103 protein-coding genes, 3 tRNA genes and 1 pseudogene (2 of these 107 running past the window's edge) are annotated in these 115,343 nt (G+C 66.8%); 42 read left to right on the top strand and 65 right to left on the bottom strand.

The annotated features are described in order from the left end of the window. From AC0IX4_RS09175 to AC0IX4_RS09165, 3 genes are all read right to left on the bottom strand, one after another. On the bottom strand, positions 1-13 hold the start of the coding sequence (locus AC0IX4_RS09175) for a glutamate synthase subunit beta (RefSeq protein WP_042573491.1). 1,454 nt of this gene lie to the left of the window's left edge; the window shows 13 of its 1,467 coding nt (coding positions 1-13); its start codon is at positions 11-13; its stop codon lies beyond the left edge, outside the window. Further along, entirely contained in the window at positions 6-4,607 is a 4,602-nt protein-coding gene (gltB, locus tag AC0IX4_RS09170) for a glutamate synthase large subunit (protein ID WP_042573490.1), read from the bottom strand. The genes AC0IX4_RS09175 and gltB overlap by 8 nt, the downstream gene beginning before the upstream one ends. Before the next feature lie 410 nt (positions 4,608-5,017). Beyond that, a tRNA-Leu gene (locus AC0IX4_RS09165) sits at positions 5,018-5,103 on the bottom strand. A 278-nt stretch (positions 5,104-5,381) separates the two neighbouring features. Here AC0IX4_RS09165 and AC0IX4_RS09160 point away from each other — a divergent pair. From AC0IX4_RS09160 to pknB, 7 genes are all read left to right on the top strand, one after another. Continuing rightward, on the top strand, positions 5,382-6,974 hold the full coding sequence (locus AC0IX4_RS09160; protein WP_471828757.1) for a DUF3662 and FHA domain-containing protein: 1,593 nt from the start codon (positions 5,382-5,384) through the stop codon (positions 6,972-6,974). Between the two features lie 156 nt (positions 6,975-7,130). Then, positions 7,131-7,592 (top strand): FHA domain-containing protein FhaB/FipA, encoded by a 462-nt coding sequence (locus AC0IX4_RS09155; RefSeq protein WP_042573488.1) that lies wholly within the window; start codon positions 7,131-7,133, stop codon positions 7,590-7,592. After that, a complete protein-coding gene (locus tag AC0IX4_RS09150) occupies positions 7,589-9,034 on the top strand; it encodes a PP2C family protein-serine/threonine phosphatase (RefSeq protein WP_056074229.1) in 1,446 nt (481 codons plus the stop codon). Before AC0IX4_RS09155 ends, AC0IX4_RS09150 begins: the two co-directional genes overlap by 4 nt. Continuing rightward, on the top strand, positions 9,034-10,488 hold the full coding sequence (locus tag AC0IX4_RS09145; RefSeq protein WP_471828755.1) for an FtsW/RodA/SpoVE family cell cycle protein: 1,455 nt from the start codon (positions 9,034-9,036) through the stop codon (positions 10,486-10,488). Before AC0IX4_RS09150 ends, AC0IX4_RS09145 begins: the two co-directional genes overlap by 1 nt. Then, on the top strand, positions 10,485-11,972 hold the full coding sequence (locus AC0IX4_RS09140; protein ID WP_471828754.1) for a penicillin-binding transpeptidase domain-containing protein: 1,488 nt from the start codon (positions 10,485-10,487) through the stop codon (positions 11,970-11,972). Before AC0IX4_RS09145 ends, AC0IX4_RS09140 begins: the two co-directional genes overlap by 4 nt. A 7-nt stretch (positions 11,973-11,979) precedes the next feature. Further along, positions 11,980-13,374 carry a serine/threonine-protein kinase gene (locus AC0IX4_RS09135; protein ID WP_082042910.1) on the top strand — a complete coding sequence of 465 codons (1,395 nt, stop codon included), beginning with the start codon at positions 11,980-11,982 and terminating at the stop codon, positions 13,372-13,374. After that, positions 13,371-15,311 carry a Stk1 family PASTA domain-containing Ser/Thr kinase gene (gene pknB, locus AC0IX4_RS09130; RefSeq protein WP_471828753.1) on the top strand — a complete coding sequence of 647 codons (1,941 nt, stop codon included), beginning with the start codon at positions 13,371-13,373 and terminating at the stop codon, positions 15,309-15,311. The genes AC0IX4_RS09135 and pknB overlap by 4 nt, the downstream gene beginning before the upstream one ends. A 12-nt stretch (positions 15,312-15,323) precedes the next feature. Here pknB and AC0IX4_RS09125 read toward each other — a convergent pair whose 3' ends face one another. Then, positions 15,324-15,956, bottom strand: coding sequence for an aminodeoxychorismate/anthranilate synthase component II (locus AC0IX4_RS09125; protein ID WP_471828752.1), 633 nt, complete (start codon positions 15,954-15,956; stop codon positions 15,324-15,326). A gap of 117 nt (positions 15,957-16,073) precedes the next feature. On the opposite strand from AC0IX4_RS09125, the gene crgA reads away from it, so the two are divergent. Further along, a complete protein-coding gene (crgA, locus tag AC0IX4_RS09120) occupies positions 16,074-16,337 on the top strand; it encodes a cell division protein CrgA (protein WP_471828751.1) in 264 nt (87 codons plus the stop codon). 69 nt (positions 16,338-16,406) lie between these two features. After that, positions 16,407-16,874 carry a PH domain-containing protein gene (locus AC0IX4_RS09115; protein ID WP_471828750.1) on the top strand — a complete coding sequence of 156 codons (468 nt, stop codon included), beginning with the start codon at positions 16,407-16,409 and terminating at the stop codon, positions 16,872-16,874. Between the two features lie 22 nt (positions 16,875-16,896). Here the strand turns inward: AC0IX4_RS09115 and AC0IX4_RS09110 are convergent, their stop codons facing one another. Then, entirely contained in the window at positions 16,897-17,772 is an 876-nt protein-coding gene (locus tag AC0IX4_RS09110; protein WP_471828749.1) for a rhomboid family intramembrane serine protease, read from the bottom strand. Between the two features lie 15 nt (positions 17,773-17,787). Next, complete coding sequence (locus tag AC0IX4_RS09105; RefSeq protein WP_471828748.1) at positions 17,788-18,324, bottom strand: peptidylprolyl isomerase; 537 nt, start codon at positions 18,322-18,324, stop codon at positions 17,788-17,790. A 33-nt stretch (positions 18,325-18,357) separates the two neighbouring features. Between AC0IX4_RS09105 and AC0IX4_RS09100 the strand changes: the two genes are divergently transcribed. After that, positions 18,358-18,759, top strand: a complete 402-nt coding sequence (locus AC0IX4_RS09100; protein ID WP_471828747.1) for a hypothetical protein — start codon at positions 18,358-18,360, stop codon at positions 18,757-18,759. Here the strand turns inward: AC0IX4_RS09100 and AC0IX4_RS09095 are convergent. The 14 genes from AC0IX4_RS09095 to dnaA all read right to left on the bottom strand — a co-directional run bounded on the left by AC0IX4_RS09095 (position 18,739) and on the right by dnaA (position 35,640). Next, a complete protein-coding gene (locus tag AC0IX4_RS09095) occupies positions 18,739-20,115 on the bottom strand; it encodes an alpha/beta hydrolase (protein ID WP_471828746.1) in 1,377 nt (458 codons plus the stop codon). The genes AC0IX4_RS09100 and AC0IX4_RS09095 overlap by 21 nt on opposite strands. Before the next feature lie 18 nt (positions 20,116-20,133). Then, a complete protein-coding gene (locus AC0IX4_RS09090; RefSeq protein ID WP_471828745.1) occupies positions 20,134-21,132 on the bottom strand; it encodes a GGDEF domain-containing protein in 999 nt (332 codons plus the stop codon). A 136-nt stretch (positions 21,133-21,268) separates the two neighbouring features. Further along, a tRNA-Ala gene (locus AC0IX4_RS09085) sits at positions 21,269-21,341 on the bottom strand. Between the two features lie 133 nt (positions 21,342-21,474). Further along, a tRNA-Ile gene (locus AC0IX4_RS09080) sits at positions 21,475-21,548 on the bottom strand. A gap of 99 nt (positions 21,549-21,647) precedes the next feature. Continuing rightward, on the bottom strand, positions 21,648-22,604 hold the full coding sequence (locus AC0IX4_RS09075) for a DUF3566 domain-containing protein (RefSeq protein ID WP_471828744.1): 957 nt from the start codon (positions 22,602-22,604) through the stop codon (positions 21,648-21,650). Positions 22,605-22,609: 5 nt separating this feature from the next. Further along, positions 22,610-25,132 (bottom strand): DNA gyrase subunit A, encoded by a 2,523-nt coding sequence (gyrA, locus tag AC0IX4_RS09070; protein ID WP_042573477.1) that lies wholly within the window; start codon positions 25,130-25,132, stop codon positions 22,610-22,612. A gap of 67 nt (positions 25,133-25,199) precedes the next feature. Further along, positions 25,200-27,233 (bottom strand): DNA topoisomerase (ATP-hydrolyzing) subunit B, encoded by a 2,034-nt coding sequence (gene gyrB, locus AC0IX4_RS09065; protein WP_471828742.1) that lies wholly within the window; start codon positions 27,231-27,233, stop codon positions 25,200-25,202. A gap of 236 nt (positions 27,234-27,469) precedes the next feature. After that, complete coding sequence (locus tag AC0IX4_RS09060; protein ID WP_471828741.1) at positions 27,470-28,591, bottom strand: PDR/VanB family oxidoreductase; 1,122 nt, start codon at positions 28,589-28,591, stop codon at positions 27,470-27,472. Then, positions 28,591-29,490, bottom strand: a complete 900-nt coding sequence (locus AC0IX4_RS09055) for a metal-dependent hydrolase (protein ID WP_042573475.1) — start codon at positions 29,488-29,490, stop codon at positions 28,591-28,593. Before AC0IX4_RS09055 ends, AC0IX4_RS09060 begins: the two co-directional genes overlap by 1 nt. 134 nt (positions 29,491-29,624) lie before the next feature. After that, positions 29,625-30,179 carry a DUF721 family protein gene (locus AC0IX4_RS09050; protein WP_471828740.1) on the bottom strand — a complete coding sequence of 185 codons (555 nt, stop codon included), beginning with the start codon at positions 30,177-30,179 and terminating at the stop codon, positions 29,625-29,627. Next, complete coding sequence (recF, locus tag AC0IX4_RS09045) at positions 30,176-31,441, bottom strand: DNA replication/repair protein RecF (protein WP_056074221.1); 1,266 nt, start codon at positions 31,439-31,441, stop codon at positions 30,176-30,178. The genes AC0IX4_RS09050 and recF overlap by 4 nt, the downstream gene beginning before the upstream one ends. Further along, positions 31,442-32,365, bottom strand: a complete 924-nt coding sequence (gnd, locus tag AC0IX4_RS09040; protein ID WP_471828823.1) for a phosphogluconate dehydrogenase (NAD(+)-dependent, decarboxylating) — start codon at positions 32,363-32,365, stop codon at positions 31,442-31,444. A gap of 43 nt (positions 32,366-32,408) precedes the next feature. Then, a complete protein-coding gene (gene dnaN, locus AC0IX4_RS09035) occupies positions 32,409-33,593 on the bottom strand; it encodes a DNA polymerase III subunit beta (RefSeq protein WP_471828739.1) in 1,185 nt (394 codons plus the stop codon). 487 nt (positions 33,594-34,080) lie between these two features. Beyond that, positions 34,081-35,640: a chromosomal replication initiator protein DnaA gene (gene dnaA, locus AC0IX4_RS09030; protein ID WP_042573559.1), complete on the bottom strand. Its 1,560-nt coding sequence runs from the start codon at positions 35,638-35,640 to the stop codon at positions 34,081-34,083. A gap of 626 nt (positions 35,641-36,266) precedes the next feature. Here dnaA and rpmH point away from each other — a divergent pair. The 9 genes from rpmH (at position 36,267) to AC0IX4_RS08985 (ending at position 42,772) form a co-directional block, all read left to right on the top strand. Continuing rightward, the gene (gene rpmH / locus AC0IX4_RS09025; protein WP_027505944.1) at positions 36,267-36,410 is read left to right on the top strand and encodes a 50S ribosomal protein L34; all 144 of its coding nucleotides are present in this window, start codon (positions 36,267-36,269) and stop codon (positions 36,408-36,410) included. A 24-nt stretch (positions 36,411-36,434) separates the two neighbouring features. Next, on the top strand, positions 36,435-36,860 hold the full coding sequence (rnpA, locus tag AC0IX4_RS09020) for a ribonuclease P protein component (RefSeq protein ID WP_471828738.1): 426 nt from the start codon (positions 36,435-36,437) through the stop codon (positions 36,858-36,860). Beyond that, the gene (gene yidD / locus AC0IX4_RS09015) at positions 36,857-37,189 is read left to right on the top strand and encodes a membrane protein insertion efficiency factor YidD (protein WP_471828737.1); all 333 of its coding nucleotides are present in this window, start codon (positions 36,857-36,859) and stop codon (positions 37,187-37,189) included. Before rnpA ends, yidD begins: the two co-directional genes overlap by 4 nt. A 4-nt stretch (positions 37,190-37,193) precedes the next feature. Beyond that, the gene (gene yidC / locus AC0IX4_RS09010) at positions 37,194-38,288 is read left to right on the top strand and encodes a membrane protein insertase YidC (protein ID WP_042573470.1); all 1,095 of its coding nucleotides are present in this window, start codon (positions 37,194-37,196) and stop codon (positions 38,286-38,288) included. Positions 38,289-38,348: 60 nt separating this feature from the next. Next, on the top strand, positions 38,349-38,951 hold the full coding sequence (locus AC0IX4_RS09005) for a Jag family protein (RefSeq protein ID WP_042573469.1): 603 nt from the start codon (positions 38,349-38,351) through the stop codon (positions 38,949-38,951). A 167-nt stretch (positions 38,952-39,118) separates the two neighbouring features. Next, on the top strand, positions 39,119-39,820 hold the full coding sequence (gene rsmG, locus AC0IX4_RS09000; RefSeq protein WP_042573468.1) for a 16S rRNA (guanine(527)-N(7))-methyltransferase RsmG: 702 nt from the start codon (positions 39,119-39,121) through the stop codon (positions 39,818-39,820). A gap of 142 nt (positions 39,821-39,962) precedes the next feature. Further along, the gene (locus tag AC0IX4_RS08995; RefSeq protein ID WP_471828736.1) at positions 39,963-40,859 is read left to right on the top strand and encodes a ParA family protein; all 897 of its coding nucleotides are present in this window, start codon (positions 39,963-39,965) and stop codon (positions 40,857-40,859) included. Next, positions 40,856-41,848, top strand: a complete 993-nt coding sequence (locus AC0IX4_RS08990; RefSeq protein ID WP_056074219.1) for a ParB/RepB/Spo0J family partition protein — start codon at positions 40,856-40,858, stop codon at positions 41,846-41,848. The genes AC0IX4_RS08995 and AC0IX4_RS08990 overlap by 4 nt, the downstream gene beginning before the upstream one ends. Before the next feature lie 213 nt (positions 41,849-42,061). Continuing rightward, on the top strand, positions 42,062-42,772 hold the full coding sequence (locus AC0IX4_RS08985; protein WP_042573465.1) for a hypothetical protein: 711 nt from the start codon (positions 42,062-42,064) through the stop codon (positions 42,770-42,772). 12 nt (positions 42,773-42,784) lie between these two features. On the opposite strand, the gene AC0IX4_RS08980 is transcribed toward AC0IX4_RS08985, so the two are convergent. From AC0IX4_RS08980 to AC0IX4_RS08945, 8 genes are all read right to left on the bottom strand, one after another. Then, positions 42,785-43,975, bottom strand: a complete 1,191-nt coding sequence (locus AC0IX4_RS08980) for an N-acetylmuramoyl-L-alanine amidase (protein ID WP_471828735.1) — start codon at positions 43,973-43,975, stop codon at positions 42,785-42,787. 157 nt (positions 43,976-44,132) lie between these two features. Continuing rightward, on the bottom strand, positions 44,133-44,465 hold the full coding sequence (gene trxA / locus AC0IX4_RS08975; protein WP_042573463.1) for a thioredoxin: 333 nt from the start codon (positions 44,463-44,465) through the stop codon (positions 44,133-44,135). 37 nt (positions 44,466-44,502) lie between these two features. Next, positions 44,503-45,492, bottom strand: coding sequence for a thioredoxin-disulfide reductase (trxB, locus tag AC0IX4_RS08970; protein ID WP_471828734.1), 990 nt, complete (start codon positions 45,490-45,492; stop codon positions 44,503-44,505). A gap of 115 nt (positions 45,493-45,607) precedes the next feature. After that, positions 45,608-46,234, bottom strand: a complete 627-nt coding sequence (locus tag AC0IX4_RS08965) for a hypothetical protein (RefSeq protein WP_471828733.1) — start codon at positions 46,232-46,234, stop codon at positions 45,608-45,610. A 95-nt stretch (positions 46,235-46,329) separates the two neighbouring features. After that, the gene (gene sigM, locus AC0IX4_RS08960) at positions 46,330-46,908 is read right to left on the bottom strand and encodes an RNA polymerase sigma factor SigM (protein WP_042573461.1); all 579 of its coding nucleotides are present in this window, start codon (positions 46,906-46,908) and stop codon (positions 46,330-46,332) included. A 76-nt stretch (positions 46,909-46,984) separates the two neighbouring features. Continuing rightward, positions 46,985-50,752: a murein biosynthesis integral membrane protein MurJ gene (murJ, locus tag AC0IX4_RS08955; RefSeq protein ID WP_471828822.1), complete on the bottom strand. Its 3,768-nt coding sequence runs from the start codon at positions 50,750-50,752 to the stop codon at positions 46,985-46,987. An 87-nt stretch (positions 50,753-50,839) separates the two neighbouring features. Further along, positions 50,840-53,233 (bottom strand): glycoprotein, encoded by a 2,394-nt coding sequence (locus AC0IX4_RS08950; protein ID WP_471828732.1) that lies wholly within the window; start codon positions 53,231-53,233, stop codon positions 50,840-50,842. Continuing rightward, complete coding sequence (locus AC0IX4_RS08945) at positions 53,230-53,829, bottom strand: NUDIX hydrolase (RefSeq protein ID WP_056074214.1); 600 nt, start codon at positions 53,827-53,829, stop codon at positions 53,230-53,232. The genes AC0IX4_RS08950 and AC0IX4_RS08945 overlap by 4 nt, the downstream gene beginning before the upstream one ends. A 79-nt stretch (positions 53,830-53,908) precedes the next feature. Here AC0IX4_RS08945 and AC0IX4_RS08940 point away from each other — a divergent pair, with 79 nt between their 5' ends. Further along, entirely contained in the window at positions 53,909-55,357 is a 1,449-nt protein-coding gene (locus AC0IX4_RS08940) for a CCA tRNA nucleotidyltransferase (RefSeq protein WP_042573458.1), read from the top strand. Here the strand turns inward: AC0IX4_RS08940 and AC0IX4_RS08935 are convergent. Next, positions 55,305-56,630 carry an MFS transporter gene (locus AC0IX4_RS08935; protein ID WP_471828731.1) on the bottom strand — a complete coding sequence of 442 codons (1,326 nt, stop codon included), beginning with the start codon at positions 56,628-56,630 and terminating at the stop codon, positions 55,305-55,307. The genes AC0IX4_RS08940 and AC0IX4_RS08935 overlap by 53 nt on opposite strands. Positions 56,631-56,712: 82 nt before the next feature. Between AC0IX4_RS08935 and AC0IX4_RS08930 the strand changes: the two genes are divergently transcribed. Beyond that, positions 56,713-57,318, top strand: a complete 606-nt coding sequence (locus AC0IX4_RS08930; protein ID WP_471828730.1) for a YqgE/AlgH family protein — start codon at positions 56,713-56,715, stop codon at positions 57,316-57,318. 9 nt (positions 57,319-57,327) lie between these two features. Here AC0IX4_RS08930 and AC0IX4_RS08925 read toward each other — a convergent pair whose 3' ends face one another. Beyond that, positions 57,328-58,704 (bottom strand): glutamate decarboxylase, encoded by a 1,377-nt coding sequence (locus tag AC0IX4_RS08925; protein ID WP_471828729.1) that lies wholly within the window; start codon positions 58,702-58,704, stop codon positions 57,328-57,330. Between the two features lie 47 nt (positions 58,705-58,751). After that, positions 58,752-59,381 (bottom strand): UdgX family uracil-DNA binding protein, encoded by a 630-nt coding sequence (locus AC0IX4_RS08920; protein WP_471828728.1) that lies wholly within the window; start codon positions 59,379-59,381, stop codon positions 58,752-58,754. 82 nt (positions 59,382-59,463) lie between these two features. On the opposite strand from AC0IX4_RS08920, the gene AC0IX4_RS08915 reads away from it, so the two are divergent. Together AC0IX4_RS08915 and AC0IX4_RS08910 are read left to right on the top strand one after the other, a co-directional pair. Beyond that, entirely contained in the window at positions 59,464-60,357 is an 894-nt protein-coding gene (locus AC0IX4_RS08915) for a glucose 1-dehydrogenase (RefSeq protein WP_042573556.1), read from the top strand. An 82-nt stretch (positions 60,358-60,439) separates the two neighbouring features. Beyond that, the gene (locus AC0IX4_RS08910; RefSeq protein ID WP_042573453.1) at positions 60,440-60,844 is read left to right on the top strand and encodes a hypothetical protein; all 405 of its coding nucleotides are present in this window, start codon (positions 60,440-60,442) and stop codon (positions 60,842-60,844) included. Here AC0IX4_RS08910 and AC0IX4_RS08905 read toward each other — a convergent pair. Further along, positions 60,816-61,817 carry a bile acid:sodium symporter family protein gene (locus AC0IX4_RS08905; RefSeq protein WP_471828727.1) on the bottom strand — a complete coding sequence of 334 codons (1,002 nt, stop codon included), beginning with the start codon at positions 61,815-61,817 and terminating at the stop codon, positions 60,816-60,818. The two genes, AC0IX4_RS08910 and AC0IX4_RS08905, sit on opposite strands and share 29 nt — an antisense overlap. A 1-nt stretch (position 61,818) precedes the next feature. Then, on the bottom strand, positions 61,819-62,232 hold the full coding sequence (locus AC0IX4_RS08900) for an SdpI family protein (protein ID WP_471828726.1): 414 nt from the start codon (positions 62,230-62,232) through the stop codon (positions 61,819-61,821). Positions 62,233-62,298: 66 nt separating this feature from the next. Here AC0IX4_RS08900 and leuS point away from each other — a divergent pair, with 66 nt between their 5' ends. Both leuS and AC0IX4_RS08890 read left to right on the top strand, forming a co-directional pair. Further along, a complete protein-coding gene (gene leuS / locus AC0IX4_RS08895) occupies positions 62,299-65,148 on the top strand; it encodes a leucine--tRNA ligase (RefSeq protein WP_471828725.1) in 2,850 nt (949 codons plus the stop codon). Between the two features lie 32 nt (positions 65,149-65,180). Beyond that, positions 65,181-65,840: a hypothetical protein gene (locus AC0IX4_RS08890; RefSeq protein ID WP_471828724.1), complete on the top strand. Its 660-nt coding sequence runs from the start codon at positions 65,181-65,183 to the stop codon at positions 65,838-65,840. 5 nt (positions 65,841-65,845) lie between these two features. Here AC0IX4_RS08890 and AC0IX4_RS08885 read toward each other — a convergent pair whose 3' ends face one another. The 4 genes from AC0IX4_RS08885 to AC0IX4_RS08870 form a co-directional block, all read right to left on the bottom strand. Further along, complete coding sequence (locus tag AC0IX4_RS08885) at positions 65,846-66,640, bottom strand: DNA/RNA non-specific endonuclease (RefSeq protein ID WP_471828723.1); 795 nt, start codon at positions 66,638-66,640, stop codon at positions 65,846-65,848. Between the two features lie 143 nt (positions 66,641-66,783). Then, positions 66,784-68,289 carry a tripartite tricarboxylate transporter permease gene (locus AC0IX4_RS08880; protein WP_042573450.1) on the bottom strand — a complete coding sequence of 502 codons (1,506 nt, stop codon included), beginning with the start codon at positions 68,287-68,289 and terminating at the stop codon, positions 66,784-66,786. Continuing rightward, positions 68,289-68,837 (bottom strand): tripartite tricarboxylate transporter TctB family protein, encoded by a 549-nt coding sequence (locus AC0IX4_RS08875; RefSeq protein ID WP_056074207.1) that lies wholly within the window; start codon positions 68,835-68,837, stop codon positions 68,289-68,291. The genes AC0IX4_RS08880 and AC0IX4_RS08875 overlap by 1 nt, the downstream gene beginning before the upstream one ends. Further along, positions 68,834-69,817, bottom strand: a complete 984-nt coding sequence (locus tag AC0IX4_RS08870) for a Bug family tripartite tricarboxylate transporter substrate binding protein (protein ID WP_042573448.1) — start codon at positions 69,815-69,817, stop codon at positions 68,834-68,836. The genes AC0IX4_RS08875 and AC0IX4_RS08870 overlap by 4 nt, the downstream gene beginning before the upstream one ends. A 176-nt stretch (positions 69,818-69,993) precedes the next feature. Between AC0IX4_RS08870 and AC0IX4_RS08865 the strand changes: the two genes are divergently transcribed. Further along, the gene (locus tag AC0IX4_RS08865; protein ID WP_042573553.1) at positions 69,994-70,380 is read left to right on the top strand and encodes a universal stress protein; all 387 of its coding nucleotides are present in this window, start codon (positions 69,994-69,996) and stop codon (positions 70,378-70,380) included. Positions 70,381-70,404: 24 nt separating this feature from the next. Here AC0IX4_RS08865 and AC0IX4_RS08860 read toward each other — a convergent pair whose 3' ends face one another. Together AC0IX4_RS08860 and AC0IX4_RS08855 are read right to left on the bottom strand one after the other, a co-directional pair. Beyond that, a complete protein-coding gene (locus AC0IX4_RS08860) occupies positions 70,405-71,076 on the bottom strand; it encodes an SDR family oxidoreductase (RefSeq protein ID WP_056074205.1) in 672 nt (223 codons plus the stop codon). A gap of 9 nt (positions 71,077-71,085) precedes the next feature. Then, positions 71,086-71,547: a MarR family winged helix-turn-helix transcriptional regulator gene (locus AC0IX4_RS08855; RefSeq protein ID WP_056074204.1), complete on the bottom strand. Its 462-nt coding sequence runs from the start codon at positions 71,545-71,547 to the stop codon at positions 71,086-71,088. A 97-nt stretch (positions 71,548-71,644) separates the two neighbouring features. Here AC0IX4_RS08855 and AC0IX4_RS08850 point away from each other — a divergent pair, with 97 nt between their 5' ends. From AC0IX4_RS08850 to AC0IX4_RS08840, 3 genes are read left to right on the top strand one after another with little or no spacing between them, the layout of a single operon-like run. After that, positions 71,645-72,157 carry a VOC family protein gene (locus AC0IX4_RS08850; RefSeq protein ID WP_042573445.1) on the top strand — a complete coding sequence of 171 codons (513 nt, stop codon included), beginning with the start codon at positions 71,645-71,647 and terminating at the stop codon, positions 72,155-72,157. A gap of 40 nt (positions 72,158-72,197) precedes the next feature. Then, positions 72,198-72,797 carry an NAD(P)H:quinone oxidoreductase gene (gene wrbA / locus AC0IX4_RS08845; protein WP_042573444.1) on the top strand — a complete coding sequence of 200 codons (600 nt, stop codon included), beginning with the start codon at positions 72,198-72,200 and terminating at the stop codon, positions 72,795-72,797. Between the two features lie 31 nt (positions 72,798-72,828). Next, positions 72,829-73,611, top strand: coding sequence for a pirin family protein (locus tag AC0IX4_RS08840; RefSeq protein WP_471828722.1), 783 nt, complete (start codon positions 72,829-72,831; stop codon positions 73,609-73,611). On the opposite strand, the gene AC0IX4_RS08835 is transcribed toward AC0IX4_RS08840, so the two are convergent. The 3 genes from AC0IX4_RS08835 to AC0IX4_RS08825 all read right to left on the bottom strand — a co-directional run bounded on the left by AC0IX4_RS08835 (position 73,612) and on the right by AC0IX4_RS08825 (position 76,689). Then, positions 73,612-75,027, bottom strand: coding sequence for an amino acid permease (locus tag AC0IX4_RS08835; RefSeq protein ID WP_042573442.1), 1,416 nt, complete (start codon positions 75,025-75,027; stop codon positions 73,612-73,614). 22 nt (positions 75,028-75,049) lie between these two features. Then, complete coding sequence (locus tag AC0IX4_RS08830) at positions 75,050-75,988, bottom strand: universal stress protein (RefSeq protein WP_471828721.1); 939 nt, start codon at positions 75,986-75,988, stop codon at positions 75,050-75,052. Positions 75,989-76,068: 80 nt separating this feature from the next. Then, positions 76,069-76,689, bottom strand: a complete 621-nt coding sequence (locus tag AC0IX4_RS08825; RefSeq protein ID WP_471828720.1) for an NAD(P)H-dependent oxidoreductase — start codon at positions 76,687-76,689, stop codon at positions 76,069-76,071. A gap of 116 nt (positions 76,690-76,805) precedes the next feature. On the opposite strand from AC0IX4_RS08825, the gene AC0IX4_RS08820 reads away from it, so the two are divergent. Both AC0IX4_RS08820 and ggh read left to right on the top strand, forming a co-directional pair. Then, positions 76,806-77,390: a TetR/AcrR family transcriptional regulator gene (locus AC0IX4_RS08820; RefSeq protein WP_471828719.1), complete on the top strand. Its 585-nt coding sequence runs from the start codon at positions 76,806-76,808 to the stop codon at positions 77,388-77,390. A gap of 67 nt (positions 77,391-77,457) precedes the next feature. Next, positions 77,458-78,795 carry a glucosylglycerate hydrolase gene (gene ggh, locus AC0IX4_RS08815; protein ID WP_042573439.1) on the top strand — a complete coding sequence of 446 codons (1,338 nt, stop codon included), beginning with the start codon at positions 77,458-77,460 and terminating at the stop codon, positions 78,793-78,795. Positions 78,796-78,798: 3 nt separating this feature from the next. Here the strand turns inward: ggh and AC0IX4_RS08810 are convergent, their stop codons facing one another. From AC0IX4_RS08810 to AC0IX4_RS08795, 4 genes are all read right to left on the bottom strand, one after another. Further along, entirely contained in the window at positions 78,799-80,844 is a 2,046-nt protein-coding gene (locus AC0IX4_RS08810; protein ID WP_471828821.1) for a PhoX family protein, read from the bottom strand. A gap of 137 nt (positions 80,845-80,981) precedes the next feature. Continuing rightward, the gene (fdhA, locus tag AC0IX4_RS08805) at positions 80,982-82,202 is read right to left on the bottom strand and encodes a formaldehyde dehydrogenase, glutathione-independent (protein WP_471828718.1); all 1,221 of its coding nucleotides are present in this window, start codon (positions 82,200-82,202) and stop codon (positions 80,982-80,984) included. Between the two features lie 112 nt (positions 82,203-82,314). Then, positions 82,315-83,070, bottom strand: coding sequence for an amino acid ABC transporter ATP-binding protein (locus tag AC0IX4_RS08800; RefSeq protein ID WP_471828717.1), 756 nt, complete (start codon positions 83,068-83,070; stop codon positions 82,315-82,317). A 3-nt stretch (positions 83,071-83,073) separates the two neighbouring features. Next, the gene (locus AC0IX4_RS08795) at positions 83,074-84,888 is read right to left on the bottom strand and encodes an ABC transporter substrate-binding protein/permease (protein WP_471828716.1); all 1,815 of its coding nucleotides are present in this window, start codon (positions 84,886-84,888) and stop codon (positions 83,074-83,076) included. Positions 84,889-85,089: 201 nt separating this feature from the next. Between AC0IX4_RS08795 and AC0IX4_RS08790 the strand changes: the two genes are divergently transcribed. After that, entirely contained in the window at positions 85,090-86,427 is a 1,338-nt protein-coding gene (locus tag AC0IX4_RS08790; RefSeq protein WP_471828820.1) for an ammonium transporter, read from the top strand. A 3-nt stretch (positions 86,428-86,430) separates the two neighbouring features. Here the strand turns inward: AC0IX4_RS08790 and AC0IX4_RS08785 are convergent, their stop codons facing one another. The 5 genes from AC0IX4_RS08785 to AC0IX4_RS08765 form a co-directional block, all read right to left on the bottom strand. Continuing rightward, entirely contained in the window at positions 86,431-87,198 is a 768-nt protein-coding gene (locus AC0IX4_RS08785; RefSeq protein ID WP_471828715.1) for an LLM class F420-dependent oxidoreductase, read from the bottom strand. Positions 87,199-87,264: 66 nt separating this feature from the next. Further along, positions 87,265-88,149: a LysR family transcriptional regulator gene (locus AC0IX4_RS08780; RefSeq protein WP_471828714.1), complete on the bottom strand. Its 885-nt coding sequence runs from the start codon at positions 88,147-88,149 to the stop codon at positions 87,265-87,267. A gap of 47 nt (positions 88,150-88,196) precedes the next feature. Next, positions 88,197-88,715 (bottom strand): TIGR04338 family metallohydrolase, encoded by a 519-nt coding sequence (locus tag AC0IX4_RS08775; protein WP_471828713.1) that lies wholly within the window; start codon positions 88,713-88,715, stop codon positions 88,197-88,199. Further along, positions 88,712-89,527, bottom strand: a complete 816-nt coding sequence (locus AC0IX4_RS08770; protein ID WP_471828712.1) for a DUF2786 domain-containing protein — start codon at positions 89,525-89,527, stop codon at positions 88,712-88,714. The genes AC0IX4_RS08775 and AC0IX4_RS08770 overlap by 4 nt, the downstream gene beginning before the upstream one ends. After that, positions 89,524-92,967 (bottom strand): ATP-binding protein, encoded by a 3,444-nt coding sequence (locus tag AC0IX4_RS08765; RefSeq protein WP_471828711.1) that lies wholly within the window; start codon positions 92,965-92,967, stop codon positions 89,524-89,526. The genes AC0IX4_RS08770 and AC0IX4_RS08765 overlap by 4 nt, the downstream gene beginning before the upstream one ends. Positions 92,968-93,093: 126 nt before the next feature. On the opposite strand from AC0IX4_RS08765, the gene AC0IX4_RS08760 reads away from it, so the two are divergent. Further along, positions 93,094-93,618: a hypothetical protein gene (locus AC0IX4_RS08760; protein ID WP_471828710.1), complete on the top strand. Its 525-nt coding sequence runs from the start codon at positions 93,094-93,096 to the stop codon at positions 93,616-93,618. 75 nt (positions 93,619-93,693) lie between these two features. Here the strand turns inward: AC0IX4_RS08760 and AC0IX4_RS08755 are convergent, their stop codons facing one another. The 4 genes from AC0IX4_RS08755 to AC0IX4_RS08740 all read right to left on the bottom strand — a co-directional run bounded on the left by AC0IX4_RS08755 (position 93,694) and on the right by AC0IX4_RS08740 (position 97,188). After that, on the bottom strand, positions 93,694-94,785 hold the full coding sequence (locus AC0IX4_RS08755) for an inositol-3-phosphate synthase (RefSeq protein WP_042573429.1): 1,092 nt from the start codon (positions 94,783-94,785) through the stop codon (positions 93,694-93,696). Then, complete coding sequence (locus AC0IX4_RS08750) at positions 94,778-95,416, bottom strand: PadR family transcriptional regulator (RefSeq protein ID WP_042573428.1); 639 nt, start codon at positions 95,414-95,416, stop codon at positions 94,778-94,780. Before AC0IX4_RS08750 ends, AC0IX4_RS08755 begins: the two co-directional genes overlap by 8 nt. Before the next feature lie 133 nt (positions 95,417-95,549). Beyond that, on the bottom strand, positions 95,550-96,362 hold the full coding sequence (locus tag AC0IX4_RS08745; protein ID WP_471828709.1) for a DUF1707 SHOCT-like domain-containing protein: 813 nt from the start codon (positions 96,360-96,362) through the stop codon (positions 95,550-95,552). Positions 96,363-96,372: 10 nt separating this feature from the next. After that, positions 96,373-97,188, bottom strand: coding sequence for a DUF1707 domain-containing protein (locus AC0IX4_RS08740; protein ID WP_471828708.1), 816 nt, complete (start codon positions 97,186-97,188; stop codon positions 96,373-96,375). 119 nt (positions 97,189-97,307) lie between these two features. Between AC0IX4_RS08740 and AC0IX4_RS08735 the strand changes: the two genes are divergently transcribed. The 3 genes from AC0IX4_RS08735 (at position 97,308) to AC0IX4_RS08725 (ending at position 102,134) form a co-directional block, all read left to right on the top strand. Then, complete coding sequence (locus AC0IX4_RS08735; RefSeq protein WP_162245394.1) at positions 97,308-97,727, top strand: DUF5318 family protein; 420 nt, start codon at positions 97,308-97,310, stop codon at positions 97,725-97,727. 688 nt (positions 97,728-98,415) lie between these two features. Next, positions 98,416-100,509, top strand: a complete 2,094-nt coding sequence (locus tag AC0IX4_RS08730) for a transglycosylase domain-containing protein (RefSeq protein ID WP_056074188.1) — start codon at positions 98,416-98,418, stop codon at positions 100,507-100,509. A gap of 32 nt (positions 100,510-100,541) precedes the next feature. After that, entirely contained in the window at positions 100,542-102,134 is a 1,593-nt protein-coding gene (locus tag AC0IX4_RS08725; RefSeq protein ID WP_471828707.1) for a glycosyltransferase family 87 protein, read from the top strand. On the opposite strand, the gene AC0IX4_RS08720 is transcribed toward AC0IX4_RS08725, so the two are convergent. Genes AC0IX4_RS08720 through AC0IX4_RS08690 form a run of 7 tightly spaced genes read right to left on the bottom strand, consistent with a single transcriptional unit; the run spans position 102,097 to position 109,480 of the window. Continuing rightward, positions 102,097-102,564, bottom strand: a complete 468-nt coding sequence (locus tag AC0IX4_RS08720; protein ID WP_042573424.1) for a universal stress protein — start codon at positions 102,562-102,564, stop codon at positions 102,097-102,099. The genes AC0IX4_RS08725 and AC0IX4_RS08720 overlap by 38 nt on opposite strands. Positions 102,565-102,585: 21 nt before the next feature. Further along, the gene (locus AC0IX4_RS08715; RefSeq protein WP_471828706.1) at positions 102,586-103,818 is read right to left on the bottom strand and encodes a TerD family protein; all 1,233 of its coding nucleotides are present in this window, start codon (positions 103,816-103,818) and stop codon (positions 102,586-102,588) included. 46 nt (positions 103,819-103,864) lie between these two features. Further along, entirely contained in the window at positions 103,865-104,701 is an 837-nt protein-coding gene (locus AC0IX4_RS08710; protein WP_471828705.1) for an HAD family hydrolase, read from the bottom strand. Further along, the gene (locus AC0IX4_RS08705; RefSeq protein WP_471828704.1) at positions 104,698-105,819 is read right to left on the bottom strand and encodes a cysteine protease StiP family protein; all 1,122 of its coding nucleotides are present in this window, start codon (positions 105,817-105,819) and stop codon (positions 104,698-104,700) included. The genes AC0IX4_RS08710 and AC0IX4_RS08705 overlap by 4 nt, the downstream gene beginning before the upstream one ends. Then, a complete protein-coding gene (locus AC0IX4_RS08700) occupies positions 105,819-107,090 on the bottom strand; it encodes a phosphoribosyltransferase family protein (protein WP_471828703.1) in 1,272 nt (423 codons plus the stop codon). Before AC0IX4_RS08700 ends, AC0IX4_RS08705 begins: the two co-directional genes overlap by 1 nt. Next, positions 107,087-108,259, bottom strand: a complete 1,173-nt coding sequence (locus AC0IX4_RS08695) for an HpcH/HpaI aldolase/citrate lyase family protein (RefSeq protein WP_471828702.1) — start codon at positions 108,257-108,259, stop codon at positions 107,087-107,089. Before AC0IX4_RS08695 ends, AC0IX4_RS08700 begins: the two co-directional genes overlap by 4 nt. Before the next feature lie 15 nt (positions 108,260-108,274). After that, positions 108,275-109,480 carry a hypothetical protein gene (locus AC0IX4_RS08690; RefSeq protein ID WP_471828701.1) on the bottom strand — a complete coding sequence of 402 codons (1,206 nt, stop codon included), beginning with the start codon at positions 109,478-109,480 and terminating at the stop codon, positions 108,275-108,277. 105 nt (positions 109,481-109,585) lie between these two features. Here AC0IX4_RS08690 and AC0IX4_RS08685 point away from each other — a divergent pair, with 105 nt between their 5' ends. Together AC0IX4_RS08685 and AC0IX4_RS08680 are read left to right on the top strand one after the other, a co-directional pair. Then, on the top strand, positions 109,586-110,161 hold the full coding sequence (locus AC0IX4_RS08685) for a TerD family protein (protein ID WP_027506015.1): 576 nt from the start codon (positions 109,586-109,588) through the stop codon (positions 110,159-110,161). 175 nt (positions 110,162-110,336) lie between these two features. Then, entirely contained in the window at positions 110,337-111,452 is a 1,116-nt protein-coding gene (locus AC0IX4_RS08680; RefSeq protein ID WP_042576328.1) for a DUF475 domain-containing protein, read from the top strand. Between the two features lie 72 nt (positions 111,453-111,524). Here AC0IX4_RS08680 and AC0IX4_RS08675 read toward each other — a convergent pair. From AC0IX4_RS08675 to AC0IX4_RS08665, 3 genes and pseudogenes are all read right to left on the bottom strand, one after another. After that, positions 111,525-111,761: pseudogene (locus AC0IX4_RS08675) on the bottom strand (LuxR C-terminal-related transcriptional regulator); the annotation flags it as partial. 209 nt (positions 111,762-111,970) lie between these two features. After that, positions 111,971-112,552, bottom strand: a complete 582-nt coding sequence (locus AC0IX4_RS08670) for a GNAT family N-acetyltransferase (RefSeq protein ID WP_042576327.1) — start codon at positions 112,550-112,552, stop codon at positions 111,971-111,973. After that, entirely contained in the window at positions 112,549-113,925 is a 1,377-nt protein-coding gene (locus AC0IX4_RS08665) for a hypothetical protein (RefSeq protein WP_471828700.1), read from the bottom strand. The genes AC0IX4_RS08670 and AC0IX4_RS08665 overlap by 4 nt, the downstream gene beginning before the upstream one ends. Before the next feature lie 158 nt (positions 113,926-114,083). Between AC0IX4_RS08665 and rpsF the strand changes: the two genes are divergently transcribed. The 4 genes from rpsF to rplI form a co-directional block, all read left to right on the top strand. Beyond that, positions 114,084-114,371 (top strand): 30S ribosomal protein S6, encoded by a 288-nt coding sequence (gene rpsF, locus AC0IX4_RS08660; protein ID WP_042576325.1) that lies wholly within the window; start codon positions 114,084-114,086, stop codon positions 114,369-114,371. Between the two features lie 81 nt (positions 114,372-114,452). Next, on the top strand, positions 114,453-115,001 hold the full coding sequence (locus AC0IX4_RS08655) for a single-stranded DNA-binding protein (RefSeq protein ID WP_042576324.1): 549 nt from the start codon (positions 114,453-114,455) through the stop codon (positions 114,999-115,001). A gap of 42 nt (positions 115,002-115,043) precedes the next feature. Continuing rightward, a complete protein-coding gene (gene rpsR, locus AC0IX4_RS08650; protein WP_027506021.1) occupies positions 115,044-115,286 on the top strand; it encodes a 30S ribosomal protein S18 in 243 nt (80 codons plus the stop codon). Positions 115,287-115,300: 14 nt separating this feature from the next. After that, positions 115,301-115,343: the beginning of a 50S ribosomal protein L9 gene (gene rplI, locus AC0IX4_RS08645; RefSeq protein ID WP_056074181.1), read on the top strand. 416 nt of this gene lie beyond the right edge of the window; 43 of the gene's 459 nt are visible here — the first part of the coding sequence; it begins with the start codon at positions 115,301-115,303; its stop codon lies beyond the right edge, outside the window.

Genomic DNA, 115,343 nt, shown 5'->3' with positions numbered 1-115,343 from the left:
GCGGGTCACCCACGAGCTGCCTCCATGATCGCCTCGTCCACGTCCGCGCCGTTCTTCTCGGCCTCGGAGATCGCGAGCAGTACCTTCTTGTAGTCGCGCGGCATCACCTTCACGAAGTGATTCACCTGCTGGGACCAGTCCGCGAGGATGCGTTCGGCAACCTCGGACCCGGTCTCGTCGCGATGACGAGTGATCGCGTCCTTGAGCCACGCGAATTCGTCACCCTCGAGATCCTCGATGTCCACGAGCTCGGTGTTGAGGTTGTCCTCGAACGTCGAGTTCGGGTCGAAGACGAACGCCACGCCACCGGACATGCCGGCGCCGAAGTTGCGGCCCGTCTCACCGAGGATCACGACCTTGCCACCGGTCATGTACTCGCACCCGTGGTCACCGACACCCTCGACCACCGCGACGGCACCCGAGTTGCGGACGGCGAAACGCTCACCGACGACGCCGCGGATCAGAGCCTCGCCCTCGGTGGCGCCGAACAGGATCACGTTGCCCGCGATGATGTTGTTCTCCGCGACGAAATCGGAGTTCGCATCCCGCGAGGGGCGGACGATCAGTCGACCACCGGACAGGCCCTTGCCGACGAAGTCGTTGGCGTCGCCCTCGAGCCGGAGCGTCATTCCCTTCGGCACGAACGCACCGAAGCTGTTGCCGGCCGAACCGGTGAACGTGATGTCGATCGTGTTCTGCGGCAGACCGTCGGCGCCGTACGCCTTGGTGACCTCGTGACCGAGCATGGTGCCCACGGTGCGGTTCACGTTGGTGATCCGCGTGGCGAACTCGACCTTCTCGCCCTTGTCCAGAGCGTCGCGGCTCTGGACGATGAGCTGCTGGTCCAGCGCCTTGTCCAACGAGTGATCCTGGGTGCCCGTGCAGTACAGGTCCTGGTTCATGAACGCGGACTCGGCGACGTCGAGGATCGGCGACAGGTCGAGCTTCGACGCCTTCCAGTGCTCCTTGGCGGCCGTGGTGTCCAGCAGCGCGACCTGGCCGATGGCCTCGTCGAGCGTGCGGAAACCGAACTCCGCGAGCAGCTCGCGAACCTCCTCGGCGATGTAGAGGAAGAAGTTCTCCACGAACTCGGGCTGGCCGGCGAACCGCTTGCGCAACACCGGGTTCTGCGTCGCGACACCCACGGGGCAGGTGTCCAGGTGGCACACGCGCATCATGATGCAGCCCGAGACCACCAGCGGGGCGGTGGCGAAACCGAACTCCTCGCCGCCGAGCAGAGCAGCGACCATGACGTCGCGGCCGGTCTTGAGCTGACCGTCCACCTGGACCACGATGCGGTCACGGAGACCGTTGAGGAGCAGCGTCTGCTGGGTCTCGGCCAGGCCGAGCTCCCACGGAGCGCCCGCGTGCTTGACCGAAGTCAGCGGCGTGGCGCCCGTCCCGCCGTCGTGGCCGGAGATCAGCACGACGTCCGCGTGTGCCTTGGACACACCGGCGGCGACCGTTCCGACGCCGACCTCGGAGACCAGCTTCACGTGGATGCGAGCCTGCGGGTTGGCGTTCTTCAGGTCGTGGATCAGCTGAGCGAGATCCTCGATCGAGTAGATGTCGTGGTGCGGCGGCGGCGAGATGAGCCCGACACCCGGCGTGGAGTGCCGGACCTCGGCGACCCACGGGTACACCTTGTGAGCCGGAAGCTGGCCGCCCTCACCCGGTTTCGCACCCTGGGCCATCTTGATCTGGATGTCCGTGCAGTTGGTCAGGTAGTTCGACGTGACACCGAATCGTCCCGACGCGACCTGCTTGACGGCCGACCGACGGGAATCGCCGTTCTCGTCGGGCGTGAAGCGCGCGACGTCCTCGCCGCCCTCACCCGAGTTCGAACGTCCACCGAGACGGTTCATCGCGATGGCCAGAGTCTCGTGCGCCTCCGCCGAGATCGAGCCGTAGCTCATCGCGCCGGTGGAGAAACGCTTGACGATCTCGCGCGCCGACTCCACCTCGTCGATCGAGATCGCGGTGCGACCCTCGGTCTTGAAGCGGAACAGTCCGCGGAGCGACGCCAGACGCTCCGACTGGTCGTCGACCATCCGGGTGTACTCCTTGAACACGGAGTACTGGCCTGTGCGGGTGGCGTGCTGCAGCTTGAAGACGGTGTCCGGGTTGAACAGGTGGTACTCGCCTTCGCGACGCCACTGGTACTCGCCACCGGTCTCGAGCTCGCGGTGCGCGCGCTCGAACTTGTTGTCCAGGTAGGCGACTCCGTGTCGCACGGATACATCGGCGGCGATCTGGTCGAGGTCGATCCCGCCCAGGGGCGACGCGATGCCGTAGAAGTACTCGTCGACGAGTTCCTGCGACAGGCCGATGACCTGGAACAGCTGGGCGCCGGTGTAGGACGCCAGCGTCGAGATACCCATCTTCGACATGACCTTCAGGACGCCCTTGCCGGCCGCCTTGATGTAGTTCTTCACCGCGGTGTCGTAGTCGATGTCCTGCAGGTTGCCGCGGTCGATCATGTCCTCGATCGACTCGAACGCCATGTAGGGGTTCACCGCTGCCGCACCGAATCCGACGAGCGTCGCCATGTGGTGCACCTCGCGAGCATCACCCGCTTCGACGATGAGACCGACCTTGGTCCGGGTCTTCTCGCGGATCATGTGGTGGTGCACGGCCGACGTCAGCAGCAGCGAGGGGATCGGCGCCAACTTCTCGCTCGACTCACGGTCACTCAGGATGACGATGCGTGCGCCGCCGGCGATGGCTGCGGACACCTGCGAACGGATGATTTCGAGCGAACGACGAAGTCCCTCACCACCTTCCGCCACCGGGTAGAGGCCGCGGACGACGACGGAGCGGAGTCCGTCCTGCAGACCGTCGTCGTTGATGTGCACCAACTTCGACAACTGGTCGTTGTGCAGGATCGGTGACGTGAGAACGATCTGACGGCACGCTTCGGCAGTGGGCTGCAGCAGATCCCGCTCGGGACCGATGGTTCCGCCCAGGCTGGTGACCACTTCCTCGCGGATCGCGTCGAGCGGCGGGTTGGTCACCTGCGCGAAGAGCTGCGAGAAGTAGTCGAACAACATGCGGGGACGGTTCGACAGCACAGCTACGGGCGTGTCGGTTCCCATCGACCCGATCGCCTCGGCACCCGCCTTCGCCATCGGCGCGACGAGCATGTTCAGCTCCTCGGTGGTGTATCCGAAGATCTGCTGACGGATCAGCACACGGTCGTGCGTCATGTGGACGTGCGGGCGCTCGGGCAGCTCGTCGATGCTGATGAGGCCCTCGTCGAGCCACTCCTGGTACGGGTGTTCCGCAGCCAGCTCGTCCTTGATCTCGTCGTCGCTGACGATCCGGCCCTGCGCGGTGTCCACGAGGAACATGCGGCCGGGCTGCAGGCGGACCTTGCGCACGATCTTCGACGGCTCGATGTCCAGCACGCCGACCTCGGACGCCATGATGACCAGGCCGTCGTCGGTGACCCACAGGCGACTGGGGCGCAGGCCGTTGCGGTCGAGGACCGCACCGATGACCGTGCCGTCGGTGAAGCACACCGAGGCCGGTCCGTCCCACGGCTCCATGAGAGTGGAGTGGTACTGGTAGAACGCCCGGCGGGCGGGATCCATCTTGTCGTGGTGCTCCCACGCCTCGGGGATCATCATCAGCACGGCATGCGGCAGGCTGCGTCCGCCGAGGTGCAGGAACTCGAGCACCTCGTCGAAGCGGGCCGTGTCCGATGCTCCGTGCGTGTTGACGGGGAAGATCTTCTCGAGCTTCTCGGGTCCACCGAAGACGTCCGACTCGATGAGCGCCTCGCGGGCGTGCATCCAGTTCTCGTTGCCGGTGACGGTGTTGATCTCACCGTTGTGCGCGACACGGCGGAACGGGTGCGCCAGCGGCCACGAGGGGAACGTGTTGGTGGAGAAACGCGAGTGCACCAGGCCCAGCGCGCTCTCGACCCGGTCGTCCTGCAGGTCGAGGTAGAAGCCACGCAGCTGCGGCGTCGTCAACATGCCCTTGTAGACGATGGTCGACGGGGACAGCGACGGGAAGTAGACACTTTCGCGGCCGGGGCCGTCCTTGCCCGGGCCCTCGAGGCCGAGCTCGTGCTCGACGCGCTTGCGCACGACGAAGGCTCGCCGCTCGAGATCGATTCCCGAGAGGGAACGGTCGGGCGATGCCACGAACAGCTGGCGGAAGGTCGGCATGGCATCGCGGGCCAGGGCACCGAGCGACGCGTCGTCGGTGTCGATGTCGCGCCACCCCAGAACGTCGAGGCCTTCTTCGACGACGACGCGCTCGACTCCTGCGCAGGCTTCCTCGGACGCGACACGTGCCTGCGGGAGGAAGGCGATGCCGGTGGCGTAGAAACCCTCCGGCGGCAGCTCGAAGTCGACGACGGCGCGGTAGAACTTGTCCGGAACCTGGATCAGGATGCCGGCACCGTCACCGGTGTTGGGTTCTGCGCCCGCAGCGCCGCGGTGTTCGAGGTTGATCAGCGCGGTGATCGCCTTGTCGACGATGTCCCTACTACGACGTCCGTGCATGTCGACCACGAACGCGACACCACAGGAGTCGTGTTCGTTCGCCGGGTCGTAGAGGCCTCGAGCTGATGGGTACCGGTGACCGGGAAGCTGCATGTGTCTTGCCTAACTGACGAGTCGAGCCAAGATCCGCGGAGATTCGACCTCGTTCGAGAAGAGAACGAGCCACCGCGGGGCGATGCGAGAGCGGGTTCGCCGTTGAACCACGCACTCCGATGGGGCTCCGGCTACTCCTGGTGGACGATCTGTTCCGAGGCGATAGCCGAGTGTTTTCGGGCAGGGGCGACTGTTGTGGGTCGGCCCCTCAGCAGAACGATAAGTCAGCACCCCGGCAAATCCACAAATCAGGGCATCCTCATGTTGCGCCGACCTGCAGATACTGTCGTCGATGTCGACGAGATCACGTGATGTCCGCGCCACGCTGCGCGGTGAACTTCGAATTCGCTACCAGAATACCTGGCAAAGAAACTACTGGCCGTAGCGAGTGATCTCGACTACGGCCAGTGTGGTGGGCGAAGGGGGACTTGAACCCCCACGTCCCGAAGGACACTGGCACCTGAAGCCAGCGCGTCTGCCATTCCGCCACTCGCCCGAGCGACGGGAACGAGGCTAACACGACCTGTCTCGCCGACCGAAATCCATACCTCCCGACCGAGTTCCGGGCCCGAGCCGGGGCGGAAACTCGGTTCCGGCCGTATAGCATGGATCAGCAGTCGCACGGCGGTAGGACACGCGCCACCGACCACGCACACAGTCGTGGGCGTTCGGAGGACGTTCGGAGCGTCACGTGATCGGGTACTCCCGATGATGTGACGCGCCCCGTGTCGTGCGACGACGCGTGATCGACCGAGGCGAGACGAGGAGGGTGTCATGGGAGTTGTCCAGCGTTTCGAGAGAAAGCTGCAGAGCGCTGTCGGAGACGCCTTCGCCAGAGTGTTCGGCGGCGGTGTCGTCCCGCAGGAGGTCGAGGCGGCCCTGCAACAGGAAGCCACCGCGTCCGTCCGCACCTTGGACGGCGGGCACCTACTGGCTCCCAACGCGTACGTGATCGCCATCAGCGACTCCGATCACGAACAGTTGGCGTCCGACCACGACCTGACCACCAAGGCGTTCTCCCGACACCTCCAGGACTTCATCACCGAACAGGGATGGCAGACCTACGGCAAGGTGGTCGTCCGGTTCGCACCGTCCTCGACGCTGCACACCGGGCAGTTCCGCACATCGGCCACCGTCGATCCGGACGTCGATCAGCCAGACCCATCGAAACTCACCTCAGGCACAGCCCAACCGTCGTCGATATCAGGAGCCGGCCCCATGACCCAGAACTCAGGGACTCAGAACCAGGGCGACGAGCCCGACCACGAAGGCCAGCGGCCCGCGTCCGGTGTCGCGTCACGCGCACCACGGAACGGCAGTGCCTACCCGTCGGAGGCACCTCGCGGTGTCGACCCGTCGGCCGAGAACAGAGTCCGTCCTCCGCGGGCGTACCAGGACTACCCCGAGCAGGACCGCGGCTACGGACAGCCGGCCGGGGATCCGCGGGAGCAGGTCCGCTACGACCAGGGTGGGTACGGGCGTCAGTCGTACGACCAGCAGCCGTACGACCGTCAGGCCTACGGCCAGCAGAACGGCGATCCTCGGGCGCAGGACCCGCGCGGTCAGGACCAGGGCGGGTACGACCGTCGTGGCTACGGCCAGCAGGGCTACGACCAGCCCGACAACGACCAGCAGGGCTACGACCAGCGCGGGTACGACCAGCGCGGCTACAACCAGGCGGGGTACGACCAGCAGGGTTACGACCAGCAGGGTTACGACCAGCGCGGCTACAACCAGGGCGGCTACGACCAGCGCGGGTACAACCAGGCCGGGTACGACCAGCGTGGTCGCGAGCAGGATCAGGGCGCCGGTGGCTACGAGCCGCAGGCGTACCGCGATCAGCAGGGATACGGACAGCAGGCCGGCTACGGCCAGTCCGGTCGTGACCAGGCCGGCTACGACCAGCCGGCGTACGGCCAGCGGAGCTACGACGACGGTGGCTACGGACGACCGACCCCCGACGCGCGTGCCTACGGTGCAGCCGCGGCGGCTCCGGCATACGACCAGCCGCCCACGCAGGGATACCAGCAGCCGCTCGCCGACGACGGTGACGACTACGACCGCCCGAGTGCGCAGCGCGGACTGTCCGCGACGCTCCAGCTCGAGGACGGCAGTGGCCGTCACTACCAGCTGCGCGAGGGTGGGAACGTCGTCGGGCGCGGCCAGGATGCGCAGTTCCGACTCCCCGACACGGGCGTCTCGCGTCGTCACTTCGAGATCCGGTGGGACGGCCGCGTAGCCATGCTGTCGGATCTGGGTTCCACGAACGGAACGACGGTCAACAGTGCGCCGGTCCAGGACTGGCAGCTGGCCGACGGCGACATCGTTCGCGCCGGCCACTCGGAGATCCTCGTCCGTATCGTCTGACGAGACCCCGGACCACTAGAAGGGCGGCCGTCGCGCGGCGGCCGACACGGGGCAGTCGGTCCCTGCCCTTATGATGCTCCGAGACGGGGAGTCCCCGTGCGCGCATCCCCATGCGTGTGGTGTCCGAGCTGTCGAGGAACGAGGAGGTGACACGCTGTGCAGGGATTGATCTTGCAGCTCACGCGAGCTGGTTTCCTCCTGATCCTGTGGTTGTTCGTCTGGGCAGTGCTGCGCACTCTGCGTTCCGACATCTACGCGGCGTCCGGTCTTCGTGTCGCACCTCGGTCACGCAAGTCGCCGGTCTCTCTGCAGGGCCGGAAGCAGAAGGTCGCTAAATACCTGGTGGTGACCCACGGGTCGCTCGCCGGGACACGCATCACGCTGGGGTCGCAGCCGGTCCTCATGGGCCGCGCGGACGACTCGACTCTCGTCCTCACCGACGACTACGCCTCCACACGCCACGCGCGTCTGTCACCTCGCGGAGGTGACTGGTACGTCGAGGATCTCGGCTCGACGAACGGCACCTACCTCGACCGCGCCAAGGTGACGACGGCGGTGCGCGTTCCCCTGGGAACGCCCGTCCGCGTCGGCAAGACCGTGATCGAGTTGCGCCCGTGACCTTGGTTCTCCGCTACGCCGCGCGCAGCGATCGCGGTCTCGTGCGATCCAACAACGAGGACTCCGTCTACGCGGGTGCACGCCTCCTCGCTCTCGCCGACGGCATGGGTGGCCACGCCGCCGGAGAAGTGGCGTCGCAGCTGATGATCGCCGCGCTCGCCCATCTCGACGACGACGAGCCGGGCGACGATCTCCTGGGCAAGCTCGAGCGAGCTACCCGTGAGGGCAACGCCACCATCGCGGAACAGGTCGAGGACGACCCCGAACTCGACGGCATGGGCACCACGTTGACGGCGATCCTGTTCGGCGGCAGGAAGATCGGGCTCGTTCACATCGGCGACTCCCGGGCGTATCTGCTCCGGGACGACGAACTGACGCAGATCACCCGCGACGACACGTTCGTCCAGTCCTTGGTCGACGAGGGGCGGATCACCGCCGAGCAGGCGCACTCGCACCCGCAACGGTCGCTGATCATGCGGGCTCTCACCGGCAACGAGATCGAACCCACTCTGACCGTGCGTGAGGCTCGGGCGGGGGATCGTTATCTGCTCTGCTCGGACGGATTGTCCGACGTCGTCAGCAGCGAGACCATCGCGGACACGATGCGTGAGGGCGAGAACGACCAGTGCGCCGATCGCCTGATCGAACTGGCGCTGCGCAGCGGTGGCCCCGACAACGTGACCGTGGTGGTGGCCGACGTCATCGATCTCGACTACGGCCAGTCCCATCCGATCCTCGCCGGCGCCGCATCGATGGACGACGAGGAGGACTCGCCCCCACCGAACACCGCAGCCGGACGCGCAGCCGCGATGCGCCCTCCCCGGACCGCGCCCAAGAGGGTGGTCACTCCGCCGCCGCCGGCCCCGGAGAAGAAGTCGCACAAGCTCCGCTGGTCCCTGACCGGTCTCGCCGTCGTCGCCCTGCTGGTCGTCGGTTCGATCGTCGGATGGCAGCTCCTGCAGCGCAATTACTACGTCGGTTCCGACGACGGACGCGTCGTGGTGATGCGGGGAGTCCCCGGTTCGGTACTCGGCTTCTCCCTGCAGGAAGTGGATCTGGTCGGGTGCGTCCGTGAGACGTCGGACCCCGCCACGATCGATCTGCGATCCCCCGCCGACGCTCAGTGCCGCGTCCTCGGTGTCGACGACCTGCAGCCGTCCGCCCGCGAACAGGTGCGTTCGGGGCTGCCGTCCGGCACTCTCGACGATGCACGCTCGCAGGTGAACCGGCTCGTGGCCGGTGACCTGCTGCCGCTGTGCGAGAAGCCGGTCACCGCGACGACGGCTCCTCCGACCACCACCACGGCCGTTCCGCCGACCGAGGCAGCACCTGTACCGCCTCCCGCCGACCCGGCGGCGCCGCCCGTGACGACGACACCCGAGCCGACTCCGACTCCGACGCCGACACTCGTGGCAGGTCAGACCTGCAGGACGGGCAGTTGATGTCCGCCCCGAACCAGTCTTCGGCGTCGTTCCCCAGTCCTCCGGGCGGATTCGCTCCGGCACCCCCGCAGTCCACCAAGCGTGGGGTCGAAGCAGCCCTCCTGGGAGCCGCGGCGCTCATCACCACCGTGTCGCTGGTGCTCGTCGAGGCGAGCCAGGAACAGACCATCACGTGGGACCTGGCGAAGTACGGAGTGGCATACCTCGCCATGTTCGCCGTCGCGCATGCCGCGGTTCGCCGCTTCGCCACGCACGCCGATCCCCTTCTGCTGCCGCTGGTGGCGCTGCTGAACGGTCTCGGGCTGGTGCTGATCCACCGCCTCGATCTGGCCGCGCAACAGTCCGCCACCTATCTCGGTGACACGGAACCGTCGCCCGACGCCAACCAGCAGGTTCTCTGGACCGCGCTCGCCATCGCCGGCTTCGTCGCCGTGTTGGTGCTGATCCGCGATTACCGGACGTTGGCACGCTACGGCTACACCCTGGGCCTGGGCGGACTGGTGTTCCTCGCGCTCCCGGCGATCCTTCCGTCGTCACTGTCCGAGGTCAACGGATCGAAGATCTGGATCCGACTGCCGGGCTTCAGCATCCAGCCCGGTGAGTTCTCCAAGATCCTGCTGCTGATCTTCTTCGCGTCGGTCCTGGTGGCCAAGCGTGAGCTGTTCACCACCGCGGGCAAGCACGTGCTGGGCATGGATTTCCCGCGAGCACGCGATCTGGGACCGATCGTCGTGGCGTGGATCGTCTCGATCGGCGTCCTGGTGTTCGAGAAGGACCTCGGCACGTCGCTGCTGATCTACTGCACCGTGCTGGTGATGATCTACGTCGCCACCGAGCGTGTCGGCTGGATCGTCATCGGGGTCGCCCTGCTGCTCCTGGGATTCCTTCTCGCGTACCAGCTCTTCGGGCACGTGAAGATCCGTACCGACACCTGGCTCGACCCCTTCGCCGATTACAACGACACCGGGTACCAGATCTCACAGTCTCTCTTCGGCCTCGCGACCGGCGGGATGGGCGGCACGGGCCTCGGCAGCGGCCGTCCGTCGCAGGTGCCGTTCGCGAGTACCGACTTCATCATCGCCACCGTGGGTGAGGAGCTCGGGCTCATCGGCCTGGCAGCAGTGCTGATGCTCTACATGATGTTCGTGCTGCGTGGGCTCCGGACGGCGCTCGCGGTGCGCGACAGCTTCGGCAAGCTCCTCGCCGCCGGCCTGTCCGTCACCATCGCCGTCCAGCTGTTCGTCGTGGTCGGCGGCGTCACCAAGCTCATTCCCCTCACCGGTCTCACGACACCGTTCATGTCCTACGGAGGCTCTTCCCTGCTCGCGAACTACGCCCTGGTCGCGTTGCTCATCAAGATCTCCGATGCCGCCCGCGCACCTGTCGTGCCGCAGAAGCGCACGCCCGCCGCGCCGATCGGTGACGCGATGACCGAGGTGGTGAAGCGCCCGTGAACACTCCCCTTCGCCGCGTGGCCATCGGCGTCATGGCCATGATCGTGGTCCTGCTCGCCAACGCCACCTACGTCCAGGTCATCAAGGCCGACGACCTCCGCACGGACCCCCGCAACTCGCGTGTCCTGCTCGACGAGTACGCACGTCAGCGCGGACAGATCTCGAGCGGTGGCCAGGTGTTGGCCTCGTCCGTCGCGACCGAGGACCGGTACAAGTACCTGCGGACGTACCCGTCGAATCCGGCTGCGCCCGCGAGCCCGGCGGCGAACGCGCCTGTCACCGGGTTCTACTCGATGCTGTACTCGAGCGCCGGCCTCGAACGATCCGAGGATGCCGTCCTCAACGGATCCGACAACCGGTTGTTCGGCAAGCGGTTCTTCGACCTACTCTCGGGCCGCGATCCGCGCGGTGGCAACGTCGTCACCACCATCGACCCGGTGATGCAGCAGGTCGCGTACGACCAACTCACCTCGAAGGGGTACACCGGTTCGGTCGTGGCCATCGAGCCGTCCACCGGCAAGATCCTGACGATGGTCAGCACGCCCAGCTACGACCCCAACGAACTGGCCTCGCACGACGGTGAGCAGTCCACGCAGGCATGGGAGCGGCTCGCGAACGATCCCGGTGAGCCACTGGTCAATCGTGCTGTCTCGCAGACCTATCCGCCCGGCTCGACGTTCAAGGTGGTCGTGACGGCAGCGGCACTGGCCGCCGGGTCGACGCCCGACACGCAGCTCACCGCGGCACCGACCATCACCCTGCCCGACACGTCCACGACGCTCGAGAACTACAACGGCTCCACGTGTGGTGGCGGCGCGACCGCGTCACTGCGCGAGGCGTTCGCGCGCTCCTGCAACACCGCCTTCGTCGAGCTCGGCATCGACACCGGCAGCCAGGGCGTCAAGGATGCGGCGTCGGCGTTCGGCATCGGCGAAACGAACCAGTCGGTGCCGATCCCGGTGGCCGACAGCACGGTCGGCGAGATCCCCGACGACGCGGCCCTCGGCCAGAGCAGCATCGGCCAGCGCGACGTCGCCCTGACACCGCTGCAGAATGCGGAGATCGCGGCCACCATCGCGAACGGTGGTGTGCGGATGGCACCCCACATGGTCGCCCAGTTGCAGGCCCCCGACCTGTCGACGCTCGACACCACGGAGCCGACGTCCCTCGGACAGGCCGTCTCCCCGGAGGTGGCCTCCACGCTCACCGATCTGATGGTGGGTTCGGAGAACAATTCCGGTGGACAGGGCAAGATCGCGGGCGTTCAGATCGCGTCCAAGACCGGTACCGCGGAGCACGGAAGCGATCCCCGCAACACCCCTCCCCATGCGTGGTACATCGCCTTCGCCCCGGCCGAGGACCCGAAGATCGCCATCGCGGTCATCGTCGAGAACGGTGGCGACCGTGCGCTCGCCGCGACGGGCGGATCGGTCGCCGCACCAGTGGCGAGAGCTGTGCTCGGCGCCGGATTGCAGGGGAGGTGAGCCCCGCATGAGTGGAGGCCTGGGTAACGGCGCACTGGTGGCCGATCGCTACCGACTGTTGCGTCTGATCGCGACGGGCGGGATGGGACAGGTCTGGGAAGCGACCGACAACCGGCTCGATCGCCGCGTCGCCGTCAAGATCCTCAAGCCCGAGTTCTCGAACGACCCGGAATTCGTCGAGCGCTTCCGCGTGGAAGCGCGCACGACGGCGTTGCTGAACCATCCGGGCATCGCGAACATCTACGACTACGGCGAGGTGCAGGACGCCAACGGGCAGTCGCTGGCCTACCTGGTCATGGAACTGGTCATCGGTGAACCCCTGAACACGGTGCTCACCCGTATGGGCCGGTTGCCGCTGGTGCATGCTTTGGACATGCTCGAGCAGACCGGCCGCTCGCTGCAGGCCGCGCACCGCGCCGGCATCGTGCACCGTGACGTCAAGCCCGGCAACATCATGATCACGCCGGACGGCACGGTCAAGATCACCGACTTCGGTATCGCCAAGGCAGTCGACGCGTCGCCCGTGACACGGACGGGCATGGTCATGGGCACCGCGCAGTACATCGCACCCGAACAGGCGTTGGGGCAGGACGCGACGTCGGCGTCGGACGTGTACTCGCTCGGTGTGGTCGGCTACGAAGCGATCAGTGGCACACGGCCTTTCGTGGGCGACGGCGCCTTGACGGTCGCGATGAAGCATGTCCGCGACGCGGCGCCGCCTCTTCCCGCGGATCTGCCGGCGCCGGTCCGTGAACTCATCGAGATCACGATGACGAAGGATCCGGCGTCCCGGTACGAGAACGGCGGCGAGTTCGCGGACGCTGTCGCTGCCGTGCGGGCGGGGCGTCGTCCTCCCCAGCCGGGAACCGCATCGGGGACGTCCCGGGTCATGGCTCCCATGACGGGCGCGAATCCGAACACCCGGATGATGACGGCACCGGCGACGGGATACGCCGCCGCCGCTGCAGCGCCACGCCGACCGGAACCCGAGCCGGAGTCCGGCATGTCGCCCGGTCAGAAGGCGTTGGCATGGGCGGCCGGAGGTCTTCTCCTCCTGGCGGCCGTCGTGGCGTTCGGGCTGTTCGTCTTCACCGAGAGCAACGGTTCGACACCGGTGGTCACGACGACCAGCACCGCCGCGCCCACGACGGAACCGACCACGACGACGACCCGTCCGACGACCACCACGACGGAACCGACCACGACCACCACCACGACGACAACCACCACGACCACCACCGAGCCGACCACCACCACGACGGAACCGACGACCACGGAGCCGACGACGACAACCACCACCAGCGGTGGGTTGTTCAACATTCCCGGCCTCGGTAACGGGAACGGCAACGGCAACGGCAACGACGGCAATCCGTTCAACTACGCACCGGGAGGGCAGCGATGAACACTCCACGCCAGCTCTCGTCCCGGTACGAGCTGGGTGAGATCCTCGGGTTCGGCGGCATGTCCGAGGTCCACCTGGCCAAGGACGTCCGGCTCGACAGGGACGTCGCGATCAAGGTCCTGCGGCAGGATCTGGCGCGCGATCCCACGTTCTACCTCCGCTTCCGACGGGAGGCTCAGAACGCTGCCGCGTTGAACCATCCGGCCATCGTCGCCGTGTACGACACGGGCGAGGCAGAGACGGACACGGGACCGCTGCCGTACATCGTCATGGAATACGTCGACGGTGACACGCTGCGCGACATCGTCCGTGCGGAAGGCCCGATGGCGCCGAAGCGTGCCATGGAAGTCATCGCCGACGTCTGCGCAGCACTGGACTTCAGCCACCGCAACGGCATCGTGCACCGCGACGTCAAGCCGGCCAACGCGATGATCAACCGGGCCGGCGCGGTCAAGGTCATGGACTTCGGTATCGCACGCGCGATCGCCGACAGCTCGAGCCCGATGACCCAGACCGCGGCCGTGATCGGGACCGCTCAGTACCTCTCGCCCGAACAGGCTCGCGGCGAGCAGGTCGACGCCCGGTCCGACGTCTACTCACTCGGATGCGTGTTGTTCGAGATTCTCACCGGTGAGCCTCCGTTCACGGGCGACTCGCCCGTCGCGGTGGCCTACCAGCACGTTCGCGAGGATCCCCGGCTCCCGTCGTCGGTGAACGCGGACATCCCCCGGGAACTGGACTCGATCATCCTCAAGGCCATGGCCAAGAACCCGGCCAACCGCTACCAGAGCGCCGCGGACATGCGATCGGATCTCATCCGGGTACTCGGTGGCCAGCGCCCGGTGGCGCCCATGGTCATGAACGACGAGGACCGCACGTCCATTCTGGGATCGATGGATGCGCCCCGAGCGTCGGCGACGTCGACCGCCACCGAGAACAACGGCGAGTCGCGCAAGATTGCTCGCCACGCCCATGCCGACAACGACGACGACGACGACGTCGAACCGAAACGCAAGGGCGTCCGTGTCGCACTGATGGCCGTCGCTGCCATCGTCGTCGTCGGGGTCGTCGGTCTTTTCCTGTGGAATCTCGGACCGGGCGCGCCCGCGCGATCCGTGACCGTTCCCGACGTGACGGCCCAGACCGCCGACATCGCCAGGACGACTCTCGAGAACGCGGGATTCCGCGTCGACGTGCAGCAACGTTCGGACGCCACGGTTCCCGAAGGCGCCGTGATAGGCACCCGGCCCGTGTCGGGAACCACCGTCGACGAGAACAGCACGTTGGTGCTGGAGGTGTCCACGGGTCCGGAGCAGATCCAGGTACCCCAACTGACCGGCTTGACGCAGGACGCGGCTCGTCAGGCCCTCGAGCAGGCCGGGCTGACCCTCGATCCCGCGATCGGCCGAGGTGCATCCGCCCGCACCGATGTCGACAAGGTGATCGGCCAGGAACCGGCCCGCGGCTCGTCCATGGCCGAGGGTGGCGCAGTGCGCATCACCCTCGGGTCGGGACCGCGTCAGATCCGCGTCCCGGACGTCACCGGGCAGAACATCGAGGTCGCACAGCCCAACGTCGCAGGTGCCGGCTTCATCGTCGATCGTCAGAACGTGGACTCGGCACTACCCGAGGGACAGGTGGTCTCGACCAGTCCCGCAGGTGGCAGCAGCGCGGCCGACGGCAGCACCGTGGTGCTCCGTGTGTCCAACGGCAGCCAGTTCCAGATCCCGAGCCTGACGGGTCAGACACCGGTCCAGGCAGTGGAGACACTGCGGGCGGCGGGGTGGCAGGGAACGTTGGCCGAGATCGACCAGGTCGACGTCCAGACGCTCGACACAAGTCAGGTGAACAGGATCCAGCAGCAGGCCGTCGCTCCCGGCACCGCCATCTCGAAGACGGACCGCGTGAACGTCAGCGTCGGGAAGTTCGGGATCTAGCAGGCCCGGACGTCACACCCGGGCGGCGTTCTCGAGGTCGGACACCAGTGACTCCTCCGGGGCGTCACCGCACACTGCGAGCCAGTTGGCCAGCATCCGGTGACCACCCTCGGTCATCACCGACTCCGGGTGGAACTGCACGCCGTGGATCGGCAGCTCGCGGTGCCGCATGGCCATCACGATGCCGCTCTCGGTCCGAGCAGTCACCTCGAGCTGGTCGGGAATCGTGTTCTCTCGCACCGTCAGCGAGTGGTATCGGGTGGCGGTGAACGGATCCGGCAGACCGGCGAGCACGCCTTCTCCGGAGTGGTGGACGACGCTCGTCTTCCCGTGCAGCAGTTCCGGCGCACGCTCGACGACGCCTCCGAACGACGCGCCGATCGCCTGGTGCCCGAGGCACACTCCGAGGAGCGGAGTTCCTGTGCGGGCGCACGCCTGCACCATGTCCATCGTGACGCCGGCGCGCTGGGGCGTACCCGGTCCCGGGCTCAGCAGAACCCCGTCCACGTCCTTCACGGCGGCGTCCACGTCGAGGACGGCGGGGTCGTCGTTACGCAGCACCTGCGCCCGCGTTCCGAGCTGTCCGAGGTACTGGACCAGGTTGAACACGAAGCTGTCGTAGTTGTCGACGACGAGGATGCGCATGTCACCACACTAATGCCGACGCTGTCCCGGACCGGCTGCAGGTTATCGTGGACCACGGCACTGCGCGTCGTTCTCGCAGCCCACACGCATTCCGAGCAGGAGAGTTCGAGGAGATCAATGCCCAAGTCGAAGGTCCGCAAGAAGGCCGATTACACCATCGACCCGGCGTCACGGACGCCCGTCAAGGTCAAGGCTGCGCCGTCGAGCACGCTGTATCTGTCGGTCATGTTCGGTTTCATGGTGCTCGGTCTGGTGTATCTCATCGTCTACTACCTCGCACAGGACAACATCGGCTGGATGTCGAGCCTGGGGGCGTACAACCTGCTCATCGGCTTCGGTTTCTGGATCATCGGTCTCGTCATGACGATGAAGTGGCGTTGACCAGGAGCATCGCGTCGACGTGCGCGCGAATTACACGCGTGTCGTTCACTAACACTGTGGATAACTTCTGTGGATAACTTATCCACAGGGGGTGACGGGTCGGTCGCGGCATGGGCTACGCCTCGTGTCGCGGTCGCAGCTCTGGGTGTCGGAGCCGTCGCGCTGGGCGTTGCGGCAGTCGCGACGTCGAGCGATCCCGCGGGCCGTCTGTTGATCTCGCTCGCCGCCGTGGCGGCACTGAGTCTCGCCCTGCTGGCCGCGGTCCAGCGGCCGAAGTTGTCGGTCGATGCCGACGTCATGACGGTGAAGACCCTGCGCGGGCGTCGCACCTATCGTCGCGACGACGTGATCACGGTCCGCCTCGTCCCGTACCCGCGACTCGGACGCAGAGTGCCGATGCTGGAGATGGACGTGCGGGACGGTGACGACGAGCGCCTGCTCATCTTCGGCAGGTGGGACCTCGGAGAGGATCCTCGAGCGGTGTTCGACACGCTCGAGCTCAGGGGATGGGTGCCGGCCGACTGGTCCCGCGACTGACGCGGGACCGGCCGGACCGAGGTCAGAACGCGGAGGACAGACTCGCTGCGCGCAGACCGATCAGAGCCAGCGCGATCAGAGCGAGAGCGACGATCCCCGCCCAGCCCACGCGGGACCGCTGTGGGCCCGTCGTGAAGACCACCGCCGCGGTCGCGGCCGCTCCCGCCGCGAGACCACCGAGGTGGCCCCACAGGGAGATACCGGGGATCGCGATACTCAGCACCACGTTCAAGCCGATGACGACCAGGACGGGCGTCGGGCTCTGACGGAGCCGCACCAGGATCACGGCCTGCGCTCCGAGCAGGCCGAAGACGGCGCCCGAGGCACCCACGGTCGCGACGAGCGGATTCGACAGGAACATGACGGCAGCAGCGCCGCCGAGGAGGGCGACGAGGTAGACCGCCAGATATCGCGCGCGGCCGAGAACGAGTTCGCAGTCACGACCGATGACGTAGAGCGCGAACATGTTGACGGCGAGATGCACGATGCCGGAATGCAGGAAGCCGCTGCCGAGAATTCGAACGAGATCTCCGTCGGCCACCAGCAGCGGAACCAGTGCCCACTCGCGGAACAGGGCGCTGGTCTGATTGCTCAAACCACCCGCCTGCGCTGCGGTGAGAGCGAACATCAGGATGTTCAGCGCCATCATCGCGTAGGTCACCACGGGGGTGGAGGCCGGTCGACTCACACCACCGGCGACGGTCCGCGCCCGTGGGACCGACGACGCGGCAGCGGCCACACAGTCCACGCAGTGCTGACCCACCGAGGCGGGCCGAAGGCATTCGGGGCACGCCGGGCGATCGCACCGGGTGCACGACAATCCGGTCGGCCTGTCCGGGTGCCGTACACAGGTGGGCTGGGGCGGTCCCGAAGTACCGCCCCAGCCTGGACCCGTCATGCTCGGGTGCTCAGGTCACGCAATGCTGACCGATTCGATGACGACGTCCTCGACCGGGCGATCGCCACGGCCGGTGGGAGCGGAACCGATCTGGTCGACGACCTTCTGCGACGCGGGGTCGATGACCTCACCGAAGATGGTGTGGCGACGGTTGAGGTGCGGCGTCGGGCCGACGGTGATGAAGAACTGCGAGCCGTTGGTGCCGGGACCGGCATTCGCCATGGCCAGCAGGTACGGGCGGTCGAACGACAGCTCGGGGTGGAACTCGTCACCGAACTTGTATCCGGGGCCGCCGGTGCCGGTGCCGGTGGGGTCTCCACCCTGCAGCATGAAGCCCGAGATGACGCGGTGGAAGATCGCTCCGTCGTAGAACGGGCCCTCGGACGTGCCGGCGGCGTTCTTGGTGCTGTAGTCCTTCGTTCCCTGGGCGAGGCCGACGAAGTTCTCGACCGTCTTCGGCGCATGGTTGCCGAAGAGGGCGATGACGATGTCGCCGTGGTTCGTGTGCAGGGTCGCGGTCTGAGTCTGTAAAGGTGAGGTCACGTCTTCCATCGTGCCACTCGGTCGATATGGAACAGTGAACGGATGACGTCTACACCTGACACGGCAACAGCGAAGAAGGCTCTGGGCATCGCCTGCGACACCGCGTTGACGCTGGCGAAGGGGCCCGCAGCAACAGGATTCGTCGTCACCCGGAAGGGCGTCTCGATTCTCCGGTCCCGACGCGCCCAGCAACGCGCCGGTCGACCGTCCGTGCCCGCTCCCGCTCGGAAGGACCGTCGCCGCTTCGCAGCAGCTCGGCGCGCGGGGCTGGTCGGCCTGCTCGTTCTCGCGGGCGCCGGAGCTGTCGCGTTCTCGCGGGCCCGACGCACCGAGCTCCCGCCGCCGGCAGCGGAGCCGCCCAGCCTGGGCACCCCGGGTAGCAACGGCAGTGCGAGCAGCAACGGCCACCACAGCGTCGACCGGTCACAGCAACCTCACCAGTAGGCGCGCGAGGTCCGCGACGTCCATCCGTCGCGGCTGCGGGGTCCCCGGTACACCGGCGACGACGGCGGCGATGCCGTGTGCACTCGTCGAGCCGGGGACGAGGTAGTCGCCGTGGCCGCTGGTGCCGTCCGTCGGCAGGAGGACGGCATCGCTGCGCTCGCTCGGATCGGGCCCGAACCAGCCGAGGTCGGCCACCGGATCCCACCGCGCCTCGGCCACGTACGGCGCGGGGATGTCCGGCGTCGTGTCCTGCCACCCGGGTGATCCCATGAGCACGACGTCGTCGACCGCGGCACCTCGTCCCAAGGCATCCGCCGCCAGCACCGTGCCGTAGGAGTGGGCGACGACGGTGACGACGGGAGCCTCGCTCCCGTGCCGACGGCCGTGCAGTCCGTCGAGCGCGCGCGCCAACGCGGGAGCACCCGTGGTAGCCGGTGTTCTCGATGCGACACTGCTGTCCGGATTCACCAGCTCCGAGTTCCATTGCGGTGCTTCATATCCCAACCACGAAATGCCGGCGACTACCGAGCCCGACATCGTGCCGGCCGCAGCGACGACGGCCGCAGCCTCGGCATCGTGGGCCAGGAGGTCACCGTCGACCGTGGTTCCGGCGCCCGGAACGAAGACGGCCAGCCGATCGGCGGCGTCGACGTCACCGATCGACACGGCAGCCACCGTGCGACGGGGACCCTCCTCGAAGTGGACCAACCGCCGACCGGGGAGTGCGAGCACGGTCGTCAGAGCGTCGATCGATGCCAGCCGAGCGCGGGTCTGCTCGAGACCGGCGTCGGCGTCGGTGACGAGGCCACCGAAAAGCGAACGGTCGACCTCCGCCGCCAGCCTCCTCTCGACCTCGACGAGGCCGGCGCGTGTTCGTTCCATACGGGCCCTGTTCACCGCGTCCAGGATCGCCGCCGGACCCGATCGCGCCGGCTCGGCGGGACGGACACCGTCAGCCTGCGCCCGAGCGAATTCGAGTGCGACGCGTGCATCGAGTTCCGACGCGGCACCCGTATGGTCGTCCGGGTCCCACAGCGACAGCGACGCTCGATCGTCACCGGCGCGGGCGGCGACAGCCGCTGTCCGCCGCAGCGTCGCCACTGCGTCGTCGAGATCGTCGGCGAGCGCCGTGACGGCGGACCGCGCCGCGTCGGCAGCCTCACCGTCCCAGCCGTACAGTCCGCCGATCGACCGCACCCTGTCGGCCACTACGGCCAGCCGCACCCCGAATGCCACCAGGAACGTGTGTCGGGTCCACATGTCGTCCGCATGCCACAGCACGCCCATACCGTCTCCCACCGCGTCGTCGTCGACGAGCAGTGCACAGCACGGACGGTCCGACGCGTGCAGATTCATCCACAGGCTGTGGACAGCTCACCGTGGGTCGGCTGCCACTCCGGTGTCCTCGACGACAGCGCGCGGTACCGGGCGTGAGGTGCGCTCGACTCCGCGGCTCCTCTTCGCCTTGTACAACTCTGCATCCGCCGCGCGGTAGATCTCCGACCACTTCCGCACCGTCGGCATGCACACCATCCCGACGCTCCATTCCGCCGAGTGCGCGCGTCGGAGCCTGGCCAGTACTTCGGTCGCCTCGGCCTCGTCGGTCCCCGGCATGAACAACACGAACTCGTCGCCGCCCAGTCGGCCCAGGACGTCACCCTTGCGGAGCTGTCCCATCCAGGCGGCGGACACGCGCTCGAGAAGCACGTCTCCGGCGATGTGGCCGTAGACGTCGTTGACGGTCTTGAAGTTGTCCAGATCGAGTACGGCCATGCTGACAGGCAGCCCCCGTGAGGCGTATCCGGGGAGAAGCTTCTCCACCCGCCCCTCGAGTCCCTGACGGTTCAGCAGACCCGTCAGCGCGTCACGGGACGCCGAGTGCCGCATGCGTCGGGCGTGCGAGCCGAAGAACTCGGCCCCCGCCACGATTCCCAGCGCCGTCAGCACGTAGGCGACCGCGGGCATCGAGGACGACGACGCCAGAGCCGCCGACACCATGGAGCCGACGGTCAGCACCGTCACCCACACCCAGCCGCCGCGTTCGCTCCAGTAGCCCGCCAGCTGCATCCCCAGGAACATCGCCGACTGGCTGAGCAACAGGTAGGCGACCGCACCGTCGGCGGTCAGGAACATGGCACACAGCGCAGCGACTGCACCGCCGGTCACGATGCCGAGCCGACCGGTATCGGTCGGGTGCGGGCCGAAGTACAGGAAAGCGGCTCCGCCCAGCTGCGCGATACCGGCGAGCACCATGACGAGGGTTCCGCTCGTCGTTCCCGAGAACGGCACCGCGCCGGCGATGAAAAGAATGGACGTGAGCCCCAGATAGACGACCAGAGCGGTCGTCGCGTCGGTTCGTCGTCCGGAGTTCACACGTCGAGTATCGACGATAGGGAGCGTATGGGTGCACGAAGCGTTCTCCGACGGCGTCGTGACATGTACAGGAACTCCCGAGGAAACGACAACACCCTGCCTCGCGATGCGAGACAGGGTGTTGTGGTGACCGGTGTGGAGCCTAGGAGATTCGAACTCCTGACATCTGCCTTGCAAAGGCAGCGCTCTACCAACTGAGCTAAGGCCCCGGATCGGAATCGGGAAGCTCGTGCCATCGCTGACTCTCCACGCGCACTGCGCGAAGAACGACGACGAGAACTACCGACGCCACGAGCGCGGGGAGACCGAACTTCACAGATCTTCCTCCATCACACTCGTTCGTGGGCCTAGGAGGACTTGAACCTCCGACCTCTTCCTTATCAGGGAAGCGCTCTAACCGCCTGAGCTATAGGCCCGCACTCGCCCTGCAACTCACTGTTTCCAGTGGTAGCCGGACCGAGGAACGAGATTACCGTACACCGGCGCCGAAGACCAAAACGCCGGTGTACGGACGATCAATCCCGATCGGCGAGCGTCACTTCCAGTCCGCCGACCAAGTCGGAGCACAGGTTGTAGATGAACGTGCCGATCGTCGTCAGCGCCGTGAAGAGAACGACGTTGATGAGACCGATGACCGCGGCGTATCCGAAGATCTGACCCGCCGACACCAGTCCCGACTCACCGGACGTGGCGACGATGTCGGAGAACGCATTGTTCAGTCGATCCCACACGCCCATGCCGTCGAGAACCATGTAGAGCAGCCCGACGGCCACCATCCACACGAAGAACAACGAGACGGAAATCACCAGGGACAGCTTCAACATCGACCACGGATCGATCTTGCGGATCTGCACCGTGGCCCTAAGCGGATCACCGGACCCGACCGGCTGTGCCACGGCGACCGGTGCCTGACGCTCCGACCGCTGCTCCTCGTGCATCGGGTGCCGGACCGTCGACAGGTCGGGCATGTCGGTGGGGAGGTCGTTGCGCGCAATGTTGCGCGTCGGACCGTCGATCACCGCAGCCTTGGCGGTGGCTTCGGCAGGCCGGGACTGACGAGGACGCTCGGGTGCCTTCTGACCGTCCACTGCTCGCGCGGCCGGCTGCACCGTGGTGCGGCTCGGCTCCTGCCGCGTCTGCTCGGGCCGCGACTGATCCGAGCCCCGCGGGGGCAGGTTCGTCTGCGGTTGCCGCTGCGGCTCCGGCTGACGAGGCGGCTCGGGCTGACGCTGCTGAGGTGCACCGTCGGTTCGAGCCGGACGCGGACCCTGACGAGGCGCGTCCTGCGGAGCCGGTCGGGGCCCGTCCTGGGGACCCTGGCGGGGCGCGTCCTGGTGATTCGGCCGCGACCCGTCCTGCTCGACGGGCGGCCATGCGGCCGTCGGCGGCCGAGGGGCCGGAGGCTGGGCAGGGGACTGGGTCTGCGCCGGACGACCGTTACCGGCCGAACCTGGCTGTTCGGGAGTACTCACTCAGCTCATGACTCCTTGGATCCGTCGGCCTCGTCGAGCACGAGGTCCTCCGGCTCGTCCGCATTGCGTGCAATGGCCAGCAGGGTATCGCCTTCACCGAGGTTCATGAGGCGAACGCCCTTGGTCTGGCGGCCGGCCTTACGTACCTGACGCGCCGCGGTGCGGATCACACCGCCGCTCGAGGTGATGGCGTACAGCTCGTCGTCGTCGTCGGCGATGAGTGCGCCCACCAGCGTGCCACGGCGCGGGTCGTACTGAATTGTCAGCACGCCCTTGCCCCCGCGGCCCTGCGGCGGGTAGTCGTCCATGGCGGTGCGCTTGGCGTAGCCGCCCGACGTCGCGACCAGGAGGAACGTGCCCTCTCTGACGACGTTCAGCGAGAGCAACCGGTCCTCACCGTTGAAGCGCATGCCCTGCACACCCGACGTGGCGCGGCCCATGGGACGCAGTACCTCGTCGGTGGCGGAGAAGCGGATCGACTGGCCCAGGGCGGACACGAGCAGCAGATCGTCGTCCGAGCTGCACAGCACGGCTCCGACCAGCTCGTCGTCGCCGCGGAGGTTGACCGCGACGATGCCGCCGGAACGGTTGGAGTCGAAGTCCGACAGCTTGGACTTCTTCACCAGGCCGGCCTTCGTCGCCAGCACCAGGTACGGCGCGTCGTCGTAGGTCTTGATCTGGATGATCTGGGCGATGCGCTCGTCCGGCTGGAACGCGAGGAGATTCGCCACGTGCTGGCCGCGGGCGGTGCGGTTCGCCTCCGGCAACTCGTACGCCTTCGCGCGGTAGACACGGCCCTTCGTGGTGAAGAACAGGATCCAGTCGTGAGTGGAGCAGACGAAGAACTTGCTGACGATGTCGTCCTGCTTGAGACCCGCGCCCTGCACACCCTTACCGCCACGCTTCTGCGAACGGTAGAGGTCGGTGCGTGTGCGCTTGGCGTACCCGGTCTCGGTGATGGTCACGACGACGTTCTCGCGAGCGATCAGGTCCTCGTCGTTGACGTCGCCGTCCGCGGCGATGATCCGGGTACGACGGTCGTCGCCGAACTTGTCGACGATCTCCTTCAGCTCGGACCGGACGATCTCGCGCTGACGCTCGGGACGATCGAGGATGTCCTTGAGGTCCGCGATCTCGATCTCGATGGACGCCAACTCGTCGATGATCTTCTGGCGCTCGAGGGCTGCGAGACGACGCAGCTGCATCGCGAGGATCGCGTCGGCCTGGATCTGGTCGACGTCGAGCAGGTCCATCAGGCCCTGGCGAGCGACATCGGCATCGGCGGACCGACGGATCAAAGCGATGACCTCGTCGAGTGCATCGAGTGCCTTGACCAGTCCGCGCAGGATGTGTGCGCGTTCCTCGGCCTTGCGCAGCCGGTACCGGGTGCGGCGGACGATGACATCGAGCTGATGGGTGACGTACAGCTTGATCATCTGGTCGATGCGCAGCGTGCGCGGAACACCGTCGACGATGGAGAGCATGTTCGCACCGAAGCTGGTCTGCAGCTGGCTGTGCTTGTACAGGTTGTTCAGCACGACCTTCGCCACCGCGTCGCGGCGCAGCTTGATCACGATGCGCATGCCGACTCGGTCCGAGGACTGATCCTCGATGTCCGAGATACCGGCGATGCGGCCGTCCTTCAGTTGCTCGGCGATCGAGGCGATCATGTTGTCCGGGTTCACCTGGAACGGGAGCTCGGTGACCACGATCTGGGTACCGCCGCGCTCACCCTCCTCGATGTCGACGACACCGCGCATACGGATCGATCCGCGACCGGTGCGGTACGCGTCCTCGATGCCCTGCGATCCGACGATGAGGCCGTGGGTGGGGAAGTCGGGTCCCTTGATGCGCTCGATCATCGCCTCGAGGGCGACCTCGTCGCTCGCCTCGTAGTTCTCGAGCATCCAGTAGACGCCCTCGGCCAGTTCCCGAAGGTTGTGCGGCGGAACGTTGGTCGCCATGCCGACGGCGATGCCGCCGCTGCCGTTCGCGAGCAGGTTGGGGAACCGCGACGGGAGCACGGTGGGTTCGAGCGTGCGTCCGTCGTAGTTCGCGACGAAGTCGACGGTCTCTTCCTCGATGTCCGCCAGCATCTGCATCGCCAGCGGCGTCAGACGGCACTCGGTGTACCGCATGGCGGCCGGGCCGTCGTTGCCGCGGGAGCCGAAGTTGCCCTGTCCGTCCACCAACGGGTAACGGAGAGACCAGGGTTGGGCCATGCGGACGAGAGTGTCGTAGATCGAGCTGTCGCCGTGGGGGTGGTAGTTACCCATGGTCTCGGCGACGGGACGAGCCGACTTCACGTAGCCGCGGTCGGGGCGGTAGCCGTTGTCGAACATCGCGTACAGCACGCGACGGTGCACGGGCTTGAGGCCGTCACGGACCTCGGGCAGCGCGCGACCGACGATCACGCTCATCGCGTAGTCGATGTAGCTGTTCTGCATCTCCTGCTGGATGTCGACCAGCTCGATGCGATCGGACGTGGGTCCGTCTCCGCCGGACGGCGGCAGGGTGGTGTCGGTCATCGAAGAAGAAACCTTTCGTGCGTCGTCACCTGCGCGTCTCGATCACCGAGTCGCGCAGGCGAATTCGCTATACGTCGAGGAAACGAACGTCCTTGGCATTACGGGTGATGAAGCTACGACGCGCCTCGACGTCCTCTCCCATGAGAATGGAGAAGAGTTCGTCGGCGGCTGCCGCGTCGTCCAACGTCACCTGACGCAGGACACGCACGCTCGGATCCATCGTGGTCTCCCACAGTTCCTTGGCGTTCATCTCGCCGAGGCCTTTGTAGCGCTGGATGCCGTCGTCCTTGTTGATCTTCTTGCCGGCCGCGAGACCGGCTTCGATCAGGCCGTCGCGCTCACGGTCGGAGTACGCGAACTCGGGATCCGATCCGCGTTGCCACTTGAGCTTGTACAGCGGCGGCATGGCCAGGTACACGTATCCGTGTTCGACCAAGGGGCGCATGAACCGGAACAACAGGGTGAGAAGGAGAGTCGAGATGTGCTGGCCGTCCACGTCGGCGTCGGCCATCAGGACGATCTTGTGGTACCGGATCTTCGCGATGTCGAACTCGTCGTGGATTCCGGTACCGAACGCGGTGATGATCGACTGGACTTCCGTGTTCTTCAGAACGCGGTCGATGCGAGCCTTCTCGACGTTGATGATCTTGCCGCGCAACGGAAGGATCGCCTGGTACATCGAATCGCGCCCGGACTTGGCGGAACCGCCGGCCGAGTCGCCCTCCACGATGTAGATCTCGCACTTCGACGGATCGTTGGAACGGCAGACGGCGAGCTTGCCGGGCAGACCACCGATATCGGTGGCGCTCTTGCGGCGCACCAGGTCTCGTGCGCGACGAGCGGCAGTACGTGCCTGCATCGACGCGACGGCCTTGGAGATGATCAGCTTGGCTTCGGCGGGATTGGCCTCGAACCAGTGTGTGAGGTGCTCACCGGCAGCCTTCTGCACGAAGGACTTCACCTCGGTGTTGCCCAGCTTGGTCTTGGTCTGACCCTCGAACTGCGGCTCACCGACCTTGACGGAGATGATGGCGGCGAGACCCTCACGGATGTCGTCACCCGTCATGTCACCGTCCTTCTCCTTGATGAGCTTCTTCTCCTTGGCGTACTTCTTGACCACGTTGGTCAGCGCCGATCGGAAGCCCTCTTCGTGGGTGCCGCCCTCGTGCGTGTTGATGGTGTTGGCGAACGTGTGGACCGACTCCGCGTACGTCGAGTTCCACTGCATCGCGACCTCGAGTTCGTGTCCCGGGCCCTTCGCGGCGAAACCGATCACCGACGGGTGCTGCGGCGTCTTCGCGCGGTTGATGTACTTGACGTAGTCCTCGAGGCCACCGGGGTAGTGGTAGGTCTTCGTCTTGACCTTCGGCGTCGAGCCGGACTCGTCCTCGTTCTTGGGGACCTCCGCCAGCTCGCTCTCCGACGCCTCGTCCGCGATGCGTTCGATGTCCGACGCGCGCTCGTCGGTGAGCTTGATGGTCAGTCCCTTGTTCAGGAATGCCATCTCCTGCAGTCGCCGGGCGACCGTGTCGAACTTGAACACTGTCTTCTCGAAGATGTTCGCGTCGGGCCAGAACGAGATCGACGTGCCGGTTCGCTTGGTGGGCTGACCCTTGATCAGCTCACCGGGGACGGACATCGTGTACGTCTGCTCCCAGTGGAATCCGTCGTTGTCGACCTCGGCGAGCAGGCGCGTCGACAAGGCATTGACCACGGAGATACCGACGCCGTGCAGACCGCCGGACACCGCGTAGGAGTCCGAGTCGAACTTGCCGCCGGCGTGCAGCTGGGTCATGACGACCTCGATGGTGGGGACACCCGAGGCGTGCATGCCGACAGGGATACCGCGACCGTCGTCGATCACCCGGACGCCACCGTCCGCGAGCAACGTGACGTCGACGGTGGTGGCATGGCCGGCCATCGCCTCGTCGACCGAGTTGTCCACGACCTCCCAGATGAGGTGGTGCAGACCACGCTCTCCGGTCGAGCCGATGTACATACCGGGCCGCTTGCGTACCGCCTCGAGTCCTTCGAGAACGGTGATGGACGATGCGTCGTACTCCTTGGGCTTGTCGCCCTTGCCTGAGTTCCGGTCAGCCACTTTTCCGGTGTGCTCCTTTTCGCCTCGAACGCCCGCGCTCGCCGGAACCGGAGAGACGGGATGAGGACCTCGACCCACGTGCCAGCACGCGATCGTCGGTCTTTACCCGCCCATCCTACCGGTACGGATGACCTCGGGCCTCATGTCCACGCCCGAAACGGCCCCTCATTGCGTCGGAGACGGACTTTTCTCGGTTCCCGCGACAGAATTCGTGGGTGAAATCGCCACAGGCCACATCAGAGATCGAGCGTCAGCTGCTCACCCGCCGAACGGGACACACAGATCAACATGTGGTCGGCCCGCTCGTCGTCGCTGAGTCGACGGTCGCGATGCTCCGGAACCCCGGCGAGAACGCGAACCTTGCACGTTCCGCAGAAACCCTGTCGGCAGGAGTACGGCACACCGGGACGGACACGGCGCACGGCATCGAGGGCCGTCTCGTCGGATGCGACGTCCACGACGGTGCCCGTGCGCGCGAGCTCCACGGAGAACGATTCGCCGGCCACGACGGGAGGCGCCGAGAAGCGTTCGTAGTGCAGACGCGTCGCCGACGTCGCGGTGATTCCCTCGCGGACCACCGCGATCATCGGGGGCGGACCACAGCAGTACACCGACCCACCGTCGGGTGCGTCCCTCAGCAGATCGGCAGCGCCCGGCAATCCGTCGACGGCGTCGGTACGCACCGTCACACGGTCCTGTTCCCACGACGACACCTCGTCGAGGAACGGCATCGATTCGGTCGTGCGGCCGCTGTAGACGAGGCGCCAGTCCATGCCGACCTCGCGCGCCTTGCGGATCATGGGGATGATCGCCGTCATGCCGATGCCGCCGGCAACGAAGAGGGCCGAACCCGATGCCACGAACGGAAAAGCGTTGCGGGGACCGGTGATCGAGACACGGTCACCCACCTCGAGCGCGTGCATCTCGACCGATCCACCGCCGCCGTCCGGAACCAGCCGGACCGCGATCGAGTACGCGTCGGTCTCCCGCGGGTCGCCGCAGAGTGAATATTGACGACGCCGTCCCGACGGCAATTCGACGTCGAGGTGACTACCCGCACGCCACGGCGGAACATCGGTACCGTCCGCGCGCCGGAAGGTCAGACCGACGACGTTCTCGTCGACACAGATCGCCATCTTCTCCGACACGACCATGTCGAGAGTGCGCACCTGCATCGGCGCCGCTCGCGCTTTGTACTCGGAGTGGTCGAGGATCGCGAACATCTTGTCCAGACCGTCGGTGATCTGGGCGAGCATCTCGTCCATACCTCCGCGACCGTGCAGATCCTCGGGGATCGTGCGCGATGCGCGGTACTCACGGACGGCCTCCATGGCCCGTCCGAATCTGCGCTGTCCCATCAGACCGATGCTGCCCTCGTCGCCGGGGACGATGCGAGGTAGGCCACCGCCAAGGACGTCGACCCCTCCTTGGACGGGTGGTAGTCCTTCCGCAGATACCGCACCGACGCCTTTCCGACGGCCTTCGCCGTGGGGAACAATCCGCGCTGGGTGACAGCCCTGACCTGCTTCAGCGTGTACTTGCGCTGCTCGTCGCTCAGAGTGGGGTCGTTCTTCATGAGGAAGCTGAGCCCACGGCCCCACATGACGACCACGGTCGGCGCCACGAGGACGTACGTGCGGATACGCCGGAAACGACGGGTGTCGAAGTACTGGAGGACGTCGTACGCGACGGCGCGATGCTCGACTTCCTCGGCGCCGTGCCACCGGACCAGATCGAGCATCCGCGGATCGACGTCGGCGCGGTCCAGCCCCTTCTCGGTGAGAACCCACATGCCGAGAAAGGACGTCAGGTGCTCGATGGCGGCGATCAGCGACAGGCGTTCCACCAAGCTGTTCTTCGTGTCCGTCGAGCGCTTGTCAAGCGCGATCCGGAACACGTACTCCATCTGCTTCACGTAGGGCGAGGGATCGAGGCCCTGGTCCTTCAGGAACGTGTGGATCCCCGTGTGGGCCTGGGCGTGCATCGCTTCCTGCCCGATGAAACCGATGACGTCGGCGCGCAGCTTCTCGTCGTGGATCAGCGGCAACGCTTCCTTGAACACGCGCACGAACCATTCCTCGCCCTCGGGGAGGAAAAGGTGCATCACGTTCATCAGGTGCGTGGCCAGCGGATCGTCGTCCATGTAGTGCATGCGCATGGAGTCCCAGTCGAACGAGACGTCGCGTGCTTGCAGAACTACAGGTCCCGGGTCGTCGTGCGTCACAGTCTCCCTCTCGTTCGGTGAACCTTCGATCATTCGCCGCCGGTCGCTCCGATGGATCGGGTTGGCACCAAAAAAATCCATAGGTACGCCGACGTCCGGTTTATCCGACCGATCCCTCGGAGATCGACGCTACGCACTCACGCCGATGTGATCAACACCCGTTGAGGTCATCCGTACGTATCCCTGGGTCCTCGACCGGACACGTGGCGTTCGCCCTTCCGCCAACTGGGGGCGGCCGGACCGGTGATACGTAGGGACGTCACGACACCGCGCCCTACCGATGCCGCGATCTTGGCGATGATCTGGGATTGCAGCAGACGAAGTTGCGTCGCCCACGCCGTCGACTCGGCCGACACGGACAGGACGCCCTCGCGCACGGAGACCGCGCTGGTATGTGCGGCGATGTCCTCCCCCACGACCTGACTCCACGTGCCGAGCACTGTTCCCTCGTCGACCTTGGCCGACCATCCGCGCGACTTGGCCAACGACTTGGCCAACGACCCGAGCGCCTGCGGGTCACGGTCGTCGGGCCGCGACCCCGACCAGGTGCGGGACCGGCGCGGCCTGCGCTGCGTCGACGCGCGTCCTTGGCCGACGGCCTTACCGTTGGCCTTCGCGGCGGCGCGCGCGTTCTCCAGCGCTCGACGCGCGATATCTGCTCCCCGCAGAGGTGGTTCGTCCGCACCCCCGGTGGACGGCACCGCCGTGTCGTCGTCGCTCATCGCTCGCCCCCTTCCGCTGTGTCGTCGCCAGTATGGATCGGTACTCCGACATCCACCGAGGTGTCGTCGAACTCCGTCAGCTCTGAGGCACGGGCCTGTTCGGTGTCGTGTGCGCGCACATCCAGGCGTCTTGCCGCGAGCTCGGGCGGGACGTCCTCCGCCACGGCCGCGGTCACGAGCACCTGCTCGGCGGTCACGGCGACACCGGCCAGGGCCGTTCGCCGAGCTCGATCGAGTTCGGCGAACACGTCGTCGAGGAGAAGTACCGGATCCGACCCCTCGCCACGCAGAAGCTCGAAGGACCCGAGCCTCAACGACAACGCGAACGACCATGACTCCCCATGGCTGGCAAAACCTTTCGCCGGATCGGTGCCCAGTGTCAGATCCAGATCGTCGCGATGCGGACCCACCAGAGTCACCCCACGATCGATCTCGCGAGAGCGCACCACTGAGAGTTGTTGGAGGAAAGCAGCTTCCAGCACCTCGATGTCATCGGGTTCTTCGGCGCGCGTCGTGTCGAGAATCTCCGGCGGCATCGACTCGCCGATACTGCAGCGGTAGTCGATCCGCGCCGGCCGCGACGACGGGGCGATACTGCCGTACGACGCGGCCACGTACGGCCCGACATCACGGACAGCCCTGATGCGATGACCGATGATCTCCGCACCGAATGCCGCGAGTTGCGCGTCCCAGACCTCGAGGGTGGCCAGTGCGTTGGCCCCGTCCGTCGACGACGACCCACGTCGCAGCGCCCCGCCACCGGTCTTGAGCAGGGCCGACCGCTGACGCAGGACCCTGTCGTAATCGGCTCGCACGGCGGCCATTCGGGGAGATCGGGCGACGATCAACTCGTCCAGATAGCGTCGTCGATCGCTGGGATCTCCCCGCACCATCGACAAGTCCTCGGGCGCGAACAGCACGGTGTTCAGGATGCCCAGAACGTCACGCGGACGACGCGCCGGTGAGGTGTTGATGCGTGCGCGGTTGGCCCTGCCGTCGTTGATCTCGACGTCCACCGTGAGTTCTCGGCCGTCGTTCACGACCGTCGCACGCACCAGCGCCCGCTCGGCACCCGTCCTGATCAGCGGCGCATCTCCCGATACGCGATGCGACGACAACGTCGCGATATATCCCAAGGCCTCGAGGATGTTGGTCTTCCCGTGGCCGTTGGGGCCCACGAACACCGTGGCCCCCGGACGCAGGTCGACCGAAAGTTGCTGCCAGGAACGGAAATCGACCAGGGTCGCCGAGCGGACGAACACTTACGCCCCGGTGCTCTCCGTGTTGGGCGCACGCTGCACGGCGTGACCGCCGAACTGGTTGCGCAGAGCGGAGACGGCCTTCATCGCCGGCGAGTCCACCTGACGCGAGGCGAATCGTGCGAACAGCGCGGCCGAGATGACCGGCGCGGGAACGGAATGCCGGATCGCTTCCTCGACAGTCCACCGACCCTCGCCCGAGTCCTGCGTGAACCCGGAGATGTCGCTGAAGCCCGGATCCTCCTGCAGCGCCTTGACGAGCAGATCGAGCAGCCACGAGCGGACGACGGTGCCCTTGGTCCACGCTCGCACCACACCGGTGACGTCCTCGATGAGGTCCTCGGCGGCGAGCAGTTCGTATCCTTCGGCGTACGCGTGCATGAGCCCGTACTCGATACCGTTGTGCACCATCTTCGCGTAGTGACCCGCACCGACGGGTCCGGCGTGGACGAAGCCGTCCGCACGCTCACCCTCGGGACGCAGCGCGTCGAACAGCGGCATCGCGCGTTCTACGTCCGCCGCGGCACCGCCGACCATGAGGCCGTACCCGTTCTCGAGCCCCCAGACGCCGCCCGACACACCGGCGTCGATGTAGCCGATTCCCCTGGCCGCCAACAATTCCGCGTGCACGGCGTCGTCCGTGAAGCGCGAGTTTCCTCCGTCGATGACCAGGTCACCTTCCGAGAGGACCTCCGAGAGACTGGTGACGGTGTCGCGCGTGACGGGACCCGACGGAACCATGACCCACACGATGCGCGGAGCGGGGAGTGCCTCGGCGAGAGCCTGGAGCGACTCGACGTCGGTGACCTCGGGACGGGGGTCGTATCCGGTGACCTCGATGTCGTGGCGCCGCAGGCGCTCACGCATGTTGAAGCCCATCTTTCCCAGACCGATCAGACCGATGTTCATACGTGGCTTCCTTTCGATGGACGAACGCGGATGCTCCCCGAAACGGACCGACGGAGAAGAATCAGCCCGGGAGGCGAACCGGCATCAGCAAGTAGGTGTACGCACTGCGGGGAGCGGTGAAGGTGCCCGTCTCGTCGGCTTCGAGTTCGTCCTCGCCCGCCGGTCGCAGAACAGCCGGCCGACTGGGTGTGGTGAAACCGAACGACACCCGCTCCGTGTGCAGTGAGTTCAACCCGTCGATGAGGTACCCCGGATTGAACGCGATCACCAGCGGCTCGCCCTGGAAGTTGGCCTCGATGGACTCCTCGGCCTTACCGGCGTCGTCGCCGCCGGCGGAGAGGGTGACGGTATCGGCGGCGAACTCGAGACGCACCTGCGCTCCGCGCTCGGCGAGCAGGGCTACACGCTTGATGGCCTCGAGCAGCGGTGCGATGGGAACGGTCGCCACCGCGGTGTGCTCGGACGGCAGCAACTGTCGGAACTTGGGGAACTCGGCATCGAGCAGACGTGTCGTGGTGCGACGACCGTCGCTCACGATGCCCAGAAGACCGTCGTTGCCGATGTGGGACGCCGAGCCGAGAGCCAGCTCGACAGCCGACTCCGCGCCTCCACCAATGGTTTTCGCGGATTCGGAGAGTGTCTTGGCGGGAATGAGCACTGCGGCGGCCGTGCCTGCGGATGCGGGGGTCCAGTCCAACTCGCGCACGGCGAGGCGGAAGCGATCGGTGGCCGCGAGGACGACGGAGTCACCGTCGATCTCCATGCGGATACCCGTCAGCATCGGGAGAGTGTCGTCCTTACCGGCGGCGATGGCGACCTGACCGATGGCCTCGGCGAACAACTCGACCGGGATGGTGCCGGTCTGCGAGGGGAGCTCCGGGAGCTGCGGGTAGTCCTCGACAGGCATCGTCGGGAGCGAGAACTTCGCGCTGCCGCAGGTGATGAGAACTTTGGTGCCGTCGACCGAGACGTCGACCGGCTTGTTCGGCAGCGAACGCGTGATGTCGGCGAGCAACTTGCCGGACACGAGGACCTGGCCGCCGCCGGCGACCTCGACGGGGACGCGAACCTGCGCCGAGACCTCGTAGTCGAAGCCGGAGACCGTCAGGCCGGAGTCGTCGACGGACAACAACACGCCACCGAGAACAGGAACCGCGGGCCGGGACGGGAGCGATCGAGCTACCCAGGCCACCGAATCGGAGAAATCTTCTCGAGCAACTCGAAACTTCACACTGCCAAGCTCCATCGCCCGGTTGATCCTCTCGCTGACCTGCTCCACACGAGTCGGTGGGCAAACCACACCGTATGCCCTCGAGGGCGCGCTGAAAAGTCGGGCGACCCTCGATCCGGGACCGGGGCGGAGGGTTGTGAATGGATCTGTCCCCACCCTGTTTTCAAAAGGATCTTCTTGGATAGAGATACAAGCAACAGTCATAGGTCCTGTGGAATCTGTGGATCGAGTATGTCCGGTGCTGGTGGTACGGCGTGGCGGCTCGAGGATGAACCCGGGCATCGATGACCGGTTCGACGGGGTGGCATGTGGACGAACGGTGGACTGTGCGCGAACTACACGTTTCATCCCCGGGGTATCCACGTTATTCACACAGTTGTCCACAGGTGTGTATCGAGCCGAATCAGGTGTTCTTCGAGTGGGAATTCGACTGCCGCCGGAACGAGAACGGCCGCCCGGAGCCCACGAGGGGCGTCCGGACGGCCGTGATCGGTGACCGAGATCAGCGCTTGGAGCGCTGCTTGACCCTCGCGGTCAGTTCCTGAACCTGGTTGTACGTGCGATGCCGCTCGGCCATCTCCTTGCGGATCTTCTTGTCGGCATACATCACGGTCGTGTGGTCGCGGCCGAACGTCTGTCCGATCTTCGGCAGGGAGAGATCGGTCAGCTCACGGCACAGGTACATCGCGATCTGCCGGGCTTGCGCCAGTGCGCGCGCCTTGCCGGGCCCGCACAGCTCGTCTATCGATGTGTCGAAGTACTCGGCCGTGACGGCCATGATCGTGGCAGCGGTGATCTCGAGGCCGGAGGAGTCGGGCATCAGGTCACGCAGCACGGCTTCGGCCAGCGCCGTGTCGAGCGTGTGGCCGTTGAGTGACGCGAACGCCGTCACACGGATCAGCGCACCCTCGAGTTCACGGATGTTCCGCTCGATACGACTGGCGATCAGCTCGAGCACCTCGTGCGGCACGTCCAGCCGATCCATCTGCGCCTTCTTGCTCAGGATCGCGATGCGCGTCTCGAGTTCCGGCGGCTGGACGTCGGTGATGAGGCCCCACTCGAAGCGGGTACGCAAACGTTCCTCGAGGGTCGCCAGCTGCTTGGGCGGGCGGTCCGAGGAGACCACGATCTGCTTGTTGGCGTTGTGGAGCGTGTTGAAGGTATGGAAGAACTCCTCCTGGATGCCTTCCTTGCCCTCGATGAACTGGATGTCGTCGACCAGCAGCACGTCCGTCTCGCGGTAGCGGCGCTTGAACGCGACCTTGCGGTCGTCTCGGAGGCTGTTGATGAAGTCGTTCGTGAATTCCTCGGTCGAGACGTACTTGACGCGCATCCCCGGGAAGAGACGCTGGGCGTAATGGCCTGCAGCGTGCAGCAGGTGGGTCTTTCCCAGGCCGGATGCTCCCCAGACGAACAACGGGTTGTACGCACGGGCGGGGGCCTCGGCGATGGCGACGGCGGCGGCATGGGCAAAACGATTGGACGCCCCGATGACGAACGTGTCGAAGGTGTACTTCGCATTCAGGCTCGTGCTGCCCGTCGGGATCGACGTGGACCGTGGAGGAACTGTGTAGGACGTCGGCCACGAGTTCTGCACGCTGGTCAGTGCGTCGCGGTCGTCGTCGACTTCCTCGTGGTCTCCGTAGTCGCTGCTTTCCGAGTCGGACGGTTCGCCGGCCGTCGACTCCGTCAGCAGCCGTCGCCGGTAGACGGGTGCACTGTGGGTCACCTCGGGTTTGCGGTCGGTCTCGATATCCACGGCGACGGCGTCCGGAACCTCGGCGTTGGGCGCCAGACGGACTCCGAGTCCTTCGACGGGTTGATCGAGATGCCGTCCGAGCGACGCCAGAATCGGTTCGCGCAGGCCCCGCTCGACCGCTTCCTGCGCGATCGAGGACGGGACCGACAGTAGGGCGAAACCTTGCGCCAGAGTGATGGGACGTACGAGAGCGAGCCATGCCTTCTGTGCGCGGGACAGAGATGCACCCGAGTTCGATTCGGCAGTCAACTCTGCGACGACCGTCGGCCACACTGCGGCCAACACGTCCGGATCGTCCTCCACGGTGCCTCCGATCGGGCCGTGGACGGTGCCTCGGCCGAAGTTCGCCGGCAGTCCCCACGGGCCCTGTCCGACGAGTCGAATATGCCACCCGACCTGTGTTTCCACATAATTATCCACAGCTGTGGACAAACGACATCGGTGTAGCTCCGCGGCGCGTTCCCGACGGTCGATCCGACAGCGTGACGCTCTGACCTGCAGGTTCGGCGCGTCACGTTGTCCGGCCTCGACGGGAGGGCGGAGAGCGGACATGCGTGCAGGCAGTCGTCCCTGTGGAGAAAGGGTGACCGGCGGCGGAGTGCGCGGACCCCCGGGTCCGTGAACTCGTCAGCAGCGAAGCTAGCAGTATCAGTGAGTCGTAACAAGACGAACGGTTCCGTCGGTGGTCCGGACAACGAGCCCCGTCCGTGGCGTGTCGTGCGTGCGCCGCGGCGTCCGGTGAGGTAGCGCAGTTTGACCTCGTTCGACGGCGTCAGTACCCTCGAACGGTCACCTGCAGCATGTGCGTGGGACGGTTGTGCCGTCCTCCTCTTGCGCGGGAGTCCACACACTCGAGTTCGCCGAACTCGCGACCACCAGCACACACCGGTACGTCGTCACGACTGCCGATATCTTCGAGGAGTACCACCGTGGCCAAGGGCAAGCGGACGTTCCAGCCGAACAACCGTCGTCGTGCACGCGTGCACGGCTTCCGTCTGCGCATGCGGACGCGTGCCGGTCGCGCGATCGTGTCCGCACGTCGCGGCAAGGGCCGCGCGTCGCTGACTGCCTGACAGTTCTTCCTACCTGGACGCGCGGTGCTTCCCGAGCAGCATCGGCTGCACCGCACGTCCGAGTTCCAGAACGCTGTCCGTCGCGGTCGCCGAACCGGCCGACACGACGTCGTCGTCCACCTGTACGTGCGGGACGACGCGACGTCGTTGGAGTCGCCGATCGGCGCTCGGTTCGGACTGGTCGTGAGTAAAGCAGTGGGGCCGGCGGTGACTCGACACAGAGTCGCACGCCGGCTTCGTCATATCTGCAGCTCTGTACTTCCTGTCGTGTCGAAGGACGTCGACGTCGTACTTCGCGCACTTCCCGGTGCTGCCGTCGCAACGTCGTCGGATCTCGAGCGCCAGGTGGTGTCGAGCTTGCGTCGACTCGGAGCACTACCCGCCATGAATTCCTCTCCCCCGGTCCCCTCCGAGAGCAACGCTGCCTCGGCCAGGTCCGTGACGGGATGACGGGATCGGCGAGGCACATGGCGAAGCGGGTGATCGCGTCACCTGCCCGGCTGGCCATCTTCGTGATCGACCTCTACCGCACGTATGTGTCCCCGATGCGGATGCCCACCTGCCGGTTCACACCGACATGCAGCGAGTACGCCGTCGATGCGCTGCGCTCACGCGGCCTGGTCGTCGGCACAGTTCTCGCCGTGGTTCGACTCCTCAAGTGCGCGCCCTGGCACCCTGGAGGATGGGACCCGGTTCCACCGCGTCGCCGCGATGTGACCGAACACGCTTCCCCGCAGTCTCATGACCCCGTGAGGGTGAACCAACAGAGGAGTACATAGAGCCGTGCTCGACTTCATCTATTACCCGGTATCCGGAATTCTCTGGGTCTGGCACAAAGTGTTCGGTGCCGTTCTCGGCGCGGACAGCGGTTTCGCGTGGGCGTTGTCGGTGGTGTTCCTCGTCTTCACGCTCCGGCTGATTCTCTACAAGCCCTTCGTCAAGCAGGTCCGCACGACGCGACAGATGCAGGAGCTGCAGCCGCAGATCAAGGCACTGCAGAAGAAGTACGGCAAGGACCGTCAGAAGCTTGCCGTGGAGATGCAGAAGCTCCAGAAGGAGCACGGCTTCAATCCGATCATGGGTTGCCTCCCCGTGTTGGCGCAGGCACCGGTCTTCATCGGCCTGTTCCATGTGCTCCGGTCCTTCAACCGCACCGGTACCGGTATCGGTCAGCTGGGTCTGACCCCCGAGGTCAACGCCGAGACGCCGAACTACTTCTTCAGCGTCGAGGACGTGCAGTCCTTCCTGTCGGCGCGACTGTTCGGTGCGCCCATCTCGGCGGCCATCACGTCACCCGAGTCACAGCTGCGCGCGTTCGAGCCGTTCGGTGGCATCCCGTCGATCGGGCCCATCATCGCGGTCTCCGTTCCGCTGATGATCATCGCCAGCATCGCGACGCACCTGAACTCGCGTGCATCCGTCGCTCGACAGAGCGAGGCGGCCGCAGCCAACCCTCAGTCCGCGATCATGAACAAGCTCGCGCTGTACGTCTTCCCCCTCGGTGTGCTCGTCGGTGGCCCGTTCCTCCCCGTGGCCATCCTTCTGTACTGGGTGAGCAACAACATGTGGACGTACGGCCAGCAGCACCTCGTCTTCGGCAAGATCGACAAGGAAGAGGCGGCGAAGAAGGAAGCTGCCCTCGAGCGTCGCAACGACAATGCACCCAAGCCCGGCGCTCGTCCGGACGCGCTGAAGAAGAAGCCGGCGCCCGGAGCCAAGCCGACGCGTACGGCCGGCGCCGAGTCGCCCGTGGAGTCGACGGCCGATTCGGACGCCCAGCCGACGGTCGGGGACAGCACGTCGAACGGCGTGGCCAAGCCGCGGAAGAAGAAGGCACCTCCCGGCAAGGTCCGACCCAAGCAGCAGCGACGCCGGTGATCTCCGGATCACGCTCGGCGATACTCTCGAACATCTGAAGCGACCGAAGTGCGGACGGAAATGGACGACAACGTGACCATCGATTCGAAGACAGACGACAAGGACGTTCCGGCGGTGGAATCCGACGAAGCGGTGACGACGGCGGATGCCGGTGACTCGGTCGACTCCGAGACGGTTGCTCCTCTCGATGACGAGGACGACACCGACTACCTCGTCGAAGAGGGCGAAATCGCCGGGGACTACCTGGAGCAGCTTCTCGACGTCCTCGACTTCGACGGCGACATCGATCTGGACGTCGAGGGTGACCGCGCTGTCGTCAGCATCGACGGAGGCAAGGATCTCAACAAGCTCGTCGGGCGACAGGGCGAGGTTCTCGACGCTTTGCAGGAGTTGACTCGGCTGGCCGTACAGCAGTCCACCGGTGAGCGCAGCAAGCTGATGCTCGACGTTGCGGGGTGGCGTGCCGGACGTCGCGAGGAACTGACTCGGCTCGGTACCCAGGCCGCCGCTCGGGTAGCGGAGACAGGTGAGCGTGAGCCGCTCGACCCGATGACTCCGTTCGAGCGCAAGATCGTCCACGACGCCGTTGCGGCTGTGGCCGGCGTGACGAGTGAGAGCGAAGGCGTCGAGCCGAACCGACACGTGGTCGTCGTCAAGGAGTGACCTTCGTACATCCGCACGACACAAGGGACGCGCTCGATGATCGCGTCCCTTTGTCATGTGTGGACTGCGATGTCCGAGCGAATCACTAGACTTCTGGTCGCACCGTATCGGTGCCGCACGTGAATTACACCAGTGTGGTTTATGGCGTCCTCGGGCGTCGCGAGAGGATGTTTCACGTGGAACACGAAACCCAGCCGGACTCCTCGTGGATCGACGGTGCCCTTGTTCGGGTGTTCGGCGACCGTGTCGAGTTGGCACAGCGCTATCACGCATCGTTGAGCACGGACGGCGTCGAACGTGGACTGATCGGGCCGCGCGAGGTCCCCCGGCTGTGGGAACGACACCTTCTCAACTGTGCCGTCGTAGGTGAGTTGATTCCCGACGGGGCAAGTGTTGTCGACGTCGGTAGCGGTGCCGGACTTCCCGGAATCCCGCTCGCGATTGCCCGGCCTGATCTGACGATCTTCTTGGTGGAGCCACTCCTTCGCCGGACGGTGTACCTGGCAGAGATCGTCGAGGCGCTCGGTCTGAGCGTGACCGTTGTTCGTGGCCGCGCCGAGCAACCCGGTGTGATCAAGGAAGCCGGCGGCTGCGATGTGGTGACCTCGCGCGCTGTGGCGCCGTTGGAGAAGTTGGCTCGTTGGTCCCTGCCCCTCGTCCACGAACGCGGTGTGATGCTCGCTCTGAAGGGCAGTACCGCCCAGGAGGAGATCGACAGAGACAAGGGAACCTTGACGCGCATCGGTGCGAAGAATCTCGAGGTCCTGCAGTGCGGTCAGGACGTTGTTCCGACACCGACTATCGTTGTGCGCGCAGAGCGAGCCGTGCGTGGTGCGCGAGTCCCCAAGTTCGCTGCGGGATCACGCTGAGCGTCCGTGCGTCGCGGCTCGTCCATTCTTGAAGGAGTAGTACATGTCGGGTGAATCCGGATCCTCTGTTTCACGTGAAACAGGATCGGCCGGCGTTTCACGTGAAACACCGAGCGCATCGGACTCGTACGGGTACTCCCCCATGACGTCCGATGACACACCGATCGGCGCCGCGGCTCAACGCGCCAGTCAGGTTCTGCACCCGGGAGGGGTCGCGCTGCCGAAGCCGCCTGTTCGGCGAGTACTCACCATCGCAAACCAGAAGGGTGGCGTCGGCAAGACGACCACCGCGGTGAACCTGGCGGCTGCTCTGGCCATCCAGGGATTGTCTGTCCTCGTCGTGGATCTGGATCCTCAGGGCAATGCATCGACGGCGCTCGGTGCGGTGCACACGTCGGGCACCCCCTCGAGTTACGAACTGCTCCTGGGCGAGATCACGGCCGTCGACGCCATCCAACGCAGTCCGAAGAACGACCGCTTGATGTGTATCCCGGCAACGATCGACCTTGCGGGTGCCGAGATCGAGCTCGTGTCGATGGTGGCTCGGGAAGGACGGCTGAAGACAGCGCTGTCCAGTGCTGCACTCGACGACTTGCAGATCGACTTCGTCCTCATCGACTGCCCGCCGTCCCTCGGCCTGCTGACCGTCAACGCCATGGTCGCGGCAACGGAAGTTCTGATTCCGATCCAGTGCGAGTACTACGCGCTCGAGGGCGTGGGCCAACTGCTACGGAACATCGAGCTGGTGCAAGCACATCTCAATCCCCTGCTCCATGTCTCCACGGTGATCCTGACGATGTACGACGGTCGTACGAAGCTCGCGGATCAGGTGGCCGACGAGGTTCGGCGCCACTTCGGTGGTGCAGTGCTGAAGTCGGTGATTCCTCGCAGCGTCAAGGTGTCGGAAGCACCCGGCTTCGGAATGACGGTGATCGACTACGACCCGGGCTCACGTGGAGCGATGTCGTACCTCGATGCCGGCCGTGAGATGGCTGCACAGAGTGCCGACATGAACGCCGCGAAGGATGGACAGGCATGAGCCAGACACGCAAGGGTGGGTTGGGACGAGGCCTCGCAGCTCTCATACCCACCTCCCCCGGACAGGGATCGGGTCTGGGGTCGGCGGCTGCTGACGTCGTGATCGGTGGTGATCCGAGTGTCGCCACAGCGCCCACACCGACTGCACCCGAGTTGACCGCGGACGATCTCACCCCTGCCGGTGCGGTGTATCGCGAGATCGCACCCAGCAAGATCGAGCCGAATCCGAAGCAACCTCGGACGGTCTTCGAGCAGGAAGCTCTCGACGAACTCGTTCACTCGATTCGCGAGTTCGGACTCATGCAACCCATCGTGGTGCGGGAAGTCGGGCCCGATCGCTATCAGTTGGTCATGGGTGAGCGCCGATGGCGAGCGAGCCAGGAGGCCGGCCTCGAGGCAATCCCTGCCATCGTTCGCGAGACGGCGGACGACACCCTTCTTCGCGACGCGCTGCTGGAGAACATCCATCGTGTGCAACTCAATCCTCTCGAAGAGGCCGCGGCGTATCAGCAGTTGCTCGAAGAATTCGACGTCACCCACGAGCAGTTGGCCACTCGATTGGGTCGCTCGAGGCCCGTCATCACCAACATGATCCGACTCCTCCGACTGCCGATTCCGGTCCAACGACGGGTCGCTGCCGGTGTGTTGTCGGCGGGACATGCCCGAGCACTGCTGTCCCTCGACGCAGGCGCCGACGCGCAGGAGGAACTGGCCAAGCGCATCGTGGCCGAGGGTCTGTCGGTACGGGCGACCGAAGAAGCGGTGACCCTGGCCAACCGCCAGGAGCCGAGCGCTCCCGGTCCGGCACCGCGGCGCAAGCCGATCCAGATGCCCGGGCTGCAAGACGTCGCCGAGCGTCTGTCGGAGTCGTTCGATACCCGCGTGACCGTGAGTCTGGGTAAGCGAAAAGGGAAGATCGTGGTCGAATTCGGGTCGGTGGACGACCTGGAACGGATCGTCGAGATGATGGAACGCCAGAAGTCGTCCTGACGTCGTCGTTCGCCTGTACGACCACACCGGGACAATTTGTCACTGTGACGTTAATACGACTGTCGGGCCGAATTATGCTGTGCGGCAAGTGATTACGAATTCCGCTGTCGGGGCGTCGCTCGCATCGGCTCCATCGCTTATCCTGGGAGAGATCTACACAGTCGCGGCGGCCGAAGGTTGCTGTGAGTCGGGGTACGGAGGCTGAGAACACGCGTGTCCATCGTCGTCTCCACACTCACGCTCGGCGGGTTCGATTCGCTGCCGGCACATGACCGCAGTTGCGTCTTCTGGACGATGGATCCCGCGGCCGCGTCGACCGCCGCTCTGGTGGATTCCGAATTCGAGAAAGAAGCATGGCTGTCGATGGTCATGCTCGAATGGGGTCCGTGTGGTCAGGTGGCCACCGGAGCCGCACGCTCGGATGTGCCGGTCGCGGCAGATGCTGTCGGGTGCGCTCTGTACGCCCCTCCACGAGCGGTACCCCGCGCTGCACACTTCCCTACCGCGCCCGTCAGTCCCGACGCGGTTCTGCTGACGTCGCTGTACTCACCGTTGGCGGCAGAAGACGGGGACGACATCCGTGAAGCACTCATGCACGCGACAGTGCGCGATCTGATCAACCGTGGAGTGCGCGCCCTCGAGGTCTTCGGAATCCGTCTCGACGACGACGAGAAGGAGAGCCGCTACCTCGGCATCGGTGAGCGCCCCTGCGGCGAACTCACATGCATGATCGATGCGGACTTCCTGGAGAAGTACGGATTCGAGGTCATCGCACCGCACCATCGATTCCCGCGCCTGCGCCTCGAGCTCGATCGAGACCACGGGTGGAAGGAAGACGTCGAGGCAGCCCTCGAGCGCCTTCTGGAAGCAGCTGCGCTGACGGTGGTCGAAGCAGACGCACGCGTCCCCGTGGGAGCGCGCTGAGGCGAGAGCGGCCTACGCGCGCTCGGCGACCGACAACTCGTACGCCAGAAGTTCGGCGAACGTGAAGGTTCCGGTGGGCTGATCGTCCTGGCCCAGAAGGTACAGCCGCTTCACCGCGACAAGGATTGCTTCCGCGAGGATGTCGCGCATCCGAGGATCTGCCAGCACGGCGACGTCCTCGGAGTTGGTGAGGTAGCCCAGATCCAACTGGACGGTGGGCATGTTGGTCAGTCGGAGAATGTCCCACGTTCTGCCGTGGCTCCTGCAGTCCTGCAGGGGGGTCCGCGCGACGATCTCCCGCTGGATGTAGCTGGTGAGCACCTGCCCGATCAGCGACGCCGATCCGTGCGAGTTGCCGAAGTGGAAGCTGGCCACACCGTGGGCCTCCGGGCTGCTGTGTGTGCTGCAGCGCAGTGAGATCATCAGGTCGGCGCCGATACCGTTCGCCGTGTCGGCTCGCTCGGCAGTCGTCGGATCGACGGAGCGGGACCGTGAGAAGTAGGTCTCCATGCCCGTGGCGGCCATACGGCCCTCGAGACGGCCGGCCAGGTCCCAGAGTATGGACTCCTCGGTGATCGGTCCGTGAGGAGTGTCGACGGTCGCGCCGGTGTGGTCACCGCCGAGGCCCGGATCGATGACGATCCGCTTACCGGTCAGTTGTGGGCCGGAGCGGCGCACGAGTTCTTCCTCGGAGATGGCATGGGGCGAACCGCCGGTGACGCGCGTACCCAGCAGATCGAGAGCGCGGAGCGTGGCCGGACCGCAGATGCCGTCCGGAGACAGGCCGATTTCGCTCTGGAACGAGGACAAGCCCTCGTGGGTACGTCCGCCGAAGAAGCCGTCGACACGCTCGTTGTAGAAGCCGAGTTCCTGCAGGCGCCGCTGGAGCGTCGCCACGTCGTCGCCGTACAGCGGAGCGGACAGCTGGTAGATGAGCGTCCGTGTACCGAGTCGGAACGACGCCTCTTTCACCGACCGGTACGTCGCCGAATCGACCTCACCGGTGACGAGGAGGCCTCGATGCTGCTGGAACGCACGTACGGCGTCGCCGAGCGGGAGGTCGAACAGGACGTCCGTGTCCGTCCATGTGGACGACGGGCGCTGGTCGGAGCCGTCGGTGGGTGTGAGGTATCCGAGGCCCGAGAGGATGTCCCGGATCTCCGCGACGGCTGGACCGCGATCGCCGTGGCGGAGTGGTTTCATTCTCTCGTCGACCTTTCGTGAACGCGTCTCGGTGGTAGTTCAGTAGAGGATTGTTTCAGAAGATCATGCTCCTCCGACAATCGAGCCCGGGTCCGAACGCAGCCGCGCCCGGCGTGTCATGGACAGGCCGGGCGCGGCTGATGTGCTCGGGTGCAGGTCAGGCGATGACGCCGTCGAGATCGCGGAGCAGGGCAGCCTTGCCCTTGGCGCCGACGATGGTCTTCACCGGTTCACCGTTCTGGAACAGGATCATGGTCGGGATGGACATCACCTTGAAGTCACGAGCGGCCTGCGGGTTCGCGTCGATGTCCAGCTTGGCGATGGTGAGCTTGTCGGCATGTTCCCCGGCGATTTCTTCGAGTACGGGGGCGACCATCTTGCACGGGCCGCACCAGGTGGCCCAGAAGTCCACGAGAACGGGCTTCTCACTCTGCAGGACCTCGGCCGCGAACGTGTCGTCGCTGATGGTGACGGTGTTCTTGTCGGACATGTGATGCTCCTTCGGTGGTACGGACTTCGGATGCGAATCAGACGCTGACGGCGTCCACGTCTCGATCGGCGTTCTCGAGGGTGTTCTCGGTGATGTCGCCCTGATCGGCGAGCCAGCGCTCCGCGTCGATCGAGGCCGAACATCCGGTACCGGCAGCCGTGATGGCCTGCTGGTAGACGTGGTCCACCAGGTCACCGGCGGCGAAGACACCGTCGATGGAGGTCGACGTGGTGGGGTTCTGCACGCGGACGTAGCCGCCCTCGTCGAGGTCCACCTGTCCGCGGACCAGCTCGGAGCGGGGATCGTGGCCGATGGCGACGAACACGCCGGTGACATCGAGGACGCGTTCCTCACCGGAGCGGGTGTCGCGGATCTTCAGACCCGTCACACCGGACTCGCCCTGCACCTCGACGACATCGGCGTTGGTGACGAACGTGATCTTCTCGTTCTCCTTGGCGCGCTCGAGCATGATGCGCGACGCCCGGAACTCCTCGCGGCGGTGAACGATGGTCACCGATCGCGCGAAACGGGTGAGGAAGGTGGCTTCCTCCATGGCCGAGTCGCCGCCGCCGATCACGGCGATGTCCTGGTCGCGGAAGAAGAAGCCGTCACAGGTGGCGCAGGCGGACACGCCACGGCCGAGCAGGGTCTGCTCACCGGGAACGCCGAGGTACCGGGCTGCAGCGCCCATGGCGAGGATGACGGCGCGGCCGCGGTATACGGTGCCGTCGACAGTGACGGTCTTGACGTCACCGATCAGCGACATCTCCTCGACGTCCTCCGTGCGGATGTCGGCGCCGAACCGCATGGCCTGCTCGCGCATCTGCTCCATGAGGTCGGGGCCCATGATGCCGTCGCGGAAGCCGGGGAAGTTCTCCACCTCGGTCGTGGTCATCAGGGCGCCGCCGAACTGGGTGCCCTCGAACACGAGTGGCTTCAGTTCTGCTCGCGCGGCGTACACCGCAGCGGTGTAGCCGGCGGGGCCGGACCCGACGATGATCAGGTCGTGGATGTCCGAAGTAGTCATCTTCGCCTTCCGAGGTATGTGCGTCTGTGATTCTCTGGATCTGGCGGGCCTGAGCCCTACAGTGCGCACAACACTAGGTCAGGAAGCGTTGTTCCCTGACGACGTCCGACGTGATCTACCCGATCCGCGCACGTGAGACGGTGTCGGCATTACCCGGCCCGCAGGACGGGCCGACGGCCAGGGCGATCAAGGACCCGGGTCTGCCGCCCCCCACGATCAGCAGCGTCGCGTCGGTGCCGTCCACGGAGACCGTTCCCGATCCCACGAGCGACGTGGTTGCCGGCAGGTCGTTGGCTTCGAGGCACCCGGCGAGGAGTTCGGGATCCGACAGGCGTCCTCGGTCCGTGGAGCCGACCAGGGAGAAGACCGTACCCTCGTCGAGCGGTGGCGCGACCGAGACGACGGTGTCGTTCGATCCGGGGTTCGACTGTGCTGCCACGGCGAGGCCGACACCACTGCCCAGGGCCACGACGGCGACAGCGGCGGCGAACGCCGTGACGTGACGCCGTGACGGCGATCGGCGGGCCGCGAGCTGATCCGTCGCGACGAGCGGTGCTGCGTTCAGCGCAGCGACGATGCGGTCGCTGACATCGAGCGGAATGTCCGCGCGGGCGTCGTGGTCGGCACCGTGGGCTCGCAGAGCCTGGACAGTGGCGTCCAGGTGGGCCGGATACATGGACGCATTGGGGTCGGCAAGGTCATCGGGGTCGGCGAGGTCATCGACGTCGGCAGGGTCGTTCACGGTCACCTCCCACGGATGCTCGAGCGCGAATGGTTGCTACGACTGATAAGACGCGGACGACGTGCGCTCGGTTCCATAAAGAACGCCACACCGCGTCAGAGATCTGTGTCGTCCGCACGGACCGACTGCAGGACGAGGGCGAGCTTCTGACGACCACGCGCGCATCGACTCTTGATCGTGCCGGTGGGAACCCCGAGAGCCGCCGCGGCGTCGGCGACCGAGTATCCCTCCATGTCGACGGCGACGATCGCAGCGCGCTGCTCCGGAGGCAGGGAGAACAGTGCCTTCTCGACGACGATGGACAAATCGATGTCGGCGTATCTGTCGGTGGGATCCCGTGGTTCACGAGCTTCTTCACCGAGAGGAACGGTGGGACGCACCTTGTTCCGCCGGATCCGGTCGAGGCAGGCATTGACGACGATGCGGTGGAGCCAGCTGCGGACGGCCGCGTCGGCGCGGAACGCGCCGGCGGTCCGATGTGCCGACAGCATGGCTTCCTGAAGCGAGTCCGCGGCGTCCTCGGCGGAGTAACTGGCTCGCCTGGCGGTGAGCCACAGATGGTCCTGGTGGCGCCGGAAGAGCACGGCGAAAGCCGCTGTGTCCCCCGCTATGTGCGCCGAGAGCAGTTCGCCGTCCGTGGCGTCACTGCTCGCGACTCCCCCGATTAGTCGCACGCGCGGATGCTAACTCAGAAACGGACCGTCCGAGCCGGCAGCGGATTCTGTTGTGACCGTGCACCAATGGTGTCGGTCAGGAGGCTGTCGATGCTCCGATGTCGGCGATGGTGCTCTGGTTCCCACCACCGGTGTTGCTGAGGTCCGTGATCCAGAACAGCAGGTACTCGGTAGGACCGTCGGGCGTGACGGTGATGTCCGTCAGACCGTTGCCCAGTGTCGCCGACCCGATGAGCTGCGTGTCGTCGATGTCCGGCGATGCGCTTGTCGCAGAACGGATCTCGATGACCGTTCCCGGTGACGGCGAGTTGACGTAGACGCTCGACAGCGTGGTCGGCTGTACCAGCGTCGCCATGATGCCGACGCCGGGCTTGAGGGAGGGGAACGGGTTGAAGTACGAGTCCGTGTCCCAGACGGTCGCCGGATCGTTGTCGAGCACGTTGTCGACCTGACCCGGATTGTCGGCAGTGCCCTGGGGCGAGAAGACGTCGACCGACGAGATCGCCGCGGGCACGGTGGTCGGAGCGGGCGCCGGCTCACCCGGTGCCGCAGGGGCGGACGCCGACGTGGTCAGACCGAAGTTCTGCTCCGTGAGCGGCTCGTCCGTGCCACCACCCGAGAGCAGGTTCGCGAGCCACCACCCGACGAGTCCGAGGACGACGACCGTGAGCACGGCCAGTCCGACGAGCGCACCGACCATCAGATTCGATCGCTGGGCCGGCTGCTGATCGTCCGGGTCCGCCAACGCGTGACCGCTCGCGCCCGGAGGCCTCTGACCGAGTCGCAACGCCGGAATCATTTCCGTCTTCTCGTTGACGACGGCTGCTTGACCGAGGATGTGCTGAACGGTGGCCGCGGTGCGGATGCCACTGTTCTGTTCGAGAGCCCGGACGGCGACCGCGGAGATCTCGAACGGTACGTCCGGACGCAACTCCCGTGGCTCGACTGCGGCACCGGACGCGGTGCGGTCGGCGATCCGCATCCCGCCTACGGTGGCCGGGCCGGACGAGTCGCCCAGGGGCCAGCGCGCGGTGATCAGGGCGTAGAGCATGGCGCCCAGGCCGCGGACGTCGGAGCCGGGATCGGCGTCGCCGAACGTGGCCGGGAAGGCGAGGACGGCGTCGCCCTTGATGCTGATGCGGACGCGGTCGGGGTGATCGATCGACAGTGCCCCACCACCCCGATGAGCGGCTTCGGCTGCGGCGGCGAGCGACTTGATGGCGTTGGCGGCACCGAACGGAGACGGTTCCGTCTCGGCCATTTCTCGGAGCGAGCGGCCACGGGTCCATTCGGCGACCACGATGCCGCCCGAGCTGCCGCGCACGACATCGAGGACACGGGCCAGACCCGGAGAGTTGATCCGACCGAGACGCAGGGTGCGGGACAGCACGGCCTGGGGACCGTCGGTCCGCTCGTCTCCCTCAGCGGTCGCCTGCTGATCGGCGTCGACGAACGTCAGTGCCACCTCACGGTCGAGCTTGACGTCGTGTGCCTGCCAGAACTTCAGACCGCGGGCGCCGCCGTGCGGAGCCAGCAGCCGGTACCGACCGCCGGCTACGGAGGCACCGGGGATCAACTTGGGGCCACGTACCGGCGTCCGAGGCGACTCGGTGGCCGGGACGGCGGGCGGAAGAGTAGGTGATCCGACAGGAACGACGCCGGTGTCGAGCACGCCTGATTCGGCGTCCTCGACGCGTTCCTCGGCCGACTCGGGAGCCTCGCTCGTCGACTCGGCGGCAGTGGACGTGTCGGCTGTAGGAGTGCCGCGGTTCTCGGTGGAGACGCCACCGGTCCCGGTGGCGTCGTCGGCCTCGGACGGCGTACGCCCCCGTGCACCCTCGTCGTCGGTCACTGCCACTCCTTCATCACTTCTCGTCGTGAACGGATCCGTGTAGGTGGGGATGATCGTCGTTTCCGACTCGTCCCCGTCGTACCTCGACGATCGGGGAACGATCCGCGCCCGCGGGTCCACTCGCCTGTCAGGGTACGGGAGCCGTCCCGTGCCGGTGGCGCGACCGAATTCCCCGGTCGACGGGCCCATCGGGGGCATGTCCGAACCGGTGACGGCCGGAATCATCTCGGTCTCCGCGTACATCGGATCGGTGGCGGAGGGCTCGATCGTTACAGGTCCGGGCAGGTCCGGGGACTTACGGCCGAGGCGTCTGGCCACTGCGACCGATATGGACTGTATTTCCGGGATCCTGGCTCGGTACAGGCAGAGCCCGGTGACCAGAAGCATGACGGAACCGTCGAAGGCGACGCGGAGCAGGGCGCTGGGGCCGGTCAGGCGGTCGAGCCCGAGGAGGCGATCCGCGGCGAAGACCGCCGCCATTCCGACGGCTGTCGCGGCGAGTGTCAGCGCGACGGTTCTGCGCACCCCGGCGAGACGGAGATCGCCGAGCGTCCGACGCAGGAGCATCCAGCCGATGATGGCGCCGGTGATGTAGCCGAGGCCGTTCGCTGCCCCGAGCAGCAACACCACTTCGCGGTCGGAGGTGGCGATCAGCGGGGTCAACGCGGACAGCGCGATCTTGACGCCGGTGATGCCGAGGACGATCCAGGTCGGTGTCCACGCCTGTTCGCGGGCGTAGAACACGCGGAGGTGGATCAGAACGAGCGAGTACGGAACCAGGGTGAAGGCGGACCAGCTGACGGCCTCGCCCAGTCGGGCAGCATCGGCCGAGCCGAAGTTGCCGTAGCCGTAGAGCGCCTCGCCCACCTGCGGGCCGGCGACGGTCAGGAAGCCGATTACCGGGATCAGCGCCAGCATCGTCAACCGCGTGGCGACCGAGAGGTCGTCGACGACGGCCGGGGTGTCCTTCATCGCCGCGTTGCGGCTGAGCCTGGGCATGATCGCCGTCAGGACCGTGACACCCAGGACGCCGTACGGCAGCTGCAGAAGGATCCATGCCTGGTTGTAGATCAGGGGGCCGGCCGGGTCGACGTGCGAGGAGATACGCGTCGCGAAGACCATGCCGGCCTGGCTGATCACGACGTACAGCACGATCGCGACGGCCATGCCGCCGAACTGCCGCAGACGATCGTCCAGACCCCACAGAGGTCGGAGATCGATGTTGTTGCGCCGCAGAGCGGGAACGAGGCTCACCGCCTGGACCACGACGCCGAGCGTGATGCCGATTCCGAGCACCAGCAGCTTCGGATCGCTGATCCGGACCGGATCCAGCGAGATCTCACCCGGGACCACCATGTACAGGACCAGCACCGTCAGCACGACGAGGTTGTTGAGCACCGGCGCCCACGCGCCGGGCTTGAAGTTCTGGCGGGTGTTCAACACCGCGGTGAACAGCGCCGACAGTCCGTAGAACAGGATTGCCGGAAGCAGAAGGAACAGCAATGCCGTGGTCAGGCCGGTGTTCACCTGACCGTCGTCGGACAGGAAGACGTACCGCGTCAGGATGGGCGCCGCCGCCGTCGCGAGAACTGCCGCGACGATCAGCATGGTCAGCGCTGCGGTGAAGAGACGCCGGACGAAGGCACGTCCGCCGTCGGCATCCTCGCTCTCGGCGCGCACCAGCACCGGAACGACGATGGCGGTCAGGACAGCGCCGAGCACCAGCTCCGCGATCATGTTGGGGATCAGGCTGGCCACCGTGTACGACGCGGCGACTGTCGTACCCAGGACCGTCACCAGCAGCAACTGCTTGACGAAGCCCGTGATGCGGCTGATCAGCGTTGCGAAGGCGATGGCGCCCGTGGCGGACAGCAAACGGGACGAACTCGACTTCGGCGAGGGCGTAGCAGCCTCGGCACCGCGAGTGGGCGGTATGCGGGTCGGGCCCGCCGGACGTCGGACCGGAGGCGCAGTGCTGGTCGGAACCACCATGGTGGGGTCCCGCTCCCAGGGCGCACGCGGTGCCTGCGGCGCACCGTCCCGGTGCCCGTGAGGAATGCTCCCCGTCATCGAAGGTCCTTACTGCTCGTCGGCTGGATCGGGCTGCCCACGGAAGCGGTGCCACAACCGTCGGCCCGCGAGGAGAAGGAGCAGCGCGCCTGCACCCGCTGTGATGATCGCCAAAGCACGACCGTACGCATTGGACCGCACGTTGACTGTCGCCGCCTGCCCGAGCAGCGCCCCGTCGCCGGTACTCAGGGAGAACTCCACCACCATCTTGCGGGAATCGCTGACCCTCGCCGGAATCTGCAAGGACCTGCTGCCGCGCGGTGGGAGTTGCTGCGGGCCGATGTTCTCGATCTGCATCGCGTCCGGCGCGTCGACGGACAGGTCGACGGTGATGCCGATCGGAAGATCGTTCCGCGCCACCAGGAGCAGGGGGCTGGCCTCCGAGGCGAGCGTGAACACACCGCCCGGCGCGAGGATGGTGACCGATCCGAACAGTCGGTCGAGCCCGGCCGTGACGTTCGCGGCGCGTCGGCGGGCGGCGCCGTCGGACTCCTGGTGCAGCTCCCCTCGGCGATCCGACGTCGTCATCGCTCGCAGCAGGTCCTCGCGAAGCGGTGCCATGAACAGGGCCGGAGAGATGGCTGCCCGGGAGTCGTCGATCAGGGCCGATGTCAGTTCGGCGACGCGGGCGTTCTGGGTGCCGGCAGCATCCCGGACATCGGACGGGGCGCCGTCGTCGATCGCGGCCTCGGGATAGGCGAGCGTGGCCGGCTCGAGGGGCGGCGGCACGGACAGCAGGTCCGACAAGGTCCGGGGGGTGGCCAGGCCGCTGCGCATGAGTCCCGCGATCGTCCCGAGCACCGCGGAGGCCTCGTCGCGGTCCGGCGTCCAGGTCTGGGGCGGCGCGATGGTGAGGGACCTCGGAAGCGCGGGTGCGCCCGGAGCGGATGCGGCCTGCAGGGCTTCGAAGTGCAGCGCACCGAGCGCGTCCTGCAACCGTGCGATCCGCGAATCGGCCGCGACGTCGAACACCTGGTCACGTGGCGTGGTCGACGGCGTGCTCGGAATCTCGCCCACCGCTGCCAGGGATGTGGACACGGAGGTGTCGTACAGGGCTGCCCGGAGAGGGGTCGCGGAGTCGCCGCCGGTCAGCGTGACGGTGTCGGGCTCTCCCGCTACGTCGACCGCATCCTGCGCGATCAGAGTCGTGGTGCGACCTGCCGACGCGATCGTGGCGGCGGTGGCGTCGTCGACGGCGCCGGAATCCGGCCACACCACGTCACGTCGCGATGTCACACCCAGGAGCGTGTCGACGACGTCGGAGGGCGTTGTCAGCGCAGCCGTCGTCAAGGTGGGGTCCGCGATGGCGGACACGGCGGCCAGATCCGTCTGAGCGAAGGGCACCGCGGTGACACACATGCTCGATGCGAGGGCGCGGACGCGCTCGAGCCACGATGCTGCAGCGGCCGCACCGCTGCCCTCGCTCGCGGGTCCGGTCGGATCGGCCGGGTCGTCCACGACCAGGTAGCCACGCGTCATGCTCGAGACGGTGACGAGCAGATCGGGGTCGATGGCGAGGCACGTCGACGACGACAACGCCCCCTCCGTGTCGACGGTGGGTCCGGTCGCGAATTCGAGTGCCGAGACGAGCCCCTCGAGGCGGCCGCCTGCGGACAACGACCCCGCGAGCTGGTCGTCTTCCAGACGCACCTCCTCGCCGACCGTCCCCGGAAGACCGGCGGCGAGGTGCGGTCGATCCGCCAACGGCCAGAGCACCGTCGTCGCCACCGGACGGGAAATGTCGGGCGGAAGAGGCGCCGCTGGGGGTGCTGCCGGGTCGGCGACGCTGATGTCCCGCGGCAGGCCCGACACGGGAAGGAGGAACGACGCGTCGTCGAGTCGAGCTTCCTGCCCGTAGGCCGGGCTGCCGTTGACGTTGACCATCACCGGATAGACACCCGGCTCGGTGAGACCGAGCGACGCGCCGGTGGTGGACCGGAGGGGCAAGGACAACTCGAACGGCAGCGAATCACCGCGGCCGAGGGACATCTCCGGCAGGTCGTCGGTCAGCGACTCGAACGGTCCGACCGTGTCGTATCGGTCCTGATCCTCGGTCAGCGACGTTCTGAGTTCGGCCGACGTGCGGACTTCGGGAGCGCGCTGCAGGCGCACCGAGATGTCGGACACCGCGCGGTCGCCCACGTTCTCGACGGTCCCGCGGACCGTCAGGACGGGCGGACTGCTGGTCGAGACGGTGGTCGGCGTGACCTCGTCCACCGACAGGGCCAGGAACGTTCCGTCCACCGACGTGTCGGCGGGGGGCAGTTCCGTCTGTGTCGTGTCGGCCGAGTCCGGATCGGTCGCGACGGGCTGCGCCGCGGCGGGAACTGTCGAGAAGGCGAACATGCCGACAGTGGCCAGGACCGCGGCGAGACGCCGGGTCGGCGGAGCAGAGCGGGTCATTCGGCGGGGAGGTCGGAGACCGGTCGAAGTGGGGCGTCGGGTGAAGCGGCGTCGTGCGCCATCTGGTCGATCATTTCCCCGGCGCGCTCGGCGAGTTTGCGCTCGTCGGCGTAGGCCAGGCGCGTTCGGAGCTCCGTGAGCGGCACCCAGGCGACCTCGGTGACCTCGACGTCCTCGTCCGACAGTTCGCCGCCGAGGGATCGAAGGAGGTAGTGGTGCACGGTCTTGTGGACGCGTCGGCCCTCGGTGACGAACCAGTAGTCGATGCTGCCGAGCGGTGCGAGGACGGTTCCGGAGATGCCGGTCTCCTCGTGGACTTCGCGTTCGGCGGTCTGCTCGGGTGTCTCGCCGCGCTCGATGTGACCCTTCGGCAGCGACCACAGGAGGCGCCCGCGCCGGTCGGTCCGTCCGATCAGGGCGGCGCAGAGCTTGTCCCGGGGTCCATCGAGTCCGTCGACGACCAATCCGCCCGCCGATGTCTCCCGAACGGTGCGGAGTGCCGGTTTCTCGGTCGGCTTGCCGGCGGGGTCGGCGGCGGCACGAGGACGCCGTCGCACACCGCGACGGGTTCTCTTGGCTCGCTCGGGACCGGACACCCGACCGATACTAGTTGTCGTAGGGCCTGCTCCCGGTGGGACGCACCACGAGGGAGTCGCCTCGGTAGGGTATGGCGTCGTGCCTCCCCCGCCTGTCACCGAACCGGACCGACGCGCACGTCTGCTCGCGTCCGGCGCCGTGGCCCTGCGCGTTCACGACGACATCCTGGCGCCGCTGGGGTCGTTGTTCGCGGCGACGGGCTCGGAGCTGTATCTGGTCGGCGGCAGTGTTCGCGATGCGCTGCTGGGTCGTTTGAGCAGTGACCTGGACTTCACGACGAATGCTCTTCCCGACCAGGTGCAGGCGATCCTGGCCGGTTGGGTCGACCATCAGTGGGACACCGGAATCGAATTCGGAACGGTCAGCGCCGTGAAGAACGGTCGACAGATCGAGATCACGACGTTCCGCAGCGACAAGTACGACCGCGTGACCCGCAATCCGGTGGTGCAGTACGGCTCGACGCTGCAGGACGACCTCGTCCGACGCGATTTCACGATCAACGCGATGGCGGTGCGGATCGGCGCCGACGGCGCGGGGGACTTCATCGACCCCCTCGGCGGACTCGACGCGCTGCTCGAGGGTGTTCTGGACACGCCGAGCCTGCCCGAGGAGTCGTTCGACGACGACCCGCTGCGGATGCTGCGGGCTGCACGATTCGTCGCGCAGCTGGGCTTCACGATGCTTCCGCGCGTGCGTACCGCCATCGAGAACATGACGGATCGCATCGACCGGATCACCGTCGAGCGCGTGACGGCGGAGTTGGACAAGCTGATCCTCGGCGAGCATGCGGTCGACGGGATCGACGCGCTGTGCGAGACGGGCATCGCTGCTCGGATACTGCCCGAGGTCCCTGCGATGAAGCTCGAGATCGACGAGCACCACCAGCACAAGGACGTCTACCAGCATTCGTTGACGGTGCTGCAGCAGGCGATCGATCTGGAGGACGGCGACCCCGACCTGGTGCTTCGTTGGGCGGCTCTGCTCCACGACATCGGTAAGCCCGACACCAAGCGCAACGAGCCTGCCGGCGGGGTGAGCTTCCACCACCACGAGGTCGTCGGCGCGAAGATGACTCGACGTCGACTGCGAGCGCTGAAGTTCCCCAAGAAGATGACCGACGACATCGCTCAGCTGGTGTTCCTCCACCTGCGATTCCACGGGTACGGGAAAGGTCAGTGGACCGATTCGGCCGTTCGACGCTATGTGACGGACGCCGGCGATCTGCTTCCCCGTCTGCACAAGTTGGTGCGGGCGGATTGCACGACGCGCAACAAGCGTCGGGCAGCGTCGCTGCAGGCCACGTACGACGACCTCGAGAACCGCATCGCGCGCCTGGCAGAACAGGAAGACCTCGCACGCGTTCGGCCGGACCTCGACGGCAACGCCATCATGGAGTTGCTCGGGATCCCGGCGGGTCCTCAGGTGGGCCAGGCCTGGGCGTATCTGAAGGAGTTGCGACTCGACCGGGGTCCCCTCAGTCGGGAGGACGCGGAGAAGGAACTTCTGGCGTGGTGGTCCGCTCGCTGACCAGGCGCACGGCCACGACGGCTGCCAGCGCGTAGAAGCCGGCTCCGACGAGGACGCAGGTGGTCGCGAGGGTGGAGTCGACGCCTGTGGACTGCGGGCCGATGACGAGTGCTGCGACGGCGATGGCACCGACGAATGCCACGTTGAACGTGGTGTCCTGTATCGCGAAGACTCGACCGCGCCGATCGTCGGCGATGTCGGTCTGCATCGCGGCATCGGCTGTCAGCTTGACCGTCTGACCGGCCGCGCCGAGCAGGAAGGCGCCGAGGATCAGCAGGTCCGGAATCAACGTCGCCACCAGCGCGGTCTGCGCCAGCGCCGCGAGGGCTAGCGCGGCCACGACGGTGCGCGTCGATCCGAGCCGAGGAAGCAGCACGGGGGTCGCGATCGCAGCGACGAACATCCCGGCGGCAGCCGCCCCGATCGTGAGGCCGAAACCCGCCACCCCTCCGGGGAGGATCGACGACCGAGCGTTGTCACGCAACAGCAGGATCATGACGAGCGTGTCCACGCCGAACGCGATTCTGTGGGCACCAACGCCCATCAGAGGCGCAGCGACAGAACGTGTTCGGCGAACCGCGGCGAAGCCGGACGTCCAGCCACCGTCGTCCTCACGACGCGCGGCAGTTCCGTCGGGTCCGAGGCGCCCCCGTACGAATCCTCGTGCGGCGATGGCGGCGAGAAGTGCGCCGATCGCGGAGATGCCCGTCGCGATGGCCGTGGACCGATCGGACGGGCCGACGAGTCCCAGGACGGTGACCGCCGCGAGCGCGCCGACCGCCGAGACGACGGATCCCAGGGTGACCAGTGCGGCGTTCGTCGTGACCAGCGCCGACGTCGGCACCACGTGCGGAAGCGACGCGGACAGCCCGGCGAGAACGAACCGGCTCGCCCCCACCGTCGCGAGCGCAGTCGTCAGCACGACCGTGTTGGATGCCCCCGCCAGGAGCAGCCAGGTGGCACCGGCGATGAGCAAGACCTTCAGCGTGCTCGCCACGCCGAGGACGACGGCACGGTCCACTCGGTCGAGGATTCGCGCGGCGAACGGTCCGAGCAGGGAGTACGGCAGGAGCAGCACCGCGAAACCGGCTGCGACAGCCGCCGGATCCGCGCCGCGTTGCGGGTCGAAGAGGATGGCGCCGCCGAGTGCTGCCTGGAACATCCCGTCGCCGAACTGCGACGCGAACCGGAGGAGCACCAGTCTCAGCGCACCCGGGGAATGAGCGACCGCTCTCAGCGCGTGGACCGCACCGGGCCGTTCGGTTCGACTCACGACCCGACACTATCCCTGCCCGGCCGCAACTCTCCCGCGCCATCTCTCGCACGTGTGCCCGTGCCGGTGCGATGATGAGGAGGTGGCACACGCAGAAGAACCGGAGGACCGGACCGCGTCGGCCGATCAGGTGGTGCGGCCGGGCAGTTTGCTGGTCTCGTCGACGGAGCTGGTCGAACCCACCTTCCGCCGCACCGTCGTGTACATCATCGAGCACAACGACGCCGGCAGCCTCGGTGTGGTGATCAACCGCCCCAGCGACACGGCCGTGCACACGGTGTTGCCGCAGTGGTCCGATCTCACGACGACGCCCAAGGCGCTGTATGTCGGTGGCCCGGTCAAGCGCGACTCCGCGTTGTGCCTCGCGACTCTGCGGCGAGGCGTCGTCATCGACGACATTCGCGGTATCCGACGCGTCGACGGCCGCGTCGTCATGATCGATCTGGACTCGGATCCGGCGACCGTCGCGCCGCTCGTGGAAGGTATGCGGGTGTTCGCCGGATACTCGGGATGGAGCCTGGGTCAGCTGGACGGCGAGCTGGAGCGCGACGACTGGATGGTGGTGTCCGCGTTGCCATCCGATGTGGTCGGGCCACCCGGGGTCGACATGTGGGCGCAGGTCCTGCGTCGGCAACCGCTACCGCTGGCCATGCTGGCGACGCATCCGCTCGACGTCGACACCAACTGATGACGGGAGTCAGTGTGCGAAGTGGCGGGCGTGCGAATGCCCGTCGCCCTTCGACGACAGTTCGGACAGAACGGCGTCGACGGCGTCACAGAACATCCTGCCGAGATCTGCCGAGAACCCCTCACGCACAACGACTCTGAGGACGGCGACGGTCTCCGCCCGTGCCGGCATCGTGTAGGCCGGCACCTGCCAACCACGCGCCCGGAGTTCGTGAGAGACGTCGAAGACCGTGAACTCGCAGTCTTCCCGAAGTGCGAACGCGATCACCGGAATGTCGGATCCGTCGGAGATGACCTCCACCACGTCATGGGTACCGAGATGATCGGCGACGCGGGTCGCGGTGCTGCGCAACGAGGCCATCACGTCCGTGTAACCGGAGCGGCCCAGGCGTAGAAAGTTGTAGTACTGGCCGATGACCTGGTTGCCGGGCCGGGAGAAGTTGAGAGTGAAGGTAGGCATGTCGCCGCCCAGGTAGTTGACGCGGAAGACCAGATCGTCCGGCAGATCCTCCTTCTCCCGCCACACGACGAAGCCCAGGCCGGGGTAGGTGAGGCCGTACTTGTGGCCGCTCGCGTTGATCGACTTCACCCGCGGGATCCGGAAGTCCCACAGCAGGTCGGGGTCGAGGAACGGGACGACGAATCCACCACTGGCCGCATCGACGTGGAGGGGAACGTCCGGGCCGCCGTCGGCCGCTACCCGGTCGAGAACGGCGGCGATCTCCTCCACCGGCTCGAGTTCACCGGTGAACGTGGTGCCCAGGACGGCGAGGACGCCGATGGTGTTCTCGTCGACGGCACCACGCACCTGCTCCGCTGTGATGACGTACCTGCCGGGCTCCATGTCGAGATACTTCGGCTCGACGTCGAAGTACCGGCAGAACTTCTCCCAGACCACCTGGACATTGGTTCCCAGAACGAGATTGGGCGTCGAGGTGTCTGCGCCCGCCGCGGAGCGTCGTGCACGCCACCGCCATTTCAACGCGAGACCGGCCAGCATGACCGCCTCGGACGAGCCGACGGTCGATACGCCCGTGGCGGACGCCGGATCGGTGTGCACGAGGGACGGGGCGTTCCACAGGTCGGCCACCATGTTGACGCATCGCTCCTCGATGGCCGCGGTGGCGGGGTACTCGTCCTTGTCGATCATGTTCTTGTCGAACGTCTCGGCCATCAGCCTCTCGGCTTCGGGTTCCATCCACGTGGTGACGAACGTGGCCAGGTTGAGTCGTGAACTCCCGTCGAGCATCAGCTCGTCGTGGATGAATCGGTACGCCGCGGCGGGGTCCATGCGGTCGTCGGGAAGTCGGAGCGCGGGAACAGGGTCGTTCGCGATTCGGCCGGTGTACGCAGGCGCGATCGTTCCGTCGTTCTCGAAAGTCGTCACGCAGTCACGCTACGCGGCAGTGGCGAGCAGCGACTCGGATCGGCTGGTCAGGCCAGCAGCCGAGCGGCCACCCGGAGGTCGTCGACCAGCGCCGCGAACGCCGCCTCGCGCTCGTCGTCAGGTGTCCGGAGAACGGCGGACGGGTGAGCCGTCGCAACGGCTTTCGCGTCACCGAGCTCGAGGACACGGCCCCGATCCGTGCCGATGCGGAAGGCAGTGCCCATCATGGCCTGTGCGGCGGTGGCGCCGAGCAGGACGACGACCGACGGATCGACGGCTCGGATCTCCGCTTCCAACCATGGATGGCACGCCACCACCTCGGACCTGAGCGGCTTCTTGTGGATGCGCCGCGGACCCCTGTCCGCTCGGACGAACTTGAAATGCTTGACAGCGTTGGTCACGTACGTCAGCTCGCGATCGATGTCGGCCTCGTCGAGCGCCCGGTTCAGCAACGCGCCGGCCGGCCCGACGAACGGCTGTCCGCGTCGATCCTCCTGATCACCGGGCTGTTCGCCGATCAACATCATGCGTGCCGACGCTGTGCCGGCCCCGAACACGGTCTGCTCGGCGGGCTCCCACAGATCGCATCCGCGACAACCTCGCGCGGCAAGCGCCAGTGCCGAGAGGTCGGTCGAGGGCGGGACGAACGTTCCTGCGCCGGGAAACTTCGGTGCCATGCACATCGACTACCCGCCGATGTCTCGGACGACACCCGGCTACGCGGTTTGGCACCCCGTCGTGCGCGGGCACTCGGCAGCCATGACAGACCAGTACACGTTCACAGATCCCGTCAGCCAGTACCGCCAGGACGGATACCCCGAGCAGCATCAGGATCCGCCGGGCCTGGCCTCCGATCTGGAACCGAAGGCCGACCACGGTGAGCGCACGTACCGGGGAACAGGGCGCCTCACAGGTCGCAAGGCGCTGGTCACGGGAGCGGACAGCGGCATCGGTCGTGCGGTTGCGATCGCACTTGCCCGCGAGGGCGCGGACGTGGTGCTCAACTACCTGCCGTCGGAGGAGAAGGACGCGCAGGAGGTCGCCGAACTCGTGCGTACCGCCGGGAGGACCGCAGTGCTGGCTCCTGCGGACCTGACCGACGAGCAGGCGGCGCGTGGCATCGTGCGGACCACCGTCGAGAAGTTCGGTGGTATCGATCTGCTGGTCAACGTCGCCGGCAAGCAGCAGTTCGTCGAGAAGCTCGAGGATCTGAGCCCGGAGCAGTTCGACGCCACGTTCAAGACCAACGTGTACGCGCTGTTCTGGATCATCCAGGAAGCGGTTCCGCACATGCCGGCAGGATCGACCATCGTCAACACCAGTTCGATCCAGGCGTACACGCCGTCGCCGGGACTCGTCGACTACGCGACGACGAAGATGGCGATCAACACGATGAGCAAGGCGTTGGCTCAGCAGCTGGCTCCCCGCGGAATTCGGGTCAACGTCGTTGCGCCCGGACCGTTCTGGACACCGTTGCAGGCGTCCGGAGGCCAGCCCACCTCGGCTCTGCCGGAATTCGGGCAGGAGACACCCCTCGGTCGCGCGGGTCAGCCCGCCGAGCTGGCCGGTGCCTACGTGTACCTCTCGTCGGCCGAGTCGGGGTACGTCACCGGCGACACGCTGAACGTCAACGGCGGCATGCCGACGCCGTGACGGCGGGATCGTGGACTCCTCGCCCCGCTTTCCGGGGTCGGAAGTCCACGATCACCGTGGCGCCCCGGCCTACCCTGATGACATGACCGACTTCTCGTCAGACCAGGCCGCGTCGTTGCCGGATGCCGAGGTCCTGGACCTCGTGGTCGCCCTCACGAGTGCTCGACCGGCGCTGCGCGCGGTGCACGACGCTGCCGTGGCTCTGACTCCCGAGGCGTCGGTCGACCCCGACATCGTGCCGCGCACGCCGTCGGTGACGGACATCCCGCAGGTTCCGACAGACCCGGGCTTCACCGACGCCGGTGTCCCCACGTTCGACGCGGTGCGAGAGCGAATCGACGGGCGTTCGGGGCGCGCGGTGGGGTCTACCGAGCTGGATGCCGAGAGCGCGATCGGTCGAACCGAGGCGGAGAAGTTCGCCGAGCGGGAGCGCGCCGGTAAGGCTCGCCTCGACGAGATCAGGAAGTCGATGCAGCAGCGTCCGTGATCGCCTGGCGTTCGTAGCGACCGGCGAGGACAGCGCACACCACCAATTGGATCTGGTGGAAGACCAGCAGGGGTAGAACGATCACTCCGACGGGTTGCCCGACGAAGAGCACCGACGCGATCGCGATGCCGCTGGCCAGGCTCTTCTTCGACCCGCAGAACACCACGACGATGCGGTCGGCGCGGGACATACGCGCCGCGCGCGCGATCCCGGCAGTCGCGGCGGGGACGACAGCGAGCAGGGCACTGCACAGGAGCACCACCGCCACGATCTGCCACGGCGTGGTGGCAGCCCAGACTCCGTCGACGCGCGACGCGCTGAACGCGGCGTAGACGATCAGGAGGATCGATCCGCGGTCGACGAGCAGGGTGGTGGACCGATGCCGGGCCACCCATCCGACAAGCCATCGCCTGGCGAACTGTCCGGCCACGAAGGGCAGCAGGAGCTGCAGCATGATGTCGACGATCGACCCGGCGTCGATGCTCGCTCCGCCCGTCGTGCTCATCAGAAGGACCACCAGCAGCGGCGTCGCGAACACTCCGACGATGTTGGACAGCGACGCGCTGACGACGGCACCGGCGACGTTGCCGCGGGCGATCGAAGTGAAGGCGATCGACGACTGGATCGTGGACGGCACAAGGCAGAGGTACAGCATCCCGGTGTACAGATCGTCGGTCAGCAGTCCCGGCGCGAGCACCCGCAGGCCGAGCCCGAGGAGCGGGAACAGCAGGTACGTGCAGGCGAGAACCACTCCGTGCAGCCGCCAGTGCCGAACGCCGTCCATGGCGTCGCGGGGGGACAGTCGAACTCCGTAGAGGAAGAACAGCAGCGCGATACCGACAGTGGTGACCCACGACAGCACGTCGGCTGCGGTGCCCGAGACCGGGAACACGGTCGCCGCGATGGCAGCAGCGAAGATCGCGAGGACGAAGCCGTCGAGCGCCTTGACGGTGCCGGTCAGGGAGAACGCCACGTCAGGACGGCTGGCACGCGTCCTTGAGACTGCACGAGATGCAGCTGTGTCCGCATCCGCCGGTCTCCTCGACGGGGACGGCCGCAGCAGCACGGGTGCCCATGGCGCCGCCGTAGGCAGCGGTCACCAGGGCGGCGACGGTGGTCAGGACGGCGGCCACGACACCGAACACGCCACCGGGGGCCATGGTCGCCACCGCTCCGATCAGCAGCAGGACGGCTGCAGCAGCGGTCGTCGGGCCTGCCACCTTGTTGGCGACGGAGAACGTCTCGTCGGACCGCATGCTGGCTTCGGTGCGCACTCCGGCGACGGAGTTGCGCTTCAGCCGGCCACCCAGGCCGAGGAACGCCACCGTGCCCAGCGCGACAGCGCCCACGAGGAGTACGAGCAGAAGGATCACGGACACGACAATCACGTACACCACTTTACGGCCTCGTGGCCGGGCGTTCGCGTGCGCATGGTCACGCTTTACGCTGGTCGGGTGAGTGAACACGGCGACGCCTCCCCCGACACGACCCCCGGATACCGCTACACCGCGGACCTGGCGGGTTCCCTCGAGTCGCGGTGGCAGGAGCGGTGGGCCGCCGAGGGCACGTTCGACGCGCCCAATCCGGTGGGCGACCTGGCCGGCGAGGTGCCGTCGGACAAGCTGTTCGTCCAGGACATGTTCCCGTATCCCTCGGGCAGCGGTCTGCACGTCGGCCACCCGCTCGGCTACATCGCGACGGACGTGTTCGCGCGCTACCACCGCATGCAGGGCCGCAATGTGCTGCACACCCTCGGGTACGACGCGTTCGGTCTACCCGCCGAGCAGTACGCCGTGCAGACGGGCACACATCCTCGCACCACCACCGAGGCGAACATCGCGAACATGCGCCGACAGCTCGGGCGGCTGGGCCTCGGTCACGACACGCGTCGCTCGCTCGCGACGACGGACGTCGACTTCTACCACTGGACGCAGTGGATCTTCCTGCAGATCTTCGACTCCTGGTACGACACCGAGGCAGGCACGGCACGTCCGATCGCCGAGCTCGAGGCCGAATTCGCGTCCGGCGAGCGGGTTCTCGACGACGGGCGGTCGTGGGAGTCCCTGTCGGTGTCCGAGCGCCGCGACGTCCTGGACGGTCATCGGCTGGTCTACGAGTCCAACTCGCTGGTCAACTGGTGCCCGGGCCTCGGAACCGTGCTGGCCAACGAGGAGGTCACGGCCGACGGTCGCAGTGACCGTGGAAATTTCCCCGTGTTCCGGAAGAACCTGCGCCAGTGGATGATGCGCATCACCGCCTACTCCGATCGTCTGATCGACGATCTGGATCTGCTCGACTGGCCGGACAAGGTCAAGACGATGCAGCGCAACTGGATCGGACGGTCCCGCGGCGCCGAGGTCACCTTCGAAGCGGGTCTGCCCCACGGGTCGGGTACCGCGAACATCGACGTGTTCACCACACGGCCCGACACCCTGTTCGGTGCGACCTACGTCGTGCTGGCCCCGGAACACCCCTTGGTCGACGACATCACGGCTGCCGCCTGGCCGGTGGACACGGACGAGCGGTGGACGCACGGTGAGGGAACTCCCGTCCTCGCAGTCGGTGCATACCGTCGTGCGATCGCAGCCAAGTCGGACCTCGAGCGCCAGGAGAACAAGGAGAAGACCGGTGTGTTCACCGGGGCTTTCGCCGTGAACCCGGTGAACGGCGCGTCGGTGCCGGTCTTCATCGCGGACTACGTGCTGACGGGCTACGGAACCGGCGCGATCATGGCCGTTCCGGGTCACGACCAGCGCGACTGGGAGTTCGCCACCAAGTTCGGACTGCCTGTCGTGCAGGTCATCTCGGGTGGGGACGTGGACGAGTCCGCGTGGACCGGCGACGGTGAGCTGGTGAACTCCGGCTTCCTCGACGGACTCGACGTGGACGCCGCGAAGACGCGGGTCATCGAGCACCTGGAGAAGGACGGCCACGGCAAGGGCACCATCCAGTACAAGTTGCGTGACTGGCTGTTCGCGCGTCAGCGCTACTGGGGTGAGCCGTTCCCGATCGTGTACGACGCGAACGGTAAGGCGCACCCGTTGCCGGAATCGATTCTGCCCGTCGAACTCCCGGAGGTCGAGGACTACGCTCCCGTCTCGTTCGACCCCGACGACGCGAACAGTGAACCGTCTCCCCCGCTGGCGAAGGCGACCGACTGGGTGAATGTCGAGCTCGACCTCGGTGACGGTCTGCAGACCTACACGCGTGACACCAATGTCATGCCGCAGTGGGCCGGAAGCTCGTGGTACCAGCTGCGCTACATCGACCCCACCAACTCCGAGCAGATGTGCGCGCCGGAGAACGAGGCGTACTGGATGGGCCCGCGTCCGGACATCCACGGCGAGAACGATCCGGGCGGCCTCGACCTGTACGTCGGCGGTGTGGAACATGCTGTGCTGCACCTGCTGTACGCGAGGTTCTGGCACAAGGTGCTCTTCGATCTGGGACACGTCAGCTCGAAGGAGCCGTACCGCCGCCTGTACAACCAGGGGTACATCCAGGCGTATGCCTTCACCGACGCGCGCGGCGTCTACGTCCCGGCGGACGAGGTGACGGAAGAGGGCGGGAAGTACTTCTTCCAGGGCGCCGAGGTGAACCGCGAGTACGGCAAGATGGGCAAGTCGCTCAAGAACTCGGTCTCACCCGACGAGATCTTCGCCGAGTACGGCGCCGACACCCTGCGCATGTACGAGATGTCGATGGGGCCGCTGGACACCTCGCGCCCCTGGGCGACGAAGGACGTCGTCGGCGCGCAGCGATTCCTGCAGCGCGTGTGGCGTCTGGTGGTCGACGAGGAGACCGGCGCGGTCCGTGTCACCGACGGGGCGCCCAGCGATGCGACTCTCAAGGCGCTGAATCGTACCGTCGAGGGTGTCGACGCGGATTACGCTGCGCTGCGGGACAATACGGCCGGTGCCAAGCTCATCGAGTTCACCAACCATCTGACCAAGGAGTACCCCGCCGGCGCTCCCCGTTCGGCCGTCGAGCCGCTGGTTCTGATGCTGGCACCGCTCGCGCCGCACATCGCGGAGGAGCTGTGGAACATGTTGGGCCACAACGAGTCGCTGGCGCACGGCCCGTTCCCGACCGTCGACGAGAAGTGGCTCGTGGACGACACGGTCGACTACCCGATCCAGGTCAACGGCAAGGTGCGCTCGCGCATCACCGTCGCTGCCGACGCGTCGCGGGAGGACGTGCAGGCCGTGGCACTGGCGGACGAGAAGATCGTGGCGCTTCTCGACGGCAAGGCCCCGAAGAAGGTCATCGTCGTACCCGGCCGGATGGTGAACGTCGTTCTGTGACGGGCGAAGGCGAAACGCGAGCGGAAGATTCGATGAGACCGGGCTCGACCCTGACCACCGTCATGCTCGGGCCCGTCGTGAGCGGCGTCGTCCGGTTGTGGTCCGACGCGGGGTCGTCGTTGTGGACGGTCGAGGATCCCGACGGCCTCGCGGCACTACTCGGTCGTGGCCTCGTCGCGCGTACCCCTATGCCGGACGATCGCTTCCGCGAAGCAGCACTGCTCGACGACGCGGGTCGGACCCTGATCGTCCAGGAGCGGTTCCGATCGGGCGACGGTGTGAACACACACGCGTTCAGGCTGACCGATCCTGTTGCTCCCACGACGAATCCCTGGGAATCGTTGCAGGGCTTCCTCGCCGATGTGTCGGTTTCCGCGGCGCAGCGCGGTGAGTTCTGGGTGGTGGAACTCGGTGGGTGGGACGCGCCGCAGACTCCGTACTGCTTCGGTGCGGTGATGACCGGTGGTGGGTCCGCAGTGTCGGTGATCGAGACGTCCCCTGTCCCACGTGGAACCGGCGTCTGGGCCGACGACGTCGACGAGAACCAGGCAGGCACGTCGGTGTCGGGTCCGGCCACGGAGGACTCCGTGAGGTCGGCGTCCATCTTCGCGGTAGCCGCGGCGTCGACCTGGAACGTTCACCCGTGGGACCTGGCAGTGACTTTCGGGCAGCTCCCGTCGAACGAGGGCTGACAGGATCACCACACCAGGTCGTCGGCCCTCTCGACCTCGCGCCACTCCACGGGCCGGACGCCGGGAACCGACGCGAGGCGATCCGCCGCCGTCAGATCCGCCATCGCCAGACCGGTCGCGGCGGCGATGTCGGCGACGGGCACCTGATACGTGCGGTACGCCCCGAGCGGAGGGATGTCGCGGGCCAGGACGCCGCGTTCGAGGATGGGTGCCAGCGACTCCGACTGATCCAGTACGTAGCCGGTCGCAGCGAGCATGTCGTCCTGCCACCACGCCGCGATCTTGAAGAAGCGCCGAGGGATGGCGATGCCGCGGTACACCGGATCGTCGTCGGCGAAGATGCAGCCGCTGAACACCGAGATCTTCTGTCCGTACTCCCTCGCGTGCTCGAGGACGTAATCCTCGAGGCCCAACCACAGTTCCTTCGACTGGTTCAACGTCGCCGTCTGCGGTCCGCACACGGTGTAGTGGAATGTGTCCTCGTTGGCCTGCTCCGCGACGTCGCGCGTGCCCCATACGGGATCGCGTCGTCGTACGAGGTGCCCGCGGTCGATGTCGTTGTTCGCGTACAGCTCCGGTCCCGCCTGCTGCGTCGCCGGGAGGCGGGGATCGAGCCGCCAGTCATCCCCGCGCTCGACGTCCTGCAGGGCTGCGCCGTCGATGTTCACCGCGGTGACCGCGGCGAGGCGCCGCGAGGTATCCATCGATACCGAGAAGTGCGTGTACGTGAGCGTGGTCAGCGCCGGCCTCGTCGGGATCGGTAGTGCCGTGGCGGACAGGAAGACCTCGTCGTAACCCATGCCGTCATTCAGCCACGGCTGTGTGACACGGGGGTGAACAGCTACAAACCCCCCGCGAGTACGTCCGAACTGTCGTGATCGACACCTTCATCACGACATTGTCGACGTACTCGCCGGGGGGGTCATGGGTGAAGCAGAGTGCTCTAGAAGTCCACCTTCGCGCGCGACCGCACCTTCGTCACGATGGAGAAGACCACCGCGATCACCATCAGCGTGTACAGGACGACGGTGATGCCACTGCCGACGAGGATCGAGACGTCGCCTTCGCTGACGGCCAGGGCTCGTCGCAGCGAATCCTCGGCGAGTGGCCCGAGGATGACGGCGATGAGGACCGGCGCCAGTGGGATTCCGAAGCGGCGCAACATGAATCCGATGATGCCGAGTCCGAGCATGGCGATCAGATCCACGATCGAGGCGCTCACCGCGTAGACACCGAGCGAGGCGAACACGGTGATGCCGGCGTACAGGTAGTTCTTGGGAATCTTGAGCAGCTGCGCCCACAGCGGGGCGAACGGCAGATTCAGGATCAACAGGACGACCATGCCGACGAAGAGGCTGGCGAGCAGTGCCCAGACGACCTCACCGTTGCGCTCGAACAGCAACGGTCCCGGTTGGATCCCGTACTGCTGGAACGCTGCGAGGAGGATCGCTGCCGTTGCCGATGTGGGGAGTCCGAGAGCGAGAAGCGCACCCATCGCCGTGCCGGCCGTGGAGTTGCCGGCGGCTTCCGGCCCGGCCACACCGCGGATCGCGCCCTTACCGAACATCGGGTTCTTGCTACGACGGTCCAACCGACGCTCGGTGCCGTAGGCCAGGAAGCTCGGCACCTCGGCGCCGCCGGCGGGGATGATGCCGAAGGGGACACCGAATGCGGTGCCGCGCAACCACGCCGGCATCGCTTCGCGGAACTCTGCCTTGCTCAGGAAGGGTCGACCCTTGGACGGGATCAACGTGGTGTCGTCGGGCTTGCCGATCTTGGAGGCGATGAAGATGACCTCACCGAGGGCGAGCATCGCGACCGTGATGACCACCACGGAGATGCCGTCGAACAATGCCGGCACCTCGAAGGTGAAACGCGATGCGCCGGAGGGCCCGTCGATGCCGATGACGGCGAGCGTCAAGCCGATCAGCAGTGCGCTCAGACCCTTGAGGACGGAGTCGGACACCACCGCCGACGTCGCGATGAACGCGAACACCGCCAGGGCGAAGTACTCCGCGGGTCCGAAGTTCGTGGCCAGGTCGGCGAGCGTCGGGGCGAAGAACACCACGAGGGTGGTGGCGATGATGCCGCCGATGAAGGCGCCGATGGCGGAGGTGGCCAACGCTTGTGGGGCACGGCCGTTCTTCGCCATGCGGTGCCCCTCGAACGTCCCTGCGATCGCGGTGCTGTTGCCGGGGGTGTTCATGAGGATGCCGGAGATCGAGTCACCGAACAGGCCGCCGAAGTAGACGCCGGCGAACATGATCAACGCGGAGGTGGGCTCGAGGGTGAACGTCACGGGCAGGAGCAGCGCGACGGCCATGGCCGATCCGAGTCCCGGGAGGACACCCACCGCTGTGCCGAGCAGGGCGCCGACGACGACCCACACGATGTTCATGGGCGTCAGGGCGGTGCCGAAGCCGTCGAGGAGATTCGAGAACGCGTCCATCAGAACACCGCCGCGAGGATGCCGCCGGGCAGTGTGAGCCCCAGTCCGCCGGAGAAGACCAACTGGACGACGGACGACATGACGAGCGCCACGCCGGCGTCGAAGACATACCGGGTGCCGCCGAGTCCGATCGAAACGCCCCAGAACAGGAGAGCGCCGGCAAGAACCCACCCGAGCGGATTCAGCAGGGCGATGAACAGGACGATCGAACCGACCGTGATGCCGACGGAGCGCCAGTTCGACAAGGTGCCGGTGTTGGGCGCACCGGTCTCGTCGACCCCGAGGTCGACCTCGTCCGGAGTACGCAGCAGCTGGACCGCGACGAGCACGGCGATCACGAAGCACAGTCCCGCAATGATGGCCGGGAACACCTGTGGGCCGGGCGATGTCGCGGTGTCGGGCACGTCCATGGTGACGGTGCCGTAGACCAGGAACAGGCCGAGGGCGACGAGAAGCCCCGACACCACCAGTCCGCTTCGACCGTGGAGAAAACCACGATCGACATCGGGTGGCGACTCCACCCGGGTGGTCGAAACGCTCTCGCTCATACCAGCCCTAACTCTCGGAGGATGTCGGTGATGCGGGTCTGTTCGACCTCGAGGAACTCACCGAAGTCGTCCCCGGTGACGAACGAAGGCTTCCATCGGTTGCGCTCGATGGCTGTATCCCACTGTGCGGTCTCCTGCATCTCGGTGACGATCTCGATCAGCGTCTGCCTGTCGGTGTCCGAGATCCCGGGAGGTGCGACGAATCCACGCCAGTTGACGAGGTCGACGTCGTACCCGAGTTCCTTGAAGGTCGGGGTGTCGATCCCCTCGACCGGCTCGGGTGCCGCCACCGCGAGGGCACGGACGTTCCCGGATTCGATCTGGTCACGGAAGTCGTTGTATCCGCTGACGGCGATGCCGACGGTGTTGGACAACAGCGAGGTCAGCACCTCACCACCGCCCGAGAATGCGATGTAGTTGATCGCTGCCGGATCGATGTCGACCTGTTGCGCCAACTGGCCGGAGACGATGTGATCGATACCGCCGAGAGACCCGCCGCCGATGGGGAGACCACCGGGGTTGGCTCGCCAGGCGGTGATGAAGTCCTCGAGGTCCTGGTACGGCGAGTCTCGCGGCACGACGAAGACCTCGAAGTCCTCGGCCATCTTGGCGATGGGCACGGTGTCCTGCAGCGTGATGTCCGAGTCGTTGATCGCGATACCACCGAGCATGACCGTGCCGGTCACCATGACCGTGGTCGACTGGCCCGTGAGGTTCTCGAGCTGGCTGAGCCCGATGGTCCCGCCGGCTCCGGGGACATTGACCACCTGGGCGTTGTTCACGATGCCGTCGGAACGCAGTGCTTGCTGCGACTCACGTGCCACCAGGTCCCACCCGCCTCCCGCTGCGGCGGGAGCGATCAAGGTCAACTTGGCGCGGGCGTCGGATCCACTGGCGCTGCCGGCCGCGTCGATACCGGCGAGCGCGACGACGGCGACGACAGCGACGACGCCGACCGCGCGTTTCACTGTGATCTGCATGGGCGCAATAACTTGGGAGTGGTTTCGGTCACAGCAGGAGGCTAGGGTCCCCGTGTCCGAATAGTCCAGGGAATCCGAATTGTGGCCATAGTGTGCACAGACATAAACCGCGAAACGTACCTCGCGACGGCGGAACTTCGGTGAACCTGGAGTCTCCCGAGGTGAAAGGCACCGTCATGACCGTTGCAGTAGCGATGAATTCGACACCCGAAGGCCGTGAGGCTCTTGCTCAGGGACAGGCGGAGGCGACGCTGAGGGGCACCGATCTCGTCGTCCTGTCGGTGATCGATGCCGACTCGGTCACCACCGCCCACCGCGACGCAGCCGAGGCGCAGGCACGTCAGGTGCTGGGAGAGAACTCGTTCACGGTGCGCGTCGAACCCGACGGCGGCGATCCGGCGGGTGCTCTGGTCGATCTGGTCTCGGATGTCGGTGCCACGCTGGTGATCATCGGATCACGGCGTCGAAGCGCAGTCGGGAAGTTCTTGACCGGCAGTACCGTTCAGCGGGTGCTCCTCGACAGCCCGGTCCCCGTGCTGGTGGTGAAAGCGACCGAGCACTGAGTCACGAGTAAGCCGGATCTCGGATCACCAGGGGCGGAGAACGATCTCCGTCGGGTGCGCGTCGCGGGGGGTGTCGACGGCCTGGCGTACCGCCCGGGCGACCGTGTCGACGGCCAGGAACTTCGAGCCGTCGTACTCCCCACCCTCGGTCTCGACGATCGCGCGCTGCATGTCGGTATCGATGCGACCGGGGTGCACGGACGTGACGCGCAGGGACGGTTCCTCGAGGCGCAGCGCGTCACCGAAGGCGCGCAACGCGAACTTGCTCGCGGCATAGGCGCCCCATCCGGCATTGGCCTTGATGCCGGCGCCCGAGTTGATCAGAACGACGTGACCGCCCGCCGCGCGCAACGCCGGTAGCAGGAGGCGGGTCAACTCGGCGACGGCAAAGACATTGGCCTCGAAGGTGTGCCGCCATGCGCTCCCGGTCAATGATTCGACGGTGCCCAGGTCGGCTACCCCGGCATTGTGGACGAGGACGTCGAGCGAGGTGATGCCGGCGGTGGCTGCCGCGAGGGCATCCGCGTCGGTCAGGTCCACCGGCCACGCGGTGGCGCTGATGAGTTCGTCCGCGATCCCCGCGACCGAGTCCGGCGTCGATCCTCCGACCAGGACGTCGTGATCGGTGGACAGCAGTCGGGCGATGCCCGCGCCGAGTCCGCGACTTGCTCCGGTGACGAGTGCAGTACGTGCCATGAGCCCAGACTAGGCGTCGGCACCGCGCTGGATGTGGGTGCGCATGGCGGAGTAGACCCGGACGAATGTGTCGACGTCGTCATCGGTGAGAACGTCGAACATCGAGGTCCGGACCGCTTCCACGTGTCCCGGGCTGGACTCTTCGAGCTTCCTCATGCCGGCATCTGTGAGTTCTGCCAACATTCCTCGGCGATCGTCCTCACATTCCACACGGACGACCCACCCGGCGTCGACAAGACGGGTGATGGCACGGGTGACCCCGCTGCGGGTCGTGGTCACGGCGTCGGCGAGCGCGCGCATGCGCATCTGGCGATCGGGTGCCTCGGACAGCACCACCAGCAGCTCGAAGTCGGTGAACGAAATGCCGGAGTCGCGCGTGAGCTGTCGGTCGAGGGTCTGCATGAGCAGCCGTGTCGCATCGAGGTACGAACGCCATGCGCGCTGTTCGTCGTCCGCAAGCCATCGAGTCATGGGACGAGTTTACTCCAACTGGTTGACAGCGCAATTATCTGCGCTAGTGTTTTCGGTAGTTGACGACGCAACGAACAACCGATCGAAGGCGGAGACGATGAGCATCACAGCGGACGAGCAGAAGCGATCCGACGAGTTCGAGGCCCAGCGTGAGCGCCTGCGCGGCCTGCACCTACAGCCCGCCGAGTCCCGGCCGACCTCCTCGGCCCGCGGACTGCACCACACAGCGTTGATCAGCAGCGACGTCGAGCAGACCATTCTGTTCTACCAGGGCGTCCTGGAGTTCCCGCTGACCGAGCTGATCGAGAACCGCGACTACCCCGGGTCGTCGCACTTCTTCTTCGACATCGGCAACAGCAACCTGCTCGCGTTCTTCGACTTCCCCGGACTCGACGTGGGTCCGTACCAGGAGGTCCTGGGCGGGCTGCACCACGTGGCTATCAGTGTCGACCCCGAGCGGTGGGACCACCTGCGCGCCAAACTCACCGACGCCGGCGTCGAGCTCACCGAGCACAGCGGGGTCTCCATCTACTTCCGCGATCCCGACGGTGCTCGCCTCGAATTGATCGCCGACCCGCTCGGCGAGATGTACGGACATCACGTTCTCTGAGCACGATCGAAGAAATTCTCCGACGACGAAAGGCACTCTCATGACCAAGCTTGCGATCCTCTACTACTCCTCCACCGGTCACGGCACGACCATGGCGGCCGAACTCGAGAAGGCCGCTCAGGCCGCCGGCGCCGAGGTCCGCGTGCGCCACATCGCCGAGACCCGCGATCCGGCCACGTTCGCCGAGAACCCGGCGTGGAGCGCCAACTACGAAGCAACCAAGGATCTTCCGGCCGCGACCGGTGACGACATCGTGTGGGCCGACGGCGTGATCTTCGGATCCCCGACGCGCTTCGGCAGCGTCGCCGCTCCGTTCCAGACGTTCTTCGACACCCTCGGTGGCCTGTGGGCGCAGGGCAAGCTCGCCGACAAGGCGTACGCGGCGTTCACGTCGAGCCAGACCGCACACGGCGGCCAGGAGACGACGATCGTCAACCTGTACACCTCGCTGATGCACTTCGGCGGCGTCCTCGTTCCCCCCGGCTACACCGACGGCCTGAAGTTCGCCGACGGCAACCCGTACGGCGTCAGCCATGTCACGGGCCCCGACAACCAGAACGAGCTCGACGACGCGACCCGCGCCGCACTCGGTCATCTCGCCACTCGCGTCGTCACCGTCGCGGGCAAACTCGCGCAGTAACACCCCCACTCGCTCGAAGGGACCGTTTCCCATGACGACTTCCACAGCTCCCGAACTCGACGTCCGTCGCTCGGAGGATCGGGACGCCACGAACATCGGCTGGCTCGATTCGCACCATTCGTTCTCGTTCGGTCAGCACTACGATCCCACCAATACCCACCACGGCGTGTTGATGGTGAACAACGACGACATCGTCGATGCGGGAACAGGATTCGACACGCATCCGCACCGTGACATGGAGATCGTCACGTGGGTCCTGCAAGGCTCTCTCGTGCACCAGGATTCGATCGGCCACAACGGCCTGATCTACCCGGGTCTGGCCCAGCGTATGAGTGCCGGCACCGGAATCCTGCACTCGGAGAAGAACGACTCGTGGCGGCTGGCGTCGACGGAGACCCCGTCGGCGAAGCATCGGGAACCGGTCCACTTCGTCCAGATGTGGGTCGTTCCGGACGAGGCCGGGATCACCCCCGGGTACGAGCAGCTCGAGATCGACGACGAATTGCTCTCCGGTGGACTGGTTCCGGTTGCGTCGGGCATGGATGCCTACAAGGACCACTCGGCGATCCGCATCAAGAACAAGTACGCCGCGATGCACGTCGCGCGACTGCGTGCGGACACGCCCGCGCAGAAGCTGCCCGACGCTCCCTTCCTGCACGTGTTCGTCGCGCGCGGTGAAGCATCGCTCGAGGGCGTCGGGCTGCTCTCCGAGGGAGACGCCGTGCGCATCAAGGGCGGGGGCGGACAGAGCTTGTCGACGACGTCCGCCGCCGAGGTCATCGTGTGGGAGATGCACGCGACCATCGGCCGCTGATCAGGTCTGCAGCGCCGATCGCTTCCGCGAGTACGTGAAGTAGAGAAGCGACGTCGCGGACAGCCACACCGCGAAGAGGATCCACGTCTGGATGTGCAGTGTGCTGATCAGGTAGAGGCACGCGCAGATGGACAGGATGGGCAGTACCGGATAGAGCGGGACGGTGAAACCCCGCTCGATGTCCGGTTCGCGTCGACGCAGGATGATCACGCCGGCGGACACGACGATGAAGGCCACGAGCGTTCCCATCGACACCAGGTCCGCCAGGAAGTCCAGGGGAAGGAAGCCCGCCAGCAGGGCGACGAAGAAGGCCACGATGATCGTGTTCTTCACCGGCGCCAGGCTGCGCGGGCTCACCTGTGAGAAGACCCCGGGGATCAATCCGTCCCGACTCATCGCGAACAGGATGCGCGTCTGCCCGTACAGCGTGACCAGGGTGACCGAGAAGATGGACACGACGGCGCCCGCCGACAGCACGATGGACGGCCAGCTGGAACCGGTGACGTACTGCAGGATTTCCGCCAGTCCTGCTTCCTGGCCTTCGAACTCGGTGTACTTCTGTGCCCCGATCGCCGACATCGTCACCAGCAGGTAGATCACCGTGACCACGACGAGCGCGCTGATCAGTGCGATCGGCAGCGTCCGCCTCGGATTCTTCACTTCCTCACCGGCGGTGGATACGGCGTCGAGGCCGATGAACGAGAAGAAGATCAGGCCCGACGCGGCGCCGACGCCGGCAACCCCGAACGGGGCGAACGGGGCGAGATTCTCGGCACTGAAACCGGTGAAGCCGACAATGGCGAACATCGCGAGGATGCCGATCTTGATGACGACCATGACCGCGTTGGCCCGCGCGGACTCACTGGTTCCGCGAATGAGCAGAACGGCGCACAGTCCGACCAGCACGATTGCCGGCAGGTTCACCCCGAAGCCCTCGCCGCCGCCGGGCGCATGCGACAACACGTCCGGAATACGCACTCCCACAGTGCGATCGAGCAGATCGTTGAGATACTGCGACCACAGAACCGAGACGGCCGCCGTCGACACGCCGTATTCCAGAACAAGGCAGGCGCCGACGAGGATCGCGACGAACTCACCGATGGTGGTGTAGGTGTAGGTGTACGTCGATCCCGAGGCAGGAATGGACGACGCCAGCTCGGCGTAACACAACGCCGTCAGACCGGCGGTGATCGCGGCGATGACGAACGAGAAGATCACGGCCGGCCCCGCCACCGGGACAGCGGACGAGAAGATGAAGAAGATGCCGGTACCGACCGTCGACCCGACACCGATGCAGGTCAGCTGGAACGTGGTGATCGACCTCTTCAGACGTCCTTCACCCGACGACTCCAACGCCGTGATGTCGCTGATCGATTTGCGCCGCAACAGGCCCGAGCCGGTACCGGAATCGCTCATGTTTCCTCCAACGCAGACAGGGTCACCGAGCCAGCCGGCTTCCTCGGGGAACGACAAGCACCGGAACGGGACTGTGTCGCACGATTTTCGACGCCGTAGACCCCAGGAAGACACGCGCGAGAGGTCCGAGGCGCGACGAGCCCAACACCAGGAGATCGCCCGACCCCAGTGAGACCGAGTCGATGACGTGCCGCCAGTCGCCGCCCGAGCCCACGGCGCACGTGGGTCGCAGGGACGGGTAGGCGGCAGTGACATCGGAGGCAGCGGACTCGAGCAGTCCACTCGCCTGCTCGCGCCACTGGGACGTCACCATGTCCTCGGCGTCGTAGCCGCCGAACGGCGGGTACGTGGTCGACCGGCGGGGCGCGAAGGCGACCAGGTGCAGGTCGACATTCCATCGGACGGCCAGCGCTGCCGCCGAGTACAGCGCATCTTTGGACTCGGCGGTGCCGGTGTAGGCGCACGACAGGCGCGAGAACGGCTCGGACACCGCACGGGCCCCTGACGGCGCGAGGGCGAGCGGGACGTTCGAGGAATGCAGAAGCGCCTCGCTCGTACTGCCCGGGGTGAAGCGGCCGTCAGGCCCGTTCGACGACCCCAGTGCGACGAGGTCCGCGTGGTACTTGGCCGCGGCATCGGTGAGCGCGGTGGATTCGGCGGCGTTCTCGGTGAAGAAGGCGGCCGGTGATCCCAGGTCGGCGGGAGTGAGAACGTCGGCCATCGCGGCGTTCGCGCTGCGGGCCGAGTTGTTGCCCTGCTCCACCAGCCAGCGTCGATACTCGGCATCGACCGGGGCCATCGACGGAAACGGCCAGGTACGCGGCAACACGGTGCACGCGCGCACGGTCATCGAGGCGCCGGCGGCACGCACCGTGGCTGCCATTCGAGCGGTGAGCGCCAACGCGTCGTGACCGGAGTCGTCCGGTAGCCACCCGACCAATGCGGACAAAGCGGTTGTCACACCACCACCCCCGACCGTTCGCGGAAAGACACTCGGGCTCAGTATGAGACCGTCGCAGTACTTCCCGCAGCCCGACGCGGCTACACCGGCTGACTCGCGGTGTCGCGACGTGCCGTCCGGACAGCGGTCGACACGGCCTCGACTGCCGCAGTGACATCCCGGGCAACCTCCGCACGGGGGCGGCTCTCGGCGTCGAACACGTATTCACTGGCCCCGGCGCGGGCACCGCAGTACCCGATGATGCCGACACGCATCTGAGTGTCGATCGCAGAGTCGTACCCACGCTTGCGGTATCCGGCGGTATCCTCGCCGCCCACCATCAGGAGGTGGACCGTCAAGCCTCCCAACTTGCGTGTCATCGGCGTCGTCGTGTCGTCGAACGCCCAGCCGTTGACGAACACCCGATCCACCCACCCTTTGAGCATTGCCGGCATCGACCACCAGTAGACGGGGAACAGCAGGACGAGGTGGTCCGCGCGATCGATACGTCGCTGCTCGGCCGCGAGGTCGTCCGGTAGTGGTCCTTCTGCGCGATAGCGTTGCCGGTCGGCGAGCGTGAATCGCGGATCGAATCCCTCCGCGTGCAGATCGGCGACGTCCACGTCGTGACCGTCCTCCGACAGCGCGTCGACGAGACGGTCCGCGACCCCTCGGGTCAGTGAGTGTTCGTCCGGGTGGGCGACGACGACGAGAGTGCGCACGGGAAGATCCCTTCATGAAGGTGCATTGGTAACCATCAGTAGGTTACCAACAGTAGGTTACTAACAGTAGATTACTGTCGGTAGGTCACGTCGGCAAGGAATTCGGGGGTACAGGAATGGCACGAGCACGAATGGCTCGGGAGGACAGGCGGCACCAGCTGGTGGACCTCGCCTGGGCGATCGTGCGCGAACAAGGTGCCGACGCCTTGACGCTGGGTCACCTCGCCGAGGCCGCGGGGGTGACCAAACCTGTTGTCTACGCTCACTTCCCATCACGGTCAGCACTGCTGGTGGCGTTGTTCGAGGAGTACGACGCGCGCCAGAGCGTCGCCCTCGACGCCGCGGTCGCCGCCGTGCCCGCCGACTCGGTGGACGGGTGCGCGCGTGCGCTCGCCGTCTCACACATCGAGTGCGTCACCCAGCACGGCCGAGAACTTGCGGGCGTCGCCGCGGCCCTCGAGGGTTCCGCGGAGATGGCGGACTACAAGAGGCGCGCGGACCGCGCGTACGCCGAACGATGTGAACGGATCCTGGCACCCCACGTCACCGGCGGCGCGATCTCGACTGCTGCGATCATCGCCATGCTGGGTGCCGCCGACGCGGTCTCGGCGGCCGCCGCGGACGGCAGTGTCGACATCGCGGACGCCTACGACGAACTGACCGCGGTCGTCGTGTCGGTGGTGGAGCGCGCGCGGAGGTAAGGCGGACGAACCGCCCGATCCGACCCGCACCCTGCAGGATGTCGACCCCCGACGGATGATGTCTCACATGGCCGCCCCCGGATTCACACCCACCCAGCTCGCAGCCCGGGCCGCCTACCTCCTGCGCGGCAACGATCTGGGCACCATGACCAGCGCCGCGCCCCGGCTGTACCCGCACATGTGGAGCTGGGATGCGGCGTTCGTGTCCGTCGGCCTGGCTCCGTTGAGCGTCGAGCGTGCAGTGGTCGAACTGGACACGTTGCTGTCCGCGCAGTGGTCGAACGGGATGATTCCGCACATCGTGTTCGCCAGCGGTGTCGACGGGTACTTCCCCGGGCCCGCGCGCTGGCAGGTCAGCGACCTGGCCGCACACGCCCCGATCGGTGTCCACACGTCGGGCATCACGCAACCGCCCGTGCATGCGATCGCCGTGCAACGAGTCCTCGACCACGCTCGACGCCGTGGACGGACCACGCGGCAGGTCGCCGGCGAGTTCCTCGATCGCCGCTGGCCGGACCTGGTGCGCTGGCACCGGTGGCTCGCGCACGCGCGGGACCAGGACGGCACCGGCCGCATCACGCTGCACCACGGGTGGGAGTCCGGCATGGACAACTCACCTCGATGGGACAAGGCGTACTCCAAGGTCATCCCGGGTGTCGTGCCCCCGTACCTGCGGGAGGACACCTCCATCGTCACCGACTCCTCGCAACGCCCCAGCGACGTCGAGTACGACCGCTACCTGTGGTTGCTCGAAGAGATGAAGTTGGCGAACTACGACGACGTCGCCATGCACGCCGGTATGAGTTTCGCCGTGGAGGACGTCTTCGTCAGCGCGATCTTCGCCGTCGCGTGCGATGTTCTCGCCACCATCGGCGAGGACCACTCCCGACCGCATGCCGACGTCCGGGAGTTGCGTGGGTGGGCCGACCACTTCCGCGCCGGAGTCGTCGCGACGACGGACCCTCGATCCGGCGCCGCTCGGGACCGCGACGTGCGTTCGGGCGAGTGGATCAAGACCGACACGATGGCGATGTTCGCGCCACTGCTGTGCGGCGGGCTGCCTCGCGACACCGAGCGCGCCCTGCTCCGGCTGTTCGAGGGACCGCGATTCTGCGGCCACCCCGATTTCGCGTACGCCGTGCCCCCGTCCACGTCGCCCATCTCCCGCGACTTCCGGGCCAGGGAGTACTGGCGCGGGCCGGTGTGGCCCGTCATCACATGGCTGTTCTCCTGGGCCTTCGCCCGACGCGGATGGTCCGAGCGCTCGGCGATGCTGCGCGAGGAAGGCCTTCGTCAGGCCGGCGACGGCAGCTTCGCCGAGTACTACGAACCGTTCACCGGCGAGCCGCTGGGCAGCATGCAGCAGTCGTGGACAGCTGCCAGCGTGCTCGACTGGCTCGGCTGAGCGTCAGACCTTCCACACCGCCACGACCGACGGCCTGGGCTGCGACGATCCACCGTCCGGCCAGTGGGAGGCGGGCGCGTCGGCGCTGGCGTCGTCCTCCTCGCCCGGGTGCTGGACGCTGACGACGACGCGCTGCTCCTGCACGATGGGACCGCACGTCTCGGCGCCCTTGGGCACGGTGAGGAACTGCTTGGTCTGCCCGCGCCGCTCGCCGTCCAGGACGACGGAGAACAGTCCGTCGTTGGAGTCGAGGGCATTGCCGTCGGTCGAGATCCACAGGTTGCCGTCGGGATCGAAGGCCAGGTTGTCGGGGCACGAGATGGGGCTTACCTGAGTCTTGTCGAAGCCGCCGAAGTAGGTGTCGGCGGCTGACGGGTCACCACAGACCAGCAGAAGGTTCCACGTGAAACTGGTGCCGGCGTGGTCGTCGTCGAGTTCGAGCACCTGCCCGTTCTTGTTCTTGTCGCGCGGGTTGGCCTCGTCGGCGCCCGCCTTGCCCTCGGTACCGCGGTTCGAGTTGTTCGTCAGGGCGACGTACACCTTGCCCGTGACCGGGTTGGGCTCGAAGTCCTCGGGCCGGTCCATCTTGGTGGCGCCGACCTTGTCACCCGCGAGTCGGGTGAAGACCGCGACCTCTTCTGCGGACATGCCGTCGACGAGCGACTCGCCCTTCCCGTCCTCGCCGGTGCGCAGAAGGGGGATCCACTCACCCTTGCCGGCGAACTGTCCCGTGGTGGGGAGCTTGCCGCTGCCGTCGATCTGGTCGGGAGCGTCGCCGGAGAGCTTCGCGACATACAGGGTGCCGGCGTCGAGAAGTGTCACGTTGGACCGCAGCGCGGCAGCACCGCTGCCCTGCATCATCTTTCGTGACGAGACGAACTTGTACATATAGTCGAACCGCTCGTCGTCACCGCTGTAGGCCACGACGGTGCCGTCGTCGGTCACGTGGATGGTGGCGGCCTCGTGCTTGAAGCGGCCGAGTGCGGTGTGCTTGATCGGCGCGGCGGTGGGATCCCACGGGTTGACCTCGACGACCCATCCGAAGCGATTCACCTCGTTCGGCTCCTGCGCCAGATCGAAACGCTTGTCGAACCGCTCCCACTTGCGCTCGGACGCAGCACCTTCGACGCCGTAACGCGCCAGGCGGGCGGCGGCCACCGGATCAGTGACGCTCTCGGCGTTGGCGAAGTACTGGTTGATGTTCTCCTCGCCGGACAACACTGTGCCCCAGGGAGTCACACCACCCGAGCAGTTGTTGAACGTGCCGAAGACCTTGGTGCCCGTCGGATCCGCCGACGTCTTGAGGAAGTTGCTTCCTGCCGCCGGACCGGTGACGACGAACTCGGTGGACCCGGTGATGCGACGGTTGTAGCGGCCCATCTGCGGAGTGAGCTTGCCGGAGCCGTTCTCTCCGGCGACCTGTACGACCGAAAGGCCATGGGCGGCAATGCCGATGGCGACCTGCTCGGCGGTGGGGTTCTCGGCGTCGTAACCCTTGAAGAGGAACGGCTCCGTGGTGTACTCGTGATTGACCACCAGGAGGTACTCGGTCGAGGACCCGTCGACAGGCAGCAGACCGGCGAAGTCGTTGTTGAACCCGAACTGCTTCTCCTGCGCCGCCGAGGTCTGGTTGTCGAAGTCGAATGCCGGCGCGCCGTCGATCACGGGATCGCCCCAGCGGATCACGATGGCCTGCTCGTAGCCCTCCGGCACGACGACCGCGTCCTCGGTGTTCGGTGCGACGGCGGTGAAGTCGAGGCCGCGCGGTTCCGGAGTGGGGGTGGCCGACGCCGTGGTGGCTGTTCCCTCATCGCCCGTCCCGCACGCGGCGAGCGCGCTGGTGGCCCCGACAGCCAGCACGGCCATCGCTCCGCCGCGTAGGATGCCGCGACGCGTCATCGCGGTCTTGACGATGTCGCCGAAGTATTCGCTGCTCGACGTGTTCGGCACCTCGTGGAAGCAGGCGTCACCGCACTTGTACTTACACGTCAGCGACGATCGGGAGGACGAACCGTCGTGCTGATGGGAGACGATCAGGGGCAGCGGAATCGTGGTCACCGCACGACCGTAGGAGTGCCGAGCAAAAGGCAAAGAGAAGGTAAGCAACTCCCCGGGTACTGCGAGATGAACGGCGGACGAACGGTGCGGAGAACCGCGGATACCGCGGTTCCCCGCACCGACCCTGACTAGGCGGCGCCGAGCAATCCGTGCGGATCGAGGACGAACTTCGTGGCCTCACCGGAGTCGAAGTCGGCGTAGCCCTGCGGTGCCTGCTCGAGCGAGATGGCGCGTGCGTTGACGGCCTTCGCGATCTGCACCCGATCGTGCAGGATCGCCATCATCAGTCCGCGGTGATACTGCATCGTCGGGCACTGTCCGGTGGCGAACGACAACGACTTCGCCCAGCCGGTGCCGAGGCTCAGCGACAACGCACCGACCTTGGCGGCCTCGTCGGATGCTCCGGGGTCACCGGTGACGTACAGCCCCGGAATGCCGAGCGAACCGCCCGCCGTGGTGATGTCCATGAGCGAGTTCAGTACTGTCGCAGGCGCTTCCGTGGCAGAGCCGTCACCGTGGCCACGAGCCTCGAACCCGACGGCGTCGACGCCGCAGTCCACCTCCGGCACCCCGAGCAACTGTTCGATCTGATCCTTCGGATCGCCCTTGCTCACATCGACCGTCTCGCAGCCGAAACTGCGGGCCTGCGCGAGCCGACTCTCGTTGAGGTCGCCGACGATGACGACGGCGGCGCCGAGCAGTTGCGCGCTGGCCGCCGCGGCGAGCCCGACCGGACCGGCGCCGGCGATGTAGACCGTGGATCCGACTCCCACTCCGGCGGTCACGCAGCCGTGGAAGCCGGTGGGGAAGATGTCCGACAGCATCGTCAGGTCGAGGATCTTCTCCATGGCCTGGTCGCGGTCGGGGAACTTCAGCAGGTTCCAGTCCGCGTACGGCACCATGACGTACTCGGCCTGGCCGCCGACCCAGCCGCCCATGTCGACGTAGCCGTAGGCGGCGCCGGGACGATCGGGATTGACGTTCAGGCAGATGCCGGTCTTGCGTTCCTTGCAGTTCTTGCAGCGGCCGCACGCGATGTTGAACGGCACCGAGCACAGATCGCCTTGCTTGATGAACTCCACGTCGCGGCCGACTTCGATGACCTCGCCGGTGATCTCGTGGCCGAGGACCAGGCCCTCGGGGGCTGTCGTACGGCCTCGCACCATGTGCTGGTCGCTGCCGCAGATGTTGGTGGAGACGACCTTGAGAATCACGCCGTGCGGACACTCGCGGCCCACACTCGCCGGATTCACGCCGGGCCCGTCCTGCAGGGTGAAGCTGGGGAAGTCGATGTCGACGACCTCGACCTTCCCGGCTCCGGCGTAGGCGACGGCTCTGTTGTCGGTCATGTGTTCAGCTCCCGTTCGAGGTAGAGCGCCGACATTCTCGAGTGCGAATGTCGGCATCTCTCTCGACCGTACGCGGGATGCTGTGCGCCGCGTCACATTCGCGGCTCGGAGATCAGAGCACTTCGGACAGGAACCGCTGCAGTCGATCGGTCTGCGGATCGTCGAACAGTGCGGCGGGCGGGCCCACCTCGACGGCGCTGCCGTGGTCCATGAACAGGACGCGGTCGGACACCGAACGGGCGAAGCCCATCTCGTGCGTGACGACGACCATCGTCATGCCGCCGGTCGCGAGGTCCGCCATGAGGGCGAGCACGCCCTTGACCAGCTCGGGGTCGAGCGCGGAGGTCGCCTCGTCGAAGAACATGACCTGCGGAGTCATCGCGAGCGCACGAGCGATGGCGACGCGCTGCTGCTGACCACCGGACAGGTTGCCCGGTCGCGAGCCCGCCTTCTCCTTCAGTCCGACCTTGTCCAACTGATCGAGGGCGACGGCGTGAGCCTCGTCTTTGCTGCGTCCCTTGAGTTTCCACGGTCCGAGAGCGACGTTGTCCAGCACAGTGCGATGCGGGAACAGGTTGAACTGCTGGAACACCATGCCGATGCGCTGGCGCAGTGCGTCGGGATCGTCCTTCAGCACCGATCGGCCGTCGAGAAGGATGTCGCCCTGTTCCGGCTCGTGCAGACGGTTCAGCACGCGCAGCAGAGTGGACTTGCCGGAGCCCGACGGTCCGATGACGGTCGTGGTGCCGCCCGCGGCGACGTCGATGTCGACGCCGCGCAGGACCTTGTTGGTGCCGAACGACAGGTGCAGATCTCGCCCGGTGAGCGAGACGCCGGTCAACGAATCCGTCTGGGGAGTAGTAGTCATGTGTCAGCCTCTTTCCACGACGATGGCCTGTTCGACCGGGTCGAGAGTCTGCTCGGCCTTGCCGACGCGCAGACGCTTGTCGATGTAGTTGACGAGGTGGGTCAGCGGCACGGTCATGGCGAGATACACCAGGCCGGCGGCGACCAGGGGGGACAGGTTGCCGGTCTGGGCGTTGAGGTCGCGACCGACGGCGAACAGCTCGCGCTGCGTGGCCAGCAGACCCAGGAAGTAGATCAGCGACGAGTCCTTGATCAACGAGATGAACTGGTTGACCAGGGCCGGCAGCACGCGTCGGACACCCTGCGGCACCACGACCAGGCGCATCGAGCGGCGGTAGCTGAAGCCGAGGGCACGTGCGGCCTCGATCTGCCCCTTCTCGACGCTCTGGATGCCGGAGCGGAAGATCTCGCCGATGTACGCGGCCGCGAGCAGCGACAGCGCCACTGCGCCGAGCCAGTACGGGTTGTTGCCGGTGATGCCGCTGACCACCGGGCCGATGCCCAGACCGATGACCAGGATGATCACGACGGCGGGCAGTCCGCGGAAGATGTCGGTGTACACGCGGGCGGGCCAGCGCAGCCACCGAGTGCGCGAGAGTCCCGCGAGGGCGAGCAGCATGCCGAGGACGGTGCCGATGATGCCCGACGCCAACGCCAGGATCAGGGTGTTCGGCAGGCCGGTCCTCAGCAGGTCCGGCAGCGCCTTCTTGTAGAGCTCCCAGTCGAAGAACGTGTCCCCGAGCTGCTGGAACGTCGACTTGGGTGCGACGGCCTGCGCGGCGGGAGCATTCGCGTCGTTCTGCGCGGCGATGGCGGCGAAGTCGGGGAGCTCCGGCTGCGGTGCGGCCTTGCTGCCGGGCTTGAAGCCCTCCGGGAGTTCGCGCGGCACCCAGTCGGAGTACAGCTGCGCCCAGGTCCCGTCCTCGATGATCGCGTCGAGGCCGGAGTTCAACGCGTCGATCAGCGGCTGGTTGTCACGGGCGACGGCCCAGCCGACGAAGTTGTTGAGGCTGAACGTGTTCTGCGTGATCGCCGTGCCGTCCTCCGGCTTCACCAGACCCTCGGCCTGCTGCGACGGTGCGACCCAGGCGTCGATCTGCCCGGTCCGCAGGTTCGCGTAGGCCGTGTTGTAGTCGGGGAACTTCACGGGGTCGAGGCCCAGGGTGTTCACGACGTAGTCGTCCTGCACGGTGCCCTGCACGACTCCGATGCGCGTGTCCGGTCCGAGGTTCTCGAAGGCGGTGATCGGGCCGCCGGCCTTGGCGACCAGGGAGAAGTATCCGAAGTCGTAGCCGTTGGTGAACCCGACGGTGTTGCGGCGCTCGTCGGTGGTGGTGATGGACGACGAGCCGACGTCGAAGCGTCGGCCGGCGACCTGCGCGAGCAGACCCGAGAATTCGGTGCCCGAGAAGTTGATCTGCAGACCGAGCTTGGCCGCGACGGCCTTCAACAGCTCGTTGTCGTATCCGGTGTAGTCGCCCGCACCGTCGACGCAGATGCTCGGCGGCGCGTCGGAGAGCGTGCCGACAGTGAGTTGGCCGGGCGTGATCAGGCCCAGCTGTGAGGTGTCGATGCGATCGAGCGGCGTGACCGACGGAGTCGTGTAGCGATCTTCCGTGGCGGCGGCCGCTGCGGCGTCGAAGTTGGTAGGCGTCGACGAGGCGCTGTCGACACCGGGAGGTGCGCACAGCTCCGTCGGTGCCGCGGCTGCGGAGGATCCGCCGTCGTCCGAGGACGAGCCGCATCCGGCGAGAAGGGCGGCGAGAAGAAGTGTCAGAACCAGGGCGATCAGGGATCGTCCCGAGCGGTGCGCAAGCATGTGACAAACACTAGGGCTCGACCGCGAGCAGCACCGAAACGTCGAACACGCAATGGTTGTGCTCAGTGATCTGTGTTCGCGACGCTCCGAGCAGGGTCTACTCTCCGTCGGGGCGTACGTCACCGAGCATCCAGGAGATCTGGAGGGTGTACGCCGGGGGACGGAAGGTTCTACGTGTACTCCACTCTTGCGTATCCGACGATGGGTGTTCCGGACGCGGGCAACACGGCCTGGGTGTTGGCCAGCGCCGCCATGGTGCTGCTGATGACCCCGGGCCTCGCGTTCTTCTACGGCGGCATGGTGCGCGTGAAGAGCGTGCTGAACATGATGATGATGAGCCTCTCGGCCATCGGGGTCGTCTGGGTGCTGTGGGTCCTGTTCGGATACTCGATGGTGTTCGGCGACGACAGCGTCGGTGGGTGGATCGGGGACCCGACGCAGTTCGCCGGCCTCACCTCGTTGATCGGCGGCAGCTTCGGAGCCGGCGGCGGCCTGGTCGAGATCCCGCTGGTGGGTACCGTCCCGGCGCTCGCCTTCGTCGCCTTCCAGGCAGGCTTCGCGATGGTCACCGTGGCGCTCGTGTCCGGCGCCGTCGCCGACCGGATGCGCTTCATGCCGTGGGTGATCTTCGCCGGCCTCTGGGCGACACTCGTCTACTTTCCCGTCGCGCACTGGGTGTTCGCGTTCGACGGTGTCACCGCGGAGACCGGAGGCTGGATCGCCAATCAGCTGAAGGCCATCGACTTCGCCGGCGGCACCGCGGTGGAGATCAATGCCGGCGCGGCGGGACTGGCGCTCGCCCTCGTCGTCGGCAAGCGTCGTGGGTGGCCCCGCGAGGCGATGCGGCCGCACAACCTGCCCGCCGTCATGGTGGGTGCCGGACTGCTGTGGTTCGGCTGGTTCGGATTCAACGCCGGGTCGTCGCTGGCTGCCGACGGAATCGCCGCGGTCGCGCTGGTCAACACGATGGGCGCCGGCGCGATGTCGATGGTCGCGTGGCTGGTGGTCGAGAAGATCCGCGACGGGAAGGCCACGTCGTTCGGCGCGGCGTCGGGCGTCGTCGCGGGCCTGGTGGCGATCACGCCGTCGTGCACCGCCGTCACCCCGATCGGCGCTCTGGGCGTCGGCGCTGCCGCCGGTGTCGCCTGCGCCCTGGCCATCGGCCTCAAGTACCGCTTCCGGTACGACGACTCGCTCGACGTGGTCGGAGTGCACCTGGTCGGCGGCATCGTCGGCACGCTGATGATCGGCCTCCTCGCGAGCAGCGACATGCCGCCCGGTGTCGACGGCCTGTTCTACGGCGGTGGCGTCACGCAGCTCGGTCGACAGGCCGTCGCCGTGGTCGTCGTTCTCGCGTACGCGTTCCTGGTCACCGCGGCCATCGCCACGGTGCTGAAGCTGACCATCGGGATCAGAGCGGATCCGCAGCACGAGACGGACGGCATCGACGAGCACGAGCATGCCGAGTCCGCGTACGAGTTCGCCTCCTCGCACGGCGGACACGGCAGCTCGGGCCTGTTCGGGAAACAGTCCGGCTGACCGTCAGCCCTGGTGGGACCGCGCCCAGGAGATCGCACCGGTCAGCTCGGTGAGGTCGTAGTCGGGGCCGTTGACGCCGACGGTGAAGAGGGTGGCTCCGGCGTCGACGAACGACTGGGCGTCGTCGGCACCCGGCCACGACACCGACCGCTCGATCTGCGACACGTCGCGGCCGACGGTCTCACCGTGTCCGGCGAGCACTTCGGACTTGTGCTTCAGCGCATCCAGGTCGGCGAAGCTGTGCCACACGTCCGCATACTGCGCCACCATCCTGAGCGTCTTCTTTTCACCACCACCGCCGATGAGGATCGGGATGTGGCGAGTGGGCGCAGGATTGCCGACGGCGAGACGAGTGGTGATGCGTGCCAGGCTCTCGTCGAGAAGCTTCAGACGCGAACCGGCCGTGCCGAAGTCGTAGCCGAAGTTGTCGTAGTCCTTCTGGTTCCAGCCGGCGCCGATGCCGAGGATCAACCGGCCACCACTGATGTGGTCCACGGTGCGAGCCATGTCTGCCAGCAGGTCGGGATTGCGGTATCCGCCGCCGGTCACCAGGGCGCCGATCTCGACGTTCGACGTCTGCTCCGCCCAGGCGCCGAGCATCGTCCAGCACTCGAAGTGTGCGCCGTCGAGGTCGCCGTACAACGGGTAGAAGTGATCCCAGTTGAAGACGATGTCCACACCCGCGTCCTCGGACCGCAGAACCGCGTCGCGGATCAGGCCGTAGTCGGGGGCGTGCTGAGGCTGGAGTTGAACTCCGATACGAACGGACATGTGTGATCCTTCGGTGAGGCTGCTGAGTGTCGACTCCATCGTGCCCGTCATGTCAACCGTCTGCCCTCACGGGCGAGGTGTGGGCATGCCGCGACTGCGCAGATCCTCGACGAACCGTTGCACCAGCGTGTCGGCCGGTGCGCCGACCATCACGACGACGGTGCGCTGCAGGGGCGGTGTCAACGGCCTGACAATTCCGGGGAACCGGGGCGGCAGTGCGGTCACCGGAACGAGCGCGATGCCGAGCCCTGCGTGCGCGAGTTGAGCTGCGGTAGTGGAGTTCCGAGTGTGGGTGACCGCCTCGAGGACAACGCCGTGAGACGCGGCGACGGCATCGAACCACGCTCGTAGACCGTTGGAGGGGTGATAGTGCACAACGGGCCTCCCGGCCAGCTCGTGCCACGAGACGGCATCGGAATCGGCGAGGTCGAGGCCTTCCGGTACGACGGCGACGACGTCCTCGGTACCGAGGTCGACGACGGTGCCCGCGTAGCGTTCGGATGCCGGACCGACTGCCAGGTCGACGTCACCGTTCGTCACCGCATCCGCCATCGCATCGGCACTGGCGAACTCGGTCAGGTCCAGAGAGACAGTGCGGTACTTCCTGGTCCAGGCTCGCAGGGTCGGCGCGAGCAGCGGAACGGTCAGACTCTCCGCGCAGGCCAGCCGGAGTCTGCCCTCGGTGCCGGCGGCCAGCGCTCTCCCCGTCGTGAGAACGCGATCTGCCGCTGCGAGGGTTGCCCTCGCATCGGCCAGGACGGCGCGGCCGGTGGGCGTCGGGCGCACCCCTCGCGGTAGGCGCTCCAGCAGGGGCGTTCCGATCTCCGCCTCCAATGACGCCAGCTGGTGGGACAAGGCGGGTTGCGACAGATGTAACCGGGCGGCACCGGCCGTGATCGACCCGGCGTCGGCCACGGCGACGAAGCATTCCAGGGCTCGCAAGGTCGGCACCAGCAGAGGCTATGTGACGCGGGAGCTCTGCGACGTGGCAGGCAGGGTCATCCGACCTGTACGCCGCACGCATACATCGTCGTGCGGAGCACGAATGCTGCTTCGGCGCCGATGATCTCGGCGACGAGGGTCAGGTAGCGCTCGACGAAGGCACCGCCGTGCGCGGGTTCGCGTCGATCGTCGGGATCGCCGGGTTCGAGGTGGTGCGCGATCTCGTGCAGCAGCACCATCTCGCGGAGTGCCCACGCTCGACCGCGCACGTGCAGCGGGACGGCGATGGTGGCGGAGTCGGCCTCGTAGTGAGCGGCTCCCGCTCCGGAACGAGCCCGAACGCGCACGGGAATCGACGCCCGCGGCCATTCGCGCCGGATCCATGACAACTCGCATACGGCGTCGACGTACGCCTGGACGGAGTCGAGCGAGGCGAACCGTCGTTCGACGGGAAGCGTGACCGTCGAACCGTGGATCTCGATCGTCCGCAGTCCACGCTCGTCCGCTCGGTCGAACATGGTCCGCACCTGCTGCTCGGCGTCGTAGACGCGAGAACGTTGGGCGTCCCGGGTCATCGCTCCAAACGCCCTCGGGCGCCGCCGATCTCGGGCTGATTCCCCAACCGGGCACGTCGCCCGGCGTGATCGCCCGCTCGGCGTGCTTCGGCGGAGTACGAGTTGCTCGCGCTCCCCCGCCAGGTTCCCCTGGCGGTGGATTCCGCGGCGTAGAAGTCGCGTAGCTCGATCTCCTTGTCGCGCAGTACCATCGCGGTACCGGCCTGCGGTGCCTCGAGAGCCACCACCTCGGCCTCGGCTTCCTTCCGCACCGCGGCCAGGCGTTCTCCGACGCGGTGCGCGAACGCTGTCTGGAACTCGAGTCGCGCCGTGACACCGGCCAGGGGCTTGCGCTCGACGGTGCGATACCGGCGACGCCCTCGCACCACGATCACTTCTCGGTCGACGGTGGCGTCGCGATGCGCACCCGACGAGATGTAGGCGTCGCTCGCTCGCACCATCTGCACGAGGAGGCTGGCGTACAGAGCCTGGCAGGTATCGATGTCGGTGTCGAAGCCGTACGCGAACACCTGCGTGGACGACTGGGCGACATCGCACTGGACGTCGTTGGCGCGGGCGATGGCCACGAACAGCAGAACGTAGGTGCGCAGTCCCTTCTTACCGGGCTCACCGATGGGAACGATCCGCTGCACCGGCGTCGCACGCTTCTCCCGGGACGCGGTGTGCGAGCGTGCGACGGCGAGATCAATCGACGCGGCGGTGGCCAGCCGCTGCGCCGCCTCCATGAACGCTTCGGCCTCGTGGGGGTTGTCCGTCGACTCCGCCTGTCGCAGAAGCCCTCCGATGCGGGCCACCATCTTGTCCGAACTCACCGGTGCCCCTCCACCGATCCGCAGAACGCGTCGATCCGTCGGCGCACCGATGTCGCGCCGATCGCATCCGCACGCTCGCGCGCCGAGCGCACGGCCCGGTCGGACACCCTGCCGGTGCGGGCATGGTCGATACGAAGCCCGAGGTAGGCGTCCTCCGCACTCCAGGCTGCGTAGCCCCGCTGGAGGTGGAGGCGCCGCGCCGCGTGGAGGTGGCGTCCTGCGCGCTCGAGATGGCCGGCAGTGAGGGACATGTCGGCGAGGTGGTGGTGGACGACGCCGAACGTGGCGGGAGACATCGACACCGACAGCTGGGCGAACGGGAGCAGCCGGGAGTGGATGTCCTCGCACACCGCGACGTTGCCGACACCGGCCGCCGCGCGCCCGATGAAGGCCATGGTCATCAACCAGAGAAGGCCTGCGGGCACGGCGGCGATGCGCTGAGCGTCGTACCAGTCCATCAACCGCCGGGCCTCCTCCACCTCGCCCACGTCGAGGTGGGCGATCGCCACCGCCGGGCGGAACGCTGCGATCAAATCGAACATGGTGGCCATCTCGTCGCTTATTCCGACGAAGTAGGACAGATCGCCGCGGAACATGCGCAGCGCGAGGATCGACGTGTGGTCGCGGCCGTACGTGTGGCTGCCGACGGGCGCATCGGGTGGTGTCCGGATACGGTCCAGCACGGCTTCCGCCCGCACCAGACGCCCTGCCGTGACGTCGAGCCCGAAGCGCGAACACGCCATGACCCAGGACATCTCGTCGTCGGCAGCGATGTCCGCCGACGTGACCGCCGCGAGTGTCGACGCCGCACGGTCCAGGTACCCGAAGTCCACCTGGGAGCGAGCCTGGACCGCGGCCACGGACGGGTCCCGACGACGCAGGGGTGACGTCGCGCGTAGGTCGTCGAGCCGTGTCAGTGCTTCGTGTCGGAGGTCCCAACACTGCGGCACGAGCAGGGACCGCAGCATCGCGACGAGTGCACCTTCGAGGGCCGCACCGTCGCCGACCGAGTGCGCGATCGCCGCGGAACGCTCGAGGAGACGCCGCCGCTCCTTCCAGTCGTCGTTCCAACTCAGCTCCGTCGCCAACTGCGTCAACAGCCTCGAGGCCTCGGGACCGTCCTGACGGCCGGTGTCCTCGAGAATGTGCAACGCCTCCTGCAGGCTGTGCACTCGCTCGGGAAGCGGCTCGAAGATCTGGAACAGCGTCGCGCCGTCCATGGTGTCGGCGAGGGTCGCGCTGATCTGGAGATCGTGCAGGCCCAGACGGCGCGCCATGGCGATGGCGTCGAACAGGGTCGAACGATACGAGCGATCGAGGCATTTGCGTTGTGCCCGAACGAGATCGACGAGCAACCGACAACGCTCCTCAGAATCCCCGCGTGGGACCATCCTGCGCAGCGCGATCCGGTAGCCCGACACGGCGTCCTCGTAGGCGGAGACCGCGTAGGCGCTGTCCCCTGCGCGCCGTGCATAGTGCGCTGCCTCGGATCGGTCGGAATCGAGGGACCGGCCGAAGTGATACGCGATGCGTCCCAGCTCGTCGGCGGTGGTGTCGGCGCCGAGCGCGATCAGCGCGCGCGCCACGTCGGAGTGCAGCTGTGCGCGGCGTGCGCCCGGAATGGAATCGTGAATGTCCTTCTGTACCAATGCATGCCGCATCGTCAGGTCGTCGTCCGTCTCGCCGGCGATGACGAAGTTGACTCGCGCCAGTTCGTCCAGGGTCTCGGCGAATCGGATGTCGTCGGGGATCGTCGATGCGGCGCGCAGGACCGGCCGCGGAATGGTCGAGCCGAGGACGGAGCACAGTTCCAGCAGTGTCACCGCGTCGCAGCTGAGCGTGCTTCTGGCGATCCGGACCGCGTCGGCGACGGTGTCGGGTATCGATCCGCCCGGCTCCCGTTCGTGCGCCGCCAGCACGGCGGCGATGAGAAGGGCGGACCCGCCGGTGCGCTCCACCAGGGCATCGGCGTCGAACGGAGACTGTCGCCCTCGTACGAGGTCCCGCACGGCTGCGACGGAGAGACCGCCCAGCCTGATCTCGCGGTAGCCCTCGGTGCGGCGCGCGGCGGCGAGGGTCGACTGCAGTTCGGGGGATCTGTGGTTCTCGTCGCGGACCCCCACCATGATGCATAGCCGCCTGCCCGGGGTCTCGCGAGCCAGGTGTCGGATCAGTGTGGAGGTGGCGCCCGAGGCCCACTGGACATCGTCGATCACGAGCAGGGTGGAGCCGCGGCGAGCCGGTCCGACGAGCCATTCCGTCACGGCCTCCGCGGCGCCGGCCCGGTCGTCGTGCCCGTGAGCGGGAATGAGATCGCCGAAGCGCCGGGCGGCACCGGGGACGATGCTGAGAATATTCGTTCCGTTCTCCCGCAACCACTCTCGCGCTCCGGCGACGCCTCGCGCATCGAGATCCCGGCTCACGGCGTCGACCAACGGCTCGTACGGGATGACGGCATGCTCACCGCAGCGGCCCGCGACCACGTCCATCCCGCGTCGACGGCCGAGGTCTCTCGCCGCGCGCATCAGGGACGTCTTTCCGACGCCGGCCGGCCCGGACACGACGACGAACCGCCCGTGACCCGCTGCCGCCGACTCCAACGCAGAGCCGATCTCGGTCATCTCACGCTCACGACCGACGAATTCCCGACCGACAGCGCGCTGCTCGACGGGCCGAGCGGTCGCCGCCTCGTCGTCGAGTGCCTCGAGGAACAGCTCTCGGGTGGCGGGGGACGGATCGACTCCCAGTTGCTCGGCCAACACCGTGCGACACCGGGAGGCCGCGCCGAGTGCCTGGGCGCGATCACCGAGCCCCATGTAGCCGCGCATCGCCACCCGGTACGCACTCTCGCGCAGCGGATCCGCGGCCAGAAGCGACTCCGCGGACGAGACGGCGTTGTCGAACTCGCCGAGTTCGAGGGAGGCCGACGCGTCGAGTTCGAGCGCGGTGAGGCGAAGGATGTCGAATTCGGTGCGGATGCCGTCGGCCCAGTTGCCGGTCGCTCCCACCAGGACGGGCTCGTTGAGTATGTGCAGGGCGCGACGTGCGTCGTGAGCCTGCTGTGACGGCGACGCGTCGTTGCGGTGGCAGGCGGCGCGGGCCGTCTCCAGGTCCACGTCGGTGTCGGGGGGGAGGACGAGACGCACCATGCCCGACCGGGAGGTGACGGAGCTTCCGGCGATATCCGCCGCGTCGAGAACGTCGCGCACCTTGGAGATGACGCCGCGGAGGACGGATTTCCACGTGCGGGGACGAGCGTCCGGCCACAGGAGAAGTGCGAGTTCGTCGAGCGGAACGTCCCGGTGTCGATTGACTGTCAGGTATGCGAGGACCTCGACGCATCGAGGGCCGCCGACGATACGCGGATCCACCACGCGGGTACCTCGTGCGACGCTGATCTGCCCGACCAGGCGAATGGTCGCAGGGAGGTCGTTCGTCACCGTTCGAGTCTATTCGCACGGCCCGGGTCAGCGACTTTTGCACTTCCTGTGCACGCCTCGAGCACACTCGAGCGAGTAGACGACAACCGACCGACCGGTCGGCGGCGAGAGCTCGGGAGTTCGCATATGGCATTCACCTCCACCACCGTCTGTCTCCTGGCCGGTTCCGTCGCGTCCCGGACCTTCGTGGGATCGACCTACCGTGTGGGGACCTCCCCCGCGCACGGTTCGGTGGACGTCGCCTTCGACGGCATGTTCACCTATTCGCGCACCGCGACGACCGACCGGTGGGCCGATGACCCGGCATCCTTCGGGTCCGACGAGTTCAGCGTCGTCGTCCGGGCCGACGGTCGCGATCTCGCCGAGATCGTGGTGCGGCCACTCCTGTCGACGAGCGCCAGGATGCCCATCACCTCGGTGCGCGTCATGGTCGTCGGTGGGGCCGCCGACGTCTATGACCGCGTGGCTGCATCGGCTCCGCGTCGGCGGCCGCCGTCAGGGAACCTGCGCTCGCTGAACGGCCGACACCGGGTCACCGCCCGGTTCGGTGCCGACCCGAGTAACGAGACCTTCGAGGTCTTCGTCTCCGACGGAGTGAGCGAACGGACGTCGTACGTCCTGGGGGTGTCCGATGCGCCGCTGATCTGGTGATCGACGCGCTCCGCACATGCCGAAGGGCACCGTCCGTCGACCGGATCGGTGCCCTTCGGCAGTAGTGCAGACCTGCTAGTTCTCGTCGGCTCCGACGATGAACGCCTCGAGCTGCTGACGGGCGACATCGTCCGGGAGCTGCTTCGGCGGGCTCTTCATCAGGTACGCCGACGCGGGGACCACGGGTCCACCGATTCCGCGATCCTGTGCGATCTTGGCGGCGCGGACGGCGTCGATGATGACTCCGGCCGAGTTGGGCGAGTCCCAGACCTCGAGCTTGTACTCGAGGTTCAGCGGCACGTCACCGAAGGCGCGGCCCTCGAGTCGGACGTACGCCCACTTGCGGTCGTCCAGCCAGCCGACGTGGTCCGACGGTCCGATGTGGACGTCCTTCGCGTTGAACTCGCGCTGCAGGTTCGACGTGACGGCCTGGGTCTTGGAGATCTTCTTCGACTCGAGCCGGGTGCGCTCGAGCATGTTGAGGAAGTCCATGTTGCCGCCGACGTTGAGCTGCATCGTGCGGTCGAGCTGCACGCCGCGGTCCTCGAACAGCTTCGCCATCACGCGGTGCGTGATGGTGGCGCCGACCTGGCTCTTGATGTCGTCGCCGACGATCGGGACACCGGCATCGGTGAACTTCTTCGCCCACACGGGGTCCGAGGCGATGAAGACGGGAAGCGCGTTGACGAACGCGACCTTCGCGTCGAGGCATGCCTGGGCGTAGAACTTGTCGGCTTCTTCCGATCCGACGGGGAGGTACGAGACCAGGACGTCGACCTTCGCGTCGCGCAGGGCCTGGGCCACGTCGACCGGCTCGGCGTCGGAGATCTCGATGGTCTCCGAGTAGTACTTGCCGATGCCGTCGAGGGTCGGTCCGCGCTGCACGCTGACGGTGCTCGGGGGGACGTCGGCGATCTTGATGGTGTTGTTCTCGCTGGCGAAGATGGCCTCCGACAGGTCGAAGCCGACCTTCTTGGCGTCCACGTCGAACGCGGCGACGAACTCGACGTCGCGGACGTGGTACTTGCCGAACTTCACGTGCATGAGGCCGGGAACGGACACGTTCTCGTCGGCGTCCTTGTAGTACTGCACGCCCTGAACCAGGGACGATGCGCAGTTACCCACGCCCACAATGGCCACGCGCACCGCAGTGCTGTTGTCACTCATGGTCGGGTTCTCCTTCTTTTCCGTATCGGGTGGCCCGAGCAGTCGTGCTGTCCGGGCGATCCACGACCGAGGGGTCGGTCGTGGTTGCGGGCGGAGGACTCTCCGAAGTGACCGCCATTGCCTCGGCAGCGATCAGTTCGTTGAGCCACCGCACTTCGCGCTCGCTCGACTCGAGGCCGAGCTGATGCAATCCGCGCGTGTACCTGTCCAGCGACCCACTTGCTCGGCCGATGGCGTCTCGGAGCCCTTCACGGCGCTCCTCGACTTGACGTCGCCTGCCTTCGAGAATCCGCATCCGCGCCTCAGCGGGGGTGCGCCCGAAAAAGGCCAGGTGTACGCCGAATCCATCATCTGTGTAGTTCTGCGGACCGGTGTCGACCACGAGCTCGGAGAACCGAGTCCGGCCGGCAGGCGTGAGTTCGTAGACGCGACGCGCCCGACGTTTGACGGTGCCCTGGTCACCGGGGTTCTCCACGATCAGCCCGTCCGCCTGCATACGACGCAAGGTGGGGTAGAGCGAACCGTACGAGAAGGCCCGGAAGGCACCGAGAAGGCCGGTGAGGCGTTTACGGAGCTCGTAGCCGTGCATGGGTGTTTCCAAGAGCAGGCCGAGGATCGCGAGTTCGAGCATGTGCGTCCTCCTTACCTGTCCGTCCCTGGTCCGCGTCACGATGACGCTCCTCGACTATAACCGCCACATGTATCGGCGCGATATATGGGGGTACACGTAACCCCCGCGCACACTCACAGGGCTCCGCGACGGTTCAGGGGCGGTAGGGCACGGTCCGGATCACGTCGCCCTCCAGACCGGTCTGCAGATATCCGCCGCGGCCGTCGGCGTCGGCGGCGTAGACGAGCACCTCCGGGGTCCCCGTGTTACGCGCGAGGACGTGTGTCACCGAGGCGCCCGGTCGCTCGACCGCCGCCGCGGCGGTGGCCATGGACTCGGCGAGTCGCGCGGTATCGATGAGGGAGAAGTCGAACGGCAGGTACCCGGCCTCCAGCAGATCGGTGTCCGCCGACACCGCGAATCCGCCGTCGACGCTCACATCGCGGGTACGGCCGTCCTCGACGCGGGTCAGGCTCGCACGTCCCTCCGCCGGGAACATGGTCAGATCGGTGATCATCGGGTCGGCGAAGCGCGCGAGGTAGCGGTCACGGAAGTCGGCCAGCCCGCCCGCCGTCGTGAAGTCGAACGGCACCGCCACGATGGGCTCGACCTGCTCCGCAGCGATCATGCCGGGCGACGGCGCGGTCGGGCCGGAATCACGGATCCCGAGCACCACCGCCGTCGTCACGACCGCCAGGACGACGACGGCCCCGAGCATCAAGGGGCGACGTCCCGTGGGTTCTTCTCGGACGGGCGCAGGCTTCGGCTCCGGCAGCGGAACGTCGGCCTGCAGGTCACCCGCCAGGAGCTGAAGATCTCCCAGAGTGACTGCTGTCCGCGCAGCATCGGTTCGCAGCCGGTGCTCGTCGTACGTCACTTGACCGTCGGCGTAGGCGTTGTCCAGCGCTGTCGCGACGAGGGCGCGATCGATGTCGCGTGCTCGAGTGGCCCGGTGAACTCGACTCACTGCGACCTTCCTACTTCGCCGGATCGAACGGGTAGACGCGGAGGAAGTCGCCCGACAGTGTGGCGTCGAATCGACCGTCTTCGTTCGCGCCCTCGTCGCTCGCGTAGAGACTGATGGACGGACCGCTCTCGTCGGCGCGAAGGAAGAGGTACATCGAATCGATGTGATCGATGTTCAGGCTTTCGCCGGCGCCCAGAACCAGCCCGCCGAGCACGCCGGGGCCCAGGTCGGCGAGGTCGACGGTCGCCGCGTCCCGATCCCTGTCCGCGTCGTCGGACTGCCTCCACTCACCGTCGCGGTACTGATAACGCTGTTCCCGACCCGGATTGTCGGGACTCGGCGCGCTCAGCAGCGCGTACTCGGGATAGAACATCAGCTCGTCGACGACGGTGGTTCCGAGCAACGCTTCCGTCGACGCCACGATCTCGTCCATCGCGCGGGGTTCGAGGTAGCCGGCCGGGCCGTAGGTGCCGGTGGCGCTCTCGTCGGACGCACAGGCACGGACACCGACGAAGATCACTGCTCCGACGGCGACGAGCACGCCCCATCGGACGAGCGCTCCGACCACGCTGGGTCGACCTCGTCGCGAGAGCGAGGCCACGGCAGCACCGGGTGATGCGATCGGCGCGAGATCCGTCTCACCCTGAAGGTCGTCGATCAGATAGTGCAGGTCCGCCAGTGTCGCCGCATCGGTGGCGAGAGCGATGCGTGAGGAGTGCTCCTCGGCGTCGATCTGACCCTCCGCGAGCGCGAGGTCCAACGCGGCGCACGCAGCGACTCTGTCCTGGTCACGGGCGCGGATCGCCAGGGAACCCTTCAGCGGCATCGGCAGATGATAGGTGCGTTCACGGGTTTCCGACAGAGGTGGCTCGGCGCACTCCTCACAGATGGCCGGTGCGGGGTTGGCCCCCACCCCTGTCCGCGGGCGCACGTACTCTGGTCACCGTGCGATCACAACGGCAGGTGGTGGACTACGCGTTGCAGCGCAAGTCGCTGCTCGCCGAGGTCTACTCGGGACGAACGGCGATGGCTCAGGTCTGCGACGCGGACCCCTACCTGCTCAGGGCGGCCAAGTTCCACGGTCGCCCGTCGACGGTGGCGTGCCCCATCTGCCGCAAGGAGCAGCTCACGCTGGTCTCCTGGGTGTTCGGAGACAAGCTCGGCACGATGAACGGTTCTGCACGTACCGCGGAGGAACTTCTCCGGCTCGGTGCGAGCGAGGAAGAATTCACCGTTCACGACGTCGAGGTCTGCCGCACCTGCAGCTGGAATCACCTCGTCCAGTCGTACGTGCTGGGTGTCGTGCCGGCTCCGGGGCGCCCCCGAACACGTTCGACGAGTCGCCGACGCACGGCCAGTGAGTGACGCGGGTCGGTAGTCGGCGGTACCGTCCGTCGGTGGCATCGCCACGATCCGGACAGGACTGCCGCCCGACCCTCTCGATGTGGTCTTCGAACCCCGACGCGCAAGCGCCGTTCACGCCGAACGGTCCTGTGCGTCCCGACAGTGGAGTACGTCAGTGAGTTCCCCCTACGGCAATTCCCGAGACGACCGTCCCGAGCGACCCTCGGCCCGGCACGGTCGCCCCGACGGTCCGGGAGAGCCACCACAGCGCGGGCGGCCGAACATCGAGCCGCCTCGACCTCCGCAGCAGCGACCCTCCGGGCCGCCTCCCCCGCGCGCTCCGAGGATGGATCCGCCCAGCTGGCCGCCCCCGGAGCGCGGCCGGCCCGCAGGCCCCGCGTACGGAACGGGCAACAGGCCCTCGTACGACGATCGCGGCCCGGACACGACGCAGATCCCGCCGACCGCGCCGCCGCCGGGCTCCCGAGCTTTCTCGCAGCCCCGGCCGTACACGGACAGTTACGAGTCGAGCGACTCACCGCGATCCCGACCCTTCGCGTCGCATTCACGCGACGACGCGGACACGGGTCCGGATCGGTTCGGTGGAGGACCCACCGAACCGCCATCAGGAGGTAGTGCGACGAAGACGAAGAAGAAGTCGAAGTGGAAGGTCGTCCGGCGCTCGCTGTACGGCTTGATCGCACTCGGCATGGTCGTTCCCATCCTCGTGTTCATGGTCGCGTACGTCATCGAGGACGTCCCTCGTCCCGGTGACATCAAGACCAACCAGGTCGCCACGATCCTCGCCTCGGACGGCACGTCCGTCCTCGGCACGGTGGTCCCTCCCGAGGGCAACCGCACCGACGTCGAGATCGGGCAGATTCCCGAGCACGTCCGTAACGCGGTGCTGTCCGCGGAGGACCGCGACTTCTATTCGAATCCGGGCTTCTCCGTCACCGGTTTCGCCCGCGCGGCACGCGACAACGTCCTCGGACGTGACAGCGCCGGCGGCGGATCGACCATCACGCAGCAGTACGTGAAGAACGCCCTGGTCGGGTCCGAGCGGACCCTGACCCGCAAGATGCGCGAGTTGGTCATCTCCTCGAAGATGGCTCGTCAGTGGACCAAGGACGACATCCTCGCCGCCTACCTCAACACCATCTACTTCGGCCGAGGTGCCTACGGCATCGCCGCGGCGTCGAAGGCCTACTTCGACAAGCCCGTCGAGCAGCTCAGCGTCGAGGAGGGCGCGGTCCTGGCCGCGACCATCCAGCAGCCGTCGGGTCTGGATCCGGAGAACAATCTCACGGGTGCGCAGTCCCGGTGGAACTACGTCCTGGACGGCATGGTCACCATGGGTGCGCTCGACCAGACGCAGCGTCAGGCCATGCAGTACCCGCAGTGGCGACCGCTCGCCTCCGTGGACAGCGGTGACGCCGCCGACGCCGGTCCCAACGGCCTGATCAAGAACCAGGTCCTCAAGGAACTGACCGCGTCCGGCATCAGCGAGCAGGATCTGAACACCGCCGGCCTGCAGGTCACCACCACGATCGACCCGAGGGATCAGCAGGCAGCCATCGATGCCGTGAACTCGAACATGGAGGGCGAGTCACCGGAGCTGCGGACGGCGTCGGTCTCGATCGACCCGCGCACCGGTGCGGTCCGTTCGTACTACGGCGGAGCGGACGGTCGAGGCTTCGACTTCGCGCAGTCCGGCCTGCAGACCGGATCGTCGTTCAAGGTGTTCGGACTGGCGGCCGCGCTCGACCAGGGAATCCCGCTGTCACAGATGTACGACAGCTCCCCGCTGACGGTCAACGGCATCTCGATCGGCAACGTCGAAGGCGAATCGTGCGGCACGTGCACCATCGCCGAGGCACTGAAGCGATCACTGAACACCAGCTTCTACCGCTTGCAGCTCAGTCTCGACGGCGGCCCGCAGGCCGTCGCGGACATGGCGCATCGCCTCGGCATCCCCACCGAGGTGGAGGGCATCGGTGAGACCCTCACCGAGCCGAACGATGCAGGCCCGAACAACGGCATCGTGCTGGGTCAGTACCAATCCCGCGTCATCGACATGGCCAGCGCGTACGCGACGCTCGCCGCGTCGGGCACCTATCACGCTCCGCACTTCGTGCAGAAGGTCGTCACGGCAGACGGCACGGTGCTCCTCGATCGCGGCGCCGAGCCCGGCGAGCAGCGCGTCGATCCGAATGTCGCCGACAACGTCACCGCCGCCATGCGTCCCATCGCCGGCTACTCCAACGGCCACAACCTGGCCGAGGGTCGACAGTCGGCAGCGAAGACCGGAACGGCGCAGCTCGGCGACACGGGCGAGAACAAGGACGCCTGGATGGTCGGGTACACCCCGTCACTCGCGACCGCCGTCTGGGTGGGTACCGAGCAGGGACTCCCGTTGCAGAACAGCTACGGCGGCCCCATCTACGGCTCGGGGCTCCCGTCCGACATCTGGAAGGACACCCTCGACGCGTCTCTGGAGGGCACTCCCGTCGAGACCTTCCCGGCACCGGGCGCCATCGCAGGACAGGCCGGTGTGCCGCAGTACTCGGCACCCGCCGCGCCGACTCGGACCGCCGCACCGGTGACGACGGTGGAGACACCGACGTCGGAGGCTCCCGAGCCTGTGGCGCCGCCGGTCGTCGTACCGTCGCAGGTCGAGATCCTGCCCGGCATCACGATCCCCGTGCCGGGGCTCGCGCCCGCGGCGACGACCCAGCCGACGCCCGAGACGGCGCCGGATGACGGGGCTACGCCTCAGCCGGCCGCACCGCCGGGCCGATAGGGGTGCCGGGCAGTCCGGAGGACGAGGAGCTCTTGGCCAGTCCGGGTGAGCTGGCGCAGGATCGCCGGTCCGCTCGGAGACGGGACCGCCCGAGTCTGACGGATCCGATGGTCGGGGAACTGTCCTCGGTGGTCGGCGGTCCCATCGGCAAGCACGCGCTGGTGGGGCGCCAACGTCACATCACGCCGCTGCGCGTGATCTTCGCGTTCACGGTGGTGTTCCTGGCTCTCGGATGGTTCGGCAAGGCGGCGTGCATCCAGCAGGCCCCCATCGGTCCCGGCGGGGAGCTGGGTCTGGACTGGAGTGGCAGCCGGCAGTACGTCGCGATGTGTTACTCGGACGTGGTGCCGCTGTACGGCGCGGAACGCCTCGATCAAGGCGCCTTCCCGTACAAGAAGTCGTGGGAGGACACGGGTTCCGACGGCTCGATCATCACGCGGTACATGGAGTATCCGGTGGTGGCCGGCATGTACCAGTACGTGTCGATGCAGATCGCGCACGCGTGGTCGGCGGTTCCGTGGCTCCCGCAGGCGCTGACGGTGGCGCTGTACTTCAACGTGGTGGCGTTCGGGTCCGCACTCGCGTGGATCGTGACGATCTGGGCGACGACGATGCTGGCGGGACGCCGAGTGTGGGACTCTGCTCTGGCCGCGTGCTCGCCGCTCGTCATCGTGCACGTCTTCACCAATTTCGACGCTCTCGCAACAGCATTCGCGGCGGGAGGCATGCTCGCATGGGCGCGCCGCCGCCCGGTGCTGGCGGGCATCCTGCTCGGCATCGGCGGCGCCACCAAGCTGTACCCGCTGTTCCTGCTGGGTCCGCTCCTGGTGCTGTGTCTGCGTACCGGCAACCTGCGTGACTGGACTCGTACCGCGGCCGCGGCCGTTTCGGCGTGGGTTCTGATCAATCTTCCGATCGCACTGCTCTTTCCGCGGGGGTGGTCGGAGTTCTTCCGCCTGAACTCCGACCGTGGTGCCGATCCGGACTCGATCTACAACGTCGTCCGATCCTTCACCGGCTGGTCGGGTTTCGACGGTCCGCTCGCGCCCGGTGAGAAGCCGGTACTCCTCAATCTGGTCACCGCGGTGCTCTTCATCGCCGCGTGCGCTGCCGTCGCCTACGTGGGGATGACGGCGCCGAGGCGCCCGCGCCTGGCGCAACTCGGATTCCTCGTCGTCGCGGGCTTCCTGCTGACGAACAAGGTGTGGAGTCCCCAGTACTCGCTGTGGCTCGTCCCGCTCGCGGTGCTCGCACTCCCGCATCGTCGAATCCTGTTGGCGTGGATGACGATCGACGCGCTGGTCTGGGTTCCGCGGATGATGTACTACCTCGGAGTGTCGAACAAGGGACTGCCCGAGCAGTACTTCACCACCACGGTGGTGTTCCGCGACCTGGCGGTCGTCGCGCTCTGTGTCCTGATCGTCCGGCAGATCTACCGTCCGGTGGACGACCTGGTCCGCAGTAGTGGCGACGACGACCCGGCCGGCGGCGTCCTGGACGGAGCGCCCGACAGCTACCCGGCATGGGTCCCCGCCTCTCTGCGTCCACGTCCCGTCGCGGTGCCTGTTCCGGAACACGTGCCGGCACCTAGGGCACCACGGTCACCGGCCACCGACCCAATTTGACCAGGCGCACGGCGACGGACCCGAAGATGCGGTGACCCGCCGACTCCGAGGTTCCCACCACGATGGCGTCGGCACGCAGTTCGTCGCCCACGGCCGCCAGTCCCATCGCAGGATCACCGCGGAACGTGCGGAACTCCCAGTCGACGTGCTGGTGCTCGCCGAACCGCACGACGTGGTCCCGGATCTCTCCGAGCAACTGGTCGGCGACCTGGGTACCCGAGTCGTAGACGACGCCGCTCGCCTGCGCGAATGCGCCGGCGGCGAGAGTCTGCACGTAGACGAGAACGAGTTTCGAGTTCTGCCGTCGTGCGGACCCCGCTGCGTAGGCGGCGGCGCGCCACGACGAGTCCGTACCGTCGAGCCCGACGACGATGAGCTTGGGGCCGTCGACGCCGTACTCGAAACCGGTAGATTCGTTTGACGAGGTCACGATCTCAGAGTACGTCCGGCCTCAGGACAAGTACGGGCGGAGCTGCGGAAGCGCCTCTCCTGCGTGCTTGGCGTTGATGCCGTCACCGATGGCCTGGAGCTTCCACTCACTGCCTGCGCGGTAGACCTTCGCCATGACCAGGCCCGTGAACGGCATCCCGCCCTGCAGCGTGAAGCGGGCGAGCTCGGTGTTGATCGTGTTGTCGACGAGCCTGGTGAACGCGTTCGCCACCTGCTCGAACGTCTGACCGCGGTAGGAGGTGACGATGAAGACGATGGCGCTGATGTGCGCGGGCACCCTGGTCAGGTCGACGGTGATCACCTCGTCGTCACCCTCGCCCTCACCGGTGAGATTGTCACCCTGGTGGACGATCGAACCGTCCTTCGACGTCAACTGGCCGAAGTAGACGACGTCGGCGTGCTTGTCGCCCGAGAACATCAACGCCGACGCGTCGAGGTCGATGTCCGCGCTGCGGCCGCCGCCGAAGAAGCCCGCCTTCTTGATCGGGTCCCAGCCGAGACCCATGCGGATCGCGGTGAGGGCGACGCCGCCGTCCTTCTTCAGCGTCACCTTCTGGCCCTTGGACAGGCTGACCGGGCGCGACTTCGTGAGGCTGACCTCGGGCGGACCTGTCGGTGCGGGTGCCGGCGCACTCGCGACCGGTGCCGGTGCCGGGGTCGGCGCCGGCGGCGGTGTGGGGGCAGGAGCCGCAACCGGTGGCGCAGCGGGGGCCGGTGCCGAAGGAGCGTCGTCGACGGACACGCCGTGATCGCGCACCAGCGCCTCGAACCCACCGGCGTATCCCTGGCCGACAGCGCGCACCTTCCAGCCGTCGCCTCGGCGGTAGAGCTCGAGGGCGATGACGATGGACTCCGAACTGAGTCCGTCGATCGTGTACGAGTACAGCGTCGATCCGGTTCCGCCGTCGATGACGTGCGCAGTAGGGGCGGAGGAGCGGCCGAAGCTGCTCGACGCGTCGTCGAGGGTGATGACGACGCGGATCTGGGTGATGTCGGCCGGAACGGATGCGAGTGTCACGGCAACCTCCGCCGGACCGTTCTGTCCCGGCACCAGCTGTACGCCAGGTCCCGTGGGCTGGTTGAAGAAGACGAAGTCCGCGTCGGAACGGACCTTGCCGCTGTCGGTGACCAGCAGCGCAGAGATGTCCGCAGGTGCTGTCAGCTCGAGGCCGACGCGAACGGTGGCGGTGGACAGCGGTGCGTTCTGTCCCTTGGTCAACGGCTGTGCAGACACGAATCGTCCTCTTCCACATGCTCGGCTACATCGGGTGCGTGAAACTTCAGCGTACGTGGCGCAATGTCCGATTCAGGTTCGCGTGGAACCAGTCCAGGATCTCCTCGCTGGCCGGGCCGCCGGAGTGCTCGGTCACCACCAGCCCCGGGGCCTGCCACTGCAGTAGTTCGAGCTCTCCGTGCCGGGGGCGGATCGCGGCGTCGGCGCTGCGCAGCATCTCCGCGTCCAGTGCGCCGTCCCCCGCGGCGAGTACCGGCGTCGCCGGATCGAGAGTGCCGTCGTCGATCAGTCGTCGTCGAACCTCGGCGATGGCCCGCGATTTACACACCACGTCGGGCATCGCGTAGATCTTGCGGCCCTGCTGCGACACCCCCCACCCCCGGTCGGCGCACCATCGACCGAAGGTCTCGACGAAGGTCCCCGGTATCGCTGCGACGTCGACGACCAGGTAGCAGAACAGGTCGTCGGCGGTGCGCTGCTTCAGAACCCACGAATCGTCGCCGCGCCGGCGCATCTCGGCCGTCACCTCGTCGAGGGGGGCGGCAGTGTCGGCGACAGCCTCGTCCACGGCCGCACGCCACTGGCGGTCGGGTTCCCCGTCCACGAGAATCGAGGCGCCGTTCGTCGTGATCGCGTGACGCCACGGCGCACCGGGGAGTGTGATGCGTCGGAACTGTTCGACCGTGCGGGTCGTCGTCGGAACGACTGTCGTCGCCGCGGCCAGCTCGGCGAGGAGATCTGCTGCCCGGACCGTCATGAAGGACAGCGGGGCACCCTCGTACATCTCGACACACTGCACCTCGCTCGATCCGCCCTCCGCCAGCGCAGCACGGCTGTAGATCATGGTGCGGTCCAGGTCGGTCGCCACGAGTGCGGTCGTCATTCGGTCCGGCTTCCCACGTCGCGGATCAATCCCATGCAGGCATAGGCCAGGTCGGGCACGACGTCGACGGGAACGCCGCGCGACGATGCCAGCATGCGGATGTGCCGATGGTCGGGGGCATCGGCGTCGCGCACGAGGATCCGCCACGGTACTCGGCGCAGCAGAACCCGAGTAGTCTCTCCGACACCGGGTTTGACGAAGTTCACGGTGGTGATGCCGTACTCGGCCCGTACCTTTTCGACCGAGGCCCAGCCGCTCCACGTCGGAGTCCGGTCCGACCCCTGCACGGTTTCGACGCCGGTGGTCACGTCCGCCCGCACCGCGGGGAAACAGTCGGAGACCTTTTCCAGCAGACGATTCGACACATCGGACGACGCGAGCTCGGAGTAGAACTTCGCTCCGTGGAACTCGCCGGGGCCGATCAACTCGTCGTTCAGGACGGTGCGGGAGACCAGCCCGGACACCGTGGAGTTCAGACAGGCCGACGCGATGAGGAAGTCGTCGCGTGTTCCGTAGGTGGTGACGCAGTGGCCGGGATCGGCCAGTACTGCCAGCCTGTCGTCGAAGCGTGCGCCTCCGGCGTGGTGATACGCCTCGAGTGCGGCAGAGAGCTCCTTGGCGATGGCTCCCTTGCCGGTCCATCCGTCGACGAAGACCACGGACGACGGATCGTGGGCACGCGAAAGATAGTCCAGCGCTGCGGTATCGATGCCGCGGTCCCGCACGATGGACACGGCGTAGTGCGGCCAGTCCAGGCCGTGCACGGCGCGCGCCCACCGACGCATGAGGATTCCGATCGGGGTTCCGGCTCGGGCGAGGGAGGCGAGCACCAGGTGCTCGCCGCGCTCGGCGATCAGCAGGTCGGTGACGACCCCCACGGCAGTGGCCAATCGTGATGCGCTCTCCTCCAGCACCGTGTCGAACAGATCCCGGTAGGCCGCGTCGGGTTGGTACTCGACGGGAAGAGACTCCGCGTAGTGGGCATGCCCCGACTGGATACGGCTCTCGCGTGACTCGGTGTCGGCTTCCAATGCGACATGGGACAGGTCCTGCAGAAGCCAGGAGACCTCGTCGGCGGCGTAGGAACCGAACGCGGGTCCGTGCAGGGGCGTCGTCATCACGCACGCCCGATCAACGAACTCGGATCGGAATGGACGACAGCGACGGTGACGTCGATGCCGGCGCGGGTCAGCGCATCCACCAGACCGTCGGGACCGACGAGCTCGGCGGTGTCGGCGGGAGTGTCCACCACGAGCAGTACCGGTGTCGGCGAGTCCTCGTCGGCGACGCGGGCGTTGTACAGGTGCCGACGCGGTGCGCTCCCGGATTCCGGTGCCACGAAGGAGAACCCGCGTCGCAGCGGGTACCCGGGCACATCGAGCACGTACGCCGGTGATCGTGTGGTGGTCTGGAACAGGGTGGGCGTGCCTCGGTCGGCCAGCGCTCCGGCGATCCGCAGCGGCAGGTACATGAACTCCTCGTGCCCGACGACGACGAGAGGTTCGGGGCCGATTCGGGTAGCGAGGGTATCGGCGACGGCAGTCAGCGCGTGCTCGAACGCAGCGGCGTCGGTGTATCGGAACCCGTGCCGACCACCGTCGGGAACCCCTGCGGGCCAGTCGATGTCGATGCGGGTCACCGATCCGGTACTCACCGCGTCGGGACTCTCGGGGGTGGGCGGGAGCGCCGCGACGGTCTCGACGATGTCGTCGGGCAGGTGCACCGTTCCCGTGGCGAGGGAGACGGAGTCGATGATGACGCCCATCTCGGCCGCGGCCTGCTCGGTGGCACGGCGATGTGCGCCGGTGCGCATGTCGACGAGCGAGGCGATCACGTACCGCGCGCGTGGCGACATGGCGTGCAGGGCTCGGACGGCTTCGAGAGCCGTTGTTCCCGTCGATATCTCGTCGTCGACGAGGACCATCGGGATGTGGGGCGGAAGGTCGAGGTGTGCATCGGCGGGGAGGAGAAGGTGATTCGTCGCATGCGAATGCCCTTCCTCGAACGTGCCGTATATCGGGAAGCCGTCGACCGGCCTGCGGGTGGAGTGGAGGTAGCTCGTCGCTCGTAATCGCGTCGCCACGCAGTGGCCCAGGCCGGTCGCCGTCTCGGCGAATCCCAGGACCACGACACCGTCCTCACTGCCGGTGAGGACGTCGGCGCAGAGCGATCCGAGCAGTTCGCCCGCCGCGATGACGTGCGCGGGTTCCTGCGGGATGTGCTTGCCCAGCACGGTGGACACCAGCAGGTGGGCGCGCTTGGGATTGCGTCGCAGTCCGGGTTGGACCAGATCTCCCACTCGCATGCCGACCGACGAGTTGCCGTGCTCGAGAACCAGTCCCAGTTCGGCTGTCGCCCAGGGCAGTAGCCGGTCCACGGGCCGGCTCATGCGACGTTCCCGCGCGGTCGCGCCAGTGCCTGCATGACGTCGACGAACGAGACGTTCTCGGCGGTCACGCCGAACACCGCGGCGCGGCGCAGTGTCTGTTCGGCCCACGGTCGATGCGGGCCGATCTCGTTCATCTTGTTGCCGTAGCCCGACGCCATGACGCCGCCGCCGCTGGTCGCCGATGCGATGGCCTGCGCGTCTTGATATTCCTCGTGCGTCACGACCGACAACGAGTGCACGGCAGCGACGTGCGACGGGTGGATCACCGTCTTGCCGTGCAATCCGTTGGCCCGATCGAGCGCGACTTCGCGGAGCAGGCCGTCGATGTCGCGGCTGACCAGCTGCTGACGGAAGCGGACGGCGTCGTGTTCGGCGAACGGGGTGGCGCGCAGCATCGGACGGAACAGTCGTTCGTGGTCGGCGAAGTACTCCCACACCGGACCGGTGACGACGAAGCCGGTGCCGTCGCTGCGGCCGAGATGATTGACGACGGCGCCGATGGTGTCGGCGACGACGCGAACGTCGTAGATGGTCAGATCGCGGTCCCGGCGGATACCGAACGCGCTGCTCATGTCGGTCGCTCCGATGCGGACGGCGAGAACCGAATCCCGATGCCGTCCCAACACCTCGCGGGCACCGATCAGTTCGTCGTCGCGTGATTCGCGGTAGACCACCTCGGGCGACTCCACCACCGGCATCACCACCAGGTGTCGCCCGGATGCGGCGGAACGCTCGGAGACGCTGCGGAGGAACGCCTCTCCGCTCTCGGGCCGGAACTTCGGTAACACGAAACCGGTGAGGACTTCGAGTCCCGGGCCCAGCCGGTCGCACACGAAGTGCATGTCGTCCTCGGTGCGGACCCGGACGAACACGGCAGCGTCGGGCGGTGTGTCCGCCAACTCGTCGAGCGCCGCGATCACGGCAGCCCGGGCGATGTCGAGGTCCGCGTCGGCCACGGCGTCCTCGAGATCGAGCACCATCGACCGCGATCCCTCCGCGGCGCGCTTCGTGACGGTCGCGACGAGGCCGGGCCGCGTCGCCGGGATGTAGAGGGTGGCCCCGAGCGCGAGCGCTCGGGTCCTCATGTCACTCGACTCGTCGACCTGTTCGGGGGGCCGGTGGAACAAGTAGTCGAGGGTAGCGGGCTCCAGATGAGAGAAGTGCTGCACTGCAACCCTTTCTGTTCACGTATGGCCGTGTCGACCGCGAATGCGATCGACCACACCGGAGATGAAGTCACCGATGGAATCGAGTTCTCGGAGGTACGCCCAGTAGTCGGGCCGCCCCGTACCGAGCGCCCGGGTGGCCCGCTCGATGCGTGCGAGCTGAGCATCCAGCACCGAACCCCATTCGGCAACCATTCCTCGGTCCACCACCAGGAGTTGCGCATCGCGCAGTCGGAAGCGCACGCGCTGCTCGACCGACGCCGGGTCGTCCCGGACCTCGCGGAGACGCGCCAGCCGGCCGGTCACGGCTTCGATGTCGGCTTCCGCGTCGGCCAGGTCGGCGCGCGCGGCCGTGATCAGGTCCAGGGCAGTCTCCGGGTTCCCGGCTCCGAGGGCGTCGGCGGCGGCATCTATGTCCCGAGTGGCAGCGGCGACGTGGGCGTCGCAGTTGTCCCGAGCCCTGGCCAGATCGTTCGAGCTGGCCGCGACGAACTCACGGAGCAGTGCGGAGTAGGCCGGAGCGATGTTCTCGGCCTTGGTGCCCACCGCCTGCAGCCGGGTGCGTACCGACGCCAGTGCCGTCGTCGCAGCCCTGGACTTGCCGGGTGCCTCGGCGAGGGCTGTCCGGAGGACGTCCGACGCGGAACGGGTGTCCGCGGCCGCGCGGGTCACGGCAGGTCCGCTGCCCGTGGCCTCCGCACGTTCCAGCGCTGCCAGGGCTGCGTGCACACTGCCTACGCCGGCGACGACCGACGGGTAGCGGTGATGCGGTTCGGATCCGGTGACGGCGGAGAGCGCGGTGTTCGCCGCGGAGCGCGCGTCCTGAGCGAGCCGGGGGACGGCCGCGTACTCGCCGATCGCATGCTCGAGACGGGCTCGGTAGTTCTCGTAGAAGCGGTCGACGGACGCGCTCGCTGCCGCGAGCTGGGCGATCGCGGTGGCGAAGGCGTCGTACGCCGTCTCGGAGGCGTCGGACTCGGGACGCTCGGTCGCCGTCAGATAGGACGCACCCGCGGCGAAACACTGCTCCTCGACGCTGCGCCACTGCGTCCGGAGGCCGTCGTCGGATCGCCCGAGGCGTTCCAGTGCGTCCACCCCGGACGACGCGATGGACTGCCGCTTGTCCATGTCGAGGAATGTCGTGACCGTGTCCGCCCTGATGCCGGCGACGGCATCGAGTCGCGCCTTGCCGCGGCTCAGGCGTCCCGGCCAACGGTGTGTCACGTCTGCGATGCTACCGACGCCGTATTTCTTCGACTTCCGGGAACGCGCGCAGCCGCCGGGACGTTTGCGGTATGAACAACCGAAGCAACCGAAAGGACACTTCTCATGGGCGTCAGCTTGACCAAGGGTGGCAACGTCTCCCTCACCAAGGCCGCACCCAACCTCACGGCCGTCTCGGTAGGCCTCGGGTGGGACATCAGGACGACCACCGGCACGGACTTCGACCTCGATGCCAGTGCCATCGCGCTGGGCACGGACAAGAAGGTTGTCAGCGACCAGCACTTCGTGTTCTTCAACAACCTCAAGAGCCCGGACGGCTCGATCGAGCACACCGGTGACAACACCACGGGCGAGGGTGACGGCGACGACGAGGTCATCAACGTCGAACTCTCCGCCGTTCCGCCGAACATCGACACCATCAACTTCCCCGTGTCCATCTACGAGGCGGACGCCCGGTCGCAGTCGTTCGGTCAGGTCCGCAACGCGTACATCCGCGTCGTGGACAAGTCCAACGGCACCGAGTTGGCGCGCTACGACCTCAGCGAGGACGCCTCGACGGAGACCGCCATGGTGTTCGGCGAGCTGTACCGCAACGGCGCCGAATGGAAGTTCCGCGCCGTCGGCCAGGGTTATGCATCGGGTCTGGCCGGAATCGCCCGCGATTTCGGAGTAAACGTCTGACCCCTCTGTTGGAGTAATGTCCCGTTCGACGGGGTATTTGCCTTCGGCACCGGAGAGTGTTGCTCGTCGTCACCGCGGTTGTCCCGCGGGCGGCGCCGCGACACTCTCCGTTGTCTGTACGGGGTCGAACCTCGGCCGTGCACCTTCGAACGTCAGCAGAGAAAGGCCACACGCCGTGGTTCTACGAATATTCGGGTGGTCCTTCGCGATCACCGCCGTGTCCGTTGTCGTGGCATTCATCTACGGCAGCTGGGAAGCCGTAGCGCTGGTGTTGATCCTCGGAATCCTCGAGGTCTCGTTGTCCTTCGACAACGCGGTCATCAATGCGACCGTCCTGCGGCGGATGAGCGAGTTCTGGCAGAAGATCTTCCTCACCGTCGGCATCATCATCGCCGTCTTCGGTATGCGGTTGGTCTTCCCGTTGGTCATCGTGTGGGTCGCGTCGGGTCTGGGCCCGGTCGCCGCACTACGCCTCGCGCTGAACCCGCCCGCCGACGACGCCGCGTACTTCCCCGACGGCAGCCCGTCGTACGAAACCCTGATCACCGACGCTCACCCGCAGATCGCGGCGTTCGGCGGCATGTTCCTGCTGATGCTCTTCCTCGGCTTCATCTTCGAAGAACGCGAGCACACGTGGCTCTCGTGGATCGAGAAGCCCCTCGCGAAGGCCGGCAAGCTCGACATGGTCGGCGTCATCGTCGCCGGCATCCTGCTGGTCCTCACCGCGGAACTGATCGCGGAGGACGACAAGATCTCCACCGTCATGGTCTCGGGCGTGCTGGGCATGGTCACCTACATCGCGGTCAACGGGCTCGGCAACCTCTTCCACGTGCCGGGCGAGGACGACGAGGAGGAGGCGAGCAGCGGACCGTCGGATCTGGCGAAAGCCACCGGTAAGGCCGGCTTCTTCCTGTTCCTCTACCTGGAGGTTCTCGACGCGTCCTTCAGCTTCGACGGCGTCATCGGCGCGTTCGCCATCACCGCCGACCCCATCATCATCGCGTTGGGCCTCGGGTTCATCGGCGCGATGTTCGTCCGGTCGCTGACGGTCTACCTGGTCCGCAAGGGCACGCTCGACGACTACGTCTACCTCGAGCACGGCGCGCACTGGGCCATCGGCGCACTGTCGATCATCCTGCTGGTGTCCATCGGCGTGCACATCAACGAGATCATCACCGGACTGGTCGGCGTCGTCCTCATCGGACTGTCGTTCTTCTCCAGCGTGCGGCGCAATCGCCGACTCGCGGCCGAGGGGCATTCCGACGAGGCCAAGGTCGACATCACGGGCTGACCCCCTCACGAGAAGAGCCGCCCGGCGTCGCACATGCGAGGCCGGGCGGCTCTTTCGTCGGTGTGGGGTGGGTCAGAGTTCGTCGATGTCGACGAGTCCGTCCTGCAGCGCCCTGGCCACCAGGGACGCCTTGGTGGGGGCGGGACGTCCGACAGCCGCGTACTTCTGACGGATGCGCGTGAGGTGGGTGTTGACGGTTCCGAGGGAGAGGAACAGGTGTGCGGCGACGGCCGGCTTGGAATCGCACCGGAACCAGCTGACCAGGACCTCGATCTCGCGGACGGTCAGGTTCGGGCGAGGAAGACCGGTCTGCTCGGCCGAGTCGGGTGTGGTTCTCGCGCCCGGATTCGTCATGGTGGCCATAAGTTCTGCTCTCGTTTCCCCGGAACCGGTCAGCCGACCGGTTGTGTCCCATGTTCTACACCGATCAGTCGGTTTTGTCACCGGCAGACCGTTGTCGTTCCGAGCATGGCCGGGTGGTGTGAAGATTCTGCAAAACACACAGGTGGGGCGCGCACTCAGCCGCGCAGGCGTGCACGCAGCGCGTCCGCGGCGGCGGGCCACTCGTCGTCCGTCATGGAGAACAGTGCCGTGGTGCGCCACGAGCCGTCCGGGCGCGCCCGGTGCTTCCGCAGCAGGCCCTCGAACTGCGCGCCCAACTTGGCGATGGCCGCGCGTGACTGCGCGTTGTTCGAATCGGTGTGCCACTCGACCCGCACGGCCGCACGCGGACCGAAGGCGTGATCGAGGAGCAGGTACTTCGATTCCGGGTTGATCCGCGTCCCCTGGGCCGACCGCGACAACCAGGTGTACCCGATGGCGAGGCTGCGGTTGCGGTGGTCGACCTGGTAGTACGACGTCGTCCCCACGGCGACGCCCGTGTGCGCGTCGCGCTGCAGGTAGGCGATTCGCGCGGGATCCGCGAGAGCCGTGTCGATGTACGCGGCGGCACCGGCACGGTCGGACACGACGGCGCCCGTCCACCGGAAGATCTCGGGGTCGTCCGCGGCGGTGAGCAGCTCGTCCGCGTGGTCGGTCCGCAGGGGCTCGAGGTGCACATGATCACCGAGCAGCGGAAAGGTCTCGTCGGTCGCACTCATGCGGACACCTCGGTGATTCGGGGGGACGGGGGGTCGACGACTCGGACGGGCGACTCGGAGTGTCGTCGTTCGCGCGACCGAGCGAACAGCACGATCAGCACCACCAGCAGGGCCGCACGACCCCACACCCCGACCAGGACGACGTTCTCCTCCGTCGAGGCGTCACTGCCGCTGGACAGCGCCGCGAAGTACTTGAACACACCGATTCCCATGACCAGGTCGGCGAGCAGATACGCGGTCACCACCTGCCACGGGATGCGGAGCAGGACGAAGAACGGAACGAGCCAGAGCGTGTACTGCGGCGAGTGCACCTTGTGGAACAGCAGGAACGACGCCAGCATCACCGCGCTGATCTGTATCCACGGGTACGTGCCCTCCGTTCCGTAGCGGCGCCAGCCGAACCACAGTGCAGCGGCGAACGCTGCCAGGACGAACATCGGTGACAGGACCGACACCATCGACTGGTAGGCGGCCTCGTTCGCCTCGCTCGTCTCGGGCGATGTGGACGGTGTCGCGTAGAGGACGCGCAATCCCCAGTACCAGATCGAGTTGGTGGTGATGTCCGCCTCGCGCATCTCCTGGAAGGCGAACGACGCACGCCAGCCGTCGTATCCGAGGAGGGCGAACGGCAGATTGACGGCTACGACGACCGCGCCGGCGACAGCGACGACGGCGGCGGCGCCCCGGACGTCGAGCCTGCCCGGAACGGCAAGCTCACGTCCGCCGCGTCCGCCGACCAGGACGAACAGCGCGAGTGGCAGGACGAAGGCGCCCGGATAGAGCTTGAGGCAGAACCCCACTGCCAGTAGGGCTGCCGCGAGGCATGCGCGCACCCGCAGCGGCCACGTCGTGGACATGACGTAGACGGCGCCCACCGCGGTGGCCACGACGGGCAGCTCCCAGTTGTGGAACGCGTAGAGGATCAGTGCCGGTCCTGCGGACCACAGCAGCGCGATCGAGCCGACCGTGCGGCCCAGCATCCAGGCCGTCAGGGCGCCGAACGGTGCGAGCAGCACGGCGGAGTAGAAGAGGAACTGAGCATCGGTGTGGCTGGCGAGCCCGCCGATCCACATCAGGATCCCGCTGAGCACGGGGTACTCCACGGTGCCGCCGATCAAGGTCCCGTCGGCGGAGATGCCGCCGTTCAGATACGGGAAGATGTGCTGGTCGATACCGCGGTCGAGCCAGAGGAACTGGATGTCCGAGTAGCAGACGGACGAGTCCTTGATCCGGTCGAACACCAGGCTGCGGCCTGCCTCGTCGAACGGCGCTCCGGTGCAGCGGGCCTTGTTCAGGTAGCCGAGAATCATCGTCACCACGGACACTGCGGTGACGACCGTCGCGGTCGCCACACCTGCACGGCCCGTGGTCATGGGGACAAGACTAGGTGCCATGGCACCCGCACCGTGAATGGCGACGATTTCGCTCTGGGTGTTCTCCCGGGTACCCTGGACCGGTTGCTGACGCAACGACCCTCCTGTCACGGATCGTCCGTGACCGTTTCACAGTCCATAGGAGGTGATGAGGTCTTATGCGTCATTACGAACTGATGGTCATTCTCGACCCCAATCTCGACGAGCGCACGGTCGCCCCGTCGCTGGATACGTTCCTGAACGTCATCCGCAAGGACGGCGGCAAGGTCGACAAGGTCGACGTGTGGGGAAAGCGCCGTCTCGCCTACGAGATCGACAAGCACGCGGAAGGCATTTACGCGGTGATCGACATCAACGCGGAGCCCGCCACAGTGTCCGAACTCGACCGCCAGCTGGGCCTGAACGAATCGGTGCTCCGCACCAAGGTTCTGCGCCGCGGCAAGTGATCCGTATCTGTCACCGTCTCGCCCTAGGCTGACGGCAACAGAGAACGATCATGCGCTGACAAGGCACGAGAAAGAGGAATCATGGCAGGCGAAACCGTCATCACCGTCGTCGGGAACCTGACGGCCGATCCCGAGCTTCGATTCACCCCCGCAGGTGCGGCGGTCGCGAACTTCACCGTCGCGTCCACACCCCGCACCTTCGATCGCCAGAGCAACGAATGGAAAGACGGCGACGCTCTTTTCATGCGGTGCAACATCTGGCGTGAGGCTGCGGAGAACGTCGCGGAGTCCCTGACCCGCGGCGCACGAGTCGTCGTGACGGGCCGGTTGAAGCAGCGTTCCTACGAGACGCGTGAGGGCGAGAAGCGCACTGTCGTGGAGCTCGAAGTCGACGAGGTCGGCCCCTCCCTGAAGTACGCGACGGCCAAGGTCAACAAGGTCAGTCGCGGCGGCGGTGGCGGAGGCGGCAACAGCGGCGGCGGGTTCGGTTCCTCCGGTGGATCGGGTGGTGGCTCGTCGAGCCGTCAGTCCGGTGGCAGCTCGGGCGGCGACGATCCGTGGGGCAGCGCTCCGCAGGCATCGGGCTCGTTCGGCGGCTCCCGTGGTGGCGACGACGAACCTCCGTTCTGATTCTTCACCCACATGCAGTGAACAAAGATTCGGAGTTTGTACATGCCTAAACCGCCATTGCGCGACAAGGTGATCAAGAAGAAGGTGTGTGCCTTCTGCAAGGAAAAGAACACGTCCATCGATTACAAGGACACGACACTGCTGCGTAAGTACGTCAGTGATCGCGGCAAGATCCGCGCTCGTCGTGTCACCGGCAACTGCGTCCAGCATCAGCGGGACATCGCCATCGCAGTCAAGAACTCGCGTGAGGTAGCACTGCTGCCCTACGCGGCGACTGCGCGATAAGGGGAAAGGTAACCATGAAGCTCATCCTCACCGCTGATGTCGACAACCTCGGCGTTC

The sequence above is a fragment of the Rhodococcus sp. AC861 genome (assembly GCF_979256035.1).
Note: the sequence above shows the minus strand (reverse complement) of the source record. Positions and strands in the feature narration are given on the sequence as shown.

What these genes read in the sequence shown, in the direction of transcription:
- AC0IX4_RS08910 (WP_042573453.1), top strand. Translation starts at nt 60,440, where the DNA reads ATGACCGACTTCTCGTCAGACCAGGCCGCGTCGTTGCCGGATGCCGAG.
- rpsR (WP_027506021.1), top strand. Translation starts at nt 115,044, where the DNA reads ATGCCTAAACCGCCATTGCGCGACAAGGTGATCAAGAAGAAGGTGTGT.
- AC0IX4_RS08760 (WP_471828710.1), top strand. Translation starts at nt 93,094, where the DNA reads ATGGCATTCACCTCCACCACCGTCTGTCTCCTGGCCGGTTCCGTCGCG.
- murJ (WP_471828822.1), bottom strand. Translation starts at nt 50,752, where the DNA reads ATGGTGGTTCCGACCAGCACTGCGCCTCCGGTCCGACGTCCGGCGGGC.
- AC0IX4_RS08800 (WP_471828717.1), bottom strand. Translation starts at nt 83,070, where the DNA reads ATGACTACTACTCCCCAGACGGATTCGTTGACCGGCGTCTCGCTCACC.
- AC0IX4_RS08860 (WP_056074205.1), bottom strand. Translation starts at nt 71,076, where the DNA reads ATGGCACGTACTGCACTCGTCACCGGAGCAAGTCGCGGACTCGGCGCG.
- AC0IX4_RS08980 (WP_471828735.1), bottom strand. Translation starts at nt 43,975, where the DNA reads ATGAAACCACTCCGCCACGGCGATCGCGGTCCAGCCGTCGCGGAGATC.
- AC0IX4_RS08710 (WP_471828705.1), bottom strand. Translation starts at nt 104,701, where the DNA reads ATGACGACCGCACTCGTGGCGACCGACCTGGACCGCACCATGATCTAC.
- gyrA (WP_042573477.1), bottom strand. Translation starts at nt 25,132, where the DNA reads ATGACCGACACCACCCTGCCGCCGTCCGGCGGAGACGGACCCACGTCC.
- AC0IX4_RS09110 (WP_471828749.1), bottom strand. Translation starts at nt 17,772, where the DNA reads ATGACGGGTCCAGGCTGGGGCGGTACTTCGGGACCGCCCCAGCCCACC.
- AC0IX4_RS08950 (WP_471828732.1), bottom strand. Translation starts at nt 53,233, where the DNA reads ATGACCCGCTCTGCTCCGCCGACCCGGCGTCTCGCCGCGGTCCTGGCC.
- crgA (WP_471828751.1), top strand. Translation starts at nt 16,074, where the DNA reads ATGCCCAAGTCGAAGGTCCGCAAGAAGGCCGATTACACCATCGACCCG.
- AC0IX4_RS08790 (WP_471828820.1), top strand. Translation starts at nt 85,090, where the DNA reads ATGGGTGTTCCGGACGCGGGCAACACGGCCTGGGTGTTGGCCAGCGCC.
- AC0IX4_RS08880 (WP_042573450.1), bottom strand. Translation starts at nt 68,289, where the DNA reads ATGGACGCGTTCTCGAATCTCCTCGACGGCTTCGGCACCGCCCTGACG.
- AC0IX4_RS08750 (WP_042573428.1), bottom strand. Translation starts at nt 95,416, where the DNA reads ATGCTCGAACTCGCGATCCTCGGCCTGCTCTTGGAAACACCCATGCAC.
- AC0IX4_RS09105 (WP_471828748.1), bottom strand. Translation starts at nt 18,324, where the DNA reads ATGGAAGACGTGACCTCACCTTTACAGACTCAGACCGCGACCCTGCAC.
- AC0IX4_RS08850 (WP_042573445.1), top strand. Translation starts at nt 71,645, where the DNA reads ATGAGCATCACAGCGGACGAGCAGAAGCGATCCGACGAGTTCGAGGCC.
- AC0IX4_RS09050 (WP_471828740.1), bottom strand. Translation starts at nt 30,179, where the DNA reads ATGAGCGACGACGACACGGCGGTGCCGTCCACCGGGGGTGCGGACGAA.
- AC0IX4_RS08990 (WP_056074219.1), top strand. Translation starts at nt 40,856, where the DNA reads ATGAGCCAGACACGCAAGGGTGGGTTGGGACGAGGCCTCGCAGCTCTC.
- AC0IX4_RS09005 (WP_042573469.1), top strand. Translation starts at nt 38,349, where the DNA reads ATGGACGACAACGTGACCATCGATTCGAAGACAGACGACAAGGACGTT.
- AC0IX4_RS09095 (WP_471828746.1), bottom strand. Translation starts at nt 20,115, where the DNA reads ATGAATCTGCACGCGTCGGACCGTCCGTGCTGTGCACTGCTCGTCGAC.
- AC0IX4_RS08755 (WP_042573429.1), bottom strand. Translation starts at nt 94,785, where the DNA reads ATGAGTGACAACAGCACTGCGGTGCGCGTGGCCATTGTGGGCGTGGGT.
- AC0IX4_RS08665 (WP_471828700.1), bottom strand. Translation starts at nt 113,925, where the DNA reads ATGACCACGGGCCGTGCAGGTGTGGCGACCGCGACGGTCGTCACCGCA.
- yidD (WP_471828737.1), top strand. Translation starts at nt 36,857, where the DNA reads ATGACGGGATCGGCGAGGCACATGGCGAAGCGGGTGATCGCGTCACCT.
- trxB (WP_471828734.1), bottom strand. Translation starts at nt 45,492, where the DNA reads ATGACTACTTCGGACATCCACGACCTGATCATCGTCGGGTCCGGCCCC.
- AC0IX4_RS09060 (WP_471828741.1), bottom strand. Translation starts at nt 28,591, where the DNA reads ATGGGACAGCGCAGATTCGGACGGGCCATGGAGGCCGTCCGTGAGTAC.
- dnaN (WP_471828739.1), bottom strand. Translation starts at nt 33,593, where the DNA reads ATGGAGCTTGGCAGTGTGAAGTTTCGAGTTGCTCGAGAAGATTTCTCC.
- AC0IX4_RS08995 (WP_471828736.1), top strand. Translation starts at nt 39,963, where the DNA reads ATGACGTCCGATGACACACCGATCGGCGCCGCGGCTCAACGCGCCAGT.
- rpsF (WP_042576325.1), top strand. Translation starts at nt 114,084, where the DNA reads ATGCGTCATTACGAACTGATGGTCATTCTCGACCCCAATCTCGACGAG.
- AC0IX4_RS08700 (WP_471828703.1), bottom strand. Translation starts at nt 107,090, where the DNA reads ATGAGCCGGCCCGTGGACCGGCTACTGCCCTGGGCGACAGCCGAACTG.
- AC0IX4_RS08835 (WP_042573442.1), bottom strand. Translation starts at nt 75,027, where the DNA reads ATGAGCGATTCCGGTACCGGCTCGGGCCTGTTGCGGCGCAAATCGATC.
- AC0IX4_RS08705 (WP_471828704.1), bottom strand. Translation starts at nt 105,819, where the DNA reads ATGACGACGCCCCTGCACGGACCCGCGTTCGGTTCCTACGCCGCCGAC.
- AC0IX4_RS08865 (WP_042573553.1), top strand. Translation starts at nt 69,994, where the DNA reads ATGACCGTTGCAGTAGCGATGAATTCGACACCCGAAGGCCGTGAGGCT.
- AC0IX4_RS08775 (WP_471828713.1), bottom strand. Translation starts at nt 88,715, where the DNA reads ATGACCCGGGACGCCCAACGTTCTCGCGTCTACGACGCCGAGCAGCAG.
- AC0IX4_RS08840 (WP_471828722.1), top strand. Translation starts at nt 72,829, where the DNA reads ATGACGACTTCCACAGCTCCCGAACTCGACGTCCGTCGCTCGGAGGAT.
- AC0IX4_RS08820 (WP_471828719.1), top strand. Translation starts at nt 76,806, where the DNA reads ATGGCACGAGCACGAATGGCTCGGGAGGACAGGCGGCACCAGCTGGTG.
- AC0IX4_RS08740 (WP_471828708.1), bottom strand. Translation starts at nt 97,188, where the DNA reads ATGCCGCTGAAGGGTTCCCTGGCGATCCGCGCCCGTGACCAGGACAGA.
- AC0IX4_RS09135 (WP_082042910.1), top strand. Translation starts at nt 11,980, where the DNA reads ATGAGTGGAGGCCTGGGTAACGGCGCACTGGTGGCCGATCGCTACCGA.
- AC0IX4_RS08915 (WP_042573556.1), top strand. Translation starts at nt 59,464, where the DNA reads ATGACAGACCAGTACACGTTCACAGATCCCGTCAGCCAGTACCGCCAG.
- AC0IX4_RS08670 (WP_042576327.1), bottom strand. Translation starts at nt 112,552, where the DNA reads ATGAGTGCGACCGACGAGACCTTTCCGCTGCTCGGTGATCATGTGCAC.
- AC0IX4_RS08685 (WP_027506015.1), top strand. Translation starts at nt 109,586, where the DNA reads ATGGGCGTCAGCTTGACCAAGGGTGGCAACGTCTCCCTCACCAAGGCC.
- trxA (WP_042573463.1), bottom strand. Translation starts at nt 44,465, where the DNA reads ATGTCCGACAAGAACACCGTCACCATCAGCGACGACACGTTCGCGGCC.
- pknB (WP_471828753.1), top strand. Translation starts at nt 13,371, where the DNA reads ATGAACACTCCACGCCAGCTCTCGTCCCGGTACGAGCTGGGTGAGATC.
- gltB (WP_042573490.1), bottom strand. Translation starts at nt 4,607, where the DNA reads ATGCAGCTTCCCGGTCACCGGTACCCATCAGCTCGAGGCCTCTACGAC.
- AC0IX4_RS08885 (WP_471828723.1), bottom strand. Translation starts at nt 66,640, where the DNA reads ATGGGTTACGACGAGGTCTTCCTGTCCGCCACGGCACTACCGATCCCG.
- AC0IX4_RS08655 (WP_042576324.1), top strand. Translation starts at nt 114,453, where the DNA reads ATGGCAGGCGAAACCGTCATCACCGTCGTCGGGAACCTGACGGCCGAT.
- AC0IX4_RS09125 (WP_471828752.1), bottom strand. Translation starts at nt 15,956, where the DNA reads ATGCGCATCCTCGTCGTCGACAACTACGACAGCTTCGTGTTCAACCTG.
- AC0IX4_RS09160 (WP_471828757.1), top strand. Translation starts at nt 5,382, where the DNA reads ATGGGAGTTGTCCAGCGTTTCGAGAGAAAGCTGCAGAGCGCTGTCGGA.
- fdhA (WP_471828718.1), bottom strand. Translation starts at nt 82,202, where the DNA reads ATGACCGACAACAGAGCCGTCGCCTACGCCGGAGCCGGGAAGGTCGAG.
- wrbA (WP_042573444.1), top strand. Translation starts at nt 72,198, where the DNA reads ATGACCAAGCTTGCGATCCTCTACTACTCCTCCACCGGTCACGGCACG.
- AC0IX4_RS08785 (WP_471828715.1), bottom strand. Translation starts at nt 87,198, where the DNA reads ATGTCCGTTCGTATCGGAGTTCAACTCCAGCCTCAGCACGCCCCCGAC.
- ggh (WP_042573439.1), top strand. Translation starts at nt 77,458, where the DNA reads ATGGCCGCCCCCGGATTCACACCCACCCAGCTCGCAGCCCGGGCCGCC.
- AC0IX4_RS08870 (WP_042573448.1), bottom strand. Translation starts at nt 69,817, where the DNA reads ATGCAGATCACAGTGAAACGCGCGGTCGGCGTCGTCGCTGTCGTCGCC.
- rsmG (WP_042573468.1), top strand. Translation starts at nt 39,119, where the DNA reads ATGTTTCACGTGGAACACGAAACCCAGCCGGACTCCTCGTGGATCGAC.
- AC0IX4_RS08795 (WP_471828716.1), bottom strand. Translation starts at nt 84,888, where the DNA reads ATGCTTGCGCACCGCTCGGGACGATCCCTGATCGCCCTGGTTCTGACA.
- AC0IX4_RS08875 (WP_056074207.1), bottom strand. Translation starts at nt 68,837, where the DNA reads ATGAGCGAGAGCGTTTCGACCACCCGGGTGGAGTCGCCACCCGATGTC.
- AC0IX4_RS08920 (WP_471828728.1), bottom strand. Translation starts at nt 59,381, where the DNA reads ATGGCACCGAAGTTTCCCGGCGCAGGAACGTTCGTCCCGCCCTCGACC.
- AC0IX4_RS09145 (WP_471828755.1), top strand. Translation starts at nt 9,034, where the DNA reads ATGTCCGCCCCGAACCAGTCTTCGGCGTCGTTCCCCAGTCCTCCGGGC.
- AC0IX4_RS08890 (WP_471828724.1), top strand. Translation starts at nt 65,181, where the DNA reads ATGAGACCGGGCTCGACCCTGACCACCGTCATGCTCGGGCCCGTCGTG.
- AC0IX4_RS09100 (WP_471828747.1), top strand. Translation starts at nt 18,358, where the DNA reads ATGACGTCTACACCTGACACGGCAACAGCGAAGAAGGCTCTGGGCATC.
- AC0IX4_RS08730 (WP_056074188.1), top strand. Translation starts at nt 98,416, where the DNA reads ATGGTCGTTCCCATCCTCGTGTTCATGGTCGCGTACGTCATCGAGGAC.
- AC0IX4_RS08855 (WP_056074204.1), bottom strand. Translation starts at nt 71,547, where the DNA reads ATGACTCGATGGCTTGCGGACGACGAACAGCGCGCATGGCGTTCGTAC.
- AC0IX4_RS09055 (WP_042573475.1), bottom strand. Translation starts at nt 29,490, where the DNA reads ATGATCGAAGGTTCACCGAACGAGAGGGAGACTGTGACGCACGACGAC.